We start from the raw sequence: 115,343 nt of genomic DNA, 5'->3' as shown, positions 1-115,343 counted from the left end.
CGGCTGCGCTCGGTGGGTACACCGCCGTGTTCGCGATGGCCAACACCGATCCGGTCGCCGACAACTCGACCGTCACCGACAACGTGTGGCGTACCGGCCGCGATGTCGGGCTCGTCGACGTACATCCGGTCGGTGCCGTCACCGTCGGCCTCGCCGGCACCCAACTCGCCGAGATGGGCATGATGGCGGCGGGAGTCGCAGGTGTGCGGATGTTCAGCGACGATGGCAAATGCGTCGACGACCCCCTGCTCATGCGTCGCGCGCTCGAATATGCGAAGGGACTCGACGTCCTGATCGCGCAGCACGCCGAGGAGCCGCGACTGACCGTCGGGGCGGTCGCCCACGAGGGGCCGAACGCTGCCCGGCTCGGCCTCACCGGGTGGCCACGCGCCGCCGAGGAATCGATCGTGATCCGGGACGCGTTGCTGGCGCGCGACGCCGGTACCCGGGTCCACATCTGCCACGCGTCGACCGAGGGGACCGTCGAACTCCTACGGTGGGCCCGGGAGCAGGGGATCGCCATCAGTGCGGAGGTGACGCCCCATCACCTGCTCCTCGACGACTCACGCCTGCTCGGCACCGAGATCGAGGGGAGCGGGCCGGATCTCCCGGCCTATGACCCGGTCAACAAGGTGAACCCGCCGTTGCGCGAGTCCCGCGACAAATTCGCGCTCCGGCAGGCTCTCGCCGACGGCGTGATCGACTGTGTCGCAACCGACCATGCGCCGCATGCGGCACAGGACAAGGCGTGCGAGTTCGCCCAGGCCCGGCCCGGGATGCTCGGCCTTCAGACCGCATTGCCGATCGTCGTCGAGACGATGGTGACACCCGGATTGCTCGACTGGCGGGGCGTGGCGCGCGTGATGAGTGAACGACCCGCACAGATCGTCGGTCTCGCCGACCACGGACGTCCGATCGCCGTCGGCGAACCGGGCAACCTCACCCTGATCGACCCGGACACGTCGTGGGTGGTCGAGGCCGACGGCCTGGCCAGCCTGTCGCGCAACACGCCGTACGAGGCCATGACGATGCCCGCCACCGTGACCGCGACGGTGTTGCGGGGCGTGGTGACCGCGCGGGACGGCGAGGTCATGCGGTGAGTGGATTCGAGGTCGTGGTGGTGCTGGTCGTGGTCCTGGTGTGGCTCGGCCTCGTCGCCCTTGTGCTGCGCGGCTGGCGCAACCGCGGACGACGCCAGACCGATCTGATCGGTCCGCTGCCCACCGTCCCCGCCGATCTCGGGGTTCCCACCCGGGGGCCCGACACCGGACTTTATGTCGGCAGCACCATCGCACCGAGCTGGCAGGACCGGGTGGCGGTCGGAGACGTCGGCGATCGGGCCTCGGCCGCGATCTCCGCGTACCCGGCGGGCATCCTGATCGACCGAAAAGGCGCCTCCGAGATCTGGATTCCGCGGGCTTCCATCACGGCCGTCCGGACCGAGCGTGGTCTGGCGGGCAAGGTCATGTCCGCTGATGGGGTCCTGGTGATCCGGTGGGTGCTGCCCAGCGGCACCGAGATCGACTCCGGACTGCGGGCCGACGACAAGAACACATACCCAGGATGGGTGTCGGAGGATCCCGACGCCACGGCCGGACGCGAAGCGGGCGACCCGGCACCTGAGCAATCCGAACAGAGGAAAGATCAATGAGCACAGCAGTTCTGGTGCTGGAGAACGGACAGGTCTTCCGTGGCCGGGAGTACGGTGCGACCGGCGCGACGCTCGGTGAGGCCGTGTTCTGCACAGCCATGACGGGCTACCAGGAGACCTTGACCGACCCCAGCTATCACCGCCAGATCGTCGTCGCGACCGCGCCGCAGATCGGCAACACCGGCTGGAACGACGAGGACGGTGAGAGCACCGGGAGTGCCGGAAGCGATTCGGCCTCCGGTGATTCCGGAAAGATCTGGGTTGCCGGCTACGCGGTGCGCAATCCCACCCGCCGCGTGTCGAACTGGCGTGCCACGACGTCTCTCGAGGACGAACTGCGCAAGCAAGGGATCGTCGGTATCGCCGGCATCGACACGCGCAGCGTCGTGCGCGTCCTGCGTGACCACGGCTCGATGCGCGCCGGGGTCTTCTCGGGTGCCGCGCTGTCGTCCGACGACGACCTGGTCGCGCAGGTGCGCAGTCAGCCGGAGATGCGGGGTGCCGACCTCGCCGGCGAGGTGACCACCGGCGCGGGTTACGTGGTCGAGCCCACGGATGGCGAGGCCCGATTCACCGTCGCGGCGCTCGATCTCGGGATCAAGACCAACACGCCACGGATGTTCGCGCAGCGCGGTGTCCGCGTCCACGTCTTGCCGTCGACCGTCGGGCTCGACGCGATCACCGACCTGAAGCCGGACGGCGTGTTCCTCTCGAACGGCCCGGGCGATCCCGCCACCGCGGACGCGACGGTCGAGCTGACGCGCGGCGTGCTCGGGGCGGGGTTGCCGCTCTTCGGGATCTGTTTCGGCAACCAGATCCTGGGCCGCGCCCTCGGCCGGCACACCTACAAGATGAAGTTCGGCCATCGTGGCATCAACATCCCGGTCGTCGACCACGTCACCGGCAGGGTGTCGATCACCGCGCAGAACCACGGCTTCGCACTCGAGGGCGAGGCCGGTGAAGAATTCGAGACGGACTTCGGGCGCGCGCGGGTGAGCCACGTGTGCGCCAACGACGGGACCGTCGAAGGCGTGGAACTGCTCTCCGGGCAGGCCTTCTCGGTCCAGTATCACCCGAGGCCGCGGCCGGTCCGCACGACGCCGCGTATCTCTTCGACAAGTTCGTCACCCATCTCGAGGGTGACCCCGCACATGGAACGAGGGCCTGATGCCGCGCCGTACAGACATCTCCCACGTCCTGGTGATCGGCTCAGGTCCGATCGTGATCGGCCAGGCATGCGAATTCGACTACTCCGGCACGCAGGCGTGCCGGGTCCTGAAGGCCGAAGGCCTGCGGGTGAGCCTGGTCAACTCGAACCCGGCGACGATCATGACCGATCCGGAGTTCGCCGACGCCACCTACGTCGAGCCGATCACGGCCGAATACGTGGAGAAGGTGATCGAGGCCGAGCGCGACGCGGGACACCCCATCGACGCGGTGCTGGCCACCCTCGGCGGGCAGACCGCGCTCAACACAGCTGTCGCGCTGCATGATCGTGGCTCCCTCGAGAAGTACGACATCGAGTTGATCGGTGCCGACTTCGACGCCATCCAGCGTGGCGAGGATCGGCAGATGTTCAAGGACATCGTCGCGAAAGTCGGCGGCGAGAGCGCTCGCTCACGTGTGTGTCACACGATGGACGAGGTGTACGACACGGTCGCCGACCTGGGCTACCCGGTCGTCGTGCGGCCGTCGTTCACGATGGGCGGGCTGGGTTCGGGCCTGGCCTACGACCGAGACGATCTCGAGCGCATCGCGGGTGGTGGGTTGGCTGCGTCGCCCACCGCCAACGTGCTCATCGAGGAATCAATCCTCGGCTGGAAGGAATACGAGCTCGAGTTGATGCGCGACAACCGCGACAACGTGGTGGTCGTCTGCTCGATCGAGAATCTCGACCCGGTCGGTGTGCACACCGGCGACTCGGTCACGGTCGCGCCCGCGATGACCCTGACCGACCGCGAGTACCAGATCATGCGCGACCTGTCGATCGACATCCTGCGCGAGGTCGGCGTCGACACCGGTGGCTGCAACATCCAGTTCGCGCAGGATCCGACCGACGGCCGTCTCGTGGTGATCGAGATGAACCCCCGTGTGTCGCGTTCGTCGGCGCTGGCATCCAAGGCGACCGGCTTCCCGATCGCGAAGATCGCCGCGAAACTCGCCATCGGCTACAGCCTGGACGAGATCGTCAACGACATCACCAAGGAGACCCCCGCCTGTTTCGAGCCGACGCTGGACTACGTCGTCGTCAAGGCGCCGCGGTTCGCGTTCGAGAAGTTCCCCGGCGCCGACGACACGCTGACCACCACGATGAAGTCGGTGGGCGAGGCCATGTCGCTCGGGCGGAGCTTTGCCGAGGCGCTGGGCAAGGTGATGCGATCGCTGGAGACGAAGGCGGCGGGTTTCTGGACGGAACCGAACCGGCCGGATCCCGCGAGCATCGACCTCGACGGGTTGCTCGAGTCGCTGAAGACGCCCAAGGACGGCCGGCTCTACGGGGTGATGCTGGCCTTCGAGGCCGGCGCGTCCATCGAGCAGCTCTACGAGGCGACCTCGATCGATCCGTGGTTCCTGGCCGAGATCGGCGGCGTGGCCGCGCTCGGCGCCGAACTGCGCGACGCCGAAACGCTCGACGAGGCACTGTTGCGCGAGGCGAAGAGCACCGGATTCTCGGACCGTCAGATCGCTGCACTGCGAACCGATTTCGCCGATGAGGCGGCGGTCCGCGAGTTCCGGGTGGGCGCGGGTGTGCACCCGGTCTACAAGACTGTCGACACGTGCGCCGCCGAGTTCGAGGCGAAGACGCCGTACCACTATTCGACGTACGAACTCGATCCCGCCGCCACCAGTGAGGTCGCCCCACAGCCGGATCGTCCCAAGGTGCTGATCCTCGGATCGGGCCCCAATCGCATCGGCCAGGGCATCGAGTTCGATTACTCATGCGTGCACGCGGCGCTCACGCTGTCGGAGGCCGGGTACGAGACCGTGATGGTCAACTGCAACCCGGAGACGGTCTCCACCGACTACGACACCGCCGATCGACTGTATTTCGAGCCGTTGACCTTCGAGGACGTTCTCGAGGTCTATCGCGCCGAGTCGACGTCCGGCACCGTCGCCGGTGTCATCGTGCAACTCGGTGGCCAGACGCCGCTGGGGCTGGCGCACCGTCTCGCGGACGCGGGGGTCCCGATCGTCGGGACCAGCCCGGAGGCCATCGACCTCGCCGAGGACCGTGGCGAGTTCGGCAAGGTGCTCACCGCGGCAGGCTTGCCTGCCCCGGCGTTCGGGACCGCGACCAGCTTCGACGAGGCGCGCGCCACGGCGGCCCGGATCGGCTACCCGGTCCTGGTGCGTCCGTCGTATGTGCTCGGCGGGCGCGGGATGGAGATCGTCTACGACGAGAAGTCCCTGGAGGACTACATCTCTCGGGCCACCGAGCTCACCTCGGATCATCCCGTGCTGGTGGACCGCTTCCTCGAGGACGCGGTCGAGATCGACGTCGACGCGCTGTGCGACGGCGACGAGGTCTACATCGGTGGGGTGATGGAGCACATCGAGGAGGCCGGTATCCACTCCGGTGACTCCGCGTGTGCCTTGCCCCCGGTCACACTCGGCCGGTCGGATCTCGCGATGGTCCGTGCGTCCACCGAGGCATTGGCCAAGGGCATCGGCGTCCGGGGCCTGCTGAACGTGCAGTACGCGCTGAAGGACGACACGCTCTACGTCCTGGAGGCCAACCCGCGCGCCAGTCGGACGGTGCCCTTCGTCTCGAAGGCGACCGCGGTCTCACTGGCGAAAGCGTGCGCGCGTGTCATGCTCGGCGAGTCGATCGCCGAGTTGCGCGGACAGGGCCTGCTCGACGCCGTCGGCGACGGTGGCGAATCGCCCACGGACGCACCGATTTCGGTCAAGGAGGCGGTGTTGCCGTTCAACCGCTTCCGACGCCAGGACGGCAGCGGTGTGGACTCGCTGCTCAGCCCGGAGATGAAGTCGACCGGCGAGGTGATGGGTATCGATGCCGACTTCGGGCGGGCGTTCGCCAAGTCGCAGACCGCCGCCTATGGCTCGCTGCCGACTTCGGGGGCGATCTTCGTCTCCGTCGCCAACAAGGACAAGCGGGCGCTGATCTTCCCGGTCAAGCACCTGGCGGACCTCGGGTTCGAGATCCTGGCCACCGAAGGGACCGCAGATGTATTGCGGCGCAATGGCATCGATTGCCAGACCGTGCGCAAGCATTCGGATGCCGCGCCAGGTGAGCGGACCGTTGTCGACATCGTCCGCGCGGGCGAGGTCGTGATGGTGATCAACACCCCGTACGGCAACTCGGGACCACGCGTGGACGGTTACGAGATCCGGAGCGCCGCCGTGTCGGTCAACATCCCGTGCATCACGACGGTTCAGGGTGCGAGCGCCGCCGTCCAGGGCATCGAGGCCGCCATGAACGGTCGGGTGAACGTCGAGTCCTTGCAACGGCGACACGCGGTGTTGGTGAACCGACGGTGACCACGGCAGCGGTGTCGGGTTTTGCGACCCGCTATCTCGATGCGGTCGAGAGGCGCGGTCGACTCTGCGTCGGTATCGACCCGCACGCCGAGTTGTTGGAGCAATGGGACCTGCCGGTCTCGGTGGACGGTCTGAGCCGATTCGGCGACATCTGCGTGGAGGCGCTGGGGCCGGTGGCGGCGGTGATCAAGCCGCAGGTCGCGTTCTTCGAGGTGTTCGGTGCGGCCGGCTTCGGAGTCCTGGAACGGGTCATACGGGGCTGTCAGGCGAGCGGTGCGCTGGTGCTGGCCGACGCCAAGCGTGGCGACATCGGCTCCACCATGGCCGCCTACGCGACCGCGTGGCTCGACGACCGGTCCGCGCTGTGTGCCGACGCGGTGACGGTGTCGCCCTATCTCGGTTTCGGCTCGCTCGCACCCGCGGTCGACGCCGCTCGGGCAGGGGAGCGGGGGGTGTTCGTGCTGGCGCGGACATCGAATCCGGAAGGTGCCTCGGTGCAACTCGCCGATGCCGATGGGCGGGCTGTCGGTCAGACGGTCGTCGACCACGCTGCCGCCGAGAACGCCGACGGCACAGGCACCGTCGGGCTCGTGGTGGGGGCCACCCGCGCGCACGGCCTCGACCTGGGCGCCCTGCGCGGACCGATCCTCGCGCCCGGTCTCGGTGCACAGGGTGCGAGCGCCGATGACCTCCCCGAGGTGTTCGACGGCGCCGACGCCGCGTGGGTTCTGCCGGCGAGCAGCCGGGCGGTCCTGCGTGCCGGGCCCGACGTCGGCGCGTTGCGCGCGTCGGCCGAACGGACACGCGACGGCGTGGAATCCGCGCTGAGCTGATCGGGTGGGCGCCTCACCGGTGTCGGCGGCGACCTCGGCACGCTTCGCGGCGGCCCGATCAGGGCTGCGTCGGTGCCTTCATCTCCGAGCGGTACATCGGGGTGGTGGAACGGGTGATCGGCCGGTGACGGCGCCGTGAGGGCGCGTGTCGCACGGCCTGTGTTCGCGGTCGCGGTTTGCGGTGACGGCCTCGTCGCGCGACACGCGCGACGAGCGTCGGATTACAGAGAAATTCCTGATCATCACTCCCGTCACACCCGTATCAGTGCAGGCAGACGCGAGATTGTGCACCGATCGGCGGTGTCGAGCCGTCGCGATCGGTGGGCATCGTCGGTGACCTGCGGTTTATCGGCAAATTGCGTAGTCAGAGCGCTGCTGCCGGGGCTGTCGGGCCGATGGTCTACGTTCGGAGGGCGAGGGACGTTACAACACCGGAATCCGGTGGATTTTCCGGGGGTGGCACTCGCAAATGCCTGCTCACGTGAGTACGGTCGCTTTCGCCGCACCATTCGGCGGCGGTGGCATTGTCGCTGATCGCGATCGCCCCGGTCGCGCCGGCGACCAACCGCCATCAGGCGCCTTCGGGCACCTGATGACAGTCCAATCGAAGACACGAAAGACGGAGGAACCCCGTGGCCCTTCCCCAGTTGACAGACGAGCAGCGCGCTGCAGCGTTGGAGAAGGCAGCTGCCGCTCGGCGGGCCCGCGCCGAGCTCAAGGAGCGCCTGAAGCGCGGCGGCACCGACCTGAAGCAGGTGCTGAAGGACGCCGAGAACGACGAGATCCTGGGCAAGATGAAGGTGTCGGCGTTGCTCGAGGCGCTGCCCAAGGTCGGCAAGGTCAAGGCGCAGGAGATCATGACCGAGCTGGAGATCGCTCCGACGCGCCGCCTGCGCGGACTCGGCGATCGCCAGCGCAAGGCGCTGCTCGAGAAGTTCAGCTCCTGATCGAGCCGAAGCAGCGCGGACGCGTGATGACGACTCAGGTTCGGCGGTGACCCGACCGCCGCAGCAGCCGCAATCCGAGCGCACGAGGGGTCGACTGGTGGTACTGGTCGGCCCCTCAGCCGTCGGTAAGTCCACCGTGGTGGCAAAGGTGCGGGAGCTGCTGCCCACGATGTACTTCAGCGTGTCGGTGACGACACGTGCGCCACGCCCCGGCGAGGTCGACGGACGTGACTACCACTTCGTGTCCGGAGACGAGTTCGACCGGATGATCGCCGACGACGAGCTTCTCGAGTGGGCCGAGATCCACGGCGGCCTGCAGCGGTCGGGTACACCGGTCGCACCCGTCGTCGAGGCATTGGAACAGGGCGTTCCGGTGCTGGTGGAGGTCGACCTGGTGGGCGCGCGCAACGTGATCCGGCGACTGCCGGAGACGATCAGTGTCTTCCTCGCGCCCCCGAGCTGGGACGAGTTGGTGTCGCGGCTCACCGGCCGGGGCACCGAGACGGCCGACGCCGTGGCCCGGCGCCTGGAGACGGCACGCATCGAAATGGACGCCCAAGACGAGTTCGACCACGTGCTGGTGAACCGTCGAGTCGACCAGGTGGCCTCCGAGTTGGTATCCTTGCTGGTCGGGTCCGAAGATTCGGCGTCGCGCCCGACCCCGACCGGACAATCGACCTCAGACGTTTGAGAAAGGCGGACGGCCACCGCCACCCGGCGGCCGCCGCACAAAGCACAGTGATGCAGGAGAATGCGTGAGCACCCAGACGAACTTCGACGTGACCGAGATCGCCGACGCCCCGGCCTATGAGACCCCGCTGGGAATCACCAACCCGCCGATCGACGACCTGCTCGACCGTGCGTCGTCGAAGTATGCATTGGTGATCTACGCGGCCAAGCGCGCGCGGCAGATCAACGACTACTACAACCAGCTCGGCGACGGAATCCTCGAATACGTCGGCCCGCTGGTGGAGCCGGGCCTGCAGGAGAAGCCGCTGTCGATCGCGATGCGGGAGATCCACTCCGACCTCCTCGAGCACACCGAAGGCGAATAGAACCTCGGGCGCGGGGATGACCGCAGCGCACACAGGTTCGCCGGGTGCCCAGCGACGCCGGGTCCTGATCGGTGTCGGCGGCGGGATCGCCGCGTACAAGGTCTGCTCGGTGATCCGGCACTTCACCGAAGCCGGCCACGAGGTCCGGGTGGTGCCCACCCAGTCGGCTCTGAAGTTCGTCGGCGCCGCCACGTTCGAGGCGCTGTCCGGCAACCCCGTCAGCACCGACGTCTTCGACGACGTCGACCAGGTCGCCCACGTGCGCCTCGGCCAGGGTGCCGACCTCGTCGTGATCGCGCCGGCCACCGCCGACCTCATGGCGCGCGCGGCATCCGGCCGTGCCGACGACCTGCTCACCGCGTCCTTGCTCACCGTGCGCTGTCCGGTGCTGGTCGTGCCTGCGATGCACACCGAGATGTGGGAGCACGCGGCCACCCAGGCCAATGTCTCGACGCTGCGCGAGCGCGGGATCACCGTCATGACCCCGGCGTCCGGTCGCCTCACCGGCACCGACAGCGGCCGTGGCCGCCTGCCGGATCCGCAGGAGATCGCGATGATCGGCGAACTGCTGCTCGAACGCCCCGACGCGCTGCCATACGACCTCGCCGGAGTTCGGGTGGTGATCAGTGCGGGCGGTACCCGCGAACCGCTCGATCCGGTCCGCTTCCTCGGCAATCGGAGTTCCGGCAAACAGGGTTTCGCGCTCGCGCGGGCGGCGGCCCAGCGCGGTGCCATCGTCACCGTGGTCGCGGGCTCGACCGCCGATCCGGGGGACCCGGCCGGCGTCGAGATCATCCGGGTGGCGAGCGCACAGGAACTCGCCGACGAGATGACCAAGCGCGCGGCAGAGGCCGATGTCGTGATCATGGCCGCTGCCGTCGCCGATTTCCGTCCGGTGACGGTGTCCGAGGCGAAGATCAAGAAGGGCGAGTCGGGTCCGGCGCCCATCGAGCTGACCACGAATCCCGACATCCTGCGCGGCCTGGTGGAGAGCCGGACGGCCGGCCGCATCCCGGCACAGACCGTCATCGTGGGCTTCGCCGCGGAGACCGGCGACGAGACGGGCGGTGTGCTCGACCACGGCCGGACCAAACTCCGGCGCAAGGGTTGCGATCTTCTGGTGGTGAACGCCGTCGGCGACGGCAAGGCGTTCGGAACCGAGGACAACACGGGCTGGCTGTTGTCGTCGGGCGGCACCGAGACAGCTCTGCCGTTCGGCTCGAAAACGCTCATGTCGAGCAGAATCCTCGACGAGGTTCGTGCTCTGGTGCCAGATGGTGACGGCACGGCCTGACCGGCCGGGCCGCGTCTGGACCGTCGGAGCCGGTGTGTAGTTTGGAACGCGTTCATTCCGGTGCGATCCCGGGATGCAAGAAGCCCTGATCAGTAGTCACAATTGCTGTGCAGAGAGAACTGCTCTGCAGAGAACACCATCGGCAGATACGACTGCCGACGCGCCCGTCCGGGGCCCGGAGAGCCTGAGAGGACCAGATGACCACCTCTGCGTCACGCCTGTTCACCAGTGAATCCGTCACCGAGGGTCACCCCGACAAGATCTGTGACGCGATCAGCGACTCGATCCTCGACGCCATGCTCGCCCAGGACCCGAAGGCGCGCGTCGCGGTGGAGACCCTGGTCACCACAGGCCAGGTGCACGTGGCCGGTGAGGTCACCACCACCGCCTACGTGGACATCCCGGGAATCGTGCGCGAGAAGATCCTGGAGATCGGATACGACTCGTCGACCAAGGGTTTCGACGGGGCGTCGTGCGGCGTCAACGTCGCGATCGGCGCGCAGTCGCCCGACATCGCCGGTGGCGTCTTCACCTCCCACGAGAGCCGTAGCGGCATCTCCGAGGACGAGATCGACAGCCAAGGCGCCGGTGACCAGGGTCTCATGTTCGGGTATGCGACCGACGAGACGCCGGAGCTGATGCCGGTGCCGATCGCCCTCGCCCACCGGCTCTCGCGTCGCCTCACCGAGGTGCGCAAGAGTGGAGTGCTCCCGTACCTGCGCCCCGACGGCAAGACCCAGGTCACCATCGAATACGACGGCGACAAGCCGGTCCGTCTCGACACGGTCGTGATCTCAACCCAGCACGCCGCCGACATCGATCTCGACAACATGCTCACCCCCGATATCCGCGCGAAGGTGCTCGAGTCGGTCCTGGCCGATCTCGCGCTGCCGGGCCTGGACACCTCGGAGGTCCGGTTGCTGGTGAACCCGACCGGGAAGTTCGTCCTCGGTGGCCCGATGGGCGACGCCGGACTCACCGGCCGCAAGATCATCGTCGACACCTACGGGGGGATGGCTCGCCACGGCGGCGGTGCCTTCTCCGGCAAGGATCCCTCGAAGGTCGACCGCAGCGCGGCCTATGCCATGCGCTGGGTCGCCAAGAACGCGGTGGCCGCGGGCCTGGCCGGGCGCATCGAGGTCCAGGTGGCCTACGCGATCGGCAAGGCCGCGCCGGTCGGGCTCTTCGTCGAGACCTTCGGCACCGAGCGCGTCGACCCCGCTGTCATCGAGAAGGTGATCTCGGAGGAGTTCGACCTCCGGCCGTTGGCCATCATCCGTGATCTCGATCTGTTGCGTCCCATCTATGCGCCGACCGCGGCCTACGGTCACTTCGGCCGCACCGACGTCGATCTCCCATGGGAGCGCACCGACCGTGCCGAGAAGCTGCGGGCAGCCGCAGGCCTCTGAGCACGCGTGAACGGGCCGCCGATCGCCCGATCGGCAAGGTCCTCCCGATGCTCGGGCTGGCCCATCTCGACCGGCCGTTCGACTATCTGATCGACACGGATCAGGACGCGTCGGCAGTGCCGGGCGTCCGCGTACGCGTGCGGTTCTCCGGGCGGCTCGTGGACGGCTTCCTGCTCGATCGCGTCGAGGAGAGCGACCACGCCGGCAAGCTCGGTTGGCTCGAGCGCGTCGTGTCACCGGAGCCGGTTCTCGGCCCGGACCTCGCGACCCTGTGTCGCGCCGTCGCCGACCGATACGCGGGCACGATGTCGGATGTGATCCGACTCGCCGTGCCGCCGCGGCACGCCCGCACCGAGAAGGAGGACGCGCCGGACCCGCAGCGGCCGGAGCCGGTCGTCGCCCCCGACGTCGGGGCATGGGCGGCGTACCCGACATCGGATTCCTTTCTGGCATCGATGCATTCGGGTCACCCGCGGGCGATCTGGCAGGCCACGCCGGGGGAGGACTGGCCTGCCCGTCTCGCCGAACTGGCCGCGACGGCGGCCGCCGCCGGCCGCGGCGCGATCCTGGTGGTACCGGATCAGCGGGACCTCGATCGCCTCGAGGCCGCATGTGTTCCGGTGTTCGGCGATCGCTGCGTCACCCTGGCGGCCGGGCTCGGACCGACCGCCAGGTACCGCCGGTGGCTCGCCATTCGGCGCGGCTCGGTCGACGTCGTCCTCGGTACCCGCAGCGCGGTGTTCGCGCCGGTACACGATCTGGGGCTGATCGTGGTGTGGGACGACGGCGACGACAGTCTCAACGAGCCGAGAGCGCCCTACCCGCATCCGCGCGAGGTCGCGGTGCTGCGGTCGCACCAGCAGCGCTGCGCCCTTGTGATCGGTGGCTTCGCGCGGACCACCGAGGCGCAGTCATTGGTGACCGCCGGCTGGGCGCACGATCTCGTCGCCGACCGTGCGACGGTGCGCTCGCGCACCGCCCGGGTCGTCGCGCTCAGTGCCGAGGACCGACGAGTCGCGCGCGATCCGTTGGCCCGGTCGGCCCGTATCCCCGGAGTGGCGTTCGAGGCCGCGCGATCGGCCGTGGCGGCCGATACGCCGGTGCTGTTCAGCGTGCCCCGACGCGGCTACATGCCGTCACTGGCATGTGCCCGATGCCGTGCACATGCGCGTTGCCGCGCCTGTCACGGGCCGGTACAACTCGATTCCGACGACGTGTTGTCGTGCCGCTGGTGTGGACGCGTGGAGCGGTCGTTTCGCTGCGCCGAGTGCGGGGGGACCGAGATCCGTGCGCTCACCACCGGCGCTCGGCGCACGGCCGAAGAGCTCGGCCGTGCGTTTGCCGGTGTCCCGGTGGTGACCTCCGGCGGAGCCACGATCCTCGACGAGGTGGAGCCGGGGGCCCGGATCGTGGTGGCCACACCGGGTGCCGAGCCTGTCGTCGCGGGCGGTTACGGCGCGGCCGTGGTGCTCGACACGTGGGCGCAACTGGACCGTGCAGATCTGCGCGCCGCGGAGGACGCGGTGCGGCGGTGGATGACGGTCGGCGCCTTGGTCCGTCCGCATGGAGCGGGCGGCACACTCGTCGTCGTGGCGGATTCCGGGCTCGCCCCGGTGCAGGCCATGATTCGTTGGGACCCTGTGGGTTTCGCGCAGCAGGAGCTCGACCAACGTGCCGAGCTCGGCTTTCCGCCCGCGGTCACGATGGCATCGGTCGACGGTCCGCCGGCGACGATCGGAGCCTTCGCCGACGCGATCGAGCTGCCTGCCGGCGGAGAACGGCTCGGGCCGGTGCCCTTGCCGGCGGGTGTACGGGCGCCCGCGGGGTCGGGCGATCCGTTCGACGGGGACGTCGAGCGCATCCTTCTGCGGGTCGACCGACGCGACGGCAAGGGCCTGGCAGCGGCGCTGGTGGCCGCCCAGGTACGACGCAACGCGAATCATGACACCGGACCGGTCCGCGTCCAACTCGATCCCCCTACGATCGGATGAGCACGGACATCACCGTCGTCGGGGACGAAAGGGTCGTATGAGGGTCGTATTCGCCGGCACCCCGGAGGTGGCGGTGCCGTCTCTGCAATTGCTTCTCGACTCACCACAGCACGAGGTGGTGGGGGTGATCTCCCGTCCCGATGCCGCGTCCGGCCGTGGCCGGTCGCTGGTGCGGTCTCCGGTGGCGTCGCTCGCCGACGAACACGGCCTCGACGTGATCACCCCGCGACGGTTGACCGATCCCGGGGTCCTGGACAGGTTGCGATCGTGGCGCCCCGATTGCGGAGCGGTGGTCGCCTACGGAGGGCTGGTTCCGGCCGGTCTGCTGGACCTGCCGACCCACGGTTGGATCAATCTGCACTTCTCGGTACTGCCCGCCTGGCGGGGTGCCGCGCCGGTGCAGCACGCGATCGCCGCCGGTGACGAGATCACCGGGGCGAGCACGTTCCGTCTGGAGGAGGGCCTGGACACCGGTCCGGTCTACGGTTTGATCACCGAGAACATAGCGCCTGCCGACACCAGCGGCGACCTGCTGCGGCGATTGTCCGAAGCCGGCTCGCACCTGCTGGTGTCGACGCTCGACGGCGTGGAGGCCGGCACCCTGACGCCGGTGGCGCAATCTGTCCAGGGCGTCAGTCACGCACCGAAGGTCGAGGTGGACGACGCTCGGATTCGATGGGATCTACCTGCGCACATCGTCGACCGGCTGGTCCGCGCACACACCCCGGCGCCGGGCGCTTGGACCACTCTGGACGGGGCCCGCATCAAGGTCGGTCCGGTGACGCCGCTCGAGGGCTCCGACGATGCGGCGCAGCCCGCGCCCGGCTCGTTGGTGGTGGCGAAACGTTCGGTGGACGTCGGCACGTCCACGCGACCGGTGCGCCTGTCCTGGGTGCAGCCGCCCGGGAAGAAGGCGATGGCCGCGGCGGATTGGGCGCGCGGTGCACATCTGGCAGACGGGACGGTGGTGGAATGAAGCGCTCGCCGATGATTCGCGACAAGGCGGTCGACCCCGCGCGCGCGGCGGCACGCGACACCCTGCGGGCAGTCCGCGAACGCGACGCCTACGCGAACCTCATCCTGCCGAAGATGCTGCGCGAGAGGGGGATCGACGGTCGTGACGCTGCTCTGGCCACCGAGCTGACCTACGGCTCGGCGCGGGCACAGGGCCTACTCGACGCCGTCATCGCTTCGGCCGCCGCACGTCCGGTCGACCAGATCGACGGCGCGGTGCTCGATGTGCTGCGCCTCGGCGTCTATCAGCTGCTGCGGACGCGGATCGGGGCACATGCCGCGGTCTCCACCTCCGTCGACCTGATCCGGTCGGAGGCAGGTATGGGACCCGCGGGGTTCGTGAACGCGGTGCTGCGCAAGGTGTCCCAGCGCGACGAGGAACTCTGGGTCGACGATCTCGCGCCCTCCATCGCCGACGATCTGATCGGGAACCTGGCCTTCCGGTACGCCCATCCGCGATGGATCGCGCAGGTCTTCTACGACGCGCTGGGTGGTTCCGCGGGACAGCTGCAGGCGGCGCTGGCGGCCGACGACGAACGGCCCCCCGTGCACCTGGTGGCCCGGCCGGGGCAGATCACCGCCGAGGAACTGGCACTCGTCAGCGACGGTGAGGTGGGCCGCTACTCGCCGTACTGCGTCTATCTGGCAGGCGGTGACCCCGGTGATCTCGAAGCGGTTCGCGACGGTTATGCCGGGGTGCAGGACGAGGGCAGTCAGCTCGTCGGCCGCGCGATGACGGTCGCCGAGGTGGCCGACGACGCCGGTCGCTGGTTGGACATGTGCGCGGGACCGGGCGGCAAGGCGGCACTGGTCGCGGCGATCGCGGACATCGACGGGGCGCGGCTCGACGCGGTGGAGGTGTCGGAGCATCGTGCCGAACTCATCCGCAAAGTGGTCCGCGACCTACCGGTCGATGTGCACGTCGCCGACGCGCGGTCGAGCGGACTGGCGCCGGGATACGACCGGATCCTGCTCGACGCGCCGTGCAGCGGACTCGGTTCGCTGCGCCGACGGCCGGAAGCTCGATGGCGACGCACCCCCGACGACGTCGACGGGCTCGTGGTGTTGCAGCGCGAACTCCTCACCGAGGCGGTGCGATTGCTCCGCCCGGGCGGCGTGGTCATCTATTCGACCTGCTCACCGCACCCGGCAGAGACGACCGGGGTGATCGCCGACGTCCTGGCCACCCACCCGGAGGCCGAACAGATCGACGCGCGCCCGCTGGTGTCCGCCGACGCCCTGGGCGACGGACCGCACGTCCAGCTGTGGCCGCACCTCCATGGCACCGATGCGATGTTCCTGGCCGCGTTGCGGCGCTGAATTCCGACAGCGCGTGGCGACACCACGGCCCCCACGGCCGATGGCACCCCAGACCGACGCGGCGTGAGCGGTCACGCGCCCTACAATCTGAGGCCATGTGTGATTCCGGATCTGCCCCGATGATCGCCCCGTCCATCCTCTCCGCGGATTTCGCGAATCTCGCAGCCGAAGCCGACGCGGTTGCCGGGTCGGGAACCAATCGTGCCGACTGGCTGCACGTGGACGTCATGGACGCTCATTTCGTGCCCAACCTGACGTTGGGACTCCCGGTGGTGGAGAGTCTCCTGAAGGCCACCGACATCCCGCTCGACTGCCATCTGATGATCGAGGATCCGGGTCATTGGGCACCGCCATATGCCGAGGCGGGCGCCCACAACGTCACCTTTCATGCCGAGGCCACCGACGACCCGGTCGCGGTCGCCCGAGATGTTCGGGCGGCCGGTGCCAAAGCGGGTCTGAGCATCAAGCCGGGCACCCCGCTCGAGCCCTACCTGGAGATCCTGCGAGATTTCGACACGTTGCTGATCATGAGCGTGGAACCAGGATTCGGCGGACAGAAGTTCATGCCGGAAGTGTTGGCGAAGGCTCGTGCGATCCGACGCGTCATCGACACCGAGGATCTGCGCTTGCTCGTCGAGATCGACGGCGGAATCAACGCCGACACGATCGAGGAGGCCGCCGAGGCCGGCATCGATTGCTTCGTGGCGGGATCGGCCGTCTACGGAGCCGCCGATCCGGGTGCTGCCGTCGGTGCACTGCGCGCGCAGGCCGCGGCTGCGCGGGCGAGCGCGGGCTGACCGGCAACATGGTCGACGATCCGGCGGCAGCGGGCACGGACATCGGGCACGCGATGGACCTGGCCATCGCCGAGTCACGCCGCGCGCAGGGGTCCAGCTCGCCCAATCCGCCGGTCGGTGCGGTCATTCTCACCGCCGACGGTGCGGTGGTCGGTCGCGGATTCACCCAGCCCGTCGGCGGACCGCACGCCGAGGTGATGGCCCTGCGTGAGGCCGGGGCGGCGGCCGCCGGGGCCACCGCGGTGGTCACGCTCGAGCCCTGTGACCACACCGGTCGCACCGGTCCCTGTACGCGCGCACTCATCGATGCAGGAGTCACCGCGGTCTATTACGCCCTCGACGATCCGAATCCGGCCGCGTCCGGCGGCGCCGAGAGGTTGCGTGGTGCCGGGCTGACCGTGGTCGGCGGTATCGGGGCCGCGGAGGCCGAGGCCGGGCCCCTGCGGGGGTGGCTGTTCCGGCAACGGCACGGACGCCCGTTCGTGACCGCGAAGATCGCCGCGAGCATCGACGGGCGGGTCGCTGCGCCGGACGGCTCCAGCCAGTGGATCACCGGGGACGTGGCCCGCCGCCGAGCACACCGACAACGCGCCCTACTCGACGCGATTGTCGTCGGGACCGGGACCGTATGGCGTGATGATCCTGCGCTGACCGCTCGACATGCCAACGGGGACTTGCGCTCTCATCAACCGACGAGGGTGGTGATGGGGCTACGGGAGTTACCCGCCGGGGCGCGGGTGACCGACGATTCCGCGCCGTCGCGACACGTTCGCACGCATGACCCGGCAGCTGTGCTCGCCGACCTGCCGGACGCGCTGTGGGTGCTGGTGGAAGGTGGGCCGGCCATCATCGGCGCGTTTCTCGGCGCGGATCTCGTCGACGAGATAGAGGCGTATGTCGCGCCGATCGTCATCGGCGCGGGCCCTGCCTCGGTGGCGATTCCCGACGTGACGACCCTGGCGGACGCCACTCGATTTGGCCTCGGGGCGGTCGAGACGCTCGGTTCGGACGTACTGCTGCGCCTATCCCGCTGAGTGGTCTCCGGCCGACCGATGCCGGGGCCGAGACCTCACCTGTGACGGATGCGAGATGTCACGGTGAGTTGGGGCATGCTAATTTCGAGGGAGAGTTCTCGGGGCGGGGTGAAATTCCCCACCGGCGGTGATGGTGTCCTCCCACACGAGGGGATGTCGAGCCCGCGAGCGCCTGCCGGCCGGCAGGGACAGCAGATCCGGTGTGAATCCGGAGCCGACGGTCATAGTCCGGATGTGAGAGAACGGGCACCACCGACGGCCGCCCTCGTCTCACCTCGCTGCATGCTCCGAGCGAGTACTGAGGAGCGCCACGTGTTTACCGGGATCGTCGAGGAACTCGGCACCGTCGTCCGTCGAGACGACCTGACCGATGCCGCCCGCCTGACCGTCCGCGGCCCCCTTGTGACCAGCGATGCCAAGTTCGGTGATTCGATAGCGGTCAACGGGGTGTGTCTGACCGTCGTGGAACAGGGACCCGACGAGTTCACCGTCGATGTGATGGCCGAGACCCTGCGACGCAGCTCGCTCGCCCGCCTCGACAAGGGCAGCCCGGTGAACCTGGAACGTGCCATGGCTGCCGGCGGGCGTTTCGGCGGGCACATCGTGCAAGGCCACGTCGACGGTGTGGGCGAGGTCGTCTCCGTCACGCCGTCGGAGCATTGGACGATCGTGCGGATCGCCGTCTCGGCCGAGCTGAGCCGCTACATCGTGGAGAAGGGATCGATCACCGTGGACGGGGTGTCGCTGACCGTGGCGTCGCTCGGCGCGTCCCCCGAGGCGGGGCAGTGGTTCGAGATCTCCCTCATCCCCACCACGCTCGCGGAGACGAACCTCGGGGTGGCGGGCCCCGGAAACCCGGTGAACCTCGAGGTCGACGTGATCGCCAAGTACGTCGAGCGTCTGCATCCCGCTCTGCGGGACCGCGACGACTCGCGGGTGCGGGGCGCAGGCGACGATGGCGTACGTGACGCGTCAGGAGTGGAGTGAACGATGACGAGTGAAGCAGCAGCAGGCAGTGGCGACCTGGCCGATCAGCCGGGCCGGGTGGCACAGGCAGACGTCCGGCTCGACTCGGTCGAGCGGGCGATCGCCGACATCGCGGCCGGAAAGGCCGTCGTGGTGGTCGACGACGAGGATCGCGAGAACGAGGGTGATCTGATCTTCGCCGCCGAGAAGGCGACACCGGAGCTGGTGGCCTTCATGGTGCGCTACACCTCGGGTTACCTGTGTGTGCCGCTGGCGGGCGAGGACTGCGACCGTCTCGGTCTTCCGCCGATGTACTCCATGAACCAGGACAAGCACGGCACCGCGTACACGGTCACCGTCGACGCGCGCGAGGGGATCGGCACCGGGATCAGTGCTTCGGATCGGGCCACCACGATGCGGTTGCTCGCCGATCCCCGGAGCAGCGCGGTCGACTTCACCCGGCCGGGTCATGTGGTGCCACTGCGGGCCAAGGAGGGTGGCGTGCTGCGTCGTCCCGGACACACGGAGGCCGCGGTGGACCTCGCGCGGCTGGCCGGTCTGGCTCCCGCCGGGGTGATCTGCGAGATCGTCAGTCAGAAGGACGAGGGCTCGATGGCGCAGACCGACGAGCTCCGGGTCTTCGCCGACGACCACGACCTGGCCCTGATCTCGATCGCCGATCTCATCGCGTGGCGCAGGCGCCACGAGAAGCATGTGGTGCGGGTCGCCGAGGCGCGTATCCCTACTCGCCATGGAGACTTCCGAGCGGTCGGCTACTCGAGCATCTACGACGACGTCGAGCATGTCGCGCTGGTCAAAGGCGACATCTCGGGGCCGGACGGACAGGGACATGACGTCCTGGTGCGGGTGCATTCAGAGTGCCTGACCGGCGATGTCTTCGGATCCCTCCGCTGCGATTGCGGCCCTCAACTCGATGCCGCGATGGAGATGGTCGCGGACGAGGGACGCGGCATCGTGCTGTACATGCGGGGTCATGAGGGGCGCGGCATCGGGTTGCTCCACAAGCTGCAGGCCTACCAGTTGCAGGACTCCGGGTCGGACACCGTCGATGCGAACCTGCAGCTCGGCCTGCCGGCCGACTCCCGTGACTACGGCCTCGGCGCGCAGATCCTCGTGGACCTCGGCGTCAGTTCCATGCGACTGCTGACGAACAACCCGGCGAAGCGGGTGGGCCTCGACGGGTACGGATTGCAGATCGTCGACCGCGTGCCGATGCCCGTCCGGGCGAACTCGGAGAACCTGCGATACCTGCGCACCAAGCGTGACCGGATGGGCCACGATCTGGTGGGTCTCGAGGAATGGGTGGAGAGCGACGGAGAGGTCGGGCCGGCGTGAGCGGACACGGTGAACCCACCCTGGACCTCGCCGACGCGGGCGCGGTCCGGCTGGCGATCGTCTCATCGCAGTGGCACGCGACCATCTGCACCGCACTGCTCGACGGCGCCGTGCGCGCCGCCGCGGAACACGGCGTGACCGATCCCACCATCGTGAACGTGGCGGGGGCCATCGAACTGCCCGTGATCGTTCAGGCGCTGGCCCGCAACCACGACGCCGTGGTGGCCCTCGGTGTGGTGATCAAGGGTGAGACACCGCATTTCGAGTACGTGTGCGACGCCGTGACCGCAGGCTTGACGCGGGTCTCCCTCGACGAGTCGACCCCGGTCGGCAACGGTGTGCTGACGACGCTGGACGAGGAGCAGGCGCTCGCCCGGGCCGGGCTGCCCGACTCCAAGGAGGACAAGGGCGCTCAGGCGACCACTGCGGCGCTGGCCTCGGCACTGACCCTGCGCGCGCTGGCACTGGGTGAGCTCAGGTGAGTGCCGGTACGACCGTGGAGTGGGATCTCGACTACCGGCCGCACCGGATGCCGCGTGTGGCGATCGCCGCCGCCGTCGTCGTGGTGGCCATCCACATCACCTTCGCCGCGTTGCTGACGATCTCCGACACCGGGGTGCACGTCGGAGGCGCCGACCAGCTCGGTCTCGCTCTCATCGGGCTGGTGGAGGCCGGCGTGATCCTGCTGTTCACCCAACCCCGACTCCGGGTGGGCCCGGCCGGTGTGGCGATCCGCAACCTGTTCGGTGAGCGGGTGTTCGCGTGGGACCGGGTGCAGGGGATGACCTACCCGGACAAGGGATTCTCGGCGCGTCTGCTGTTGCCTGCCGACGAACACATACCCGTCCTCGCGGTTCAGGCCTGGGATTCCGACCGCGCCGTCGCCGCGATGACCACGTTCCGGGACCTGGAACAACGCTATCGCCCGGACGTGGCCCCGCCGATCGAGTAGCTGACCGGCCGTGCTTCTCCCGCTGATCGAGTAGCCGACGAGCGCAGCGAGGAGGCGTATCGAGATCCCCGCCACATCGACCCGACGACCGCCCCACCGCCCCTCGCCCGCGGAGCCATGTCGCACGCCTCGACTAGCCTGGGATACGTGGCCGACCCGACAACCTACCGTCCCGCAGCGGGCACGATTCCCACCGAACCCGGGGTCTACAAGTTCCGCGACGCACACGGTCGCGTCATCTACGTCGGCAAGGCCAAGAACCTGCGCTCCCGACTCACGTCGTACTTCGCCGACATCACGTCGTTGCATCCCCGTACCCGCCAGATGGTGACCACCGCATCGTCGGTGGAATGGACGGTGGTCGGCACCGAGGTCGAGGCGCTGCAACTCGAGTACAACTGGATCAAGGAATTCGACCCGCGGTTCAACGTCCGGTACCGCGACGACAAGAGTTATCCCGTTCTCGCGGTCACCCTGAACGAGGAATACCCGCGGTTGTTCGTCTACCGCGGGCCCCGCCGTCGCGGGGTGCGCTACTTCGGTCCGTACTCGCACGCCTGGGCGATCCGCGAGACCGTGGATCTGCTCACGCGCGTGTTCCCGGCGCGTACCTGTTCCACGGGGTGTTCAAGCGGCACAGGCAGATCGACCGTCCCTGCCTGCTCGGATACATCGACAAGTGCTCCGCGCCCTGCGTAGGCCGGGTCACCGCCGACGAGCACCGTGCGATCGTGGACGACTTCTGCGACTTCCTGGCCGGCCGCACGGACCAGATGATCCGCAACCTTGAACGCGAAATGGCCTCGGCGGCAGAAGATCTCGACTTCGAGAAGGCGGCACGACTGCGCGATGACGTGGGCGCGATGCGTCGCGCGATGGAAAAGCAGGCGGTGGTCCTCGGTGACGGTACAGACGCAGACGTGGTCGCCATGGTCGGCGACGAACTGGAGGTCTCCGTCCAGGTGTTCCACGTCCGCGACGGCAGGGTGCGGGGTCAGCGCGGATGGGTGGTGGAACGCTCCGACGACGACTCGATGGGGGAGCAGGTGGCGCAGTTCGTCACCCAATTCTACGGAACCCAGGCCGATCTCGACGCATCGGTGCCGATCGATGACGACCGCGTGCGAGGCGAGGCGATCCCCGGGAAGTCCTTGTCCCCGAGTTGCCCGACGAGCACGAGGATCTGCAGCAGTGGTTGTCGGACCTGCGTGGCAGCCGGGTCGCGCTGCGCGTCCCGCAACGCGGAGACAAGAAGGCGCTGTTCGACACGGTCGGCCGCAATGCCACGGAGGCGTTGGCGCAGCACAAGTTACGCCGTGCGGGCGACCTGACGACTCGCTCGGCGGCGCTGACCGAGTTGCAGGAGGGGCTCGGTCTGGATCAGGCCCCGTTGCGCATCGAGTGCATCGACATCTCGCACGTGCAGGGCACCGATGTGGTGGCGTCGCTGGTGGTGTTCGAGGACGGTTTACCGCGCAAATCGGACTACCGCCATTACTCGATCCGGGCGGCGGCCGGTGACGGACGTTCCGACGACGTCGCCTCGATCGCAGAGGTGACCCGTCGGCGATTCCTGCGGCACCGTCAGGACCAGGAGACGGCGGCGCAACCCGCCGTCGATCCGGAATCGGGGCGGCCGCGAAAGTTCGCCTACCCCCAAACCTTTTCGTGGTGGACGGTGGTGCGCCCCAGGTACACGCCGCTGCCTCGGTGCTCGACGAACTCGGGGTGAACGACGTCGCCGTCATCGGGCTGGCCAAGCGGCTGGAGGAGGTGTGGGTCCCGGGTGATGATGAACCCGTGATCCTTCCCCGGACCAGTCAGGCGTTGTTCCTGCTGCAGCGGGTCCGCGACGAGGCACACCGCTTCGCGATCACCTTCCACCGCAGCAAACGCAGCAAGCGGATGACCGAATCGGTGCTCGACGGGGTGCCCGGCCTCGGGCGGACGCGACGCACCGCTCTGGTGACCCATTTCGGTTCCGTGGCCCGGCTCCGGGATGCCACCCTGGAGGACATCTCGGGGGTGCCCGGCATCGGGATGGCGACGGCCCGGGCGGTCCGTGCAGCATTGGCGGAGGACGCGGCACCCGCCGTGACAACCGAGGACGCCGCGACCGAGGACCCGCCGACGGAGGAGTCCGCAACCGCGAGCAAGGCGAGCGGGACCACGGCAGACGATGTCACGATGGCCGACGTGAGGACAGCGGGCCGAGTGGAGGAGACGACGGGTGACTGACCCAACCGATGCGTCCGGCGACGGCGTCGTCACGGACTACCGGTCCGAGCTGACGGTGCTGTTCGTGGCGGGGATGTCCGGTGCCGGGCGATCAACCGCAGCGAACGTGCTGGAGGACGACGGCTGGTACGTGGCCGACAACGTCCCGCCGACGTTGATCTCGAGGATGATCGGGATGGTCCGGGAGAGCGATCCGGCCATCTCCCGGCTGGCGATGGTCATCCGCGCATCCGACGACGAGATCGGCGACCAGCTCGACCGATTGCGAAAGACGTTGGAGGCCTCTGGCGCACGCACCAAGGTGCTCTTCCTCGACGCGAGCGACCAGATCCTGGTCCGGCGGTTCGAGCAGGTCCGTCGTCGCCATCCACTGCAGGGCAGGGAGACCCTCATCGATGGGATCGCCCGTGAGCGCGTCATCCTCGCACCCATCAAGAGTTCGGCCGATCTGGTGGTGGAGACATCGTCCCTGACCGCGGCTAAACTGCGCGAGGTGGTCGAGGGTGTCTACCCGGATGAGGCCGACAACCTGCTCAGCGTGGCGGTCCAGTCGTTCGGGTTCAAGTACGGGCTGCCGATCGACTCCGACGTCGTGGCAGATGCCCGATTCCTGCCGAATCCGTACTGGGTGCCCGGGTTGCGAGAGCCGAATGGCCGCGACGACGCGGTGCGCGACTACGTGCTCGGCCAGGACGGGGCCGGGCACTTCGTCGACCTCTACCTGGAGATCCTCGACACCGTCTCGGCTGGGTACCTGCGAGAGGGCAAGAGGTACATGACCATCAGTATCGGTTGCACGGGTGGCAAACATCGGAGCGTGGCGATCGCCGAGGAGATCGGCCGCCGCCTGCGCGCGATGACGGACCGGGCCGACGCGCCGCACTACGACGTGCGGGTCATCCACCGTGATCTGGGGCGTGAATGAGCCGCCGCGACAACGCCGAGCGGGAGCCGATGCGGATCGTCGCGCTGGGTGGCGGTCACGGACTGTACGCCACCCTGACCGCCATGCGGTACCTCAGTCCCGACGTCACGGCCGTGGTGACCGTGGCCGACGACGGCGGTTCATCGGGTCGACTACGGGCGGAGTTGGGTGTCATTCCGCCGGGTGACCTGCGGATGGCGCTGTCGGCCTTGATGTCTGCGCCGGCGGCTCTCGCCGCTCGGGAGGGCCGGCCGGGTCGGCTCGACCCGGCCGGACACGAGTTGTGGACGAGTACGTTCCAACATCGCTTCGGCGGATATGGCGCGCTCGCAGGACACCCGATCGGCAACCTGTTGTTGGCCGGTCTGACGGAGGTGACCGGTAGTCCGGTGGCGGCACTCGACGAGTTGATCGACGTGTTCGACATCGACGGTCGCGTGTTGCCGATGTCGACGGTTCCGCTGGAGATCGAGGCGGACGTCTCGGGCCTGGAGAGCGATCCGCGGATCAGCCGGTGCATCCGCGGGCAGGTCGCGGTGGCGACCACCCCGGGAAAGGTCCGACGTGTCAGGCTGCTGCCGACCGACCCACCGGCGTGTGCGGAGGCCGTCGAAGCGATCCGGGGCGCGGACGTCGTGGTCCTGGGACCTGGCTCGTGGTTCTCCAGCGTGATCCCGCACGTCCTCGTCCCCGACCAACTGAATGCGTTGCAGGAGACCGCGGCCCGCAAGATCCTGTTCGTCAACCTCGCGCCCGAACCGGGGGAGACGACCGGGTTCTCGGTCGAGCGTCACCTGCACGTGCTGCATGCCCACGCCGACGTCTTCCGGGTCGACGACGTGATCGTCGATGCCGCATCGGTACCGGCCGGGCGTGAGCGGGATCACCTGGTCCGGGCCGCTGCGTCCTTCGGCGCACAACTCCATGTCGGCGACCTCGCGGTTCCCGGCCGGCACGTCCATGACCCGGAGAAAGTAGCCACCCTGGTGAACGAACTGTGCGAAGGTGAATTGGGTCGATAAGCTGTCCGGGCGCAAGAATCTCCAGTCGTGACCACCGATGACGACTGCGTCATGTCGGTGAGCGTCAGGAGTACGAGGTCGATCACTGTGCAACCGGATCCAGGGGGCGACGCTCCCGGAGGCCGGCGATCCGCATGCAGTGGCGCGGACGCGACCGGAGCACGGCTCTCGGCGGGACCACGGCGCGACCCGGGACAGGAGGACCGTGACAGGAGGGCAGGGACCGGTGGCGATGACCGCGGCGGTGAAGGATGAGCTTTCGCGACTGACCGTGACCCAGATGAGTGCACGCAAGGCCGAGGTGTCCGCCTTGTTGCGATTCGCGGGAGGCCTCCACATCGTGGCGGGCCGCGTGGTGGTGGAGGCCGAGGTGGACCTGGGCAACGTCGCCCGCCGCCTCCGTCGGGAGATCTTCGACCTGTACGGCTATGGCTCCGACGTACACGTGCTGCGAAGCGGCGGCATCCGCAAGGGGGCGCGCTACATCGTTCGTGTGACCAAGGACGGCGAAGGTCTGGCACGGCAGACCGGCCTTCTCGATCTGCGGGGACGCCCGGTGCGGGGGCTGCCCGCCCAGGTGGTCGGCGGAAGTGTCGGGGATTCGGAAGCCGCCTGGCGCGGTGCGTTTCTCGCGCACGGCTCACTCACCGAGCCAGGTCGGTCGTCGGCCCTCGAGGTCAGTTGCCCGGGCCCGGAGGCCGCACTGGCCCTCGTCGGGGCGGCCCGTCGCCTCGGTGTGTCGGCCAAGGCCCGGGAAGTACGTGGCGCAGACCGCGTCGTCATCCGCGACGGTGAGGCCATCGGCGCCTTGCTCACCCGGATGGGCGCCCACGACACCCGGCTGGTGTGGGAAGAGCGCCGCATGCGACGTGAGGTGCGTGCCACCGCAAACAGATTGGCCAACTTCGACGATGCAAACCTCCGTCGCTCGGCGCGCGCCGCCGTCGCGGCGGCGGCACGGGTGGAACGTGCACTCGACATCCTCGGCGACGAGGTCCCCGATCACCTGATCGCGGCGGGTCAGTTGCGCATCACCCACCGTCAGGCGTCTCTGGAAGAACTGGGTCAGCTCGCAGATCCGCCGATGACGAAGGACGCGGTGGCCGGACGGATTCGACGGCTGCTGTCGATGGCCGACAAGAAGGCTCGCACGGACGGAATTCCGGACACCGAATCGGCGGTGACGTCCGACCTGCTCGACGAAGCCTGAGCCGGCCGGGCCAACCAACCCCTTGGGTCACGGGTCGTGTGCGGTCCTACTAGGCTGAAGTGTGCCGTGGGTACGTTCACCTTCGCGAACGTGACCGCGACCCCGGCCGCAGGGCTCGATGATGAACACCGCTAAGGAGCACAACAGTGACTGTACGGGTAGGCGTCAACGGATTCGGTCGGATCGGCCGCAACTTCTTCCGCGCCATAGAAGCACAGAAGGCTTTGGGAACCACCGACATCGAGATCGTGGCGGTCAATGACCTGACCGACAACGCGACTCTCGCGCATCTGCTGAAGTTCGACTCGATCCTCGGCCGGCTGCCCCAGGACGTCAGCCTCGACGGCGACTACATCGTCGTGGGTGACCAGCGCATCAAGGCCCTCGAGGTCAAGGAGGGGCCCGCCGCACTGCCGTGGGGCGACCTCGGAGTCGATGTCGTGGTCGAGTCCACCGGCATCTTCACCGCTCGGGCCAAGGCCCAGGGCCACCTCGACGCCGGCGCCAAGAAGGTGATCATCTCGGCGCCCGCCAGCGACGAGGACATCACCATCGTCATGGGCGTCAATGACGACAAGTACGACGGCAGCCAGAACATCATCTCCAATGCCTCGTGCACCACGAACTGCCTCGGCCCGTTCGCCAAGGTGCTCAACGACGAGTTCGGCATCGTCTCGGGCCTGATGACCACCGTGCACGCCTACACCCAGGATCAGAATCTCCAGGACGGCCCGCACAAGGACCTCCGTCGTGCCCGTGCCGCGGCGATCAACGTCGTGCCGACCTCGACCGGTGCGGCCAAGGCCATCGGCCTGGTGCTGCCGGAGCTGAAGGGCAAGCTCGACGGCTACGCGCTGCGTGTGCCCATCCCCACGGGCTCGGTCACCGACCTGACCGCCATCCTCGAGAAGGAGGCGACCGCCGATCAGGTCAACGCCGCGATGAAGGCCGCAGCCGAAGGGCCCCTGAAGGGCATCCTCAAGTACTACGACGCGCCGATCGTCTCGAGTGACATCGTCACCGACCCGCACTCGTCGCTGTTCGACGCCGGACTCACCAAGGTGATCGGCAACCAGGTCAAGGCGGTGTCCTGGTACGACAACGAGTGGGGTTACTCGAACCGTCTCGTCGACCTCACCGGCCTCGTCGGCAAGTCGCTCTAGTACCTGACCCTCGACAATTCTGGAGCAACGCTGCCATGGGTGTACCCACACTGAAAGACCTTCTGGAAGAAGGCGTTTCGGGTCGGGGAGTGCTGGTCCGGTCGGATTTCAACGTTCCGTTGGACGGGACGACGATCACCGACCCGGGCCGCATCCTGGCCTCACTGCCGACCCTGTCGGCGCTGGTCGACGCAGGTGCCAAGGTGATCATCACCGCGCATCTGGGCCGGCCCAAAGGTGAACCGGACCCGAAGTACTCGCTCGCACCGGTCGCCGAACGTCTCGGCGCCGAACTCGGGCGCAACGTCCAGCTCGCGGGCGACGTCGTCGGTACTGATGCATTGGCCCGTGCCGAAGGTCTGACCGACGGCGACGTCCTGTTGCTGGAGAACGTGCGGTTCGACCCGCGCGAGACCTCCAAGGACGAGACGGAGCGCGAAGCGCTGGCCAAGGCGCTCGTCGAGCTCGTCGGCGACGACGGGGCCTTCGTCTCCGACGGCTTCGGGGTGGTGCACCGCAAGCAGGCATCTGTGTACGACGTCGCCAAGCTGCTCCCGCACTATGCGGGAAAGCTCGTCGAGGCCGAGGTCGAGGTGCTGTCGAAGCTGACCCACGAGGTCGCACGGCCGTACGCGGTCGTCCTCGGCGGATCGAAGGTCTCCGACAAGCTCGGTGTGATCGAGGCGCTCGCGCCCAAGGTCGACACCCTCGTCATCGGTGGCGGGATGGCGTTCACCTTCCTTGCCGCGCAGGGACATCCGGTGGGCACGTCGTTGCTCCAGGAAGATCAGATCAGCGTCTGCAAAGACCTGCTGGAGCGTTTCGGTGACGTGATCCGACTCCCGGTCGACGTCGTGGTGGCGGACAAGTTCGCCGCGGACGCCGACGCCAAGACGGTGCCGGTCGAGGAGATTCCCGACGGGTGGATGGGGCTCGACATCGGTCCGGAGTCCGTCAAGCGCTTCGCGGCGGTGCTCTCCGGGGCCGAGACCGTGTTCTGGAACGGCCCGTCGGGCGTCTTCGAGTTCGAGAAGTTCGCCTCGGGAACGCGCGGTGTTGCCGAAGCGATCGCCGCCACCACCAAGGGCGGTGCGTTCACCGTCGTCGGCGGTGGCGACTCGGCTGCCGCGGTCCGGACCCTCGGACTGCCGGACAGCGACTTCTCGCACATCTCGACCGGCGGCGGAGCGTCGTTGGAATACCTGGAGGGCAAGGAATTGCCCGGCCTGAAGGTCTTGGAGAACTGATGGCGGCCAAACGCAAACCGCTGATCGCCGGCAACTGGAAGATGAACCTGAATCATCTCGAGGCGATCGCGCTGGTCCAGAAGATCGCTTTCGCACTGCCCGCGAAGTATTTCGACAAGGTCGACGTGACGGTCATCCCGCCGTTTACCGACATCCGCAGCGTGCAGACCGTGGTGGACGGCGACAAGCTGCTCATCACCTACGGCGCCCAGGATCTGTCGGAGCACGATTCGGGTGCCTACACCGGTGAGATCAGCGGCGCCTTCCTGGCCAAGCTGGGGTGCACATTCGTGGTCGTCGGGCACTCCGAGCGCCGCACCCTGCACGCCGAGACCGACGAGGTGGTGTTGGCCAAGACCAAAGCGGCGCTTCGGCACGGACTCACCCCCATCGTCTGCATCGGGGAGGGCCTCGAGGTACGGGAGTCGGGTGAGCACGTCGCCTACAACGTCGCGCAACTGAAGGGCTCACTCTCGGGCCTGACCGCCGACGAGATCGCGAAGGTGGTCATCGCCTACGAGCCGGTGTGGGCCATCGGGACCGGTCGGGTGGCCAGCGCGGCGGACGCTCAGGAGGTGTGCTCGGCGATCCGCGGGGCACTCGGCGAGATCGCCGACGACGCCACCGCGAACTCGGTGCGCGTGCTCTACGGCGGGTCGGTGAACGCGAAGAACGTCGGTGACATCGTCGGCCAGCAGGACGTGGACGGTGCGCTCGTCGGCGGAGCATCGTTGAAGTCCGACGAGTTCGCCAGCCTGTCGGCGATCGCCGCCGGCGGCCCCTTGCCCTGACCCTTCTCCATCCCGGCCGCGACCCTTTCCGGCAGCCGCGACCCCATCTGGCGGTCGCGGATGACGGGAACCGTCGCGGCTGCGGGGTGGGGTGAGCGATGGGGTGCAGGGTTGGGCTCCGCGGAGTAACGCGTAGACTGTGGCAGGTTGTGCCCATCCAGCGGGCGTGACCTGCCACAGTTGCCTTTGTCGACCGCAAGGTCGAAGTACCCGACCGAACAGGACTGACTACACGTGAAGCTCGCACTGGACATCGGATTGGTCATCACCAGCGTGCTGATGGTGGTGCTGGTGTTGCTGCACCGGGGCAAGGGCGGCGGTCTGTCATCGCTGTTCGGCGGCGGCGTGCAGTCCAGCCTCTCGGGGTCGAGCGTCGTCGAGCGCAACCTCGACCGTCTTACCGTGTTCGTCGGCCTCGTCTGGTTCATCTTCATCATCGGCATCGGGGTCGACATCAAGCTTTCCTGACCGATCGCACGACCAGACATCCGTCAGTCCGGCCCGATGGGCCGGACTGACGTCGTCTCGGCCGGTGCACACCCTCCCTGGGATCCGGGCCCGAGATGCCCCGGCCCGCCGATGACGGGATACTGGACGTCATGAGCGAAGCGATCTCGTCTGCCTCGAACACGTCACGTGGTGCGCCGGCCTGGCGGCCGTCGATCTCCATCGTCGACCACATCTCCGTCGACGACGAGGGCCGAGCGCTCACCGAACCATTGCGCGAGGACATCCGTCTCCTCGGCGGGATCCTCGGCGACATGGTGCGCGAGCACTCCGGTACCGAGGTCTTCGATCTGGTGGAGAACGCGCGCGTCGCGGCTTTCCGCGTCCGGCGCTCAGAGATCGACCGGGATGTGCTGGCGGACATGTTCACCGATCTCGACATCGGTGTCGCGCTGCCGGTCATCCGCGCGTTCACGAACTTCGCGTTGCTCGCAAACCTCGCCGAGGACATCCATCGGGAACGTCGTCGCACGATCCATGTGCGGGCCGGCGATCCGCCACAGAACAGCAGTCTCGCGGCCACCTTTGACAAGCTCGCCGCGGCCGGACTGACCGACGAGCAGGTGGGTCGTGCGCTCGCCGACGCAACGGTGGTCCCGGTGATCACCGCCCACCCGACCGAGACACGGCGCCGGACCATCTTCGAGGCACAGAACCGGATCACCGAACTGATGCGGTTCCGTGGTCGTACCGAGCTGACCGCGGACGAAGACGCAGAGGTCACCGAAGGGATCCGACGTCAGATCCTCACGTTGTGGCAGACCGCCCTCATCCGTCTGGAACGCCTGACGATCCAGGACGAGATCCGTTCGGGCCTGCGCTACTACGACGCCTCGTTCTTCGACGTCGTACCGAGGATCAACACCAAGGTCCGCGCTGCCGTGCGGTCGGCCTATCCTGACGCAGGTCTCGCCGACGACCCGATGATCCGGATGGGTTCGTGGATCGGTGGTGACCGCGACGGCAACCCTTACGTCACCGACGAGATCGTGACGATGGCCACCACGCTCGCCGCTGAGACGGCGGTCGGGCATCATCTGGCCGAGCTCGAGCGACTCGCCGAAGAACTCAGTATGTCCGCGCGACTCATCACCTCGAGCGATGCCTTGCTGCAACTCGCCGAGGTGGCCGCCGACGATCCGGCCGCCGACGAGCCGTTCCGCGCTGCGCTGCGCCACATCCGATCCCGGCTGGTGGCGACCGCGAACACGATGTTCGCCACCGAATTCGTCTCGTCGGGTGAGCCGTTCCTGGTCGACGGTGTCAACGCGTACGCCGATGCCGACGATCTGCTCACCGATCTCGACGTGATCGACGTCGCCCTGCGTGACAACCACGACGACACCATCGCCGACGATCGGCTCTCGAGGCTCCGGGAGAGCGTCCGGACCTTCGGATTCAACCTGTCCGGGCTGGACATGCGTCAGAATTCCGACATGCACGAGGAGGTCATCGCCGAACTCCTCGCATGGGCAGGCGTGCATCCCGACTACATGTCGCTGGGCGAGGCGGATCGCGTCGAGATCCTGTCGAAGGAGCTGGCGGCGCGGCGCCCGCTGACGCGGCCGGACGCCGCCCTCAGCGAGCTCGCCACCAAGGAACTGAACATCGTCCGCGCCGCGGCGAGGGCCGTCGACACCTTCGGCCCGCAGGCCGTCCCGAATTACGTCATCAGCATGTGTACCTCCGTCAGCGACATGCTCGAACCCATGATCCTGCTCAAGGAAGCCGGGCTGATCGACATCGATCCGGACAGCGGTACGTTGAGGTCGTCGGTGCGGGTGGTCCCGTTGTTCGAGACCATCGAAGATCTCCAGCAGGGTGCGGAGACCTTGTTGGCGGCGCTGGACATCCCGCTCTACCGCGACCTCGTCGACAGTCAGTCGGGTATGCAGGAAGTGATGCTCGGCTACTCCGATTCGAACAAGGACGGCGGCTACATGGCCGCGAACTGGGCGCTCTACCGCGGCGAACTCGACCTCGTGGAGGCGGCCAAGAAGGCCGGGATCCGGTTACGGCTCTTCCACGGCCGCGGCGGCACCGTGGGCCGCGGCGGCGGCCCGAGCTACGACGCGATCCTGGCCCAGCCCCGGGTGCGGTGCAGGGGTCGCTGCGGATCACCGAGCAGGGTGAGATCATCGCCGCCAAGTATGCGGAACCGGTTCTGGCCCAACGAAACCTGGAAACGTTGTTGGCGGCGACGATCGAGTCCTCCCTGCTCGATGTGGAGGGTCTCGGCGACGATTCCGAGGGTGCGTACCGCGACATGGACGAGATCGCCGCGCTGGCCCGCTCGTCCTACAGCGAACTCGTCCACGAGACCCCGGGCTTCGTGGAGTACTTCACCAACTCGACCCCGCTGTCGGAGATCGGTGCACTCAACATCGGTAGCCGGCCGGCGTCGCGTAAGCAGACCGAGAAGATCTCGGATCTGCGGGCCATCCCGTGGGTCCTGTCGTGGACCCAGTCGCGGGTCATGTTGCCCGGTTGGTACGGCACCGGCGCGGCCTTCCAGCAGTGGGTCGGCGACGACGAACAGCGGCTGCAGACCCTGCGCCGTTACTACGAGGAGTGGCCGTTCTTCCGGACCGTGATGTCCAACATGGCGCAGGTGCTGGCCAAGTCGGACATGGGACTGGCCCACCGCTATGCGCAGTTGGTTCCCGATGAGGCGTTGCGAGACAACGTGTTCGGCATGATCGTCGATGAACACGAGCGCACCATCGACATGTACGCGAAGATCACCGGCACCGATGATCTGCTCATCGACAACGCAGCACTGAAACGGTCGGTCTACAACCGGTTCCCGTACCTCGAACCCCTCAACCTGCTCCAGGTGGAGCTGCTGCGGCGATTCCGCGCGGGTGAGGACTCACCGACGGTGCGTCGCGGCATCCAGCTCACCATGAACGGACTCGCCACGGCGCTGCGCAACAGCGGCTAGGCGCGATGGGCGCCGGTGATGCCCGGCGCGGACCGTTACGTGATCCGCGACGCGGCGGGTCGGTCGAGGAACCAGACCGTCTCATCCGTGCCGTGGGCACCCGCGCACGGCCACTCCGCAGCGGACGCGCCGGTATGGGCCGCCGCGACGGCCTCGGCCTTGTCGTCGCCCGCGACCAGGAACCAGACGGCCTTGCTGCGATTGACCACCGGCAGGGTGAGCGTGATACGCCGTGGGGGAGGCTTGGGCGACTCCTCCACGGCGACAACGGTCTTCTCTGTCTCAGCGGTCGCCGCCGTATGCGGGAAGAGCGAATTGATGTGGCCTTCGCCGCCCATCCCCAGCAGGTGCAGATCGAAATGCGGTACCCGGCCGGTGCCGACGTGTGCGAGTACCTCCGCATACGAGGCGGCAGCTGCCTCGATGTCATCGCCGAACTCACCGCCGGACGGAGCCATCGGATGGATGCGATTCTCGTCGACCGGAACATGGTCGAGGAGTGCGTCGCGGGCTTGCCCGTAATTGCGTTCCGGATCGTCGGCGGGCACGAATCGGTCGTCGCCCCAGAAGAACTCCACCCGCGACCAGTCGATGTCACCGCTGTCGGCGGCCAGCGCACGCAGGATCGCGATACCGTTGCTACCGCCTGTCAGCACCACCGATGCGACCCCGCGTTCGGCCTGCGCACGTGTCACCAGGTCCACGAACCGGGTCGCCGCCGTGGTGACGAGAGCTTCCTTGTCGTCGAAGACCAGGGTTTCGGGGATCATCACGCCACCACCTCGCTGAAATCGACATCGGCCACGCCTCGCAGAGCCTCCTCGTACACCTCGTCGACGTCGAGGCGACGGAGTTCTTCGACGAGGAGTTGCGGAAGATCGCGCGTGGTCATCGCGACACGGCCATCCGGCTTACCGGGCTGGGAGAGCACGGCATCACGGTTCTCGTCCACCGCCAGCACCGTCGGCCCGTCGTCGCGCATCAGGCGCACCTCGAAGCTCCCGACCCGACGCCTGGTCGGAACCCGGAGAGCCGACCGCAACCAGCCCGCGAGCAGGTCCACGCCCGGCGAGTCGGACGGGCCGGTGACCTCTGCGGAGAGGACCGGCGTATGCGGCGGGCGACCGAGCGCGGATGCCAACAGTCCGCGCCAGTGCGTGATCTGCGTCCATGCGAGGTCGGAGTCGCCCGGCGCATAGGTCTCGAGGCGCCGGGCCAGCACGGACTCCGGGTGTTCGGATTTGGACGCATCCATGATGCGCCGCCGACCGAGCGTGCCCATCGAATCCGCGATCGGATCCTCCGGTGCCGCGCCCGGCCACCAGGTGACGACGGGCGTGTCGGGGAGCAGGAACGGAGTGACGACCGACCGAGGATGATCGGCGAGGTCTCCCGCGAGGGTCAGCACTACCACTTCCGAGGCGCCCGCGTCGCCGCCGACCCTGATCTCGGCGTCGAGTCGGGACTCGGCGTCACGATCGCCACGGGAGACGACGATCACGCGGCTGGGGTGCTCGCGACTGGCCCCGATCGCCGCCTCGATCGCTCCTTCGGTCGGCTCGTTGTGATCGGCACAGACCACCAGGGTGAGGACGCGGCCGAGACTGATGGCTCCGCCGGATTCACGCAGTGCGACGATCTTCTTCGCCACCTCGTTGGTGGATGTGTCCGGTAACTCGACAATCATCGTGCGTCATCCAATCCGATGGTCAGGGACGTCGCCATGCGCGCCCGACCCTGGTCATCATGTCGTCCGCCGACGCCGGGCCCCACGTGCCCGACTCATAGGTGTCGGGCTTGCCGCTCGACACCCAGGCCTCGATCACCGGATCGAGGATCTTCCACGACAGCTCGACTTCTTCGTTGACCGGGAACAGCGAGGGCTCACCGAGCAGGACGTCGAGGATCAGGCGTTCATAGGCCTCCGGCGACGCCTCGGTGAAGGCGGTGCCATAGCTGAAGTCCATGTTGACGTCGCGGACCTCCATGCTGGAGCCGGGGACCTTGGACCCGAACCGCAAGGTGATGCCCTCATCCGGCTGTACCCGGATGACGAGGACGTTCTGGCTGAGTTCCTCGGTCATCGTCTTGTCGAACGGCAGATGTGGCGCCCGCCGGAAGACGAGGGCGATCTCGGTCACCCTGCGGCCCAACCGCTTTCCGGTGCGCAGATAGAACGGGACGCCGGCCCACCGGCGGGAGTCGACCTCGAGCGCGATCGCCGCAAAGGTCTCGGTGATCGAGTTCTTGGAGAAGCCCTCTTCCTCGAGCAGTCCGGGGACCTTCTGGCTGCCCTGCCAGCCCGGGCCGTACTGCCCGCGCGCGGTGTTCTCCTCGAGCGGCAGGATGTTGCGGGTGGCGGCAAGCACCTTGATCTTCTCGGCCTGGAGTTGCTTGGGCTCGAAGGAGATCGGCTCCTCCATGGCGATGAGCGCCATGAGCTGCAGGAGATGGTTCTGGATGACGTCCCGCGCGGCACCGATGCCGTCGTAATATCCGGCACGCCCGCCCAGACCGATGTCCTCGGCCATGGTGATCTGCACGTGGTCGACGTAGTGGGAACTCCAGAGCGGGTCGAACAACTGGTTGGCGAAGCGCAGGGCCAGGATATTCTGCACCGTCTCCTTGCCGAGGTAATGGTCGATGCGGAACACCGACGACTCGGGGAACACGCTGTTCACGATCGTGTTGAGTTCCTTGGCCGACTCGAGGTCGTGCCCGAACGGCTTCTCGATGACGACGCGGCGCCAACTGTCGCCCTCCTCGGTGGCCAGGCCGCTGCGCTGTAGCTGTTCACACACGGTCGGGAACGCTTTGGGAGGGACCGACAGGTAGAAGGCGTAGTTGCCGTCGGTGCCTCGTTCCCGGTCCAGCCGATGCAGCGTGTCCTTGAGGCGGTCGAAAGCGTCGTCGTCGTCGAAGGATCCGGATACGAACCGGAATCCTTCGGCGAGACGTTCCCACACCTCTTCGCGGAAGCCGGTTCGCGCGTGTTCACGGACGGCGTCGTGTACGACCTTCGCGAAATCCTCGTCGTCCCAATCTCGCCGCGCGAAGCCGACCAGCGCGAACGACGGCGGTAACAGGCCCCGGTTCGCCAGGTCGTAGACGGCGGGCATCAGCTTCTTGCGTGCCAGATCACCGGTGACACCGAAGATGATCAGGCTGCTGGGACCCGCGATCCGCGGCAGCCGTTTGTCCCGGGGTTCGCGGAGGGGATTGCTCCAGGCCGAGCCGCTGGCGGGCAACTGGTCAGCCCTTCGCCGCAGCCAGTTGTTCGGCGGTCGCGGTGAGCAACTCGTTCCACGCGTCCTCGAACTTGCTGACACCCTCGTCCTCGAGCACCGAGAAGACATCGGCGACATCCACACCGAGGGCGGCGATCTTGTCGAAGACCTCCTGTGATTCCTGTGCCAGACCGATGATCGAGCCGGTGTTCACCCAGCCGTGGTCGGCGAAGGCATCCATCGTCTTGCCGGGCATGGTGTTGACCGTGTTCGGAGCGACGAGCTCGCTCACGTACAGCGTGTCGGGGTAGTCCGGGTTCTTCACACCGGTCGACGCCCAGAGTGCCCGCTGCGGGCGTGCGCCCTGGGCGAGGAGATCGGGGAATCGGGACTCGACCTCGAAGACCTCCTGGTATGCCTGGTACGCCAGACGCGCATTGGCCAGCGCGGCTTTGCCTTTCAGCTCGGCGGCCGCCGGGGTCCCGATGGCGTCGAGGCGCTTGTCGATCTCGGTGTCCACACGGGACACGAAGAACGATGCGACCGAATGGATGGTCGACAGGTCGTGACCCGCCTGGGCGGCGGCATCGAGTCCGTCGAGGTAGGCGTCCATGACGCCCTTGTACCGCTCGACCGAGAAGATCAGGGTGACGTTGACACTGATGCCCTCGGCAAGGGTCCGCGTGATGGCCGGCAGGCCCGCCTTGGTGGCCGGGATCTTGATCAGCAGATTCGGCCGGTCGACGATCTTCCACAGTTCGATGGCCTGAGCGACGGTGGCGTCGGTGTCGTGTGCCAGTCGCGGGTCGACCTCGATGGACACACGACCGTCGACCCCGTCGGTCTGGTCATAGACCGGGGCGAGCACGTCGCATGCATTGCGGACGTCGTCGGTGGTGACCGTGCGGATGGTGGCGTCGACGTCCGCACCGCGGGCGGCCAATTCGTTGACCTGTGCGTCATAGCTGGTGCCCGCGGAGAGGGCGCCCTGGAAGATGGACGGGTTGGTGGTGACACCGACCACCGATTTGGTGGCGGTCAGATCAGCGAGCCCTCCGGAGCTGATCAGGTCACGGGACAGGTCGTCCAGCCACACCGACACACCGGCGGCGGACAATTCGGCGAGCTTTTCGTTCTGGGTCACGATTCTCTCCTCTGACTCACGGCCGGGTCGCGGCCAATGGTGTTGTGCCCTGGGTTATGCGGTGACGGCTCGCTGCGCTGCGGCGACGACCGCCTCGGTGGTGATGCCGAACTGCTCGTAGAGCACCTTGTAATCGGCGGACGCACCGAAGTGGTCGAGGGAGACGATCTCACCGCCGGCGCCGACGATCCGGTACCACGGCATCGCGATGCCGGCCTCCACGGAGACGCGCGGGACCGTGGGCGGCAGCACCGCATCCCGGTAGCCCTGCGGCTGTTCGTCGAACCACTCGACACACGGCATCGACACGACGCGCGCTGCGACACCCTTGTCCTTCAACGCTTTCTGCGCCTCGACTGCGAACTGGACCTCGGATCCGGTGCCGATGATGACCACCTCGGGATCACCGTCGGAATCGCTCAGCACATAGCCGCCCTGGGCGACGCCCGCAGCGCTGGTGCCCTCCAGGATGGGGACGTTCTGCCGGGTCAGGGCGAGACCGACCGGGTTGTTGCGGCGGCCGAGCAGGGTCTGCCAGGCATATGCGGTCTCGTTGGCGTCGGCCGGACGGACCACGTCGAGGTGGGGGATCGCCCGCAGCGCCGCGAGGTGTTCGATCGGCTGGTGGGTGGGACCGTCCTCGCCGAGTCCGATCGAGTCGTGCGTCCACACGTAGATCGGATCGATCTCCATCAGCGACGCCAATCGCACAGCGGGCCGCATGTAGTCGGCGAACTGGAGGAAGGTGCCACCGTAGGCGCGGGTCGGGCCGTGCAATGCGATCCCCGACAGGATCGAGCCCATCGCGTGTTCGCGGATGCCGAAGTGCAGGGTGCGCCCATACGGGTTCGCAGACCACTTCTTGGTGCTGATCGACGTGGGGCCGAACGATGCCGCGTCGTCCATCGTGGTGTTGTTGCTGCCGGCGAGATCGGCCGAGCCGCCCCACAGTTCGGGGAGGACGGGCCCCAGGGCAGAGAGCACCTTGCCCGACGCGGCACGCGTGGCGACATCCTTGTCGCCGGGCGCCCAGGACGGGAGCACATCGGTCCAGCCCTCGGGGAGTTCGTGAGCCTGCAGACGGTCGAACAGTGCCTTCGCGTCCGGGTTCGCCGTCGCCCACGCGTCGAAGCCCTTCGACCACTCGGCCTTCGCGGCCTCGCCACGCTCGAGCAGCGCGCGGGTGTGGCCGATCACCTCGTCGGAGACCTCGAACGACTTCGCCGGGTCGAATCCGAGGATCTTCTTGGTCTCCGCCACCTCGTCGTCGCCGAGCGCCGACCCGTGGGCGGCGCCGGTGTTCATCTTGGAGGGTGCCGGATAGCCGATGATCGTGCGCAGGCAGATGATCGACGGCTTGTCGGTCACCGACTTGGCGGCCTCGATTGCCGCCTCGATGGCCACCACGTCCTCGCCGCCGTCGACGGTCTGGACATGCCAGCCGTAGGCCTCGTAGCGCTTGGCCACATCCTCGGACAGCGCGATGTCGGTGTCGTCCTCGATCGAGATCTGGTTCTGGTCGTAGAAGACGATGAGATTGCCGAGCTGCTGGGTCCCGGCGAGCGACGAGGCCTCGGAGGTGACGCCCTCCTCGATGTCGCCGTCGGAGGCGATCGCGTAGATGTAGTGGTCGAACGGGCTGGCACCGGGCGCGGCGTCCGGGTCGAACAGACCGCGCTCGTATCGCGAGGCCATGCTCATACCGACGGCAGAGGCCAGGCCCTGACCGAGCGGGCCGGTGGTGATCTCGACACCCTTGGTGTGCCGGAACTCGGGGTGACCCGGGGTCAGCGAACCCCAGGTGCGCAGCGCCTCGATGTCGGACAACTCGAGACCGAATCCGCCGAGATAGAGCTGGATGTAGAGGGTGAGGCTGGAGTGTCCGCAGGACAGAACGAAGCGATCCCGTCCGACCCACCCGGTGTCCGCCGGATCGTGACGCATCACGCGCTGGAACAAGGTGTAGGCGAGGGGGGCCAGGCTCATCGCCGTGCCCGGATGGCCACTTCCGCATTTCTGCACGGCGTCGGCGGCCAGAAGTCGGGCGGTGTCGACCGCGCGGGTGTCCAGCTCGGTCCAGTCGTCGGGGTGGGCCGCCTGGGTCAATGCGCGGATGTCGTCTGTGATCGCCACGGTCGTGCTGTCTCCTGTGCGGGTCGGTGCGAATGCGGTCGCAAGTCCTCGGTTGTACAAGTTCACGGTGTGTGCGTGCGGGCCGTCCGAGAGTTCGGCAGCTACTCATCCAGAGTAATCTGCCGACCCTCCGCGCGCTCCGGCGAGTGACGTGAAACCCCCGAGCGCGGCTTCTCGTCGAGGTCGTCCCGCCGCGACGGACTCGATTATCGGATCGTCGACACCACCGTCTACCATGCTCTGTAGTAGCCCTGGTCGTGGAGCAGCACCTCGGGGCAGACGAGGAGAGGCCGTGAGGATTGGGGAGCGCGTGAGCGGAGATCTGTCCGCCGCAACCCGCGGTACCCAGGAGGCCACCACCGCGCAGAAGCCGGCGCCGGAGCATTCCCCCGGGTCGGTCTTGTCGCGGATCAAGGCCGCTGTCCTCGCGTACGTCGCCCTGACCAAGCCGCGCGTGATCGAGTTGCTTCTGGTGGCCACGATCCCGGTGATGCTGCAGGCCGATCGTGGACACGTCGACATCGCGCTGATCGGGTTCACCCTGCTCGGTGGCTGGCTCGGAGCCGGCAGCGCCAACACGCTCAACATGGTCGCCGACGCCGACATCGATCAGAAGATGAAGCGTACGGCGCGCAGGCCGCTGGCCCGCCACGCCGTCTCGACCCGAAGCGCGCTGATCTTCGGCATCGTCCTGTGGCTGGGATCCTTTGCGGTGCTGTGGTGGGCCGCCAATCTGCTGAGCGCCCTGCTGGTGACCGCCACGATCGCCTTCTATGTCGGTGTCTACACCCTGATCCTCAAGCGACGCACGTGGCAGAACGTCGTGTGGGGTGGCGCGGCCGGATGTATGCCGACCTTGGTCGGGTGGGCTGCCGTGACCGGCAGCATCAGCTGGCAGCCGATCGTGCTGTTCCTGGTGATCTTCTTCTGGACACCGCCGCACACGTGGGCACTCGCGATGCGCTACAAGGAGGATTACCGCGCGGCCGGTGTGCCGATGTTGCCGGTGATCGCCACCGAAGAGCGCGTGACTCGCCAGATGCTCTGGTACACATGGGCCACCGTGCTGTCGTCGCTCGTCCTCATCGCAGGCACCAGCTGGATCTATGCGGGCGTCGCCGTTGCCGCGGGCGCCTGGTTCGTCAGCCGTGTACAGCGCCTCTACCGGGAAACCCGCGCCGGCGCCGAGGTTGCGCCCCTGAAGGTCTTCCTGCAGTCCAACGAATACCTCGCGATCCTGTTCTGTGGCCTCGCCATCGACGCCGTGGTGAATCTGCCGCTCATCACCAGCTATTTCTGACGCCGATCGGGTAGAGAAACTCACCGATTGTGCACGGCAGGCCCGCGCGTGAGCGGTCCCGGCGACTGTGACGTGCCCCCGGTCAGGCGGGGACGAGGACTGTCGTGCCGGTCGTGGCGCGGGCCTCGAGGGCGCGCTGGGCCGCTGCGGCATCAGCGAGCTGGTGGTGCTGTCCCACTCGTACATCGATGTCACCATCGGCGATCGCCCCGAGGAACTCACCCGCACGCCAGCCCAGTTCGTCTGGGTCGGCGATGAAATGAGCGAGGGTCGGCCGGGTCACCGACAACGAGCCCGCCGCGTTCAGGCGTTGGAGGTCGAACGGCGGCACCGGTCCGGATGCTGCGCCGAACAGAACGACCATTCCGCGCACGGCCGACGCCGCCAACGACTGTTCGAAGGTGTCTGCGCCGACACCGTCGTAGACCACCCGGACCCCGTTTCCGTCGGTCAGCGAGCGCACCTGCTCCGCGAGAGCGTCGCTGTACCGCAGGACGTGGTCGGCGCCCGCCGCGGCCGAGAGCGCGGCCTTCTCGTCGTCGGACACCGTGGTGATGACGCCGAGTCCGCGCAGCTTGGCGAGCTGCGTGAGGATGAGTCCGACACCGCCGGCGCCGGCATGGATCAGCACGGTGTCGCCTGCACGTGGGTGTGCGCTGCCGTCCAGGAGGTAGTGGGCCGTCAGCCCGCGCAACATGGCCGAGCCCGCGACGTCGTCGGGCACGTCGTCGGGAACCGGGATCGCGCGCACCGCGCGGACCGCGACCAGCTCCGCATAACTCGCAGGGGCGTCGACCCAGCACACCCGCTGGCCGACCGAGAGCGAGTCCACCTCGGAACCGATCGCGACCACCTCGCCGGCGCCCTCGGTGCCCGGGATGTACGGCGGGACCGAGGGGTAGAGGCCGCGCCGCAGATAGGTGTCGATGAAGTTCACCCCGATCGCCGCCGTGCGGACCAGGATCTCGTCGGGTGCCGGGATGGGGTCGTCGACGGTACCGAACTCCAGGACTTCCGGGCCACCGTGACGAACCACCTGAATTGCGCGCATGGCTCAGTTCTACCGCAGCGAGCGGGCCGATCGGCCCCCGGTATGCTCGGGAACCATGAGCGAGCAGCCAGAATCCGACACCACCGATGTGACCACGACGCCCGCCGCAGCCCCACAGAAGGTGGTCGCCTCGATCAAGGGATTCATCGGCCGTGAAGGCGGTTCGGCGAAGGCGGTGCTGCAGCCGATCGGCGCGGCAGGCGTACGGATCACCCTCGTGGGGGAGCAGGGTGGAATCCTCGGGGACCGGGTGGTCGAGGATCTCGCGACGGCAGAAGCGGTCGTCGCGGCCATCGACGGTCTCGAGACTGCCGAATGGGACCGCGATCTCACGTCGGCCGCGACGGTGTCGCCGTCGCACTATCGCAAGATGGCGGGCTGGGTGGCTCGGCAGAGCCGCTTCCCGAAGGCGCGCAACCGCGCCCTCCTCTGAGGGCCGGTCACCGCGGTCGTCAGACGGCCGCGGCGGGCTCGTCGTCGGTGACGGTTCGCGTACCGAACTGCAGGATCATCCAGGTCGCGACGATCAGCAGTACAGCGCTGACGGTCATGTGCGCGATCACCAGTGCGATGGGTAGTCCGGTGTTGTACTGGACCACTCCGAGGATGCCCTGCAGTGCGATCACCCCCAGGAACGTGTAGGCCGTCCGCTGCTGCGGCAGTCTCAGCGCCCTGGTGAAGACCGTGACGGCGATGGCGAGGCCGATCAGTACGAATACCGCATCGGCGTGCAGCTGGGTGGCCTGATCCGGGGCGAGCCCGTTGCGCGGTGCCTCGGTGTCACCGGCGTGCGGGCCGGAACCGGTCACGACCGTGCCCAGATAGACGGCCGCCCAGGTCGCCAGGTACTGCAGCCAGGCGAGGCTGCGGCCCACTCGGGTCCCGGGCTCGGCCGGCGCCGGTGGCGGAGCATTCGGCCGCATCCGGAACACGAGCACGGTCGCGCCCGACACCAGGACCATCGAGAGCACGAAGTGCAGCGACACGACCCACGGGTTGAGCTTGGTCAACACGGTGATCCCACCGATCACACCCTGGAACGGGATGCCCAGGGCGAGCAGGGTGACCAGCCATTTGTCGCGGCGGGCGGAGCGCACGTAGCGCAACACCGCCATCCACGTCGCGATCGCGACGATCGTGAGGACCCATGTCAGCATGCGGTTGCCGAACTCGATGACACCGTGCACACCGAGGGCCTGATGGGGCACGAACGAGTCGTCGGTACACCGGGGCCAGGTGGGGCATCCGAGACCCGAACCGGTCAGGCGGACGGCGCCTCCGGTGGCGACGATCCCGACATTGGCGACGAGGAGGGCGACCGCCCACCAGTACACGAAGCGGGCCGTCGGACGGCCGAATCCGGGCACGCGGGCGAAACGCCCCGAGCCGGTCTGCGCCGGTCCCGCCGCGGACGCCGTTTCCTGCGACGGACTCGGCGTCGGCGATGTCTTGGGAATTGTCATTGGAACCGAAACCACCTCACCGCGAGCACGGCGGCACCTACCGCCCATGCCAGCAACACACCTATGCCGAAGAAATCCACCGAGCCGTGGGTCGCCTGATCGAGCGCCTCGGTCAGCGCTCCGGATGGGACGCATCGCGCGATCCAATGCGCGGCCGCCGGTACGCGGTCACCCATCACCACGAGGCTGCCGACACCGACCAGCGCGAACCAGAGCAGATTGGCGAGCGCCAACACGACCTCGGCTTTCAACGTCCCGCCGAGGAGGAGTCCGAGCGCCGAGAACGTCACGGTGCCGAACCCGATGACGACCACGCCGAGCGCAAGTCCGACCAGCGAGGGCCGCCAACCGAACGCCAGGCCGATGGCACCGATGATCAGGGCCTGCAGAGCGACCACGATCACCACTGCGATCGATTTCCCGGCGATGATCCCCCATCGCGGGATGGGTGTGGCGCCAAGCCGTTTGAGCGCGCCGTACCGACGATCGAAGCCGAGGGCGATGGCTTGCCCGGTGAACGCGGTGGACATCACCGCGACGGTCATGATCGCCGGCACGAAGGTGGCGGCACGTTCGGCCGGGGTCGATCCGAGACCTGTGTCGACCGGCAGAAGACACAAACCGATCAACAGTGTGAGCGGGATGAACATGGTCAGCAGGAGCTGCTCGCCGTTCCGTAGCAGCAGCGTGAGTTCCATCTTCGACTGCGCGGTGAGGATCGCGGGCAACGATGCGGGGCGAGGCCGCGGTGCGAAGGTACCGACGGCGAATCGGTTGGCGGTGGTCGTCATGATCGCAGGGCCCGTCCGGTGAGGTCGAGGAAGACATCCGAAAGAGTGCGGGTCTCGACCCGGAGATCGGTCGCGAGGACGTCGATCGTCGCGCACCAGGCGGTGACCGTGGCGAGGATCTGCGGCGTGACGGGTCCTCGTACGAGGTAGGAACCGGGTGCGGTCTCGGAGCAGCTGTAGTCCTCGGGTAGCGCACGCCCGAGGGTCGTCAGATCCAGGCCACGGGGCGCGGAGAACCGGAGCTCGTTCTCGGCTCCCCGGCGCGTCAGGTCCTTCGGTGTGCCGGATGCGACGACCCGGCCGCTGTCGATGATCACCACCTGGTCGGCGAGTTCCTCGGCCTCATCCATCAGATGGGTGGTCAACAGCACCGACACCCCGTCGTCCCGAAGTCGATCGATCAACTCCCACACCATGATCCGAGCATGTGCGTCGAGACCCGCGGTGGGCTCGTCGAGGAACACGAGATCGGGTCGGCCGACGATTGCGCAGGCCAGCGACAGGCGTTGCTGCTGTCCGCCCGAGAGTCGTCGGAAGGACGTCCGGGCACAGTCGGTCAGTCCCATCGCATCGAGCAACCACGCCGGATCGATCGGGTCGGCGCTGTAGGCGGCGCAGAGCCGGAGCATCTCCTCGGCCCGGGCGCCCGGGTAGGCGCCGCCGCCCTGGAGCATCACGCCGATGCGTCGGCGCAGGGCGTCGTTGTCGGCGACGGGATCGAGTCCGAGTACCTCCACGCGCCCGGCGTCGGCTGCGAGGAACCCCTCGCAGATCTCCACCGTGGTGGTCTTTCCCGCACCGTTCGGGCCCAACAGCGCGAGGATGGTGCCGGATTCGAGTTCGAGGTCCAGTTCGTCGACGGCGGTCCGGTCGCCGTAGCGCTTGACCAGGCCGGTGACGCTGAGCGCGGGTCCGTCCGCGCGACCCGTGCTCACCGTGCGGCCATCGTCCGGTCGATGATCAGGTCGTCGATCATCACCGTGGTACCGCTGTCGGATCGTCGTGCCGCGCACATGGGCCAGACTATTCGTTCGGCGTCGTCGTCCCAAAAACGCCGAAGTGCCACGTCCGTTGTCTCCTCAGCCCGCGTCGGCGTCCTCGCGGACCGGTTCACGTCCCCGGCGACCCCGCCACCACCGGTGCACGGGTAGGTCCTCGAAGAACAATGCGGTCATCACCGCGACCATGATCACCCCGGCCAGGAGTCCTTGGGCCAGTACGACTCCGCTGGTGTTGGAGCTCGTCGGCATCACCACGATCGCGATGATCGCCGAGACCGCGATGGTGGTCAGGCGGAACCACGGGCGGGTCGCCCAGGCCGCCAGCGGGATCACCGCCCACAAGAGATACCAGGCCTGGACGAACGGAAAGAAGACGACGACTGTGGCCATTGACACACCCAGGGCCCCGAGCGGATGCAGCCGCCCGCCGAGGCATGCCAGCATCCATCGCACGATGAAGACCGCGGCCACGAGCTGACCGAGCGGCCGTCCCACCTCGAGGATCGCCTGGGTCTGATCCCCGAGACCCAAGGCCAGCCCGATGCGCCCCGTCGTCACCGACAGCAGCGTCGGCATCGACATCCACGACCGCACCACGTCGCCGGTGGACAGTGTGCTGGTCCAGCCGAAACCGAGACCCGTGCCGACACAGATCCCCACCATGACGACGATCAGCACGCCCGCATAGAACGTGGCGGAGGCAGCGAGCGCCGCGATGCTCCGGCGCGATCGTTCCCACCACTGGTCGATGGGTGCGTTGCGTAAGGCGGGGAGGATGGCACCCCAGCGTTGGGCAAGTGCGATCCCGACGAAACCGAGCGCCAGCAGCGACGTCACCTTGACCATCGCCGACGCCGAGATCACCGCGGCACCGGCGATGAGTGTCCAGCCGGCGGCACTCGGCCACCAGGAGGATGATCTGCGCAGCCGATCCCCGCCATAGATCGCACGGAAACAGAGCTCGAGGCCGACCAGCATCATGCCGAGCATCAGGGCCTCGTTGTGTATGCCGCCCACCAGATGCAGGATCAGCAGCGGATTCATCGCGCCCAGCCAGAGCGCGGCCACCGACGACACCCCGCAGCGACGGGCCAGGCGCGGCAGCGCCCAGACGATCAGGCCGATGCCGACCAGTGCCACCAGCCGGTGCAAGAAGATGGCCGCGGTGATGTTGTCGCCGGTGACGGCGGTGATGCCCTTTCCGATCCACAGGAACAGCGGACCGTAGGGAGCGGGGGTGTCCCGCCAGAGATTGGGCACCGACCGGGTCAGCACGTGATCGACTCCGAGTCCGCGGACCGGACTGACCACGTACGGATCCATCCCCCGGAAAGCGATGGCGCTCTGGGCGAGATAGGAGTAGATGTCCTTCGACAGCAGTGGCGGCGCGACGACGATCGGCGCGATCCACAGCATGAGGGTGCGGTCGGCCTGCTGGCGGGTCATCCGCCGTTCCGGGCTGCGGCCGTGGCGAACCTCGACGCTGAACCGTCCGACGGCGAAACGGCCGATCAACAACCAGGCGACGACAAGCATGATGGTGCCGCCGATGGACAGGGTGAGTGCGGTACTCCACATCCGCGAGGGGAGGGACAGCACCCGCATGCCGGCCACCGGGTTCTGCAGCACGGGGACGGCACCCGTGCCGAGTGAGCCGATGAGCAGGAGGACCGAGCCGGTCGCACCGAACAGCTTGATCCGCCCGAGGCGTCTGTTCTCGGCCGCGTTGAGGGGACCGACCTCACGCTCGTCGTCGTGAAGACGTGCGACGGCCTTGCCATAATCGCCGCGACGGTCGATGGCATCGTCGGCGTCGGTCGCGGTGGTCGTGGACCGGCTCCGGCTCAGCCCCAGATAATCGCCGCTCCGACGCAGGGCTTGCGCCGGAGAGCGAGCCCATCGCGGCAGCGCGCGGCCCCGACTCCGCGGCACTGTGGTTTCTGGCACGCCGACGACTCTAGTGCCCCGCCGGCGCTGGGCTGCCACGCCACACGTGAGTCGCCGCTGCGGCCCGGTAAGGGCAGCCTTGCTGGCATGCGGGAAGCAATTACGACACACTTGTGTTGTGAAAACCATGAGGAGCGATACAGCGCTGCCCAAGGGCGCGCCTGCCAGCCCCTCGGATGGGGCAACCACGAATGTCGGCCATCACGATGGACAGACACGCGCTGCCGTGATCTCGCTGCTGGTCGAAGACGGTCCGCTGACCGCGAGCGAGATCGCCGATCGACTCGGCATCAGTGCCGCCGGCGTCCGTCGCCACCTCGACGCCCTCGCCGAGGTGGGCGACGTGGAGACCTCGTCGTCGGGATTCGGACGACGTGGCCGTGGGCGTCCCGCCAAGTGGTTCCAGCTCACTGCGACCGGCCGGGGCAAGCTGCGTCACGCATACGACGATCTGGCCGGTGCAGCGATGCGCCGACTGCGGGCCGTCGGCGGCGAGTCCGCGGTCGAGGCGTTCGCCCGGGACCGGGTCGAGGAGATCGTCGCGAACGTGGTGCCCGCGGGCGAGTCCGGCTCGGTCGCCACCACCGTCAACGACATCGCCGACGCGCTGACCAGCGCCGGATTCGCGGCCAACACCCGCGAGGTCGGCACCGGGATGCAGATCTGCCAGCATCATTGTCCGGTCGCCCATGTGGCCACGGAGTTCCCGGAGCTGTGCGAGGCCGAGACCGCGGTCTTCACCGAACTGCTCGGCACGCATGTGCAGCGGCTCGCGACGATCGCGAACGGCGATTGTGCCTGCACCACCCATGTTCCACTGCACCCTCCTCCGGAAGGGGTCACGGCCCAGTCCGGGACCACCGTTCAGACGACAGCGAGCGATGCACAGCCGGCATCTGCTCACCCGATGAAGACGAGTCGAAAGGCTTCGCGATGACAGTCACCGAACCAACCGCGACCGACACCGGTACACCCGCCAAGCCCTCGCCCCTCACCCAGGAGCAGACGATCGCGTCCCTGGGCAATTACGGATACGGCTGGGCCGACTCCGACGAGGCGGGCGCCAGCGCCCAGCGCGGTATCTCCGAGGCGGTCGTCACCGACATCTCGGACAAGAAGAGCGAGCCCGAGTGGATGCTCGAGCAGCGGCTCAAGGCATTGCGGATCTTCGACCGCAAGCCGATGCCGCATTGGGGCGGCGACCTCGACGGGATCGACTTCGACAACATCAAGTACTTCGTCCGTTCGAGCGAGAAGCAGGCCGCCACCTGGGATGATCTGCCCGAGGACATCAAGAACACCTACGACAAGCTGGGCATCCCGGAGGCGGAGAAGCAGCGGCTGGTGTCCGGTGTCGCCGCACAGTACGAGTCCGAGGTCGTCTACCACTCGATCCGTGAGGATCTCGAGAAGCAGGGCGTGCTCTTCCTCGACACCGACACCGCTCTCAAGGAGCACCCGGAGATCTTCCGTGAGTACTTCGGTTCGGTCATCCCCGCGGGTGACAACAAGTTCTCCGCGCTGAACACCGCGGTGTGGTCGGGTGGTTCGTTCATCTACGTGCCGCCGGGTGTCCACGTCGACATCCCGCTGCAGGCCTACTTCCGGATCAACACCGAGAACATGGGCCAGTTCGAGCGCACGCTGATCATCGTCGACGAGGGTGCCTACGTGCACTACGTCGAGGGTTGTACAGCGCCGATCTACAAGACCGACTCGCTGCACTCCGCCGTCGTGGAGATCATCGTCAAGAAGGGTGGCCGCTGCCGCTACACGACCATCCAGAACTGGTCGAACAACGTCTACAACCTGGTCACCAAGCGCGCCAAGGCAGAGGCCGGTGCGACCATGGAATGGGTCGACGGCAACATCGGGTCCAAGGTCACGATGAAGTACCCGGCGGTCTGGCTGACCGGAGAACACGCCAAGGGCGAGGTCCTCTCGGTGGCGTTCGCGGGTCCCGGCCAGCACCAGGACACCGGTTCCAAGATGGTGCACCTCGCGCCCAACACCTCGAGCAACATCGTCTCCAAGTCGGTGGCGCGTGGCGGCGGTAGAGCGTCGTACCGCGGGTTGATCAAGGTCAACAACGGTGCACATGGCAGCCGCTCGACGGTGAAATGTGATGCGCTACTGGTCGACACGATCTCGCGCAGCGACACCTACCCCTACGTCGACATCCGTGAGGACGACGTGACGATGGGTCACGAGGCCACCGTGTCGAAGGTCAGCGACGACCAGCTCTTCTATCTGATGAGCCGCGGTCTGACCGAAGACGAGGCGATGGCCATGGTGGTGCGCGGCTTCGTCGAGCCGATCGCCAAGGAACTCCCCATGGAGTACGCGCTCGAACTCAACCGCCTCATCGAACTGCAGATGGAAGGAGCCGTCGGCTGATGGCAGATCCCACATTGCCCACGTCGACGACTCCGGCGGGCGCCGCCGACCGCGGCGAAGCGGCCCCCGTTAACATCGCCCCCGTGAACAAGGGGGAGATGTTCACCTCCTTCGACGTCGCGGCTTTCGAGGTACCCAGTCCCCGTGAGGAGGTGTGGCGGTTCACCCCGTTCCGCCGACTGCGTGGACTGCACGACGGTTCCGCGCAGCGCACCGCGGATCCGGTGTTCGAGATCTCCGGCGCCACAGACGGCGTGACGGTGGAAACCGTCGGTCGCGACGACAAACGTCTCGGCGATGGTGGTGTCCCGTTCGACCGGGTGGCCGCCCAGGCATTCTCGTCCTTCACCGACGCCACCGTGGTGACCGTCGGCCGTGAGGTCGAGCTGACCGAGCCGGTCGTCGTCGAGGTCACCGGCCCGGGAGAGGGGGAGGTCGCCTTCGGGCACCTCCAGATCCGTCTCGAGGCGTTCTCGCGTGCCGTGGTCGTGCTCGACCAGAAGGGCAGTGGCACCTACGCCGAGAACATCGAGTTCGTTGTCGGCGACAGCGCGGCACTGACCGTGGTGAACGTGCACGACTGGGCGGATGATGCGGTCCATGTGGCCGCGCATCACGTGCGGGTCGGGCGTGACGCCGTGGTTCGGCACTTCGCGATCAGCCTCGGCGGCAACCTCGTTCGGCTGTCTCCGGTCGTGCACTACGACGCGCCTGGCGGAGACGTCGAGTTGTGGGGCCTGTATTTCGCCGACGCGGGCCAGCATCTCGAGCAGCGCCTGCTGGTCGACCACAGCCAGCCGCACTGCCGCTCGAATGTGGTCTACAAGGGCGCGCTGCAGGGAGACCTGAGCGGTGACCGGACCCGAGAAGCCCACACGGTCTGGATCGGCGACGTGCTGATCCGTCCGGAGGCCGAGGGGACCGACACGTTCGAGCTCAACCGCAATCTCGTCCTCACCGACAACGCGCGTGCCGACTCGGTGCCGAACCTGGAGATCGAGACCGGCGAGATCGTCGGCGCAGGCCACGCCAGCGCGACCGGACGGTTCGACGACGAGCAGCTGTTCTACCTCCAGGCCCGCGGCATCCCGGAAGATCAGGCACGCCGTCTGGTCATCCGTGGGTTCTTCCGCGAGATCATCGCGAAGATCTCCGTGCCCGACATCCGTGAACGGCTCGAGACCGCCATCGAACACGAGCTCGAGATCGCCGGCGCCTGAGCCGGCTCACGAGCACAGCCACATCCACGAGCATCAAGGAACACAAACTACCGTGACCACACTGGAAATCCGTGACCTGCACGTCGACGTCGCGCAGAGCGACACCGACGCCGAACCGATCCACATCCTCAAGGGTGTGAACCTGACCGTGTCGTCGGGTGAGACCCACGCCATCATGGGCCCCAACGGCTCCGGCAAGTCCACCCTGTCGTACGCGATCGCCGGCCACCCGAAGTATCAGGTGACCCAGGGCTCCATCAGCCTCGATGGTGAAGACGTCCTCGAGATGAGTGTCGACGAGCGCGCCCGCGCCGGGCTGTTTCTCGCCATGCAGTACCCGGTCGAGGTGCCCGGCGTCTCCATGTCGAACTTCCTGCGCACTGCCGTGACATCGGTACGTGGCGAGGCGCCGAAACTGCGCCACTGGGTCAAGGAGACCAAGGAGGCCATGACGGCGTTGGAGATCGATCCGTCGTTCGGTGAACGCAGCGTCAACGAAGGGTTCTCCGGCGGCGAGAAGAAGCGTCACGAGATCCTGCAGCTCGACCTGCTCAAGCCTCGCATCGCCATCCTCGACGAGACCGACTCCGGCCTCGACGTCGACGCCCTCCGCGTCGTCAGCGAGGGAGTGAACCGCTACAAGGAGCGCGAGCACGGTGGCGTCCTGCTGATCACGCATTACACCCGCATCCTGCGCTACATCCAGCCGGACTTCGTCCATGTGTTCGTCAACGGGCAGGTCGTCGAGTCGGGCGGACCCGAACTCGCCGACGAACTCGAAGAGAACGGTTACGTGCGCTTCACGTCGGCGGCTGCGGCCGGCTGAACCCCACCCGGTGAAGGAGGTACCGTCATGACGCTCTCTCCCGAAACCGTTGCGCCGACACTGGATGTCGAACGACTGCGCGCGGACTTCCCGATCCTGTCGCGAACAGTCCGCGACGACAAACCGCTGGTCTACCTGGATTCCGGCGCGACGTCGCAACGGCCGGTCCAGGTGCTCGACGCCGAACGTGCGTTCCTGACGACGCACAACGCCGCCGTGCACCGAGGCGCTCATCAGCTCGCCGAGGAGGCGACCGACGCCTACGAGGGCGCGCGGGCGACGATCGCCGACTTCGTCGGTGCGACGCCGGAGACGCTCGTGTTCACCAAGAACGCGACCGAGGCCCTCAACCTGGTCACCTACACGCTGGGGGATGACCGATCGGCAGCGGTGCTGGGCGGACGGTCTCTGGGGCCTGGTGACACCGTGGTGATCACCGAACTCGAGCACCACGCGAATCTGGTCCCGTGGCAGGAACTCTGTCGTCGGACCGGCGCCACGCTGAAGTGGTTCGGCGTCACCGACGACGGCCGCATCGATCTCGATTCGCTCACTCTCGACGAGACCGTCAAGGTGGTGTCGTTCAGCCATCAGTCCAACGTCACGGGCGCGGTCGCCGATGTGGACGAGATCGTTCGTCGTGCGCGGCAGGTGGGTGCACTGGTCGTCTTGGACGCGTGCCAGTCGGTTCCGCATGCACCGGTCGATTTCGCGGCTCTGGATGTCGACTTCGCCGCTTTCTCGGGTCACAAGATGTTCGGGCCGTCCGGCGTCGGTGTTCTCTACGGCCGGGCCGAACTGCTGGATGCGTTGCCGCCGTTCATCACCGGTGGTTCCATGATCGGGACCGTGTCGATGGAGGTGTCCACCTACGCGCCGCCGCCACAACGTTTCGAGGCGGGCGTGCCGATGACATCGCAGGTCGTCGGTCTGGGTGCCGCGGTCGATTATCTCACCGCGATCGGCATGGACGTGGTTGCAGCACATGAGCATCAGCTCACCGCGTACGCGCTCGAGCGACTTTCCGCGATCGACGGGCTGCGTATCGTCGGCCCGGCCACAGCCGAGGACCGCGGCGGTGCCGTCTCGTTCCTCGTCGACGGGATTCACGCGCACGATCTCGGTCAGATCCTCGACGACGAAGGTGTTGCGATCCGGGTCGGCCATCACTGCGCCTGGCCGTTGCACAAGCGTTTCGGCGTGGCCGCGACCGCACGCGCATCGTTCGCTGCGTACAACACGGTGTCCGAGGTCGATGTGCTCGCGGATGCGATCGTCAAGGCGCAGAACTTCTTCGGCGTTGTGGAGGCCGGCGCGACGACGGGACGTGATCGCTGATGCGGATGGAGCAGATGTACCAGGAGGTGATCCTGGACCATTACAAGCACCCGCACGGGCGTGGGCTGCGCGAGCCGTTCGGCGCCGAGGTTCACCACGTGAATCCGACCTGTGGTGACGAGTTGACCCTCCGGGTGGCACTCTCTGTGGACGGGTCGACGGTCGACGACATCTCGTTCGACGGGCAGGGCTGTTCGATCTCGCAGGCGTCGACGTCGGTGCTGCACGATCAGATCGTCGGCCGGCGGATCGACGATGCGCTTGCCACCGTGGACGCCTTCAACGCGATGATGACCTCGCGCGGTACGGACGAGGGCGATGAGGATGTCATCGGCGACGGTGTCGCGTTTGCCGGCGTCAGCAAATACCCGGCCCGCGTGAAGTGCGCGTTGTTGGGATGGATGGCCTTCAAGGACGCGTTGTCCCAGACAGTCGACAGAGATGAACCTTCAGAAGTGGAGTCGGTATGAGTGACGAAACAACCGCAGCCCCGGAGGCACCGACGACGTCGCTGCCTCAACTCGAGGACGTCGAGGAGGCGATGCGTGACGTCGTCGATCCCGAACTCGGCATCAACGTGGTCGACCTGGGTCTCGTGTACGGGATCGAGGTCACCGAGGAGGCAGTCGCCAAGATCGACATGACGCTGACCTCGGCGGCCTGTCCGCTCACCGATGTGATCGAGGATCAGTCGCGGGCCGCTCTGGTGAGCAGCGGGTTGTGTACCGACATGGAGATCAACTGGGTGTGGATCCCGCCGTGGGGCCCGGACAAGATCACCGACGACGGGCGCGAACAGCTACGGGCCCTGGGGTTCACGGTCTAGTTCGTCGGTACCGTCTGATGTCCGAGGCGAGCGACGATCGGCCCTCGTCCGAGAGCAGATCTCGGCGTGTCCGGCGATGGCAGCCGCCGCGCTACGAGTCCCGGGTGGAGAAGATGATCCGCGAAGCAACCGAACGTGGTGAGTTCGACAACCTCCCCGGCATGGGGAGGCCGCTGGACCTCAGTGACGCCGACGATCCCGATTGGTGGGTCAAACGCAAGATCCGCGACGAGAACCTCGATTCGTCGGCGCTCTTGCCGATGCCGCTGCAACTCCGCAAAGAAGCACAGGGCTTTCCCGGATCATTGCGCAGCATCGCCGATGAGAGTGCGGTGCGTGAGATCCTCACAGACTTCAACCGCCGAGTGCGCGAGGCCCACCTGGGCTCGCGCGCCGGCCTCCCGACGCTGATCACGGCTCATACCGTCGACGTCGACGAACTCGTGCGGCAATGGTGGGCACTGCGCGCGCGGTAGCGCGGTGAACCCGGGGGGCGAGGACGGTCGACAGACCCGGAGACGTTGTTAGGCTGGATGTGTACGGACCAACGCCAGTTTCGAAAGAGGTGCGCGATGACCGTCAACGATGCGATCCCGGCCGCCGATGACGGCGATCTGATCGAACAGTCCATCGAGGTCGAACCCGATGACGCCGAAGACGATTCCGCCGACTACCCGGTCACCAATCGCGACCATGTCGAGGACGAGGCGGACGCGTTCGCACCCGTCACGCGCCAGCAGCGCCGCTGACACGTTCAGCGGCGCGCCAGCGCACGCATGAGGGACAGGCGCGTGGCATGGTCGCTCTGGGCGAAGAGCGTCGCCATCGCCTGCAGCGTCCCGGCCAGATCGTCGCGGCCGGACAGATAGGCACGCTGGCGCTCGACAGGCAGGCCAGCGAACGTCGCGAAGAACTGGCGGGTGTGCGCAGCGTCGAGGGACAGAAGTGCACGCAGACCGACCGATCTGAGTCGGTACACGGTACGTGCCCGAGCCGTCCACACAGCCGATCGGGGGTCGCGTCCGGTGGCCACCGCCTGAGCGAACGCCTCCGCAGCGGTCAACGAGTCGGCCACGCTGTAGCCCGTGGCCGGATGCAGCAGACCGCCCCGGGAGCCGAACGGCAGAGGCCGGGTCCGCCACGGCGCCGGTTCCCCGAACAGGGCAAAGGAGACAGATTCGGTCTCCGATGCAGACGCGACGGTCGCTGACCCCAGTCGCCGCTCGAGTCGGGAACGGAGTTGTCTGATCGACAGCGGCGGTTCTCCCGCGAGGCAGGTCTCCTCCAGCAGGAACCGCTCGTCGTCGAGTGGCACCGCGTACAGAAACGATGCGATGTCGAGGCCGTCGTCGGGTGTCACCGCGCTCCAGTCCATCAGGACGGCGTCGGCACCCTGCAGGACGGGTTGCGCCTGCGCATACGGCACCACCACACCCCATGCGGTCTGCCGTGGTCCACGGCCGGTCGTGCCGCGGGCGTCGACGATCCTCGCCGCCCGAATCGTGCCCGACTCCGTGACCACGTGATCGTCGGCCACCGTGGTGGCCGGCTCGGCAACGATCCGGGCGCCCCCGATGTCGAGGGCCCGGCGCAGGGCCGGGTTGTCGAGCACGGTGTAGCCGCGTTCGACGCGGACTGCCTCGGGTGTGCGCATCTCGACCGAATCTGCTCGAGCGGAAACGGTTTCGCCGGGAATCCATGACGGGATCTCATCGGACCAGCATGCGTAGGTGGGCAGCCACGGTCTGTCCGTGTGCGGATCGACGAGAGTGACCTCCACGCCGTGCCGAAGGAGCCGATGTGTCAGCGCACGACCCGCGGGTCCCGCGCCGACCACCACGACATCCGTGACCGAATCGGTCATGAGGACCCGGTCATCCCGGTGTGTTCATTGCCGGCTCGCACACCACCGGCTCGCTCACATCGACCCGGTGGAGAGCAGGCCACCGTCCACGTTGAGTGTTTCGCCGGTGATCCATGCCGCCTCGTCGGAGGCCAGGAAAGCTGCTGCGCGGGCGATGTCCTCGGGGTCCCCGAGGCGCCCCAGCGGGTAGCCCTTGACTGCGCGGGCCTCGTTGTCACCCGCGATGAGGTCGCTGGCGAACCGTGTCTTCACGATTGCCGGGGCGATCGCGTTGACCCGGATGTTGTTCGACCCGAGCTCCCAGGCGAGTTCAGCGGTCAACCGGATCAACGCGGCCTTCGACGCCCCGTACGCGGCGATCACGCCGGTCGACCGGATCCCCGCGACCGACGAGATGTTCACCACCGCGCCGCCGCTGTCGCGCATGCCTGCCCGATATGCCTCTTGGATGAAACCGAGCGCGGCCACCACATTGGTGTCGAAGATTTTGCGGAACGCTCCCAGGTCCGCGTCCATCAGGGGACCGAAGATCGGGTTGATCCCGGTGTTGTTGACGAGGATGTCGATCCCGCCCTGCGCGACGGCCGCGGCGACCGCGTCGGCACGGTGAGTTTCGTCACCGGTGTTGCCGGGCGTCGCGGTGACCGTCGCTCCGGCCACCGCCGCGCGAATCTGCTCAGCAGCCTCCTCCAGCGGTTCCGGCTTGCGGCCGGTGATCACCACTGCAGCGCCACGTCGAGCCAGTTCGGTGGCGATGGCGAGGCCGATTCCCCGGCTCGCTCCGGTCACCACTGCGGACTTGCCGGTCAGGTCTGAGGACATATGTGTCGGTGTGGGTTCGCTCACGGTCCTCACCGTAATGGTCGCGGAGAATGGCGATAGAGCGGTCGGTGGAAAAAACAGGTGGTCCGCCGCAGGTAGACTGGACCGCCGTGATCACCGCAACCGACCTCGAAGTCCGAGCGGGCGCTCGGACGTTGTTGTCGGCGCCCGGTCCTGCACTCCGCATCCAGGCCGGCGATCGGATCGGCCTCGTCGGCCGGAACGGTGCCGGCAAGACGACTACGCTGCGGATCCTCTCCGGAGAGACGGAGCCGTACGCCGGGTCCGTGGTCCGAAGCGGCGAGCTGGGTTATCTGCCGCAGGACCCCAAAGAAGGCGATCTGGACGTCCTCGCCAAGGATCGCGTGCTGTCGGCACGCGGACTCGACGAGATCCTGCATCAGATGGAGAAGCAGCAGGCCGTGATGGCCGAGGCCGCCGATGACCGGGTCCGGGACCGAGCGGTGGCCAAGTACGGCCAGCTCGAGGAGCGGTTCTCGGCCCTCGGCGGCTACGTCGCCGAATCGGAGGCAGCCCGAATCTGTCACAGTCTCGGTTTGCCCGATCGAGTTCTCGGCCAGGCGCTGCGCACTTTGTCCGGCGGACAGCGACGGCGAATCGAGTTGGCGCGCATCCTCTTCGCGGCATCTGACGGTGCGGGCAAGTCCGACACCACACTGCTTCTCGACGAGCCGACCAACCACCTCGACGCCGACTCCATCACGTGGCTGCGCGGATTTTTGCAGAACCATGAAGGTGGCCTCGTGGTGATCAGCCACGACGTCGACCTCCTCGCGGACGTGGTGAACCGGGTGTGGTTCCTCGACGCGGTCCGGGGTGAGGCCGACATCTACAACATGGGGTGGAAGCGGTACCTCGACGCCCGCGCCACCGACGAGCAGCGTCGCAAGCGGGAACGCGCCAATGCCGAGAAGAAGGCGGGTGCACTGCGCGCGCAGGCGGCGAAACTGGGCGCGAAGGCGACCAAGGCCACCGCTGCACAGAACATGCTCAAGCGTGCCGACCGGATGATCGATGCGCTCGACGAGGAGCGGGTGGCCGATCGGACCGCCCGAATTCGTTTCCCGGAGCCGGCAACCTGCGGCAAGACGCCGTTGATGGCGAGCGGGCTCACCAAGATGTACGGGTCGCTGGAGATCTTCACCGGAGTGGATCTGGCGATCGACAAGGGCAGCCGAGTTGTCGTGCTCGGACTGAACGGCGCGGGTAAGACGACCTTGCTCAAACTCCTCGCCGGTGTGGAGTCACCAGACCTCGGGACGCTCGATCCCGGGTACGGCCTGAAGATCGGCTATTTCGCTCAGGAACACGACACCCTCGACGACATGGCGACGGTATGGGAGAACATCCGCCACGCCGCGCCGGACGCGGGTGAACAGGAACTGCGCGGGCTTTTGGGCGCCTTCATGTTCAGTGGCGCGCAACTCGATCAGCCGGCGGGTACGTTGTCGGGCGGTGAGAAGACCCGTCTGACGTTGGCGGGCCTGGTGTCGTCGGCAGCAAACGTCCTCCTGCTCGATGAGCCCACCAACAACCTGGATCCGATCTCGCGGGAGCAGGTCCTCGACGCACTTCGCAGTTACACGGGCGCCGTCGTCCTGGTGACCCACGACCCCGGCGCCGCGGCGGCTCTCGATCCGCAGCGCGTGATCCTGCTGCCCGACGGCACGGAAGACCACTGGTCTGACGAATACCAGGAGCTCATCGAGCTCGCCTGAGCGTGCAACCGGTCACCGTGGGTGGGTGGTGATGTCCTGGCCGGTGGTGGGGTTGTGCCAGGTGATGGTGCGGTCGGTGTGCATGGTGGGTGTCCAGAGTGCTTGGTGTTTGCGGTGGTGGTCGGGTGTGCACAGGGGTATGAGGTTGAGGGCCACGGTCCAGCCGCCGGCTGATGGGTCGGCGTGGTCGAACTTCACGAGATGGTCGAGTTCGCATTCGTGAGATGGTCTGCTGCACAGGGGGTATCGGCAGGTGTGATCCGAATGCAGGATCTGATTGCGTAACCGTGCCGAGGGCGCATAGGTCCACGCTCCGGGTGGTGGATGCTGGTGGCCGCCGTGCCCGGTGGGATCGGCCGGTGGTGCGGGACCGCGGTTGGTGACGACGATCAGGCCAGACGGGCGAGGGTGGCCATTGCCGTTGCCGTTGCCGTTGCCGTTGCCGTTGCCGTCGTCGGGAGCGGTGATGGGTGTGGAGTGCTCGCCCAGCACGGTGGCCAGGGCAGGGTCGATCGCACCGTAGCCACGTAGTCGGGGTACCTCGGGGCCGGCAGGATCGCCGACCAGAGTCCAGTCGGCGGGTTCGGTGGGTGTGGCGGGTTCGGTGGACTTGGCGGTGGGGGTGTCCGCGTGGGCGGCGCGGCCTCGGTGACGGGGTCGACCACGTCAGCGGAAGCGTCGACGGGAGCGTCTAGGGAAGCGTCGGCGTCGGCCTTCGGAAGGTCGTCGGTTCGGTTACCGTACGAATCGGCGGGGTCGGTGGGCTCGGCAGGGTCGACCGGGTCGAGCGGGTCGAGCGGGTCGGGTGTGGGACGTTGTGGGCAGTCGCCATACCCGCATTGGCAGGTCAGAGTTTTCCCCGGTACGTCGATGATCTCGGCGAAGGCCATCACGCGTTGCTGGCCGATGCGTCGCGGATCGCGGCGGCAGATGCGTGCGGCGATCAACGCGGCGATCCGCTGCGTCAGATGCACTCCGTCCTCGGCCGGTAGGCATGCATCGATGTTCATGTGTGCCGAGGAATCCGCGGTCACGGTGAGGTTCTGCCAGGCCTGGGCAAATCCCTCCCGCGTCTGCGCGGCGCATTCGGGATCAAGCGCGATCACTGCCTCGGCCAACTGGTCCTGCAACACCTTGTCGGTGGTGGCCCTCGACCCCAACTCCAGTGCCAGGTCCTCGAAATCGAGAGTGGTCGCAGGATCGTCAGCATCCTGCGATGCACCAGGATCGTCCACACCAGGATCGTCCCGTCGGCGCCGGCCGGGGCGGTGTCGGGTTCGTCGCCGGACACGTCGTCGGCCAGGTCGATGACGCAGTCCTCGGGTGCGGTTTGGGCGGCGTAGACCATTTTCGACATGCGGTGGGTGCTGAGGTCGCCGGCCAGATAGGCCCGCCGGATCTTGGGGAGGCGTTGTAGGGCGTCGCCGAGGTTGAACCAGGTACCGGCCTTGGTGCGCGAGAAGCCCAACTGCAGCGAGATCTCACCGATGGCTGCTTTGTCGGCGCCGTTGCGCACCCGCATCTGTCCGGTGGCACTGAGCGACATCACCATGTCGTCATAGACGGCCTGACCCAGGCGGTGGGCCGCCAGCAACGACCGGGCCTCATGCCGGCGGCTCGACCGCAGGTGCTCACGCGCGGCCTCGCCGAGCTCACTCGGCGACGTCGACGCGATCGCCGCCTCAGCAGCATCCGGATCAGAACAGGTGAACACGACAGCGGGCCTTCACAGATCGAAACCATCAGGACACCAACAACATCTGCCCGTCATCGGAAACGACAACCCACATCACCATCAACTGACCCCAACCATATCCCGGAGCACCGACAAGAACTCGACCCGCAGGGGTCGCACTCTCAAGGGTCGCTCACACAAAGCGGGGTGGCACCGTCTGAGCCCATCGACGGTGCCACCCTCGGCCAGGAGACCTGTCAGCTCACAGCAGCAGGCCAATACCGCTTGCGCAGTTCGCCTTTCACGAGCTTTCCGGTCGGTGTGCGGGGAAGGTCGTCGACAAAGTCGACCGACCGCGGCACCTTGTAGGAAGCCAGCGATTCCTTGGTGAACTCGAGCAGTTCGGCAGCGAGTTCAGGTGACGGCGTATAGGCCGGGTCCAACTGAACGCAGGCCTTTGCCACCTCACCGAGATCGTCGTCGGGGACGCCGATCACGGCCACGTCGTAGATCGCCGGATGCCCGACCAGGACGTTCTCCGCCTCCTGCGGGTAGATGTTCACCCCGCCGGAGATGATCATGAAGGCCTTGCGGTCGGTCAGATAGAGGTAGCCCTCTTCGTCCACGTAGCCCACATCGCCTGTCGTCGACCAGTTCTGGTGCTCAGGATGTTGTGCCTTGCGGGTCTTCTCCGGGTCGTTGTGATATTCGAATGCCACCTCGTCGCGTTCGAAGAACACCGTGCCGACCTCACCCGCGGGCACTTCCTTGCCGTCCTCGTCGCAGATGTGCACCACACCGAGGAGCGGCTTGCCCACCGACCCGGGATGGTCGAGTGCCTCCTGCGGGCCGATGAACGTCGCACCCGCCGCCTCGGTGGATGCGTAGTACTCGTGGATGACCGGGCCCCACCAGTCGATCATGGCGCGCTTGACCTCGACCGGGCACGGCGCCGCCGCGTGGACCGCGACCTTCATGCTGCTCACGTCGTACTTCGCCCGGACGTCCTCGGGAAGTTTCAGCATCCGGATGAACATTGTCGGTACCCACTGACTGTGGGTGACGCGATACTGGTCGATGGCGGCCAGCGCGGACTCGGGATCGAATCGGTCCAGGAAGACGACGGTGCCGCCGACCGAATTCGTCACACCGCAATACCGAAGTGGCGCAGCGTGATACAGGGGAGCAGGGGAGAGGTACACGGTATCGGTGTCGAATCCGTACATCGGTCCGAAAATGGCCGTGTAGGCATCCGGGATCTCGTCGACCTGGCCCTGCGGCAACGGCGTCTTGATGCCCTTTGGCCGGCCCGTGGTCCCCGACGAATACAGCATGTCGGTGCCCCGGGGCTGGTCGGTCCGCGGTGCGTCGGAGGCCTCGGCGAGCACAGTCTCGTAGGAGTCGAACCCCGGTATCGGTCCACCCCATGCAATTCGTCGACCGGAACTGCTCAGGGCCGGGATGGACTCTGCCTCCGCTACCGCCGCGGCGACCTCGGTGCCGGCAAACACAGCCTGGGCGTTGCAGTCGGTGAGGATGTATCCGGCCTCGGCGGCGGTCAGGTGATGGTTGATCGCCGTCACGTACAGGCCGCTGCGCAGCGCCGCCCAGTAGACCTCGAACATGTGCAGGTCGTTCTGCGAGATCATGGCGATGGTGTCGCCCGGACTCAGTCCGAGGGAGTCCAGGTGGTTGGCGAGCCGCGTCGAGTTCTCGTCCAGTTGCCGATAGGTCAGCTGCTCTCCGGTGCTGGCGCGAATGATGGCCGGCTTGTCCGGAGTGGACTTTGCGAAGACTCCAGGAAACAAAGTGGTACTCCTCTGAATGATGTGTCGTCGACACGCGCCGCACCGTTCATACCGAGCGATCGATCGGGGTGTCGTGAGTCACAGTACCGTACGGCTGGACGTTGGGTTCGTCGAGTCAATGCGACGCGAGGAACCGGTCCATCGTCCGTTCGGCCAGAGCGGTGATCGTGAGCGATGGATTGACCAGACCGACGGCGCCCGGGACAAACGAACCGTCGACGACGTAGAGGTTCTCGTATCCGTTCACGGCCCCGTCCATCGAAGCGGCCCTTCCCATCACGACACCACCCAGACCGTGATAGGTGCTCGCCGAGCCGAAACCCATGAGCCGGGACGATAGCGGAATTCCGTTGGCGGGACGGCCGTATCGGGTCTCGGTGCGTTGGTGGAAACGCTCCACGAATGCGTTGGCGCGCCGATCGAGGACGCTGGCGCCCTCTGGGAACGGATAGTTGATGACCCCTCTGCGGGTTGCGTGGTCGAAGTCGATGCCACCGCGCTCTTCGGTGTGGACCTGCACGAGATGGGTGGTCAACGCTCTACCTAGCGGGGAGGGCAGGGGCGTCGCCTGATACACCATCGAGGCGGGCCCGCCGGGAAGGTCGTCGTCGTAGAACCGGGCAAAGCCCGGACCGCCCTGGACGGCGCCGAAATCCTCGACCGGGTTCGACCGCGTGGTGAGGAAGTCGCCGTTGCCTCCGAAGCCCTCGCCGATGCGGGGCGAGAGCCGCGGCAGGGCGCCCAGCGCCCGTGCGCGCACGAGCAACTCGGTCGTGTGGAACGAGCCGGCCGCCAAGAAGAGGTGATCGGCCTCCGCGTGCACGGTCCGCACCGTCCGGCCACTGTCGTCGAGGACTCGAGCAGTGACCGCGAAACCCTTGCGGCGTGGTCGTGGCCGGATGTCGAAGACCTCATGCATCGGCAGGATGCGGACGTTGCCGGTCTGTTCGGCGGCGGGCAGATACGTGTGATCAAGGGATTTCTTCGCGCCGCTGTTGACGCCGTAGCTCAGATCCCCGATCGAGACGCCGCGGGGTCGTGCGCCGCGTAGTTCGGCGCGTACGAGGTCCCAGTCGATCGCGAAATCGAAGAAGTGTGGTTCGGCACCGTAGCGGTCGACGACCGCCAGCCAGGACCGGGCGCCGACATAGTCGGGGTGAGCCAGGATGTCGGCCGGCAGAGGTGAGACGCCGAGCATCCGTTTCGCGCGTGGGTAATACGTGCGCTCGAGTTCGGTGTAATCGGCGGCTGCTGGGAAGATGTGTTCGAAATCCCGACGCCTAGGCACCGGCGTGAAGGACCCGAAGACCAGCGATCCGCCACCCACGCCTGCGCCGTACACGGCTTCGATCCCGTTGCCCATCACATGGTCGAGAACACCGGGGTAGGGCTCGACCGGAATCCCGGTTGCGTAGTTCGCCCCGGCCGGGCTCCCGAACCAGGCCGCTCGTTTGTCCGGGCTGACGAAGGTGGCGAATGTGTTGCCGTCCGCGCGGATCGGCCAGCGGCGCCCACGTTCGAACACCGTCGTCCGGACCCCGGCACGTCCGAGCCGTAACGCGGCGACGGATCCCCGAACCCGGTGCCGATCACGATCGCGGTGCGACCGGTGGCCGCGACGGCCGGCCCGGCACCACGCGAGGACGCGACGGCACCCGCTGCGAGCGCTCCGGCCCCGACGGCAGCGCCGCGAAGGAAGGTTCGTCGCGTCAGATGGCCCGTTGTCGAATCCGGTGAAGGGCGAGCCTCGACATCCACCCCGCGACCGTATCGCCAGGAACCTGAAGAAGTCCTGAATTCCGTCGGAGGTTCTAGTGTTCCGCCCGGACCGACTCCTCGACGAGGTCGAGGACCGCGGTGAGGTCGCCGGTGGGTTGCCCGGTGGCAAGGCGGGTGATCAGTCCATCCAGGACGAGATCGAGATACTGCACCAGGACCTCGGTCGGCACGTCGTCGCGTAGCCGACCTGTCTCACGGCGGTGCTCGAGTCGTCGCAGCGTGGCTTTTTCGACATCGGCCGAATGAGCCAGCCACGCGGCCCGGAACGATGCGTCGGTGCGGAGCTTGCGGGCGATCTCGAGTCGGGTCCCGAGCCAGTCGAAATCCTGTGGCCGAGCGAGCATGTCGCGCATGACCTGGACAAGACCCTGTTCGGCCGCGACATCGGCCATCCGCTCGGCATCCTCTTGGGCCAGCGCCAGGAAGAGCGCTTCCTTGTCGCGGAAATGGTGGAAGATGGCGCCGCGCGACAGGCCGGTCGACTCTTCGATGCGCCTGACGGTCGCGCCGTCGTATCCATAGTCGGCGAAGCAATGCCGCGCGCCGTCGAGAATCTCCCGACGGCGCGCGGCTAGCCGGTCATCGCTGACCTTGGGCACTTCGGTTGCTCCCTGAGTACCTGATCAATGCCGTCAGCTCTTGATCATGTTGCGCAGCACGTACTGCAGGATGCCTCCATTGCGGTAATAGTCGGCCTCACCGGGGGTGTCGATGCGAACCTTGGCGTCGAACTCGGTCACCGAGCCGTCCGCCTTGGTCGCGGTGACATGCACGGTTTCCGGCGTCGTTCCCGCGTTGAGCTCCTCGATACCGGTGATGTCGAAGGTCTCCGTGCCGTCGAGGCCCAGCGACTTGTGTGACTCACCCTCGGGGAACTGCAGCGGGATGACACCCATACCGATCAGATTCGAGCGGTGGATGCGCTCGAAGCTCTCGGTGATGACCGCCTTCACACCGAGCAGGCGCGTGCCCTTGGCGGCCCAGTCACGCGACGAACCGGTGCCGTACTCCTTGCCGCCGAGCACCACCAGCGGGGTGTCCTGCGCGGCGTAGTTCTGTGCGGCGTCGTAGATGAACGACTGCGGAGCACCATCCTGGGTGAAGTCGCGGGTGTAACCGCCGGCCACGTCCACCAGCTGGTTCTGCAGACGGATGTTGCCGAAGGTCGAGCGGATCATCACCTCGTGGTTACCGCGACGGGCACCCAGCGAGTTGTAGTCCTTGCGTGCCACACCGTGCGAGTCGAGGTACTGCGCGGCGGGTGTGCCGGGCTTGATCGTCGACGCGGGAGAGATGTGGTCGGTGGTCACCGAGTCGCCGAGCTTGGCCAGCACCCGAGCGCCCGTGATGTCGCTGACCGGGGCCGCTTCGAGCGCCATGCCCTCGAAGTACGGAGGCTTGCGGACATAGGTGGACTCATCATCCCACTCGAAGGTCTTGCCCGCGGGCGTCGGCAGGTTCTGCCACCGCTCGTCGCCCTTGAAGACGTCGGCGTAGTCCTGCGCGTACTGCTCAGCCGAGATCGAGCTCGCGATGGTCTCCTGGATCTCCTCGTTGGAGGGCCAGATGTCCTTCAGGAAGACGTCATTGCCGTCGGCGTCTTGCCCCAGGGCGTCGGCCTCGAAATCGAAGTCCATGGTGCCGGCCAGCGCGTAGGCGATGACCAGCGGCGGCGAGGCCAGGTAGTTCATCTTGACGTCGGGGTTGATGCGACCCTCGAAGTTGCGGTTACCCGACAGCACCGCGGTGGCGGTGAGGTCGTTGTCGTTGATCGCCTTGGAGATCTCCTCCGGCAGCGGGCCCGAGTTGCCGATGCACGTGGTGCACCCGTAGCCGACGAGGAAGAAGCCGAGCTTCTCCAGGTATGGCCACAGGCCCGACTTGTCGTAGTAGCCGGTGACGACCTGTGAACCAGGGGCCATCGAGGTCTTGACCCACGGCTTGGAGGTGAGACCCTTCTCGACCGCCTTCTTGGCGAGCAGACCGGCACCGAGCATGACCGACGGGTTCGAGGTGTTGGTGCAGCTGGTGATCGAGGCGATGGTCACGATTCCGTGGTCGAGAATCATGTCGCCGCGCTCGGTCGAGGACACCTTCACCGGGTTGGTCGGACGGCCCTCGGCGCCCTTCGACGCGTTGTGGGCCGGCTCCTCATCGTCGGCGAACGAGAGGGTGGCCGCACCCGGGCTCACCGATGGAGCGTCGGAGGCCGGGAAGCTCTCCTCGTTGGCCTCGTCGACGCCATTGTGGGCAGGGGTGTTGCCCTCTTCCACGTAGTTGTGGATGTCCTTGCGGAAGGCGTTCTTCGCGTCCCACAGCTCGATACGATCCTGCGGGCGCTTCGGGCCGGCAATGGAGGGGACGACCTCGGCGAGGTCGAGTTCGAGGTACTCGGAGTACTGGGCCTCGGTGGCGTCCTTCTCCAGCCACATGCCCTGTTCCTTGGCGTAGGCCTCGACAAGCGCGAGCGTCTCCTCGCTGCGGCCGGTGAGCCGCAGGTACTTCACGGTCTCCTCGTCGATGGGGAACATCGCACAGGTGGAACCGAACTCGGGGCTCATGTTGCCGATGGTGGCGCGGTTGGCCAACGGCACCTCGCTGACGCCGTTGCCGTAGAACTCGACGAACTTGCCGACGACGCCGTGCTTGCGCAGCATCTCGGTGATGGTGAGGACCACGTCGGTGGCGGTCACGCCCGGTTTGGTGGCGCCGGTCAGCTTGAAGCCGACGACGCGGGGGATGAGCATGGACACCGGCTGGCCGAGCATCGCGGCCTCGGCCTCGATGCCGCCGACGCCCCAGCCGAGGACGCCGAGACCGTTCTCCATGGTGGTGTGCGAGTCGGTTCCGATGCAGGTGTCCGGGTAGGCGACACCGTCGCGCACCATGACCGACCGGGCGAGGTGCTCGATGTTCACCTGGTGGACGATGCCGGTGCCCGGCGGCACGACGCGGAAGTCGTCGAAGGCGCCCTGGCCCCAGCGGAGGAACTTGTAGCGCTCTTCGTTGCGCTGGTACTCGATCTCGACGTTGCGCTCGAAGGCCTGCGCGTTGCCGAAGGCCTCGATGATGACCGAGTGGTCGATGACCATCTCGGCGGGCGCGAGGGGGTTCACCTTGTCCGGGTCGCCGCCGAGCTCCTTGACCGCGTCACGCATCGTGGTGAGGTCGACGATGCAGGGCACGCCGGTGAAGTCCTGCATGATCACGCGGGCGGGGGTGAACTGGATCTCGATGCTCGGGTCGGCGTTCGGATCCCAGTTGGCGATCGCCTGGATGTGTTCCTTGGTGATGTTGGCGCCGTCCTCGGTGCGCAGGAGGTTCTCCGCGAGGACCTTCAGCGCATAGGGGAGTTTGTCGGTGCCCTCGACGGCACTCAGCCGGTAGATCTCGTACGAGTTGGCGCCCACCTCCAGGGTTCCGCGGGCGCCAAAGGAATCGTTACTCACGTCTAATCCACTCTCCTCAAGTACCGGCGGGCTGCGCCGGCATGCTTCTCCGGTCCGCTCGTGCAGCCGGGCGAACCGCTGGGGGTCGTCGGCGAGCGTGGCCGGCTCGTCGACTTTGACCGTGGCACCGACGGGCTGCGTCGATGCGCGGCGCAACAACTGTGTTCGCTGCAACCGCTGTCGCGTGTCCGGGACCGGTCTGCGGGGGCCGATCACGGTGGGGCGACGACATCGTCAACCCTAACAGTACGTCCGTACTGTTAACAAGCTGCGCGATGGCGCTGCGAACGGGCGTCGGCCGATGCCGGATCCGGACCGCGAGTATCCGGCTCCTGCCATTCTGTCGTACCGTGCAGCAGTGGGTTTGGCGGGCATCGGGTGTCCGTGCGAATTTAATGCCCGCGAAACCTGGTCGCAGACCCTGTGACGCGGTTCGCGATGGTTACCGGGGAGCGGTGCGGATGGATGTGAGGATGGCCAGATGAGTCCGGGTGCGACGACCGAGAATGTGTTGGCCATGCCCGCCGCGGGCACGGCCCTACCGCAGATCATCCCGAGCGATCTGGACATGAACGCCATCCTCGCCGACATCCAGGACGACCATGTCTCGGCGCCCGCGGATCAGGTCGCCGGCCTGCGCGAGGTCGTCGCGCACGCCGATTCCCAGGGATACGACGTCAGCTTCGTGGTGCTGCCGGAGGCGATGAAGTTCACCTACTACCGCGACATCGCCACCGAACTGCAATCCGAGGTGGGCGGGACCGTGATCGTCCTCGGTCCCAACTCGGTGGGCAGTTCCTCGCCGTACTTCAGCCGGGTGCAGCAGGAAGAGTCGACCGACAACCTGACGCTGACCAACCCCCCTCTCGCCGCGCGCCAGATGTGGGACCAGATGAACGGTCCGTCGCTGGACTGGACGGCGATCACCGTGGTGCTCATCGTCATCATCGTCATCGGTGCGGTCCTCGCGCGTCTACGATCGCGACGGACATCCGGTGCCGCGACGAGCCCCGCTGCCGGTCGTGCCGACGGTTCTCCCGCCGACGATTTTCCGACCGACGATTCCTCGACCGGGGAAGCCCGGTCCTCCGGAGCTGACGCAGGACCGTCCGTGGCGCGCCCGGACACCGACCCGTCGGCATCTGCTGCAGGGCCGGGAACCACCGACCTCTCCCGCGATCTGCCCTAGCCTTTCGCGTCCCGGGTAGGGGCGCCTCTGCGCCCGCATATACCGCGCTGTGCATCGTTCCCGGCGTGGCCTGACTCTGCGACCGTTTCGTTGCGAATTCGATACGTCGGAACGGCAACCGCCTTTGGCCAGTTCACAGCATTTTCGCAGGTAATCACCCCAATGTAATTCGTTACGTCTGTTTTCCGATGTGTCCGATGTGACGTACGGTTCTGTTGTCACGTGTGGTGTCCAAGTGATGGAGGGCGCGCATGTGGTGCATGGTGCAGGTCCGAGGAAGGGTCGGGATGGGACGGGCACCGAACGTCGCAACGGTGCGGACGTGGCGGTGCACGCCGCAAACGGCAAGGGAGATCTGGTGAGGCGAGGTAATACCGCTGCGGCGCGTGGGAGACCATCGGCGCCCGGAGCCGGACGAGCGGGCCTGTTGTCGCCGCTCGCACGCCTCGGCGTGCTCATGGTCATCGTGGTTCTCGGCGCAATCGGAGCCGGAACGGCGCAGGCGGCGCCCGAACGTGCCAAGTCTGGTGTGTCGGCCCTGATCAACCAGATCGCCAAGGCCAACCAGAACATCGCCGACCTCGACAACGCGATCGCGGTGCGGCAGGAGAACGTCAACCGTGCGCTCGTGGACTACCAGAACTCGGTCGCCGCCCAGCACCTCGCCACCGTCGCCGCCACCTCGTCGAAGCGTTCACTCGACCAAGCAAGTCGTCGGGTCGTCCAGGCGCAGAAGGACTTCGATCACTTCGCACGCAACGTCTATCAGCGGGGTACCGCACAGAACTCCATGTCGAACTATGTCTCGTCGGACAACCCGCAGTCGGTGCTCGACCGGGTGACCGTGCTCGACCGCCTCGGCAAACAACAACGGGACACGATCGAGCGTCTTCAGGTCGCCCGTAACCAGCAGGCCAACCGCGTCGCCGCGGTGGAGGCAACCAAACGCCAGGCCGCGTTCGCCACCAAGAGCGCCGAGACGCGCAAGGACGACGCCCTGGCCGCGGTGTCCGAGGCGCGCTCGGCCGCGGCCGCGGAGCAACAGCGTCGCGGAAAGTTGGTCGAGAAGCGGGACAAGGTGCAGGCGTCGCTGGACAAGATCCGAGGTGTCGCCCCCAAGCGTGAGGTCGAGGGTCCGACATCCGGTGATCTCCTGCAGAACCTCTTCCCGGATTCGCCGACCACCCCCGCGGCGCCGGGTGCCCCCGGTGCTCCGGCCGGTGGCGGGGGAGACAACCAGGCGCTCGCGGTGGCGGCGGAGGCGGCGGCAAAGCTGGCTCTCGACGTCGGCCAGAAGGTCCTCGCCGGTGTGGTCGGCAGGCAACAGGTGCCGCACTCGCAGTTGCTCGACGAGTTGGGCGTCGGCGGATCCGACATGACGGGCAGCGGTGCGGACTCGTTGAGTTCGGCACTGGGTTCCGGCAGCCTCGGCAGCCTGTTCGGCAGTTCGTCGGGCGGCGGCATGGTCCGCCCCGGCCTGCGTGGACCGCAGGCCGTCGAGATCGCGGTCAATCGAGCCCTGTCGCAGCTCAACGTGCCCTACGCATGGGGCGGCGGTGACGCGAACGGTCCGACGCGTGGCATCCGCGACGGCGGCGTGGCCGACAGCTACGGGGACTACAACAAGATCGGGTTCGACTGCTCGGGTCTGATGATCTACGCCTTCGCCGGTGTCGGGATCGACCTGCCGCACTACACGGGGTACCAGTACACCTCCGGTCCGCAGTTCCCGCTGTCGCAGATCAAGCGCGGCGACATGATCTTCTACGGTCCGAACGCGAGCCAGCACGTGGCGCTCTACCTCGGCGACAACAAGATGGTCGAGGCGCCGGAGTCCGGGTCCGTCGTGAAGGTGTCGCCGCTGCGTACCAGCGGGGCAATGCCCAACGTGGTCCGTCTGCTCTGAGTCGCGCCCGTCCGGACGACCCCTTCTTGGCCACCGTTCAGGCAACGCGACTACGCTGGCAGCGACACGACAGGCCGCCCCACATTGCTGCGCGACACGTAGATGAACAAGGAGCACCGGTTGACCTCTTCGCATCCCCCTGCCGAACCCGCGGGCGGAGCCGGCCGCGACGGATCGGTCTCGCTGTCCGACGCTGACGTCAAGCTGCTGGAACGAGCGATCTACGAGGTGAAACGGGTCATCGTCGGACAGGACGCGCTCGTCGAGCGCATCCTGGTCGGCCTGCTCGCGCGCGGCCACATCCTGCTCGAGGGTGTGCCCGGCGTGGCCAAGACCCTCGCGGTGGAGACCTTTGCCAACGTCGTCGGCGGCTCGTTCTCCCGCGTGCAGTTCACCCCCGACCTCGTGCCCACCGACCTCATCGGTACCCGCATCTACCGTCAGGGCCGCGAGGAGTTCGACACCGAACTCGGACCCGTGGTGGCCAACTTCCTGCTGGCCGACGAGATCAACCGCGCGCCGGCGAAGGTGCAGTCGGCGCTGCTCGAGGTGATGGCCGAACGGCATGTCTCGATCGGCGGCACCACCTATCCCATGCCTGATCCGTTCCTGGTGATGGCGACGCAGAACCCGATCGAGAACGAGGGCGTCTACCCGCTGCCGGAAGCGCAGCGAGACCGTTTCCTCTTCAAGGTCCTGGTCGATTATCCGACGGTCGAGGAAGAACGCGAGATCGTCTACCGCATGGGCAACGTCCCACCGACCGCGTCGCAGATCCTCGACCCGGAGACGATGATCCGGCTGCAGCGGACCGCCGCCGACGTCTTCGTCCACCACGCGCTCGTCGACTACGTGGTCCGGGTCATCAACGCCACCCGGCGTCCGGCCGAACTCGGGATGTCCGACGTCGCTGCCTGGCTCTCCTACGGGGCCTCGCCGCGCGCAACCCTCGGGATCGTCGCGGCCGCACGGGCGCTCGCGCTGGTGCGCGGCCGTGACTATGTGATCCCGCAGGACGTCGTCGAGATCATCCCCGACGTCCTCCGCCACCGCCTGGTGCTCAGCTACGACGCGCTCGCCGACGAGGTGGACGCCGATCAGGTGATCACCCGCGTGCTGCAGACGGTCGGGCTGCCGCAGGTCGGCGCACAGCCGGTCGCGCCTGCCTCCTACTCCGGGCCTCCCGCGGCACCGGCCGGCCCGCCGCCGGCTCCCGGCCAAGCCGCCAATCAACATGCACCGCAACAGCATCCGGGTCAGACCAATGGTGCTGCGGTGAACCAGGCGCCGCCACGGTATGCCGGCCAATAACGAGCTGCCGTCGCTCGGCGCCGGGCTGCTGTCCGAACCGCAGCTCACCGCCGCTTTGCGGACGCTGGAGCTGACCGTGCGCCGCAAGCTCGACGGCGTGCTGCAGGGGGAGCATCTCGGCCTGATCCCGGGTCCCGGATCCGAGCCCGGGGAGGCGCGGCCATATCAACCCGGCGACGACATCCGTCGGATGGAGTGGTCGGTGACCGCGCGCACCACCCAGCCGCACGTGCGGCAGATGATCGCCGACCGCGAACTAGAGACGTGGTTGGTCGTCGACATGTCGGCGAGCCTCGATTTCGGCACGGTCAACTGCACAAAACGCGACCTGGCGGTCGCGGCAGCGGCGGCGCTGGTGCATCTCACCTCCGGCGGTGGCAATCGCCACGGTGCGATCGTCGTGACCGGGGATCAGCTGGTGCGGGTGCCCGCACGCAGCGGTCGTGCGCATGCGCAGAACCTGCTCAAGGCCATTGCGACCACGTCACGTGCGTCGACCGGCGTGCGCGGCGACCTGCACGCGGGGATAGAGGCACTGCGTCGGCCGCAGCGACGCCGTGGCCTCGCCGTGGTGATCAGTGACTTCCTCGGGCCGATCGACTGGGAACGGTCATTGCGGGCGATCGGGGCGCATCACGAGCTACTCGCCGTGGAGGTGCTCGATCCGCGTGATCTCGAACTGCCCGACATCGGCGAGGTGACGCTCGCCGACGCCGAATCCGGCGAGGTCCGGGAGCTCACGATCACGCCTGCGGTCCGCCGGGATTTCGCGTCCGCCGCCCGCGCCCACCAGCAGAAGGTGCACCGCACGATCCGTAGTTGCGGAGGTCCCGTCCTGAGCCTGTCGACCGATCGCGACTGGATCACCGACACCGTCAAATTCGTTGCCCAGCGTCGTCGCGGCCTGGCCGCCGGGGTCGGGTGACGCCGGCGTGTCGTTCCTGGCGAGCCCATGGTGGCTCTTGCTGCTCCTGGTCGTGGCCGCACTCGGCGCCGCCTATGTCTACGTCCAGCGGCTGCGGCGCAAGCGCGCACTGACGTTCGCGAACCTCGACCTCCTCAATCGTGTCGCACCCCCGCAGCGCAACCGCTGGCGCCATGTCCCCATCGCACTGCTGCTGGTCGCACTCATCCTGCTCGTCGTCGGGGTCGCCGCACCCCAGGCGGACCGTCGTGTGCCACGCAACAAGGCCACGGTCATCCTCGTGATGGATGTGTCGCGGTCGATGAACGCCACGGACGTCTCGCCGTCGCGTATCAAGGCCGCCCAGGACGCGGCGCGGAAGTTCGCAGACGAGCTGACCGACGGCATCAACCTCGGCCTGATCTCGTACGCCGGCACCGCGTCGACCCTGGTGTCGCCGACGCCGGATCACAACGCGACCAAGGAAGCGGTCGACAAACTGCGGCTCGACGACAAGACCGCGACCGGGGAGGGGATCTTCGCGGCTATCCAGCAGATCAAGACCCTCAATGCGGTCCTCGGTGGAGATGCGGCGGCGCCGCCCGCACGGGTCGTCCTCTTGTCCGACGGCAAGGAGACGATGCCCGACGATCCCGACGATCCGCGCGGCGCGTTCACCGCGGCGCGCAAGGCCAAGGAGGAGAAGATCCCGGTGTCGAGCATCTCCTTCGGCACCATGAGCGGGACCGTCGATCTCGAGGGCGATCAGGTACCGGTCCCGGTCGACGACGAGTCGCTGCGCAAGATCGCCAATCTCAGTGGCGGACAGTTCTTCACGGCGTCGAGCCTGGACGAGCTCAACAAGGTCTACGAGACTCTCCAACAGCAGATCGGTTACGAGAAACGCCGCGGCGACAATTCCCGTCCGTGGCTGATCGCCGGTACCTTGTTAGCGCTTCTCTCGGCGTTCGCGGCCCTGGCCATCAATCGGCGCCTGCCCTGAGAGCGACCACATTGACATGAGAACAGTGACGAACGGATAGGTTGGCCACCATGGCAGACAGCAACGAAGCTCAGCAGGTCTCCCGATCGGTTCTGGTGACCGGCGGCAACCGCGGGATCGGACTCGCGGTCGCGCGCCGTCTGGCGGCCGACGGCCACAAGGTGGCGGTCACCCACCGTGGTTCGGGCGCACCGGACGGCTTGTTCGGCGTGCAGTGCGACGTGACGGACAACGAATCCGTCGAGCGCGCCTTCGACGAGGTCGCCGAGCATCAGGGACCGGTGGAGGTGCTCGTGGCCAACGCGGGTATCACCGAAAACATGCTGCTCATGCGGCTGAGCGAGGAATCCTTCGAGAAGGTCATCGACGCGAATCTCACCGGCGCGTTCCGTTGCGCGAAGCGCGCCACCAAGGGGATGCAGCGCGCAAAATGGGGCCGCATGATCTTCCTCGGCTCGGTGGTCGCCATGTCGGGCATCCCCGGCCAGGTGAACTACGCGGCCTCCAAGGCCGGATTGATCGGCATGGCACGGTCGATCGCCCGGGAGGTCGGCTCGCGCAACATCACGGCCAACGTGGTCGCACCGGGTTTCATCGAGACCGACATGACCGCTGCGATGGAGGATCGCTACGTGGACATGGCCAAGCAGGCGATCCCGCTGGGTCGAGTCGGACAGCCCGAGGACGTCGCCGCGACCATCAGCTTCCTGGCCTCGGATCAGGGCAACTACATCACCGGCGCGGTCATCCCCGTCGATGGCGGCATGGGCATGGGCAACTGACCTTTTCACCTCGGACCACCAGACACTCAGGAGCGAACCGTGACAGGAATTCTCGACGGCAAGACCGTCCTCATCACCGGCATCATCACCGATGCGTCCATCGCGTTTCATGCGGCGGCCATGGCACAGGAGCAGGGCGCCAAGGTGATCATCACCGGTATCCCGGAACGGCTGAGGCTGATCGACCGGATCGCCAAGCGGCTTCCGCAGGAGGTGCCGCCCGCGATCGGTCTCGACATCACCAGTGAGGACGATCTGAACACCTTGGCGGACAAGGTCAAGGAGCTCGCACCGGAGGGCATCGACGGTGTGATGCATTCGATCGCGTTCGCCCCCCGGACGCTGATGGGCCCCGAGGCCGTGCCGTTCCTCGAAGGGCCGGGACCTGACGCGGCCAAGGCGTTCGAGATCTCCGCGTGGAGCTACGCATCGCTGGCCCGTGCCGTACTGCCTGCCATGAACGAGGGCGGCTCCATCGTCGGCATGGACTTCGATCCGCGTACGGCACTGCCGTATTACAACTGGATGGGTGTCGCCAAGGCGGCGCTCGAGTCGGTCAATCGCTATGTGGCTCGCGAGGTGGGCACCGCCAAGCGAATCCGGTCCAATCTGGTTGCCGCCGGGCCGATCAAGACGCTGGCCGCCAAGGCCATCGCCGGGACCGCCACCGACGACGCGAAGCAACTGAACATGCTCAACACCTACTGGGACGGGGCCTCGCCGATCGGCTGGGATGTGGACGACCCGACCGTGGTCGCCAAGTCGGTGTGCGCGTTGCTCTCCGACTGGTTGCCGGGCACCACGGGTTCGATCGTCTATGTCGACGGCGGTGCGAGCCACAACACCTGGTTCCCGGAGAATTTCACCGGCTAGTGGACGCGTCCGCGCAGCGCTTCGACGCCGTTCTGTTCCTGAGCTTCGGTGGACCGGACGGACCCGACGACGTGATGCCGTTCCTGGAGAACGTCACTCGTGGCCGGGGGGTTCCCCGTGAGCGCCTCGAGGCGGTCGCGGAACATTATCTCCACTTCGGCGGTGTCTCACCGATCAACCGGCTCAACATCGAGATGATCGGCGCGTTGCGCTCGGCGCTCGCCGACCGCGGCAGCGAATTGCCGGTCTACTTCGGTAATCGCAACTGGCATCCGCTTGTCGAGGACACCCTGGTGGCGATGTACCGAGACGGGCATCGACGGATAGTGGTGTTCCCGACATCGGCCTGGGCGGGCTATTCGGGCTGTCGCCAGTATCACGAGGACATCGCCCGGGCGGTCGATGCCCTGGCCGCTGCGGTGCCGGCGAGCGCGCAGGATCCGGTGGTGCTGCGCAAACTTCCGCACTATTGGGACCAGCCGGCCATGGTCGCGGCAGGTGCCGACGCGGTCCGTCGGGCCATGGACGAGTTGCCGACCGGCGACGTCGAACCTCGCCTGGTGTTCACCGCGCATTCGGTCCCGACGTCTGCCGATCGCGCCGCCGGTCCGGCCGCCGAGGGTGGCGGCCGGTATTCGGCACAGGTCCACGCGGCGTCGGCGGCGGTCGCCGATGCGGTCGGCGCCCGGCAGTTCGACCAGGTCTGGCAGTCACGTTCAGGCCCGCCGCAGGTGCCGTGGCTCGAGCCCGACATCTGCGACCACCTGGAAAGCCTTGCCGGACAGGGTGTTCGTCAGGTTGTCGTGTACCCGGTCGGATTCATCTCGGATCATCTCGAGGTGATCTGGGATCTCGACAACGAGGCCGCGGAGGTCGCGGAGCGACTCGGCCTCGACTATGTGCGGGCCGACACCGTCGGCACCGATCCGCGATTCGTCGAGATGATCGCGGGCCTTGTCGAGCGGTATGCCGATGGGCGCGGCGATCTCACGGCGATGGGTTGCGGCGACAACGGGCGGATCTGTCGCCCGGATTGCTGTGTGCCAGTGGCCCGCCCGCAGGCGCCGGCCTGACCGGCCGCAGCCCGATCGCCGGTCCACCGTCACGGTGGGACGTGTCAGCGGTCGGCCGGAAGGTGCTCGGCGATCACCCGATTGACCGCCGCCGCCCGTGCCGCTCGGGCCAGACCTGCAAGGCGCCGTAGGCGGGCGTCCCCGGTCTCGACGTGGCGCGCCGTCACGCCGAATGTCGGGGCGTGCGCACCCGCCAGCGTGATGATCGCCTCCACACGGGCGGCGGAATCGATGACCCGGGTGGCGCGGGGGTCGTCGTGCGGCGGAAGGATCACCTGGTGGCGCCCTGTGAGAACGGCGAGCGTGGCACGCAACTCGGTGCCGCCGTGCCGAGAACCGCCGCTGCCGAGGCCGCTGATGATCGTCGCGGTCTCCCTGATCGCCTCACGCAGGTCGTACTCCACCTGGCCGAGGGGCTCGGGCTGGAGAGCCGGAAGCGCATCACGAAAGCGATGGACCGTCCAACGGCACGTCTCTCCGTCCAGCGTCGGGATCAGCCCGATCGTCGGGGCCGTCGCGGCATCGCCGTGGATCAACAGGATCTCGCCGGCGTCGAGTGCTGCGGCGGTGGCGGGTTCGGGTGGAAGGCCTTGCGGGGCACCCGATGTCGGCAGGCGGGCCTCGATCTGCCGCGCCCTGCGGAGGATCGTGAGCAAGGCCAGACGCGCGTCTCTACCGTCCGCGACGTCCACGATTCCCTCGGGGTCGACGACGATGTGACCCGCGGCGAACTCGGACATGGTGTCGGTCACGTCGTCGGGTGCGCACCGGCCGCCGAGCCAGGCCGCGGCCCATGCGCCCAGCGCGCAGCCCGGCCATGCGGGTGGGCCGGAGACGAAGAGGTCGGTGCTGGTCATAGGTTTTCTACGATAGGCGAGCGGTCGGATTCCGGGAAACCCGGCGTGGCTCGGCGTGGTTCGAGCGGTCGACGTCTTACCGTGGCTCTCCGTGACCGATGACCGTTATGGACGAGATGTGTTGGCGAGCCCGCGGAAGGCCAAGCCACGTGCTCCGGAGGTGGCCGCCGAGCGGGACCTCGTCGTCGAGGACGCGGCGACCGGATTCTGCGGGGCGGTCGTGGGACTGGAGAAGAGCTACTCGGGCGACCTGGTCCGGTTGGAGGACCGTCGGGGCGCCACCCGGGTCTTCCTGATGCATCCCGCTGCGTTCCTGATCGACGGGAAGCCGGTGACCCTGGTTCGTCCGCGCACCCGGGGCCCGCAGGCGCGCACCACGACCGCGTCCGGGTCCCGTGTCGCCCCGACAAGGCGCGCCCGTACCGCGCGGGCGAGTCGGATCTTTGTCGAAGGGGTCCACGACGCGACCCTCGTCGAACGTGTCTGGGGCGCCGACCTGCGGGCCGAGGGCGTGGTGGTCGAGAGTCTGGACGGGCTCGACAACCTGGCCGCGACCCTCGATGCATTCGAGCCCGGAGCGCATCGGCGCGCCGGTGTCCTCGTCGACCACCTGGTTGCCGGGTCCAAGGAGATGCGGCTGACCGGATCGGTGGGAGAGCACGTCCTCGTCTGCGGGCATCCCTACATCGATGTGTGGGAGGCGGTGAAGCCCGCCTCCGTAGGGATCGCCGCATGGCCGCAGATTCCCCGCGGAACCGACTGGAAGACCGGTGTCTGTCGCGAATTGCGGTGGGGTACACCACAGGATGGCTGGCGGAGAGTCCTTGCCGGGGCCCGTGACTTCCGTGACCTGGAAGTGGATCTGCTGCGCTCGGTGGAACAACTGATCGACTTCGTCACGGCCGCCGGCGACGACGTCTGAGACGCGGCAGGCACACCGACTCGTCCGGCGGCCCGTAGCGTGATCTCTGGCACACTGGTGTCATGACCGCGTTGTTGTGGTTGGTTGCCGCGATTCTCCTGGTGATCGCCGAGATGTTCGTCGGCGACCTGGTGTTGTTGATGCTGGGTGGTGGAGCGCTGGCAGCGGCGGGCGTCGACCTGGTGTTCGATCCGCCTCTCTGGGTCGATGCCGTGACCTTTGCGGTCGTCTCGGTGCTGTTGCTCGCGGTGGCACGCCCCGTCGCACGGCGCCACATGCTCAGCCGACCGCCGGTGCTCACCAACACCGAGGCACTCGAAGGCCGTCACGCTCTGGTCACCGAGCGCGTGGACGAGCACGACGGTCGCGTGAAGATCGGCGGTGAGGTGTGGTCGGCGCGTGCGCTCGAGGCGGGCGAGGTGATCGAACCCGGGATAGAAGTGACCGTGGTGCAGATCGACGGTGCCACCGCAGTCGTATGGAAGGGATGACGTGTCATGGAGTATGCCGGATTGATCGTGCTGGCCCTGGTGGTCCTGCTGGTCGTGGTGGTGCTGGTGAAGTCTGTGGCGCTCATCCCGCAGGCGGAGGCCGCCGTCATCGAGCGGCTCGGGCGTTACACGCGGACGGTGTCGGGCCAGCTGACGTTGTTGCTGCCCTTCATCGACCGGATCCGCGCCCGTGTGGACATCCGTGAGCGGGTCGTCTCGTTCCCACCGCAGCCGGTCATCACCGAGGACAACTTGACCCTGTCGATCGACACGGTCGTCTACTTCCAGGTGACCAACCCGAGGTCCGCTGTCTACGAGATCGACGACTACATCGCCGGCGTCGAACAGCTGACCATCACCACCCTGCGCAACGTGGTCGGCGGAATGACCCTCGAGGAGACGCTCACCTCACGCGACTCCATCAACGGCCAGCTGCGCGGCGTCCTCGACGAGGCCACCGGACGTTGGGGTCTCCGGGTGGCGCGCGTCGAGCTGAAGAGCATCATGCCGCCTCCGTCGATTCAGGAATCGATGGAGAAGCAGATGAAGGCAGATCGGGAGAAGCGGGCGACGATCCTGGCCGCCGAGGGTCAGCGGGAGTCGGCCATCAAGACCGCGGAAGGCAACAAGCAGAGTCAGATCCTCGCGGCCGAGGGCGCCAAACAGGCCGCGATCCTGGGCGCCGAGGCCGAGCGCCAATCGCGGATCCTGCGTGCTCAGGGCGATCGCGCCGCGGCGTATCTGAACGCTCAGGGTGAGGCGAAGGCCATCGAGAAGACGTTCGCGGCGATCAAGGCGAGCAAGCCCACGCCGGAACTGCTGGCGTACCAATATCTGCAGCAGCTCCCCGAGATGGCGAAGGGGGAGGGGAGCAAGGTCTGGGTCATCCCGTCCGACTTCGGTTCGGCGCTGCAGGGTTTCGCGAAGTCCTTCGGCGTGCAGGGCGACGACGGGGTGTTCCGTTACGAACCGCCGAGCAACGACGAACCAAGCACGTTCGACGAGTCCGAGACGGAGGATTGGTTCTCGTTGGCGTCGGATCCGAAGGTCGCGCAGGCGGTCGCCGAAGCCGAGGCGGTCGCCCGCAAGCCGGTTGCCCCCGAGGTCACGTCGCGGGTCGCCCGCGAACTCTCCTACGAGGTCCCGACGGAGAGGCAGGGCGGAGAAGCCCTGCAGCCGACGCGATCACCTTCCGATCCGGAATAGACCAACCGCGCCCACGGAATGCGTTGCGGCGTCAGTGGATGACCAAATAGCAGACCCCGGACATCGATGCCGCCCACAACACCGAGGCGAACGTCCCCATGATGAACTGTTCGCTGGCGTGCGGGGCACGGAGTTCGGGAAAGCGCGCAAGGCTCTTGACGGCGAGGATCACCGCGAGGCCCTCCGGCCATCCGGCGAGGAGCGTTGCCGCGACCGTCGCTCGTTCCAGGTACCCGATGACCCGTCCCCCTCGCAGCGGTCCGGATTGGGCTGCGTCGTCGTCGGGTTGCCGTGAGGTGTCGGTCTTCTCCCGAGACGGGTGATGTGGGCTGACCCCGCCGGCCCGCAGGACGAGGCGTACCACGAAGCCGCCACCACCGACGGCGGCGGCCATCGCGGCGCACGTGGCCACCACCGATCCGGCGCCGCGTGCCGGGCCGGTCGTCGTCGCGATGATCGCGGTCGTTCCGGCGAGGACGATCATCGTCCCGGCGGTGACGCCGTCGAGTAGCGTCGCCGCCCGGTGTCTGCGGGTCACGCCACCCACGTCGTAGGCCCGGAGGACTGTGGGCAGGATCGGGATCAGGGCGGCCGCGACGAACACGGCGACGGCGACAGCGGTCACGTGATTCCCTCCGGGTGGTCGGACATGTCAGCCCTTCTCAAGAGTTCGGCCAGCAAGTGGTAGGCGTCCTCCTCGATGTCCCACCGAGCGCTCCGCAGACGCTGTGACATGGCCTGGGGGCTGATGCCGAGGCGGGCCGCCCCGTCGACCTGGGTCACGCCGGTGTCCATGAGGCGGACGGCTTCGGCGCCTGCGTCGCTGCGTCCGGCGACGACGTCCGCCAAGAGGCGCGCGGCGGTCTGGGCATGTCCGGCCCAGATGTCATCCGGACCCTGAACGGACAGGGGGATGCGCTGTGACTTGGCGGATTCCACGGCCTCCCGCGCATATTCGAAGGCCGGCCCGCGTCCTGCACGTGTGGACGCGGGGAGAGGCAGTCTCACCGGTCCGACGCCGATCCCGACGCTCCAATGGCCGTCGGCGGCCAAGGTCACCCCGAGCTTCGCGACGACGGCGGCGTCGTCGGCCACGGCCTGTACCTCATCTCCGGCGGTGCGCTCGAACGGTCGGACGAGATCGGCGTGGGACACCATGTCGAGGAGGGCGTCGACTCGATCGATGTCGCGTCGGCTGCCCCGTTGGTCGACTGTGAGCACATACATTTGCCACCTCCACCCAATCAAGGTTATATGCTTGATTGGGTGGAATCAAGCCTTTTGGCTTGACTCATTCTCGACTGTCACCTTGATCTGGCCGGATCAAGGATTGTCGCTTGTCTCGACTCCCCGGGATCGACCGATCGGCATCCGGGCGTCGAGGATCAGGCCGATGATGCCCACGGCGAAGAAGCATCCACTGAGCACCAGCAGCAGTGGATCACGCTGTCCGGTCAAGGCATCACCGAGGAAGACGACCGCCGCAGTCCCGGGAGCCATGCCGATCACAGTCGCCACGAGGTACGGGACAAACCGCACCGAGGAGAGTGCCGAACAGTAGTTCGCCACCGAGAACGGGCACGCCGCGATGAGTCGCAGCGAACCGACCGCGAGCCAGCCGCGTCGGCTCAGGCGGTACTCGACCGCGCGGACCACCGGCTTCTTCAGGTAGGGCCGTACACGTTCTCTACCGACCGTGCGAACGAACCAGAAAGCGACGATCGCGGCTATCGTCGAGGCGATCATCGCGCCCGTGAACCCGACGACCGGACCGAAGAAGATCCCCGACATCACGGTGAAGGTCGAACGTGGGAACGGTGCGACGGCCACCACCGCGTAGACGGCGAAGAACACCCAGGCGAACGCCGGCCCCAGATTCTCGCCCCAGGTCCGCACACTCGCCACCGACGGCATCGGGATCAGGTAGGAGCCGACCAGGACCACGGCGACGACCGTGGTCAGGAGCAGCGCCCGACGGATCACCCGGGCGTCGACACCGCGGCGGAGCGGACCGAAAGTGCCTGTCCTCCGAGTCTCGGCGGTCGGGGATCCCGATGGGATGTCGGGGACCGCTGGGGACTCGATGGGCACCGCGCAATACTACGCGGACGGGGCCCGTGGGATGCGTCACGATCGGCCCTCGATGTGAGAGCCGAGCGAGCGTTCGGCTAAAGTCGGGTACGCGCTCGACCCGAGCAACACGGAGGTGTCACGCCCCATGCCGCAGACCACTGCGTCGGAATTCGATCGGTCCGACCGATCGCTCGACGAGGCCTATCAGGCCTGGTCGGAAGCCGCTGCCGCCGTCCTGGCGAAATCCCGGCGGTCCACTGTCGAGGAATTGCCTGCCTCGGCCGAAGAACTCCTGTCCACCACAACCCTCGACGGTCTCCGTATCCGTCCCCTCTACACACGCAGGGACGAGAACGCCGAATCCGGTCTGCCCGGAGGGTTCCCGTACGTCCGGGGTGCCGATCCCGATCGCGACGTCACCATGGGCTGGCGGGTGACCGAACGGTTCGGCGACGACGCGACGCCGGCCGCAGAGCTCAACCTGGCCGCACTCGATGCCCTGTCCAAGGGAGCCAGTGGATTGTGGTTGACCGTCGGCTCGGGCATCTCGCCCGACGACCTCGCCGCTGTCCTCGACGGCGTGTACCTCGACTTGATCCCGGTCACCCTCGACGCCGGAGCCGACGGCATCGCGGCCGCACGCGCACTTCTGTCGGTGTCCCGGCAGGCGGGCGCGGCGCCAGAGTCCGTCGCGCCGACGACCTCGACCGTCACCTCACTCGGTCTGTCCCCGCTGACCGCGGCCTTCTCGGGTCGCGCGACGGTGGACGGCGCGGAGGCGACCTCTCTGGCCACGGACGTGCCCGCCGGCGTCCGGACATTCCGGGTCGACGGCACGGACTTCGCCACCGCGGGAGCCGACAACGGACTCGAGCTCGCGCTGCAGATCGCCGCGGCGGTCACGCATCTGCGTGACCTCACCGATGCAGGCCTGTCGGCCGCGGATGCGCTGCGTCAGATCACCTTTGCCGTCTCCGCCGGCGATGACCAGTTCGCGACCATCGCCAAGTTCCGTGCGTTGCGCAAGATCTGGGCGCGGGTGGCCGAGGTCGTCGGAGCGCCCGAGGCCGGGGCCGCGATCACCCATGGCGTCACCGACCTGTCCATGCAGAGCCAGCGCGATCCCTGGGTCAACATGCTGCGCACCACGATTGCCGCGTTCGGAGCCGGCGTCGGTGGTGCCGACCAGGTCACCGTGCTCGGCTTCGACGCCGCGATCCCGACCGGCAACCGCACGTCGAGCGCATCGTTCTCCCGGCGGATCGCCCGCAACACGCAGTTGCTGCTGCTGGAGGAATCCAACATCGGGCGCGTGCTGGATCCGGCCGGCGGCTCGTGGTTCGTCGAGTCGCTCACCGACGACCTCGCGGCGAATGCCTGGACAGTCTTCGGTCAGATCGAATCCGCAGGCGGGTACCGTGCGGCCCTCGACTCGGGCTGGATCACCGATCGGGTCGGCACATCGCTGGCGAACCGCGACGATGCGGTCGCGCACCGCCGGACCGCGGTCACCGGCGTCAACGAGTTCCCCAATCTCGACGAGAAGCCGCTGGGTGCGGGTGTCGCCGACGTCACCGACGTGCCGCTCGGAGCGCCGCGGCTGGCTCGCGTCGGCCGGGCCTTCGAGGAGCTCCGCGATCGTTCCGACGCCGTGCTCGCCGAGACCGGTCGGCGGCCCACCGTGTTGCTGCTGCCGCTCGGATCCGTGGCGGAGCACAACGGTCGCACCACTTTTGTCGCGAATCTCCTTGCTGCCGGCGGTATCTCGGTGGTGAACCCCGGACCCTTGACGTCGGAGGGCATCGCCGGGGCGGTGGCGGATGCGAACGCCGGCATCGCGGTGCTCTGCGGGAGCAAGCAGCGATATGCCGACGAGGGTGCCGCTGCACTGCAGGCTGCCCGGGCCACCGGCTTGCGCGCGGTCCTGCTGGCCGGACCGGAAAAGGAATGGCCGGAGGGCGACGACCGCCCGGACGGGTCGCTGCGCGTCGGTATCGACGCGGTGGCGACCTTGCGTGACCTGCTCGACCAGCTGACCCACGAACCGGCGGGAGCGACATCATGACCCAGACCGAACCGAGCCGGACGGATTCGACCGCGGAAACCTTCGGGAGCATCCCCAGTTTCGCAGACGTGGCGCTGGCCACCGATGCGCCCGGCGGTGCCCCGGCAGCCGACGCCGCCATCGAACGGCTGGCACAGGCCCAGGGGCAGACGGCCGACGAGATCACCTGGAGCACACCGGAACAGATCGACGTTCGACCGATCTACACCCGTGCCGACCGCGATGCCATCGCCGCCGAGGGTGATCATCCGTATCCGCTGGACTCCATCCCCGGGGAAGCGCCGTTCGTCCGTGGTCCCTACCCGACGATGTACGTCAACCAGCCGTGGACCATCCGGCAATACGCAGGCTTCTCGACCGCCGCCGAATCGAACGCCTTCTACCGGCGCAACCTGGCCGCCGGACAGAAGGGTCTGTCGGTCGCCTTCGACCTCGCCACCCACCGCGGCTACGACTCCGACCATCCGCGCGTCGCCGGCGACGTCGGCATGGCGGGTGTCGCCATCGACTCGATCCTCGACATGCGGCAGCTGTTCGACGGCATCGACCTGGGATCCGTCTCGGTGTCGATGACGATGAACGGTGCCGTGCTGCCGATCCTGGCGCTCTACGTGGTCGCGGCTGAGGAGCAGGGGGTGCCGCCGGAGAAGCTGGCCGGGACCATCCAGAACGACATCCTCAAAGAGTTCATGGTCCGCAACACCTACATCTATCCGCCGAAGCCGTCGATGCGGATCATCTCGAACATCTTCGAGTACACCAGCCAGAAGATGCCGAAGTTCAACTCGATCTCGATCTCCGGTTACCACATCCAGGAGGCCGGGGCGACGGCAGATCTGGAGCTGGCGTACACGCTGGCCGACGGTGTCGAGTACATCCGGGCCGGGCTCGACGCGGGTCTCGACATCGACAAGTTCGCGCCTCGTCTGTCGTTCTTCTGGGGCATCGGCATGAACTTCTTCATGGAGGTGGCCAAGCTGCGCGCGGCACGCCTGCTGTGGAGCGAGCTCGTGGCCCAGTTCGAGCCGACGAACGCGAAATCGCTGTCGCTGCGTACTCATTCGCAGACCTCGGGCTGGTCGCTGACCGCCCAGGACGTGTTCAACAACGTTGCCCGCACGTGTGTCGAAGCGATGGCGGCGACCCAGGGTCACACCCAGTCCCTGCACACCAACGCGCTCGACGAGGCGATCGCGCTGCCGACCGACTTCTCTGCGCGGATCGCCCGTAACACCCAGCTGCTGCTGCAGCAGGAGTCGGGGACCACCCGCCCGATCGACCCGTGGGCCGGTTCGAACTACGTCGAATGGCTCACCCATCAGCTCGCCGAGAAGGCGCGTGCGCACATCGCCGAGGTCGAAGAGGCCGGCGGCATGACGCAGGCGATCAACGAAGGACTGCCAAAGCTCCGGATCGAGGAGGCAGCCGCCCGCACGCAGGCCCGGATCGACTCCGGCCAGCAACCTCTCGTGGGTGTGAACAAGTATCAGGTCGACGTCGACGAGGAGATCGAGGTCCTCAAGGTCGAGAACTCCAAGGTGCGATCCGAGCAGCTGGAGAAGCTGAAGCGGTTGCGCGCCGAGCGCGACGAGTCAGCCGTGCAGGCCGCGCTCGCCGACCTCACCCGGGCGGCCGCGTCGGACGACGGTGGCCTCGACAACAACCTGATGGCCCTGGCCATCGAGGCCGCTCGCCACCAGGCCACCGTCGGCGAGATCTCTGACGCGATGGAAAAGGTCTATGGTCGCCATCAGGCGGAGATCAAGACCATCAGCGGGGTGTATCGACATGAGGCGGGCGAGGTGAGCAACGTCGACGCGGCGACCGAGATCGTCCGGCAGTTCGGTGAGGCCGAGGGACGGCGCCCACGCGTGCTCGTCGCGAAGATGGGGCAGGACGGCCACGATCGTGGCCAGAAGGTGATCGCCACAGCATTCGCCGATCTCGGATTCGACGTGGACGTGGGCCCGCTGTTCGCCACCCCGGAGGAGGTCGCCGCGCAGGCCGCCGACAACGACGTGCACGTCGTCGGGGTCTCCTCGCTGGCCGCGGGCCACCTGACGTTGGTGCCCGCGCTTCGGCAGGCTCTCGAAGATGTCGGCCGCCCCGACATCATGATCGTGGTCGGTGGCGTCATCCCGCCGGACGACTTCGCCGAGCTCCATGAGGCCGGGGCCGCGGCGATCTTCCCGCCCGGCACCGTGATCGCCGACTCCGCAGTGGAGTTGGTGACCAAACTGGCCGCCGGCCTCGGGCACGAACTGGCCGGCGTCGCCGGCGAGTGATGGGCGATCAACACGCGGGCGCAGCGGCGCGGCGGCCGGTCGATGTGGATGCCCTCGCGGATGCGGTCCGGGCAGATCGGCGTTCCGACCTCGCCCGTGCCATCACCCTGGTGGAATCGGCGCGCCCGGACCATCGGGTGGCCGCCCAGGAGTTGCTGCTGCGGTTGACCCCGCACGCGGGCAATTCGTTCCGGGTCGGGATCACCGGAGTCCCCGGGGTGGGGAAGTCGACCACCATCGAGGCGCTCGGGATGTACCTGATCGAGAGGGGCCACAAGGTCGCGGTCCTCGCGGTGGATCCGTCGTCGACGAGGACAGGCGGCTCCATCCTGGGTGACAAGACCCGCATGGGGCGGCTCTCGATGTCGAAGGACGCCTACATCCGACCGTCTCCGACCTCGGGCACTCTCGGCGGCGTCGCCAAGGCAACCCGGGAGAGCATCGTGCTCCTCGAGGCCGCCGGGTTCGATGTGGTCCTGGTGGAGACCGTCGGCGTGGGGCAGTCCGAAGTGGCAGTTGCCAACATGGTCGACACGTTCACGTTCCTGACACTCGCCCGCACCGGGGACTCCTTGCAGGGCATCAAGAAGGGCGTGCTCGAGCTCGCCGATGTCGTCGTCGTGAACAAGGCCGACGGCAAACATCTCACCGAGGCGAAGAGCGCGGCGCGCGAACTCAAGAACGCGTTGAAGTTGATCTATCCGCACGACGCGCTGTGGACGCCCCCGGTGCTCACCATGAGCGCGATCGAGAACACCGGCGTCGCCGAGTACTGGGACGCAGTGCTCCGCCACAAGAAGACACTCACCGACGCCGGGCAGTTCGAGGCCCGCCGCAATCAGCAGCAGATCGACTGGACGTGGGCGATGGTGCGCGACATCGTGCTCGCCCGCCTCGACGAGAGTCCGGAGGTCAAGGACACCCGTGGTGACGTCGAGCAGCAGGTGCGGTCGGGCGAGCTCACGCCCGCGCTCGCGGCACAACGGATCGTCGAGGCTTTCGACGGTCGCGCGGCGTCGTCCTGAATCACGGCGTGATCGCCTGATCAGCCGAGTGTCGTGATCAGCCGAGTGCGGTGATCAGCTGAGTGTCGTGGTGATCGGCGACGGCGAGGAGGCCACCTCGTCGAGCACCGCGATGTTGCGTGACACATCGCGACTCTCGCGCTCGGCCACCTCCAGCACCGCCCGGTCGAGTACGCCGATCACACCGGGCGGATCGAACACGAGTGCCGACTGGCGGGCCACCTGCAGATCTCGTGCGGCGATCGTTGCCCGCCGCAGGAGACCAGGCTCGAGCGCCAGCACGGTGGCGAACCGCCAGGCGCTGTCGCGAAACGCCTTGATGGCCTCGTTCAGCAGGAAGATCTGGTGCTCGGCGAGGACGGCGTAGATGTCTGCCAACGCCGGGGACAGCTCGTTCAGGTCTGCCACCACACCGTTCACCTGGCCGGCCAGCACCGCGTTCACGGTGTCGAAATCTCGTCGCAGAGATGGCAGCTTCCGGCCGCCGGTCGTCTCCACCGCGGCGATACCGAGATCGAGCACGATGTGGCTGTTGATCCCGGAGATCATGTGCTGCAGGATGATCGGTTCGGAATGGTCGGCGCCGGCGAAGGTGGTGCGCCACGACCGAGTCGGTTTCGGAAACCGGCCGGGGTGGAAATGGCCGTTGACCGCGTCGAGGTATCGAGACGCGAACAGGGCGTCGAACCGTTCCATACGCGGGCCGTCGTCGAACAAGCCTTCGTCGATTGCCACCCCCACCGCCAGGGTGATCCGTTTGTACAGCGCGGCAAAGTATCCCAATCGGCTCGGGGTGCCGATCGACCAATCGATGATCGTGTGGAGGGCTGCCACCACCTCGTCGATGGTGGTGACCGGCGGAATCGGTGGGGGCGAGCCGGGTGGCGGAGCGCTCGGTCGCGGCATACATCGATTCTGGCCGTCGCAGCCCCGTCAGCAACCCGCCGGAAGGGCAATTCATCTCGTGAGATGACGGAGAGCGTGCTCACCGACGGCGCACCGGTGCGTGATGCCGCGCCCCGGGTGCAGCTCGACGGAGGCCGCAGAACACCGTTTCGCGTGGCCGTTCTTCATCGGCGATGAGTTTAGGATAGTCTTACCTTCCATCGGCCACCTGGTCGTCGCGGACGATGAGTTGTGATTCCGCGACAGGGCGTGGGCCACAGGCGCGTTCGGCCGGGCCGGGACGTGTGTCAGGGACGACGCACCGTCAGAACACCGCAGAGGAGCAACGCTTGTCCAGTGATCATTCACCGTTGGTCGATGTGGTCGGCATCGGGTTCGGACCGTCGAATCTGGCCGTGGCCATCGCGATCGAGGAACACAACCGGTCTGTCGGTCCGCACGCGCAGGTGACCGCCCGCTTCTTCGAGAAGAAGGACGCATTCGGGTGGCATCCGGGCATGCTCCTGCCGGGCACCACGATGCAGGTGTCCTTCCTGAAGGATCTCGCGACGCAGCGCAACGTCAGCAGCGCGTACACCTTTCTCAACTATCTGGCCGAGCGTGGGCGACTCACCCATTTCATCAATCGGCAGGACTTCTTCCCCCTCCGCGCGGAGTTCCACGACTACCTCGAGTGGGCGGCGGATCGTGTCGACATCCCGGTCGAATACTCGGCCGAGGTCACGTCGGTTCGATGGTCCGACGATCATTTCGAGGTGGTCTCGCCCACCCGCGGGGTGATCCGGGCGCGGAACGTGATCCTCGGTGGTGGGCTGCGAGCGAAACTGCCCGCCGGCGTCACCGCAGGTCCGCGGGTGTTCCACAATCATCGGATGCTGTCGCACTTCGCGGAGTTGCCGAGTCGCTCCAGCGGCCGGTTCGTGGTGGTCGGTGCCGGTCAGAGCGCCGCGGAGGTGGCGGCCTACCTGCACGACAAAACCGATGCGGAAGTCCACGGTGTTTTTGCGAAGTACGGCTACACACCGGCCGACGACAGCCCATATGCCAACCGGATCTTCGATCCGGAGGCGGTGGACGAATACTTCTCGGCGGATGAGGCAAGTCGTGACCGGCTGATGCAGTACCACCGGAGCACGAACTATTCGGCCGTGGATCCCGAACTGATCGAGGAGCTCTACCGGCGCGAATACACCGAACGCGTCACCGGTGAGCGACGGTTGTTCGTCCACGGCGCCTCGGAGGTGGTCGACGTCGTCGAGACCGCGGACGCCGCCCGGGTCCGTATCTCGCATCGTCTCACCGGAGCCGAGACGGTCCTCGACTGTGACGCCGTCGTCTTCGCCACGGGTTTCGAGCCGACGTCGCTGACGGACATGCTCGGTGAGCTGGCCCGTCATTGCGGCGAGGATCGGCACGGACGTCCCGTTCTCGACCGGCTCTACCGGGTCGAGACGAGCGACGACATCACCGGTCAGATCTTTGTGCAGGGCAATTCCGAGCACACGCACGGACTCACCTCGACACTGCTGTCCAACATGGCCGTCCGGTCCGGAGAGATCGTCCGCGCGATCGTCGACGACCGTCAACTGGTCGGCGCGACGTCCGGCCGCAGAGCTGTCGGGAGCACCGCGAGCGCGTGAGGTCCGCTGCCGTGGGTGGGCCGGCGACGCGAGGGTGAGGTCTCAGCGGCCGCCGATGAGCGGGGCGAGCGTGGCACCAAGCAGTGAGACGCGTCCCGGCACATGGCCGTTGGCGGGCGCGTTGACCGTGATGCCGTCCACGCCGGTCGCGAGGAGCTCGGAGAACCGTGCACCCACCTCATCCGGATCACCGACAACGGTGTTCGCCCGACGCACCTCGGCGGCGGGATTGCGTTCGAGGTACGCCTCGAACTCGGCGACCGCCTCGTCGTGGGTCGGCGCGATGCACGCCGAGGTCTGCAGACTGACAGTGATCTCGGAGCGGTTGCGGCCCAATCGATCGCAGTGGCCGGCAAGGGCGTCGAGCTTGCGGCCGATGTCCTCGACAGCGCAGATGAGGTTCGATTCATCGGCGTACTGCGCGACCATCCGCAGCGTCTTTCGTTCACCGCCGCCGCCGATCATCACCGGGATCTTCGACAGTGGCGCAGGAACATTGAGCGCGTCATGAACTCGATACCAGGTGCCGTCGAGGCTCGGCCGAGACCCGTCGAGCATGCCGAGAACGATCTGCAGGGACTCCTCGAGTTTCTCGAATCGATCGGTGAACGTGCCGAACTCGTAGCCGAGTGCATCGTGTTCGAGCTCGAACCAGCCGGCACCGATGCCCAGCTGGGCACGTCCGCCCGACACCACGTCCAACGCGGTCACGGTCTTGGCGAGGAGCGTCGGATTGCGGTACGTGTTACCGGTCACGAGCGCCGACAGCCTGACCGACGACGTGTGCTGGGCGAGCGCCGAGAGCAGGGTGTAGCACTCGATCATCGGCTCGTCCGGCGTGCCGAGGATGGGCAGCTGATAGAAGTGGTCCATCACCAGGACGGTGTCGAACCCGGAGTCCTCGGCCTCGACGGCCTGCGCGACGACGGTGGGGAAGAGCCGATCCGCCGCGACGTCCGGATAGGTGAAATTCGGGATCTGGTAGCCGAGTCCTGTCACACGTCGACGCTACGCCTGCACTACCGGGATGCGCAGGTGTTCACGCCCGGGTGACGCTCGGACTGCCCGAATTGCCCGATGCGGCAAACGATCTCGCCAGCGAACCGACCGTCTCGATCAGGTCGTCGAACACCGCGTCGACGTCGGTCGTGATGGCGATGCGAGCGTTGGGCGGCCCTGTCATGGATCGTTCGTCGGCAACGGTCATGCCTCGCGTGTGTCGCCCGATCAGCTCCACGTCGACGCGAGCCGGGATCGTCGTCACGATATCGGGCGCGAGTGCCACCATGGCCGCGAACGGATCGTGGAGATGTGCGATGTAGCCCTCGTCGTGGGCGTGGTGGAACTCGAGATAGAAGCGCACCGCATCCACGAGGTGCCGGATCAGCATGTTGTCGGATACCGATCGGAGGCCGGTCTCGTCGGTGGGGTCGGGGCACTCGACGGGGCTGCTGCCCGCCGTCGCGGCGAGGCGGACCAGATGGTCGGGTGTCATCGCCACCGACTCGGTGATGTCGAGGGAGCAGACGATGGGTGGTTCCGCGCCCTCGCGTCCGAACGCGTCGAACACCTCGGCAGCCGCCTCGGGGTCCACCGCGACGTTCCATTCCGATGTGGGTGTGGTGTTGCCGTGCACGTGGAACGCACCACCCATGATCACCAGGCGGGCCAGCCTCGACGGGAGGGCGGGATCTCGCCGGATCGCGGTTGCCAAGGAGGTCAGTGGACCGGTCACCAGGCCGATCAACTCTCCGGGGTGTGCCGCGGCCGCCGCGATCCAGGCGTCTGCGGCGTCGATCCTGCTGGCCGACAACGTGGTGGGTGGGAGTTCGGCGTAACCGACCCCGAGTGGACCGTGGGTGTTCTCGGTCGTCATCGGTTCGGCCGCGAGGGGTACCGGCGACCCGGTGTGCACGGGGATCTCGGCGCGTCCACACACCTCGAGCCACGCCAGGTTGTTGGTGGTGACCACGTCCACCGGCACGTTGCCGGCGGTCGAGGCTATCCCGACCAGCTCGACATCGCGGCGGGCCAGGAGATACAGGAGGGCGAGCGAGTCGTCGATGCCGGTGTCGCAATCGAAGATGAGACGGGTCACGGCTCCATTGTGGACCGCACCGTGAGATTCGCCGCACTGTGTGGTCGACGCCCCAGCTGACGGCGCTCACAACTGGACATGAGAGATCACATCCGTACGGTCGTGGGCATGACAGCTCAAACGCTCGCCTTCGAATGGACGGAGACAAATCGCGAGTGGATCATCGAGACGCCGATCCGCATCGTGACATACATCGTGATCGCGCTGATCGTGCGCTTCCTGCTGCACCGCGCGATCGATCGGGCCACCAGGCGGCCGAAGACCGACTCCGGCAACACGTCGCAGCGCAAGCCTGCTCTGCTGCGTCACCTGCGGGAGCGGACACCGGCGGCGGCGCGTAACCCCGCGGTCGCCGAGCGACGAGCACAACGAGCCAAGACGATCGGCTCGGTGATGAAGTCGACGGTCTCGATCATCCTGCTGGTGTGGGTGGTGCTGTCGATCCTGAGCGTCCTCGGAGTCAACATCGCTCCGTTCATCGCATCCGCCGGCGTGGTCGGACTTGCGATCGGTTTCGGCGCACAGAACCTGGTCAAAGACTTCGTGTCCGGCGTGTTCATGCTGCTCGAGGACCAGTACGGTGTCGGCGACATCGTCGACCTCGGGGAGGCCATCGGCGAGGTGGAGACCGTCGGCCTGCGCATCACCACGGTGCGCGATCTCGACGGCACGCTCTGGTACGTCCGCAACGGTGAGATCGCCCGCGTCGGCAACATGAGCCAGGAGTACGCAGTGGCACGTGTCGAGGTGCCGGTCGCGCTGAGCGCCGATCTCGACCGCGCTCAGGAAGTCGCACTCGAGGCGGCCAACGAGGTGCTGAAGGACGAGACGGTTGCCGTTGACGTCCTCGGTGTTCCCGAGATGCTCGGCATCCAGGAGGTCGCCCCCGACATGGTGGTCCTGCGCATGACCCTGAAGACCAAGCCGAACGCCCAGTGGTCGCTGCAGCGACGAATCCGTCTGGCGATCCTGCGCAGCTACGACGCGAACGACATCGAACTGCCGTACCGGAACGGCATGGCGGCCATCGCCACATCGCGGTGAGCCCCGCAGGATCCCGACAGAGCTGTCAGAGCGAGACGATCGTCGCCGACGCGGTACCCGGGGCGCCGTAGACCTGGGCCAGCCCGACCTTGGGTGAACCCGGTACCTGCCGGTCGCCGGCCTCCCCGCGTAGCTGGCGGACGAGTTCGTGCATCTGGCGAAGCCCGGACGCCCCGATCGGTTCGCCGTTGGCGATCAACCCGCCGTCGGTGTTGACCGGGATCGATCCGGTGATCTCGGTGGCACCGTCGGCGAGGAGCTGCTCCTGCTCCCCGTCCTTGCACAGCCCGGTCTCGGCCATGTGGATGATCTCGGCACCGGCGTCGGTGTCCTGCAGCTGGGCGATGTCGACGTCCTCGGGCCCGATTCCGGCCCGCTCGTAGGCCGCACGGGCGGCGTAGACCGTCGGCGACACGTCCTCCTCGATCGGCGCAGAGGTGGCGTGCACCTCGTAGGCGCCGTAACGGCGTGTGCGGATCTCACTGGCACGCAGGAACACCGGCTTGTCGGTGAACCTGTGCGCGATGTCGCCGCGGCACATGATCACGGCAGCCGCTCCCTCGTCCGGCGAACAGAACATGTACTGCGTGAGCGGATAGTTGACCATCGGCGAGTTCAGGATCTGATCGGCCGGGATCGGGCTGCGACGAAAGGCGTTCGGATTCCGTTCGCCGTTGCGGAAGTTCTTGGCCGCGACCTCGGCGAGGGTGGACTGCGAGATGTTGTGGTCGTGGATGTAGCGGTTGGCCTTCATCCCGAAGAACTTGGTGGTCAGGAACTGACCGTTCTGGGCGTACCACTGGGGGAGCGCCAGCTTCGCCGGGTTGTCGGTGAAAGCGCCGCGGGGGTGCTTGTCCATGCCCACCGCGATGCCGATGTCGTAGGTGCCCAGCCGGATGGTGTCGGCGGTCTGCGCGATGGCGCTCGCCGACGTGGCACACGCATTGAACACGTTGGTGAAGGTGATACCGGTCAAGCCCACCAGTCGGGTGACAGCGTCCGGATTCGAGATCTCGTAGCTGCCGCCGAAACCGAACTGGATGTCTTTCCACTCGACACCGGCATCGTCGAGTGCGAGGTGGATGGCCTCGGCGCCCATCTGCATGGCGGTCTTGTCGAACCGTCCGAAGGGATGGAGACCGACGCCGATGATGGCTACGTCGTTCGTCATGAGGTTCCTCTCTGGGTCAGGCCGGGGCGAAGGCGAAGGTGTAGATCTCGTCACCGTCGTCGTCGGTGGCGAACGGGATCATGGTGAGCTCGACGGCCTGCCCGAACTGCAGCTTTGCGGGGTCGTTCTCGGTGAGCCGTGCCTCCACGCGCACCACGTCGTCGAGTTGGACCAGACCGACGCCGAAGGGGACGAAGTCCTTGCCCGTGGCGCCGATGTACGGGGCGCCGGGAGGAAACCCCTGCACGGTCCACGCCACCAGCGTCCCGCTCCGTGGCAACCGCACGTCCGACGTGTCGCGCGAGCTGCATTTGGGGCAGGTGTCCTGAGCGGGAAATGCGGTGAACTCGCACGTGGCACAACGGGTGCCGATGAGCTGCGGATTCTGGTCGGGCCAAGTGGAGATCTCTGGCGCCAGCGCCTTGGGCATGTCGTTTCCTCCGACGTCGATGGCTATGGATTCTGCGTAAGCATAAGCCACGTTTCCAATAATGGAAATGCCATTCTCGTCATGGCGCCGGATGGGCACAAAAAAGAACCCCGGCCACCCGGCCGGGGTTCTGATTCTGTGTCCGAGGGGGACTTGAACCCCCACGCCCGTTAATAGGGCACTAGCACCTCAAGCTAGCGCGTCTGCCATTCCGCCACTCGGACCTCTCGTAGCGCGGGCATAACCCTAACCGAGGTTGCCCGTGTATCCCAAATCCCGTAGGAGTGAGGGGTGACTTCCCAGCCTGTGGCCGATCGCGCGGTCGATGAAGTGGTCGACATCGTGAGTAGCCTGATCCGGTTCGACACGACGAACACCGGCGAAGAGGAGACCACCAAAGGCGAAGAGGACTGCGCGAAGTGGGTTGCGCGGACGCTCGAGGAGGTCGGATACACGACACAGTATGTGGAGTCCGGCCGGCCCGGCCGGGGCAACGTCTTCGCCCGGCTCCCGGGTCCGGTGGACTCCGATCGCGGAGCATTGCTCGTCCACGGCCACCTCGACGTGGTCCCGGCGGAGCCCGCGGACTGGAGCGTGCACCCGTTCTCCGGAACCGTTTCCGACGGCTACATCTGGGGACGTGGCGCGGTCGACATGAAGGACATGGTCGGTATGGCGCTGGCGCTCGCACGCCAGTTCAAACGTGACGGAACAGTGCCGCCGCGCGAGATCGTGTTCGCCTTCCTCGCCGATGAGGAGGCGGGTGGGACATGGGGCTCCCACTGGTTGGTCCAGAATCGTCCCGACCTCTTCGAGAGTGTCACCGAGGCAGTGGGCGAGGTGGGCGGTTTCTCGCTCACCGTCGATCGTCCCGACGGTACGCAACGCCGCCTCTATCTCGTCGAGACCGCCGAGAAGGGGTTGTCGTGGATGCGTCTGACGGCGGACGCCACCGCGGGGCACGGCTCGTTCCTTCATTCCGACAACGCCGTCACGGAGGTCGCCGAAGCCGTTGCCCGCCTCGGCCGGCACACCTTCCCGCTGGTGATGACCGAATCCGTGAGTCAGTTCCTCGCCACGGTCTCCGACGAGACCGGACTGGATCTGCGGCCCGATGCCCCGGACCTCGACACGACATTGTTCAAGCTCGGCAATCTGGCGCGGATCATCGGCGCGACGCTTCGTGACACCGCGAACCCCACGATGCTCAAGGCGGGCTACAAAGCGAACGTGATCCCGCAGAAGGCGGAGGCCGTCGTCGACTGCCGCGTGCTGCCCGGCCGTCAGGACGCGTTCGAGAAGGAGGTCGACGAACTCATCGGCCCCAACGTGACCCGCGAGTGGATCACGCACCTCGATTCGTACGAGACGACGTTCGACGGCCATCTCGTCGACGCGATGAACGATGCGATCCTCGCGCACGACCCGCAGGGGACCACGGTTCCGTACATGCTCTCGGGCGGCACCGACGCGAAGGCGTTCGCCAAGCTCGGTATCCGCTGCTTCGGTTTCGCGCCGCTCCAACTCCCGCCCGATCTCGATTTCGCCGCGCTGTTCCACGGGGTGGACGAACGCGTACCGGTCGACGCGGTGGTGTTCGGAACCAAGGTCTTCGAGCACTTTCTGCTACACAGTTGATGTACTGGGGTCCGTAACGTCGGACCTGTCCTGCGCTGACCCGAGAAAGGTGTTCTGATGCCGTTCAACCCGTACGATCCGCTACCCACACTGCCCGGCTTCGCCCTGACGTCGGAGAGCATCGCCGACGGCGGTTCGCTTCGCAACGAGCAGGTGAGCGGGATCATGGGCGCCGGTGGCGAAGATCTGTCGCCGGACCTGACCTGGTCCGGATTTCCTTCGGAGACCAAGAGTTTCGCGGTCACCGTATACGACCCGGATGCACCGACGGCGTCGGGATTCTGGCACTGGGCGGTCGCCGACATCCCGGTGTCGGTGACCTCGCTTCCGGCCGGCGCCGGCGACGACACCGGCAGCGGGCTGCCGTCCGGCGCCGTGACCCTGGCCAACGACGCCGGGCAGAAGCGGTTCATCGGGGCGGCGCCGCCGCCCGGTCACGGTCCGCACCGTTACTTCGTCGTGGTGCACGCCGTCGACGTCGAGTCGCTCGGGCTGCCGGACGGCGCGACGCCCGCCTACCTCGGGTTCAATCTGTTCTCGCACGCGATCGCCCGCGCGACCATCGCCGGCACGTACGAGCAGGCGTCCGAGGACGTCTGAGGCCCCGACCCGCCGGTGGCCCTGGCATACGCGGACGTGCGCGTGTCAGGGCTACGAGGCGGCGGAGCCCACCGCGTCGGCCAGGCAGGCAAAACCTTCCGCGCGCACTCGTTCGGCGATGCCGTCATGTATCTGCTTGACCCACAACGGTCCGCCGTAGATGAATCCCGTATAGCCCTGCAGGAGATCGGCGCCTGAGATGATGCGCTCCCAGGCCTGGTCGACGGTCTCGATCCCGCCGACGCTGACGAGTGCGACCCGCCCGCCGACGCGTGCGTGGAGTCGTCGCAGAACGGCCAGTGAACGATCGGCGAGCGGGGCGCCCGACAGACCGCCCGCGCCCAGCGCGGCGACATCGTGGGCAGGGGTCCGCAGACCCGCGCGTTCGATGGTCGTGTTGGTCGCCACGATCCCGGCGAGCCCGAGTTCGACGGCAAGATCGGCCACGGCGTCGATGTCCGCGTCGGCGAGATCGGGGGCGATCTTCACCAGCACCGGAACGGTGACCTCGTCGCGCACCGCCGTCAGGATCGGTCGCAACGAGTCGACGGCCTGGAGGTCACGGAGGCCCGGGGTGTTGGGTGAGCTCACGTTGACCACCACGAAGTCGGCGAGCGGTCCGAGTGCGCGGGCGCTGACCCGGTAGTCGTCGACGGCATCCTCGACCGGTACGACCTTCGTCTTGCCGATGTTCGCCCCGATCGGGATGCTCACCGGTCCGGGTCGCAATCCCGCGAGATGCCGGGCGGCCGCATCGGATCCCGGGTTGTTGAACCCCATCCGGTTGACGAGTGCGCGGTCGGCGGGCAGTCGGAAGAGCCGCGGGGCGGGATTGCCGGGCTGGGCCTGTCCGGTGATGGTCCCGATCTCGGCGTAGCCGAATCCGAGCTGCCCCCAGGCGTTCACCGCCGACGCGCTCTTGTCGAATCCGGCGGCCAGGCCGAGGGGCGCGGGGAAGTCGACACCGAAGACCCGTTGCCGGAGTACCGGGTCGTCGGTGGCCAACAACCGTGCGGCCGCCTGGCGCAGGAGCGGGGTCCGGCCCACGACGGCGATGGCGCGGAAGGCGATCGCGTGGATGCGCTCCGGCGAGAGCCGGAACATCAGGCGCAACAGGATCGGGTAGATCACCCCGTTGATCCGGCTCAACACGCGGTGGCCCCCTCGTCGGGGTAAGCGGGGCGGACGAGACCGTCGTCGGCCGGGCGGGGACGCGGCGGCTTCTTGCGGCGTAGCAGCACTTTTCGCGTCCCGTCGGAGTAGAGGCGGACCCGCTTCAGTTCCCACCCACCGAACTCGGCCTCGATCGACAACCGCATCGACGCACTGATCCTGGTCACGTCGGGAGGCAGGCTGAGGAGCACACACTCGTGGGTGTCCGAGCTCACCTCCCATCCGCGGGGATGGCGGGATCCGTGCCGCGACGATGCGCGACCGTGGCGAGGTGCGCGACCGCCGGCGCTCTGGCTAGACGACATGGTCACCGGCCCGACGGAGCAACCGGAAGGACTCCGCGCTGGCGGTAGTCGCGCGGGACGATCTGCAGACCGCCGCGGGCCGACAGCACGTACACGGTGCCGGACCGGTCGTCGACGGCGATGCTGTCCGGTTGGGCCACAGCCGGGAACCGATGTCTCTCCGCTGGTTCGCCACCGGACAGGTCATAGGCCACCACCTCGTTGTTCGCGGTCGTCGACATCCACACCAGGTTGTGGGTGTCGTCGTAGTCTACGGCGAACGGACCGTCCGCCACAGGATACCGGAATCGCATGACCAGCGGCGAGCCGAAGAAGCCGATGAGTTCGTCATCACGCGTGTTGGTCACCAGCACACGCCCGTAGCGGTCGACGGTGGAGTTGGTCGCGCCGTTGCCCGCTCGCAACGCGGGGCCGAGGTCTCCGTCGGACAGGGTGACCGGGGTGACCGACGACTGCGCACGATCGAGGACGACGACCTGTTCCTCGGCGAGGTCGGCGCCGGGCGGCGACACGGTGATCTGATCGACGCGGATGAACTTGTCGATGACCCGGCCGGGTCTCAGGTCGCGATCGAACACCAGCAGCCGGCCATCGGCGGTGCCGACGAGCACCTGACCGGATGCGGTGCGGGCCACCGCGGTTGGATCGGCGGCCGAGATCGGGGTGGTGGTCACCGCACCATCGGCGGCAACGCGTGCGATGACGTCCGGCCCGACGCCGAGAAACGATCCACCCCCGTCACCCACGATGCGGGTCAGCGGAGGTGTCGTCGAACGCTGCGGGGCACCGGTGATCTGGTCGACGTCGTACCGCAGGACCGTGGTCCCGGCGGGATCCAGCACGGCGAGGCGGCCCGAGTCGATGGCCAGCCCACGGCTGTTCGCCGGTGTCGGCACCACCACGCCGGCAGGCGCGGCAGCCGGGCCGGGCGGAGATTGTGCTGCGGTCGCCGGTGTGACGGTCGGCACGTCCGGGGTCGAAGACGTGTCGCCGGAGGATCCACACCCCGCGACGAGCACGACGGTGGCGATCCCGACGCCGACGGCGGCCAGTGGCCGGGACCCGCGCACCGCGGCGAACAGGGTGGTGGGGCGCGGCGATCTGGGCACGTGCATGTCACCATCTTGCGTCACGACACCGATCCGGGACGCGTCGGGTCGCGACCGCGGGACGCGTCGGATCTGCGTCGGATGCCGGGAAACGCCGATGTGCGTGATGCGGTGCCGTAGCGGGTTTCCACGTAGCATCTCGGGCCGTGACTGACACCATGACGTGGACCCAGTCGATCGTGCTCGGCGCGCTCCAGGGTCTCACCGAGTTCCTGCCGATCTCGTCGTCGGGCCATCTGCGAATCGCCTCGGAGATCATGTTCGGAGGAGATGCCGGAGCTTCGTTCACCGCGGTCACACAACTCGGGACCGAAGCCGCTGTGCTCGTCTACTTCGCGCGTGACATCGTGCGGATCGTGGCGGCGTGGTTTCGCGGCCTGACCGACCGGGAGGCACGCGGCCTCGATTACCGCATCGGCTGGTATGTGATCTTCGCGACCATCCCGATCGGTGTCCTCGGCTTTCTTTTCAAGGACCAGATCCGGACCTCCGGGCGAAATCTCTGGCTGGTCGCGACGGTGCTGATCGTGTTCGCCGGTGTCATCTGGCTCGCCGAGCGGTACGGCCGCAAAGAACGCTCGATGGAGCAACTGACGTTGCGTGACGGCGTGGTGATGGGTCTGGCGCAGTGTCTGGCGCTGGTTCCCGGGGTCTCGCGTTCGGGCGCTACCGCCAGTGCCGGACTCTTCCTGGGACTCGAGCGCGAGGCGGCGTTTCGCTTCTCGTTCCTGCTCGCCATCCCGGCGGTGACCGCGTCCGGTCTGTTCAGCCTCCCCGATGCCTTCGATCCCAGCGGCGAGGGCATGGAGGCCTCCGGTCCGCAGCTGCTGGTCGCGACCCTCATCGCCTTCGTGATCGGCTATGCGTCGATTGCCTGGCTGCTGCGCTTCGTCAGCGCGCACTCGATGAACTGGTTCGGCGCGTACCGCGTGATCCTGGGCCTCACCGTGCTGGGCCTGCTTGCCGGGGAGTGATCAGCGCCACGTGACGCCGCCATCGCGCACCCACGCGGGGCCGGCGAGGCGTTCGGTGCGGGTGGCTGCGCCTATGGTTGAGACATGACCGTGATTCTGGTGCGACACGGACGTTCCACGGCCAACACCTCGGGGGTGCTCGCCGGCCGGACGCCCGGGGTGTCACTCGACGACAAAGGACGAGAACAGGCCGCGGCCCTGATCGACCGGCTCGGGGTGTGCATGAGCGAGATCGCCGCGGTCGCGCGTTCCCCGTTGGATCGCTGCGCGCAGACCGTCGCCCCGCTGATCGCGGCGTTCGACGCCGATACCGAACGCGACGTCCCGGAACTCGTGGTGGATGCGCTCGCGGAGGTGGACTACGGGGAGTGGACGAATCGTCCCCTCAAGGAGCTGGTCTCCGAACCACTCTGGAAGACGGTGCAACAGCACCCGTCTGCGGCGGTATTCCCGGTGGGGAGGGGTTGGCGGGCGTCCAGGCGCGCGCTGTCGCGGCGATTCGCGACCTCGACCGGGTGCACGGTGGCGAGGACGGCAGCGGGGTCTGGGTGGCATGTTCACACGGCGACGTGATCAAGGCGGTCATCGCCGACGCGATGGGAATGCATCTCGATTCGTTCCAGCGCATCGTCGTCGAACCAGCGTCGATCAGCGTCATCCGGTACGGTCCGACCCGCCCGTATGTGCACACCGTCAACAGCACGGCCGTCCTCTCGGTGCCGGTGCCACACCGCGAGAAGTCCGCAACGGGTGACGGATCCGCCGACGACGCCGCAGGTGAGGACGCTGTGCTGGGAGGTGCGACCGGCATCGACGGACGCGATCGTGGCGACAAGGCTGCGGTCACCCCCTCGCACGCGGATAATGGACCAACAAGCCAAGGAGGTGTGATGTCTCGCGCGATACACGTGTTCCGGACCCCGGATCGGTTCGTCGCCGGCACGGTCGGGCAGCCGGGCGACCGAACGTTCTACCTCCAGGCCGTGCACGAGACGCGGATTGTCAGCGTCATGCTGGAGAAGCAGCAGGTGGCGATCCTCGCCGACCGCATCGGTGCGCTGCTCGACGAGATCCACCGCAGATTCGGGACGGACATCCCTCCGGAGAGTGACCATGTCGGCGATCTCAGCCCGCTGGTGATGCCGGTCGACGCGGAGTTCCGGGTCGGCACGATGGGCCTCGGCTGGGACGCCGAGTCCGAGGCAGTGGTGGTGGAGTTGCTCGCGATCACCGAGGGAGAGTTCGACGAGAGTGTCGTCCTCGACGACACCGACGAAGGGCCCGACGCGGTGCGTGTGTTCCTCACCACCGAGGCGGCCCGCGAGTTCGCCGCACGCTCGTCGCGGGTGATCTCGGCGGGACGACAGCCCTGCCCGCTCTGCCACGAACCGCTCGATCCCGACGGTCACCTGTGCGTCCGGACCAACGGTTACAAGCGCGACGCCGAACTCAGCAAGTCGTTGGACTTCGTCGATCCCGAGGTGTTCCGGAACCTGACGATCCAGGACGAGGCGGGGTATCTCGACGTGGACCCGACCGATCCGGACGACGACTCCGATCCCGGTCCGAACCCGCAGGACTGATGTGAGCGTCGGAGAACCTTCCGTGCCCGGCCCCGAGACGCCCGGGCCTTCCGAGCACCGGCACGCTCCCCGGGAGGTCGAAGCCGAGACAGAGGCACTCCGCAGCGGCGAGCTGGTGATCATCGGACGCATCCCGTCGGCGAGCAATGCGACGCTGGTCTGCGACGCCGTCCTCGGGGACATCGAGGTGCGCTGCGTCTACAAGCCGGTACGTGGCGAGGTGCCGCTGTGGGACTTTCCCGACGGCACGCTCGCCGGTCGCGAGGTGTCGTCGTTTCTGGTGTCGGAGGCGCTGGGCTGGTCGGTCATCCCGACCACGATCCATCGCGACGGGCCGTTGGGCCCGGGCATGGTGCAGCGGTGGGTGGTGACCGCCGAGAACGACGAGCCGCCGTCGAGGGTGGGTGCCGTCGCCGACCTCCCGACACCGCGGGTCGACCTCGTCGACCTCTGTCCGGCCGACACGGTGCCGTCCGGCTACAAGGCGATCCTGCGGGCGCTCGACGGTTTCGGGGAGCCGGTCGTCCTCGTCCACGCCGACGACCCGCGTCTGCAGCGCATGGCAGTCCTCGACATCGTGCTGAACAATGCCGACCGGAAGGGCGGACACGTCCTCGAAGGCCTCGACGGCGGGGTCTACGGGGTCGACCACGGGATCTGCCTGCACACCGACGACAAGCTGCGCACCGTCCTCTGGGGATGGGCGGGCGAACCGATCCCCGCCCATCTGCTGGCCGACCTCGCCGAGCTCGTCGAACATCTGACCTCGACAGACCATCCGCTCGCCACCGAGCTCGCCGGCCACATCACCGACGACGAGATCCTCGCGATGGCGGTCCGGGCCGGTGAACTCGTCGCGCATGAGACGATGCCGCACCCGCCAGGCCACCGGCCGATTCCGTGGCCGCCGTTCTGACCGGGAACGGGGGCCACGCGGCCGGGCAGACCATCCCGGCGGGGCGCCCGGCGAGCCGGGCAATACAGTGGACACATGCAGTCATGGCCTGACCCCGCCCTTCCGGCCGTGCCGGGCACCGGGCCGGCACTCCGCCTCTATGACACCTCCGACGCACAGGTTCGGCCGGTCAGTCCGGGTGAGACCGCGACGATGTACGTCTGCGGGATCACCCCCTACGACGCGACCCACCTGGGGCACGCCGCCACCTACGTGACATTCGATCTGGTGAACCGCGTGCTGCGCGATCTCGGCCACGACGTGCATTACGTGCAGAACGTGACCGACGTCGACGATCCGCTCTTCGAGCGTGCCGAACGCGACGGGATCGACTGGCAGGACCTCGGTGCGCGCGAGACCCAGCTGTTCCGCGACGACATGACCGCGCTGCGCGTGCTCCCGCCCCGTGACTACATCGGCGCCATCGAATCGGTCGACGAGGTCATCGAGGTGGTCGGCAAGCTGTTGGCCTCGGGCGCGGCATATGTCGTCGATGACGTCGAGTACCCCGACGTGTACTTCCGCACGGACGCGACCGAGCAGTTCGGCTACGAATCCGGGTACGACCGCGCGACGATGGAGAAGTTCTTCGCCGAGCGCGGCGGTGATCCCGATCGAGCCGGGAAACGGGATCCGCTCGATGCGCTGTTGTGGCGCGCCGCGCGGCCGGGGGAGCCGTCGTGGGAGTCGCCGCAGGGGCCGGGTCGGCCCGGATGGCACATCGAGTGCTCGGCGATCGCACTGAACCGCCTCGGCGTCGAGTTCGACATCCAGGGCGGCGGCAACGATCTCATCTTCCCCATCACGAGTTCTCGGCCGCTCATGGCGAGGCACTCACCGATTCGCGACGTTTCGCCCGCCACTACGTGCACACCGGCATGGTCGGCCTCGACGGCGAGAAGATGTCGAAGAGCCGCGGCAATCTCGTGTTCGTCTCCGGTCTGCGACGTGACGGTGTGGATCCGGCCGCGATCCGGCTTGCCCTGCTCGCCGATCACTATCGAGCGGACCGGATGTGGACCGACGCGGTTCTCGACGCGGCCCGTGAGCGTCTGCAGCGTTGGCGCACCGCGACATCGGCACCAGCGGGGCCGGATGCCGCACCCGTGATCGCGCGTGTCCGTCAGCACCTGGCCGACGATCTCGATACGCCGAAGGCGCTGGCCGCGGTCGACGCATGGTGTCGCGATGTGGCGGAGGGGATCGGAGCGTCTGCCGGTGCGCCCGCCGAGATCGAGCAGGCCGTCGACGCGCTGCTCGGCGTCGCGCTGTCGTAGCATCGCGCGTCGGCGCCACACCAGCCCGATGTCGTCGCGAACGCCGGAATCCGGGTGGGTACAGTTCTTTCGTGGCACGCGCTCAGCAAATCGATCCCGACACCACTGCCGGGGTGTGGACGGTGGTGACCCGCACATCCACCTACCTGCTCGACTTCGACGACATGACGTTGCTCCGGGCGCCAGGGGTCGGTGGCACGGACAGCGACGAGTGGGCCGTCAGCCGGCTGCGTCGTGACTCCGAGGACATCCCGCTTCTCGGTGTGAAATCCTGCCGCATCGGCGAATCCGCGCAGTTCTGGGTGCGGGCCGCCGACGACCCGGACGTACGCACCTGGCGGATCACCACGCCGGTCGTGTCCATCGAGAGGATCGGCTGACAGGGCTGTCGGGTCTCGATACGCCACTCACTTCGTTCGCGGCTACTCGACCGGCAGAAGGCATCCGCCCTCACGATCGTTCGCGGCCACTCGACCGGCAGAAGGCATCCGCCCTCACGATCGTTCGCGAGTACTCGACCGGTCCGTCGGTCGAGTAGCCGACGAGCGCAGCGAGGAGGTGTATCGAGACCCCCCGCTCAGCTCCCGAACGACCCCTGACCGCGTCCCGTCCCGCCCGGTCCACGGCGCTTGAGGTACCGCTCGAACTCGGCGGCCAGGGCATCCCCGTCGATCTTGGCCATCACGTCGTCGGCCTCGAGTTCGGCGTCACCGCGCTCTTCCAGCCCGCGGACGTAGTCGGCGATCTCCTCGTCGTCCTCGGTCATCTCGGTGACCGCGCGTTCCCACTCCTCTGCCTGCTCGGGCAACGTCGCAAGCGGTACCTCCACGTCGAGCACCTCCTCGACACGGTTCAGCAGCGCCACCGTCGCCTTCGGGTTCGGGGGAGTCGAGACGTAGTGGGGGACCGCGGCCCAGAACGACACGGCCGGCAGCCCAGCCTGGACGAACAGATCCTGGAGAACCCCGGTGATCCCGGTCGGACCCTCGTAGCGGCTCTCGGCGAGGTTGAACTGCGCTGCGGACTCGCTGCTGTACGCCGTGCCGGTCACCGGGACCGGCCGCGTGTGTGGCGTGTCGGCGAGGAGCGCACCGAGCATGACGGTCGTCTCCACGTCCAGCGCACGCGCAAGGTCCACGATCTCGGCGCAGAACGCCCGCCAGCGCATGTTCGGCTCGATGCCGCGAACAAGTACGATGTCACGGTCCGCACCTTGGGGGGTGCAATAGGAAATGGACGTGGTGGGCCAGTCGATCCGTCGGGTGACCCCGTCGATCTGCTTGACCGTGGGTCGGTTCACCTGGAAGTCGTAGTAGTCGTCGGAGTCGATGTCGACCAGCGGAACGGCATCCCAGGTGAGTGCCAGATGCTCGATCGCGCTGCTGGCAGCGTCCCCCGCGTCGTTCCACCCCTCGAAGGCGGCCAACAGGATGGGCTTGCGCAGCTGGGGAAGGTTCGACCTCTGCTCAGCGTTCACTGAACCAGCCTACGACCGAACCCCGAGAGAGGGCGAACTACGCTGACAACCATGTCGACCCGCACCAATGACCCGGCCGCCTACGACACGACATTCCTCACGGCGATGTCGCGTCGAGTGCTGATCGGCGACGGGGCCATGGGCACCATGCTGCAGGCCGCCGATCTCACACTCGACGACTTCAACGGTCTCGAGGGCTGCAACGAGATCCTCAACGACACCCGCCCCGATGTCCTGGCCGCCATCCACCGTGCCTATTTCGAGGCCGGCGCGGACGCCGTCGAGACCAACACGTTCGGCTGCAACCTCTCGAACCTCGGTGACTACGACATCGCCGACCGCATCCGCGAACTGTCGTACAAAGGCACGGGCATCGCCAGGGGCGTGGCCGACGAGATGGGGCCGTCGGCCGACGGGACGGCGCGATTCGTGCTCGGCTCGATCGGACCGGGCACCAAACTGCCCAGCCTCGGCCACACGACCTTCGCGGTGATCCGCGACGCCTACTACGAGTGCGTCGCCGGCATGCTCGACGGCGGTGCGGATGCCATCCTGGTGGAGACCTCGCAAGATCTCCTGCAGGTGAAGGCCGCGATCGTGGCGGCCCGCCGCGCCATGAACGATCTCGGACGGTCGATCCCGATCATCAGCCACGTGACCGTGGAGACCACCGGCACCATGTTGCTCGGCTCGGAGATCGGTGCGGCACTCACGGCCATCGAGCCGCTCGGCGTCGACATGATCGGGTTGAACTGCGCGACCGGACCCGCCGAGATGAGCGAACACCTCCGGTACCTGTCGAAGCACGCACGGATTCCTGTGTCGGTCATGCCGAATGCCGGACTGCCGGTGCTGGGTGCCAACGGTGCGGAGTACCCCCTGCAGCCTGACGAGTTGGCCACCGCCCTGGGAGATTTCGTCTCCGACTTCGGACTGGCATTCGTGGGCGGCTGCTGCGGGACCACACCCGAACACATCCGGCAGGTCGCCGAACGCGTGTCCGAGGTGACCGCGGCACACCGCGAGCCGGAGCACATCGCGGAGACGTCGTCGCTCTACAGTGCGGTGCCCTTCGACCAGGACGCGAGCTTCCTGGTCATCGGTGAGCGGACCAACACCAACGGCTCCAAGGCATTTCGTGAGGCGATGATCGCCGAGGACTACCAGAAGTGCCTCGACATCGCCAAGGATCAGACGCGCGACGGCGCGCACATGCTCGACCTCAACGTCGATTACGTGGGTCGCGACGGCGCCGTCGACATGACCGCACTGGCGAGCCGATTCGCCACGTCATCGACGCTGCCGATCATGCTCGACTCCACCGAGCCTGCCGTCATCAAGGCCGGTTTGGAGGCACTCGGCGGACGCTGTGCGGTCAACTCGGTCAACTATGAGGACGGCGACGGACCCGACTCGCGGTTCACCCGCATCATGCAGCTCGTCGTGGAGCACGGTGCCGCCGTCGTGGCGCTGACCATCGACGAGGAAGGGCAGGCGCGGACCGCGGACTGGAAGGTCCGGATCGCGGAACGGTTGATCACAGACATCACCGAGAACTGGGGTCTGTCCGAGGAGGACATCATCATCGATGCCCTCACCTTCCCGATCTCGACAGGGCAGGAAGAGGTTCGGCGCGACGGCATCGAGACCATCGAAGCCATCCGCCGGTTGCACGAGGCTCACCCCGACGTGCACTTCACGCTGGGTATCTCCAACATTTCCTTCGGCCTGAATCCGGCTGCTCGGCAGGTGCTGAACTCGGTGTTCCTGCACGAATGTGTGCAGGCCGGCCTCGACACCGCGATCGTCCATGCGTCGAAGATCCTGCCGATGGCGCGGATCCCGGAGGAGCATCGCGAGGTCGCACTCGATCTCGTCTACGACCGTCGGCGGCCGAGCGGGGCGAGGGGGGACGACGACCCGGGTTACGACCCGCTGCAGAAGCTGATGCAGCTGTTCGAAGGGGTGTCGGCGGCGTCGGCGCGCGAATCCCGTGCGGCCGAGCTCGCGAAACTCCCGTTGTTCGATCGTCTGGAGCGACGCATCGTCGACGGTGAGCGCAACGGCCTCGAGGAGGACCTGGACGCGGCGATGACCGAGAAGCCGCCGCTGGAGATCATCAACGAGACGTTGCTCTCGGGCATGAAGACCGTCGGCGAGCTCTTCGGTTCGGGACAGATGCAGCTTCCGTTCGTGCTGCAGTCTGCCGAGGTGATGAAAACCGCTGTCGCGCATCTGGAACCACACATGGAAGCCACCGGCGAGGACGGCAAGGGCCGCATCGTGCTGGCGACGGTCAAGGGTGACGTCCACGACATCGGTAAGAATCTCGTCGACATCATCCTGTCCAACAACGGGTACGAGGTGGTCAACCTCGGTATCAAGCAACCGATCAACACCATCCTCGAGGCCGCCGAGGACAAGCGGGCCGACGTCATCGGCATGTCGGGACTGCTCGTCAAATCGACTGTGGTGATGAAGGAGAACCTCGAGGAGATCAATTCGCGCGGAGTGGCGTCCAGCTTCCCGGTGTTGCTCGGTGGTGCTGCACTCACCCGGACTTATGTCGAGAACGATCTGTCCGAGACGTACGACGGTGATGTCCACTACGCGCGCGACGCTTTCGAAGGTCTGCGACTGATGGACGAGATCATGGCGACCAAACGGGGTGAGGGGCCGGATCCGAACAGCCCGGAGGCGATTGCCGCACGGAAGAAGGTCGAGGAGCGCAAGGCGCGGCACGAACGCTCACGCCGGATCGCCGAGAAGCGCAAGGCCGCCGAGACCCCCGTCGAGGTCCCGGCGCGATCGGATGTGGCCGCCGACAACGCGATCCCGTCGCCGCCGTTCTGGGGGACGCGCATCGTCAAGGGTGTGCCGGTGGCCGACTATCTCCAGCTCCTCGACGAACGCGCGCTGTTCCTCGGGCAGTGGGGCCTGCGCGGCGTCCGCGGGGGAGAAGGACCGTCGTACGAGGAGCTCGTCGAGTCCGAGGGCCGCCCGCGACTGCGCTATTGGATCGATCGCCTCGCGACCGAGGGCATCCTGGCGCATGTCGCCGTCGTCTACGGCTATTTCCCGGCGGTCAGCGAGGGCGACACGGTCCATGTCCTCGCCGAGCCGCGGCCGGATGCCGAGGTCCGCCACAGTTTCGACTTCCCACGCCAGCAGAGGTCCCGATTCCTCTGTGTCGCCGACTTCATCATGTCGCGCGAGCAGGCGCAGGCCGCCGGCACGGTGGACGTGCTCCCGTTCCAGCTGGTCACCATGGGCCAGCCGATCGCGGACTTCGCGAACAAGCTGTTCGCAGAGGACGCCTACCGCGATTATCTCGAGGTGCACGGCATCGGCGTCCAGCTGACCGAAGCGCTGGCGGAGTACTGGCACCAGCGCGTGCGAAGTGAGTTGACGGTCGCGGGAACGTCGTTCGCCGGAGAGGACCCCGAGAACGCGCAGGGCTTCTTCGACCTCGAATACCGCGGCGCGCGCTTCTCGTTCGGCTACGGCGCATGCCCGGATCTCGACGATCGCGCCAAGATGATGGAGTTGCTCGAGCCGGAGCGGATCGGTGTGGTGCTGTCGGAGGAACTGCAGCTGCATCCCGAGCAGTCGACCGATGCGTTCGTGCTGCATCACCCGGAGGCCAAGTACTTCAACACATGATCTGATCATCGCCGATCTCCGCCCGCCCAGGTGAGGTGGCGCGACAGACAGTTGTACGCATACAATCGTTGTATGCGTACAACTGATTCGCGACACCGCGCGCACACGGTGGCCACGCCGACGGCCACGGAACTGTGGTTCGCGATGAACAGCCTGGTCCGTGACCACGCGGTGGAGTCGCGCGCCCGGATCGATGCCCGGGTCGACATGCCCTTCAGTCGATTTCGTGCACTGCGCCGGATCGCCGTGCGCGACATGACCCAGAGCGACCTGGCCAGACGACTCGGCATCGACGCGCCCGCGACCAGCGGCATCGTCAACGACCTCGTCGATCGCGGACTCGTCACGCGAGAGCCGCATCCCACGGATCGGCGATACAAGGTGGTCACCATCACCGATGAGGGTCGTCGGATCGTCGATTCGGTCATCGCCGACCCCGCGATCGCGCCCACGATGTTCGCAACACTCGACGACGCGCAGCGGCGGGATCTGGGCTTTCTCCTCGACGCCCTGCGAGAGGCGGCCGAATCGTGAACCTCCCGACCATGCCCGACCCACGCACGGACATCTCCGAACTCGGCACGCGCCGTCGCATGGCGATCTTGGCGACGTGCTGTCTGAGCCTGTTCATCGTCGGGATCGACACATCCGGCGTCAACGTCGCACTACCGGCGATCGGTTCCGACCTCGGCGCGACGGCATCCCAGCTGCAATGGGTGGTGGACGCCTACACCCTCGTGCTGGCCAGCTTGTTGATGCTCGGTGGATCGCTCGGCGACCGACTGGGTCGCAAGCGCGTCTTCCAGGTGGGGCTCACGATCTTCGGGCTCGGTTCCATTCTCTGCTCGCTCGCGGTGTCGCCGGAGATGCTCATCGGTGCCCGGATGCTCCAAGCGATCGGTGGCGCGATGATGAATCCGGTCGCGATGTCGATCATCACCAACACCTTCACGGAGCCGAAAGAACGGGCACGTGCGATCGGCATGTGGGGGACGGCAATCGGGGTGAGCATGGCACTCGGGCCGCTCGTCGGCGGCGCCTTGGTCGACGGCATCGGCTGGGAGGCCATCTTCTGGTTGAACGTCCCGGTCTGCCTCGCTGCGATCATCCTCACCGCGATCCTCGTTCCGGAGTCGAAGGCCGCTCGCGCGCGCCGTCCCGACCCGGCCGGCCAGTTCCTGATCCTCGTCTTCCTCGCCACCGTCACCTACGGCATCATCGAGGGCCGCGGTCTCGGTTGGGACTCCGGCCTCGTCATCGGCGCCTTCGCCACCGCGGTCGTCGCGCTCGTCGCGTTCCTTCTCGTCGAGTCGCGCAGGCGTGAGCCACTGCTCGATCTCCGCTTCTTCCACAGCGTCCCGTTCAGCAGTTCGGTGATCGGTGCCATCCTCGCGTTCAGCGCGATGGGCGGATTCCTGTTCCTCAACACTCTCTACCTGCAGCAGGTCCGCGGGTTGAGCCCGCTGCAGGCCGGTCTGATGACGTTGCCGATGGCGGTCGCGAACGCGGTCTTCTCGCCGTTGTCGGGTCGGCTGGTGGGCGATCGTGGCGCACGTGTGCCGATGGTCGGAGCCGGTGCGATGGTGCTCGTCAGTGGCTTGATGCTGACGCAGGCAGGCAATGACACCAGCATGTGGTACCTCGGCGTCGCGTACCTGTTCCTCGGCGTGGGCATGGGATTGGTCAACGCCCCCATCACGAATGCCGCCGTCTCGGGTATGCCCCGGTCACAGGCCGGCGTCGCGTCGGCGATCGCCTCGACCAGCCGCCAGGTCGGGATCTCGCTGGGCGTTGCGATCTTCGGAGCCGTGGCGTTCTCCGGTATCGACGGCCCCGTCTGGACCGGGCTGGCCGCGGCGTCGCATCCGGCGTGGATTCTCATGGCGCTGTGCGGTGTCGGGATCATCGTGGTCGGTATCGTGTCGACGGGCCGCTGGGCTGCTGCGACGGCCGCGCGTACCCGTGAGCAGATCCTGGCATCGACGCCCGGCTGACTGTTCCGATACCGGTTCCTCGACGGCTGGGTTGAAGGCGGGCACACCTACGGTCGTGGTGACAGCGCGTTGTCGATCTACGCCTCGATGATGGGACCGGGCACCCTCGGTGTGGTCGTCGCCGTGATCGAGACACCGCGTCGTGGACGACTGCGGATGCCCTCGTTGCCGAGGCGATGCACCCACCAGTCGACGACGCGATCGACAACGGCATCCGGGGTGCGGGCCCAGCGCACATGTCCCACCGACCCACCCGGAGGGCAGTCTCCCGCTGAATACGTCCAGGTTGTGCGTGAGGCGGCCGCAAAGGCGCGCTCGAAGTGTTCGGCCGCCGCCGCGGGTGCCAGTCGGTCGCCTGCGAGGCGTACGGCGAACGTGGGGATCGAGATCGGATCGGCGCCGTCGAACGGGGTGCGCCCGGTGCGGACCATTCGGGCCCATTCCCGCATCAGCGTGCGAGGCGCCGGCGCGCCGAAACCTGGTGTGGGCCAGTGACCGAAGGCCGCCGTGGCGAGCGGGACCGCGGCTGCGGTGCACCACTCCGTCACGCCGCCCTTGGGGTAATGCCGGAAATACGGGACCGATCCGGCCACAGTGGCGACGAGGTCCGGGGCGCTGTCGTCGCGTCGGCGGCCGAGCATCGCACACAACTGGGCACCGAGACTGTGCCCGAGGATCATCACCGGCCCGCCGGACGTCTCGCGCACCAAGCGAACCGCGGCGGCGAGGTCATCTGTCTCATCCGCATACGACCAGTCGAGAGCGCGCGAGGGCGGTTGGGCGCCGTCTCCGATCCCGCGTCGCGGAATCGTCGTCGCAGACCACCCGCGGCGACCGAAGGCGTCGACGACAGGTCGGTAGTAGCGCGACGGCACGGCCATCGCAGGGGAGATCAGTACGGTCGGTGAGTTCTCGGAGGTCATGAACTGCAGCGTGCGTTGCGTCGCGGTCCGAGTCCACTACCTGCGACGTCATCGCCACGTTTGAACTGCTGGGAATTGGCAACTCCGTGGATGCGTGACGACCGAAGTCACCACAGATATGCATCCCGACCGAGGAGGGTTTCATGGCACAAGGCGACAGCGGACCGGCCGAAGGGGTCAAGGGAGCCGTCGAGGACATCAAGGGAAAGGTCAAGGAGGCAGCCGGCGCGGTCTCCGGGCAAGACGACCTGACCCGAGAAGGTCGCGCCCAGCAGGACAAGGGACAGGCCGACCTCGAAGCCGCCCGCAAGGAGGCGGAAGCCGAAGAAGCGCGTGGCGAGGCGAAGGTGGCCAAGGAACGACAGAAGGCCCATCAGGACGAGAACTGAATTTCCGTATCGGCCGGGAACCGCCGGCCGGCACGACATCGCGGATCCGACTACCTACGAGGTAGTCGGATCCGTTCGTGTGCGGCCGTAGGATGGGCGACATGGCGGCCGACGCGGGAACGATGTTGCGGCAGTGGCGATCGCAGCGATCGATAAGCCAACTCGACCTGGCCTACGACGTAGGTGTATCACCTCGCCATCTGAGCTTTGTCGAGACGGGGAAGTCACGGCCGAGTCCCGCCCTGCTCGAGGCGCTGTCGGCCCGGCTCGACATCCCCCTGCGGGAACGCAACGCGCTCCTGTTGGCGGCCGGACACGCGCCGCGGTACACCGAGGAGTCTCTCGATGCGGCGGCGATGCAGCGCATCCGGACGTCGGTGCAACGAATTCTGGACGCCCACAACCCCAATCCGGGGCTCGCGCTCGACCGGAGCTGGAATGTCGTGTTGGCCAACGACACCGCGACAACTCTCGCCGGTCTGCTGCCCGAACACCTGCAGGGGCCGCCGTTCAATCTGTTCCGTGCTTCTCTGCACCCCGAGGGCTTCGCGCGGGTCACCGAGAATCTGGACATCTGGGCGTCGTATCTGATGGACACCCTGCGCCGTCTTGTCCGCGTCACCGGCGACCCGCGCCTGGCCGCCATCGAGCGAGAGGTGCGGGAGTACCCCACGGTCGCCCACCTCGACCGTGCGTGGGGCCGGCAGACAGAACGTGCCGCATCCGAGCCCGCCTTGTTGGTGCCGTTCGTCCTGCGTCTCGGCGACGAGGTGTTGTCGTTCTTCACCACGCTCACCACCTTCGGGACGCCCCGTGACATCACGCTCGAGGAGATGACCATCGAGATGTTCTACCCGGCGGACGAGACGACCGAGAAGGCGGTTGCGAGAATGCAGGGGTGAACAGCACTCCGATCCCCACCAGCGCCGCCCGGACGGGACCAGCTGCTGTGCTGTGGGACATGGACGGCACCCTGCTCGATTCCGAGCCGTTGTGGGACATCGCCATGGCCGACCTGGCACTGCGGCACGGCATCATGATGTCGCCCGCGCTGCGGGAGTCGACCCTGGGCAACTCGCTTCCCGACGCGATGACCAAGGTGTACGAGGCCGCCGACGTCGCCGCATCGGACCGCGATCGGGACGGCGACTATCGGTGGCTTCTCGACCACGTCGCCGAACTCTTCGCGACCGGGTTGCCGTGGCGGCCGGGCGCAGCCGCGGCGTTGGACCTCGTCGCCGCCGCCGGGCTGCCGATGGTGCTGGTGACCAACACGGTGCGCGAATTGACCGAGACCGCCCTCGCGACGCTGGGGCGTCACCGGTTCACCGCGACGGTCTGCGGGGACGAGGTGGCCGTCGGGAAACCCGCGCCGGACCCCTATCTGCGTGCAGCCGACCTGCTCGGCCTGACGCCTGGGGAATGCCTGGCCGTCGAGGACTCACCGACCGGCACCGTCGCGGCGACCGCCGCCGGATGCCCGACACTCGTCTTGCCGTCGGCGGCGCCTGTACCGTCCGGCAATTTGCGTACCTTCCGGGAATCGCTGGTCGGCCTCACACTCGACGACCTCACCGACGCCTGGACCGGGCAGCACCCCGGCCATCGCTCCGACCACCGTGACATGCCAAGATAGGGGATCGTGAAGACATTCGAGGAGCTGTTCGCCGAGCTGGGCGACAAGGCGCAGAATCGACCCGCCGGTAGCGGGACCGTCGCGGCCCTCGATTCCGGGGTGCACACCCTCGGCAAGAAGATCATCGAAGAGGCCGGCGAGGTCTGGCTGGCCGCCGAGTACGAGTCAGACGAGTCGCTGGGTGAGGAGATCTCCCAGCTGATCTACTGGCTGCAGGTGATGATGATCAAGCGTGGACTGTCGATGGAGGACGTGTACCGCCATCTGTAGGGGTCGGCACCTGATGTCACGTACCGGCCCCCAGATTGTTCTCCCAGACCATTCGGCAATCAGTTAGGACACCAAGAACATGTTGCGCGTAGCCGTGCCCAACAAGGGAGCGCTTTCCGAATCGGCGGGGGCTGTGCTGGCCGAAGCCGGATATCGCAAGCGTTCCGATGCCAAGGATCTCACCGTCCTGGACAACGCCAACGATGTCGAGTTCTTCTTCCTGCGGCCCAAGGACATCGCCATCTACGTCGGTTCCGGCACCCTGGACCTCGGGATCACCGGGCGGGACCTCGCGCTCGACTCCGGCGCAACCGTCGACGAACAGCTCTCCATGGGCTTCGGCTCGTCGACGTTCCGGTACGCCGCCCCGCGGGCAAGGCGTGGACCGTCGAGGATCTGGCAGGTAAGCGGATCGCCACGTCGTACCCGAATCTGGTGCGGGCCGACCTCGGCAGGCGTGGTTTCGACGCGGAGATCATCCGTCTCGACGGAGCCGTCGAGATCTCGATCCAGCTGGGTGTCGCGGATGCGATCGCCGACGTCGTGGGGTCGGGGCGCACCCTACGTCAGCACGGGCTGGCCGCCTTCGGCGAGTCGCTGTGCGACTCCGAGGCTGTCCTGATCTCACAGGGTGGTGCGGAGCGGACCAAGGCCGCCAAGCAGTTCATCGCGCGCGTCCAGGGCGTGGTCTTCGGTCAGCAGTACGTGATGATCGACTACGACTGCCCGCGGACCCTCCTCGCCCAGGCATCCGCGCTGACCCCGGGCCTCGAATCGCCGACCGTGGCGCCGATGGCGGATCCGGACTGGGTGGCCGTACGAGCGATGGTGCCGCGCAAGGAACACCAGGGGTTGATGGACGAGCTGTCCGAACTCGGGGCGAAGGCGATCTTGGCCACCGACATCCGGTCCTGCCGCTTCTGACCGGTCCGCTCAGAGCTCCGAAAGGAGCACCGTCTGCGCCGACCGGCCGATGAACCCGTCGGTGTCGTAGAGGTCTGCGAAGGTCGCGCCGTACCCGTCGGGCCCCTGGACCATGTCGGCGTCGATCCCCACCCACGGCCCGCTGGGCGTCCGGGTGAGATGCACGGTCGTGTCGGTGTTCATCCACGTCCACTCGTCGGTACGCAGGCGCGTGCCCATGCCGTTCGCGA

At 67.3% G+C, this 115,343-nt stretch carries 100 protein-coding genes, 1 tRNA gene, 7 pseudogenes and 1 riboswitch (2 of these 109 only partly in view); of the genes and pseudogenes, 73 read left to right on the top strand and 35 right to left on the bottom strand.

Features of this window, described 5'->3' with window-relative positions:
• From GTV32_RS05050 to ppc, 28 genes and pseudogenes are all read left to right on the top strand, one after another.
• Positions 1 to 1,100: the 3' portion of a dihydroorotase gene (locus tag GTV32_RS05050; protein ID WP_161059197.1), read on the top strand. The gene continues 247 nt to the left of window position 1, outside the view; the window shows 1,100 of its 1,347 coding nt (coding positions 248-1,347); its start codon lies off the left edge, out of view; the stop codon is at positions 1,098 to 1,100.
• Positions 1,097 to 1,651, top strand: coding sequence for a transporter (locus GTV32_RS05045; RefSeq protein ID WP_343287214.1), 555 nt, complete (start codon positions 1,097 to 1,099; stop codon positions 1,649 to 1,651). The genes GTV32_RS05050 and GTV32_RS05045 overlap by 4 nt, the downstream gene beginning before the upstream one ends.
• A pseudogene (gene carA / locus GTV32_RS05040) lies at positions 1,648 to 2,819 on the top strand (glutamine-hydrolyzing carbamoyl-phosphate synthase small subunit). The gene GTV32_RS05045 and the pseudogene carA overlap by 4 nt, the downstream one beginning before the upstream one ends.
• Complete coding sequence (gene carB / locus GTV32_RS05035; protein ID WP_161059196.1) at positions 2,819 to 6,154, top strand: carbamoyl-phosphate synthase large subunit; 3,336 nt, start codon at positions 2,819 to 2,821, stop codon at positions 6,152 to 6,154. The pseudogene carA and the gene carB overlap by 1 nt, the downstream one beginning before the upstream one ends.
• Positions 6,151 to 6,987 (top strand): orotidine-5'-phosphate decarboxylase, encoded by an 837-nt coding sequence (gene pyrF / locus GTV32_RS05030; protein ID WP_343287213.1) that lies wholly within the window; start codon positions 6,151 to 6,153, stop codon positions 6,985 to 6,987. Before carB ends, pyrF begins: the two co-directional genes overlap by 4 nt.
• Positions 6,988 to 7,619: 632 nt before the next feature.
• Complete coding sequence (mihF, locus tag GTV32_RS05025; protein WP_012834141.1) at positions 7,620 to 7,934, top strand: integration host factor, actinobacterial type; 315 nt, start codon at positions 7,620 to 7,622, stop codon at positions 7,932 to 7,934.
• A gap of 46 nt (positions 7,935 to 7,980) precedes the next feature.
• The gene (gmk, locus tag GTV32_RS05020; protein ID WP_161059195.1) at positions 7,981 to 8,625 is read left to right on the top strand and encodes a guanylate kinase; all 645 of its coding nucleotides are present in this window, start codon (positions 7,981 to 7,983) and stop codon (positions 8,623 to 8,625) included.
• Positions 8,626 to 8,689: 64 nt separating this feature from the next.
• Positions 8,690 to 8,989 carry a DNA-directed RNA polymerase subunit omega gene (gene rpoZ / locus GTV32_RS05015; protein WP_161059194.1) on the top strand — a complete coding sequence of 100 codons (300 nt, stop codon included), beginning with the start codon at positions 8,690 to 8,692 and terminating at the stop codon, positions 8,987 to 8,989.
• A 16-nt stretch (positions 8,990 to 9,005) separates the two neighbouring features.
• The gene (coaBC, locus tag GTV32_RS05010) at positions 9,006 to 10,283 is read left to right on the top strand and encodes a bifunctional phosphopantothenoylcysteine decarboxylase/phosphopantothenate--cysteine ligase CoaBC (protein WP_161059193.1); all 1,278 of its coding nucleotides are present in this window, start codon (positions 9,006 to 9,008) and stop codon (positions 10,281 to 10,283) included.
• A gap of 197 nt (positions 10,284 to 10,480) precedes the next feature.
• A complete protein-coding gene (gene metK / locus GTV32_RS05005; protein ID WP_161059192.1) occupies positions 10,481 to 11,692 on the top strand; it encodes a methionine adenosyltransferase in 1,212 nt (403 codons plus the stop codon).
• 47 nt (positions 11,693 to 11,739) lie between these two features.
• Positions 11,740 to 13,683 carry a primosomal protein N' gene (locus GTV32_RS05000; protein ID WP_161059191.1) on the top strand — a complete coding sequence of 648 codons (1,944 nt, stop codon included), beginning with the start codon at positions 11,740 to 11,742 and terminating at the stop codon, positions 13,681 to 13,683.
• 37 nt (positions 13,684 to 13,720) lie between these two features.
• Positions 13,721 to 14,659 carry a methionyl-tRNA formyltransferase gene (gene fmt, locus GTV32_RS04995; RefSeq protein ID WP_161059190.1) on the top strand — a complete coding sequence of 313 codons (939 nt, stop codon included), beginning with the start codon at positions 13,721 to 13,723 and terminating at the stop codon, positions 14,657 to 14,659.
• Positions 14,656 to 16,017 carry a transcription antitermination factor NusB gene (locus GTV32_RS04990; protein WP_161059189.1) on the top strand — a complete coding sequence of 454 codons (1,362 nt, stop codon included), beginning with the start codon at positions 14,656 to 14,658 and terminating at the stop codon, positions 16,015 to 16,017. Before fmt ends, GTV32_RS04990 begins: the two co-directional genes overlap by 4 nt.
• A 95-nt stretch (positions 16,018 to 16,112) precedes the next feature.
• A complete protein-coding gene (gene rpe, locus GTV32_RS04985) occupies positions 16,113 to 16,814 on the top strand; it encodes a ribulose-phosphate 3-epimerase (protein WP_161059188.1) in 702 nt (233 codons plus the stop codon).
• Positions 16,815 to 16,822: 8 nt separating this feature from the next.
• Complete coding sequence (gene ribD / locus GTV32_RS04980) at positions 16,823 to 17,848, top strand: bifunctional diaminohydroxyphosphoribosylaminopyrimidine deaminase/5-amino-6-(5-phosphoribosylamino)uracil reductase RibD (protein ID WP_161059187.1); 1,026 nt, start codon at positions 16,823 to 16,825, stop codon at positions 17,846 to 17,848.
• 90 nt (positions 17,849 to 17,938) lie between these two features.
• Positions 17,939 to 18,096: riboswitch (FMN riboswitch) on the top strand.
• 64 nt (positions 18,097 to 18,160) lie between these two features.
• Entirely contained in the window at positions 18,161 to 18,835 is a 675-nt protein-coding gene (locus tag GTV32_RS04975) for a riboflavin synthase (protein ID WP_161059186.1), read from the top strand.
• 3 nt (positions 18,836 to 18,838) lie between these two features.
• The gene (locus tag GTV32_RS04970; RefSeq protein ID WP_237421483.1) at positions 18,839 to 20,170 is read left to right on the top strand and encodes a bifunctional 3,4-dihydroxy-2-butanone-4-phosphate synthase/GTP cyclohydrolase II; all 1,332 of its coding nucleotides are present in this window, start codon (positions 18,839 to 18,841) and stop codon (positions 20,168 to 20,170) included.
• Positions 20,167 to 20,652 carry a 6,7-dimethyl-8-ribityllumazine synthase gene (ribH, locus tag GTV32_RS04965; protein ID WP_161059185.1) on the top strand — a complete coding sequence of 162 codons (486 nt, stop codon included), beginning with the start codon at positions 20,167 to 20,169 and terminating at the stop codon, positions 20,650 to 20,652. Before GTV32_RS04970 ends, ribH begins: the two co-directional genes overlap by 4 nt.
• A 47-nt stretch (positions 20,653 to 20,699) precedes the next feature.
• Positions 20,700 to 21,122: a PH domain-containing protein gene (locus GTV32_RS04960; protein ID WP_161062352.1), complete on the top strand. Its 423-nt coding sequence runs from the start codon at positions 20,700 to 20,702 to the stop codon at positions 21,120 to 21,122.
• Positions 21,123 to 21,269: 147 nt separating this feature from the next.
• Positions 21,270 to 23,360 (top strand): annotated as a pseudogene (gene uvrC / locus GTV32_RS04955) (excinuclease ABC subunit UvrC).
• Positions 23,353 to 24,285, top strand: coding sequence for an RNase adapter RapZ (gene rapZ / locus GTV32_RS04950; protein ID WP_161059184.1), 933 nt, complete (start codon positions 23,353 to 23,355; stop codon positions 24,283 to 24,285). The pseudogene uvrC and the gene rapZ overlap by 8 nt, the downstream one beginning before the upstream one ends.
• On the top strand, positions 24,282 to 25,307 hold the full coding sequence (gene yvcK / locus GTV32_RS04945) for a uridine diphosphate-N-acetylglucosamine-binding protein YvcK (protein WP_272918225.1): 1,026 nt from the start codon (positions 24,282 to 24,284) through the stop codon (positions 25,305 to 25,307). Before rapZ ends, yvcK begins: the two co-directional genes overlap by 4 nt.
• Positions 25,308 to 25,539: 232 nt before the next feature.
• Positions 25,540 to 26,517, top strand: a complete 978-nt coding sequence (gene whiA / locus GTV32_RS04940; RefSeq protein ID WP_202422148.1) for a DNA-binding protein WhiA — start codon at positions 25,540 to 25,542, stop codon at positions 26,515 to 26,517.
• Positions 26,518 to 26,663: 146 nt separating this feature from the next.
• Positions 26,664 to 27,680, top strand: coding sequence for a type I glyceraldehyde-3-phosphate dehydrogenase (gap, locus tag GTV32_RS04935; protein ID WP_161059183.1), 1,017 nt, complete (start codon positions 26,664 to 26,666; stop codon positions 27,678 to 27,680).
• Positions 27,681 to 27,715: 35 nt separating this feature from the next.
• Positions 27,716 to 28,927: a phosphoglycerate kinase gene (locus GTV32_RS04930; RefSeq protein ID WP_161059182.1), complete on the top strand. Its 1,212-nt coding sequence runs from the start codon at positions 27,716 to 27,718 to the stop codon at positions 28,925 to 28,927.
• Entirely contained in the window at positions 28,927 to 29,718 is a 792-nt protein-coding gene (gene tpiA, locus GTV32_RS04925; protein ID WP_161059181.1) for a triose-phosphate isomerase, read from the top strand. The genes GTV32_RS04930 and tpiA overlap by 1 nt, the downstream gene beginning before the upstream one ends.
• Positions 29,719 to 29,952: 234 nt before the next feature.
• A complete protein-coding gene (gene secG, locus GTV32_RS04920; RefSeq protein WP_161059180.1) occupies positions 29,953 to 30,186 on the top strand; it encodes a preprotein translocase subunit SecG in 234 nt (77 codons plus the stop codon).
• Positions 30,187 to 30,317: 131 nt separating this feature from the next.
• Positions 30,318 to 33,169, top strand: a pseudogene (ppc, locus tag GTV32_RS04915) (phosphoenolpyruvate carboxylase).
• 35 nt (positions 33,170 to 33,204) lie between these two features.
• Here ppc and pgl read toward each other — a convergent pair.
• From pgl to tkt, 5 genes are read right to left on the bottom strand one after another with little or no spacing between them, the layout of a single operon-like run.
• On the bottom strand, positions 33,205 to 33,939 hold the full coding sequence (gene pgl, locus GTV32_RS04910) for a 6-phosphogluconolactonase (RefSeq protein ID WP_161062349.1): 735 nt from the start codon (positions 33,937 to 33,939) through the stop codon (positions 33,205 to 33,207).
• Positions 33,939 to 34,856 (bottom strand): glucose-6-phosphate dehydrogenase assembly protein OpcA, encoded by a 918-nt coding sequence (locus GTV32_RS04905; RefSeq protein WP_161059179.1) that lies wholly within the window; start codon positions 34,854 to 34,856, stop codon positions 33,939 to 33,941. Before GTV32_RS04905 ends, pgl begins: the two co-directional genes overlap by 1 nt.
• 22 nt (positions 34,857 to 34,878) lie before the next feature.
• Positions 34,879 to 36,417 (bottom strand): glucose-6-phosphate dehydrogenase, encoded by a 1,539-nt coding sequence (zwf, locus tag GTV32_RS04900; RefSeq protein WP_161059178.1) that lies wholly within the window; start codon positions 36,415 to 36,417, stop codon positions 34,879 to 34,881.
• Between the two features lie 4 nt (positions 36,418 to 36,421).
• The gene (tal, locus tag GTV32_RS04895; RefSeq protein ID WP_161059177.1) at positions 36,422 to 37,540 is read right to left on the bottom strand and encodes a transaldolase; all 1,119 of its coding nucleotides are present in this window, start codon (positions 37,538 to 37,540) and stop codon (positions 36,422 to 36,424) included.
• 54 nt (positions 37,541 to 37,594) lie between these two features.
• Complete coding sequence (gene tkt / locus GTV32_RS04890) at positions 37,595 to 39,673, bottom strand: transketolase (protein ID WP_161059176.1); 2,079 nt, start codon at positions 39,671 to 39,673, stop codon at positions 37,595 to 37,597.
• A 292-nt stretch (positions 39,674 to 39,965) separates the two neighbouring features.
• Here tkt and GTV32_RS04885 point away from each other — a divergent pair, with 292 nt between their 5' ends.
• Complete coding sequence (locus tag GTV32_RS04885) at positions 39,966 to 40,973, top strand: heme o synthase (protein ID WP_161059175.1); 1,008 nt, start codon at positions 39,966 to 39,968, stop codon at positions 40,971 to 40,973.
• An 82-nt stretch (positions 40,974 to 41,055) separates the two neighbouring features.
• Here GTV32_RS04885 and GTV32_RS04880 read toward each other — a convergent pair whose 3' ends face one another.
• A complete protein-coding gene (locus GTV32_RS04880) occupies positions 41,056 to 42,024 on the bottom strand; it encodes a quinone oxidoreductase (protein ID WP_161059174.1) in 969 nt (322 codons plus the stop codon).
• A 55-nt stretch (positions 42,025 to 42,079) separates the two neighbouring features.
• Here GTV32_RS04880 and GTV32_RS04875 point away from each other — a divergent pair, with 55 nt between their 5' ends.
• A complete protein-coding gene (locus GTV32_RS04875; protein WP_161059173.1) occupies positions 42,080 to 42,457 on the top strand; it encodes a hypothetical protein in 378 nt (125 codons plus the stop codon).
• A gap of 19 nt (positions 42,458 to 42,476) precedes the next feature.
• On the opposite strand, the gene GTV32_RS04870 is transcribed toward GTV32_RS04875, so the two are convergent.
• Genes GTV32_RS04870 through mptB form a run of 5 tightly spaced genes read right to left on the bottom strand, consistent with a single transcriptional unit; the run spans position 42,477 to position 47,127 of the window.
• Complete coding sequence (locus GTV32_RS04870; protein ID WP_161059172.1) at positions 42,477 to 43,487, bottom strand: COX15/CtaA family protein; 1,011 nt, start codon at positions 43,485 to 43,487, stop codon at positions 42,477 to 42,479.
• Entirely contained in the window at positions 43,484 to 44,278 is a 795-nt protein-coding gene (locus GTV32_RS04865) for an ABC transporter permease (protein ID WP_161059171.1), read from the bottom strand. The genes GTV32_RS04870 and GTV32_RS04865 overlap by 4 nt, the downstream gene beginning before the upstream one ends.
• Positions 44,275 to 45,213, bottom strand: coding sequence for an ABC transporter ATP-binding protein (locus GTV32_RS04860; RefSeq protein WP_343287212.1), 939 nt, complete (start codon positions 45,211 to 45,213; stop codon positions 44,275 to 44,277). Before GTV32_RS04860 ends, GTV32_RS04865 begins: the two co-directional genes overlap by 4 nt.
• Positions 45,210 to 45,344: a hypothetical protein gene (locus GTV32_RS23780; protein ID WP_272918224.1), complete on the bottom strand. Its 135-nt coding sequence runs from the start codon at positions 45,342 to 45,344 to the stop codon at positions 45,210 to 45,212. The genes GTV32_RS04860 and GTV32_RS23780 overlap by 4 nt, the downstream gene beginning before the upstream one ends.
• Positions 45,345 to 45,357: 13 nt before the next feature.
• Entirely contained in the window at positions 45,358 to 47,127 is a 1,770-nt protein-coding gene (gene mptB, locus GTV32_RS04855) for a polyprenol phosphomannose-dependent alpha 1,6 mannosyltransferase MptB (protein ID WP_237421701.1), read from the bottom strand.
• Between the two features lie 226 nt (positions 47,128 to 47,353).
• Here mptB and GTV32_RS04850 point away from each other — a divergent pair, with 226 nt between their 5' ends.
• The 9 genes from GTV32_RS04850 to GTV32_RS04810 all read left to right on the top strand — a co-directional run bounded on the left by GTV32_RS04850 (position 47,354) and on the right by GTV32_RS04810 (position 54,582).
• The gene (locus tag GTV32_RS04850; RefSeq protein WP_202421623.1) at positions 47,354 to 48,163 is read left to right on the top strand and encodes a metalloregulator ArsR/SmtB family transcription factor; all 810 of its coding nucleotides are present in this window, start codon (positions 47,354 to 47,356) and stop codon (positions 48,161 to 48,163) included.
• Positions 48,160 to 49,623, top strand: coding sequence for a Fe-S cluster assembly protein SufB (gene sufB, locus GTV32_RS04845; protein WP_161059168.1), 1,464 nt, complete (start codon positions 48,160 to 48,162; stop codon positions 49,621 to 49,623). Before GTV32_RS04850 ends, sufB begins: the two co-directional genes overlap by 4 nt.
• On the top strand, positions 49,623 to 50,843 hold the full coding sequence (gene sufD / locus GTV32_RS04840) for a Fe-S cluster assembly protein SufD (protein WP_161059167.1): 1,221 nt from the start codon (positions 49,623 to 49,625) through the stop codon (positions 50,841 to 50,843). Before sufB ends, sufD begins: the two co-directional genes overlap by 1 nt.
• Before the next feature lie 52 nt (positions 50,844 to 50,895).
• Positions 50,896 to 51,669: a Fe-S cluster assembly ATPase SufC gene (gene sufC, locus GTV32_RS04835; RefSeq protein WP_161059166.1), complete on the top strand. Its 774-nt coding sequence runs from the start codon at positions 50,896 to 50,898 to the stop codon at positions 51,667 to 51,669.
• Between the two features lie 27 nt (positions 51,670 to 51,696).
• Positions 51,697 to 53,007, top strand: coding sequence for a cysteine desulfurase (locus tag GTV32_RS04830; RefSeq protein ID WP_161059165.1), 1,311 nt, complete (start codon positions 51,697 to 51,699; stop codon positions 53,005 to 53,007).
• A complete protein-coding gene (gene sufU / locus GTV32_RS04825) occupies positions 53,007 to 53,477 on the top strand; it encodes a Fe-S cluster assembly sulfur transfer protein SufU (RefSeq protein ID WP_161059164.1) in 471 nt (156 codons plus the stop codon). The genes GTV32_RS04830 and sufU overlap by 1 nt, the downstream gene beginning before the upstream one ends.
• Entirely contained in the window at positions 53,474 to 53,833 is a 360-nt protein-coding gene (locus tag GTV32_RS04820) for a metal-sulfur cluster assembly factor (RefSeq protein WP_161059163.1), read from the top strand. Before sufU ends, GTV32_RS04820 begins: the two co-directional genes overlap by 4 nt.
• A gap of 113 nt (positions 53,834 to 53,946) precedes the next feature.
• Positions 53,947 to 54,309, top strand: coding sequence for a DUF1992 domain-containing protein (locus GTV32_RS04815; RefSeq protein ID WP_202422141.1), 363 nt, complete (start codon positions 53,947 to 53,949; stop codon positions 54,307 to 54,309).
• Between the two features lie 96 nt (positions 54,310 to 54,405).
• Positions 54,406 to 54,582: a hypothetical protein gene (locus GTV32_RS04810; protein ID WP_161059161.1), complete on the top strand. Its 177-nt coding sequence runs from the start codon at positions 54,406 to 54,408 to the stop codon at positions 54,580 to 54,582.
• A gap of 5 nt (positions 54,583 to 54,587) precedes the next feature.
• Here the strand turns inward: GTV32_RS04810 and GTV32_RS04805 are convergent, their stop codons facing one another.
• On the bottom strand, positions 54,588 to 55,697 hold the full coding sequence (locus GTV32_RS04805; RefSeq protein WP_161059160.1) for a lycopene cyclase family protein: 1,110 nt from the start codon (positions 55,695 to 55,697) through the stop codon (positions 54,588 to 54,590).
• A gap of 54 nt (positions 55,698 to 55,751) precedes the next feature.
• On the bottom strand, positions 55,752 to 56,519 hold the full coding sequence (locus GTV32_RS04800) for an SDR family oxidoreductase (RefSeq protein WP_161062347.1): 768 nt from the start codon (positions 56,517 to 56,519) through the stop codon (positions 55,752 to 55,754).
• A 110-nt stretch (positions 56,520 to 56,629) separates the two neighbouring features.
• Between GTV32_RS04800 and GTV32_RS04795 the strand changes: the two genes are divergently transcribed.
• Positions 56,630 to 58,258: an ABC-F family ATP-binding cassette domain-containing protein gene (locus tag GTV32_RS04795; protein WP_161059159.1), complete on the top strand. Its 1,629-nt coding sequence runs from the start codon at positions 56,630 to 56,632 to the stop codon at positions 58,256 to 58,258.
• Positions 58,259 to 58,270: 12 nt separating this feature from the next.
• Here the strand turns inward: GTV32_RS04795 and GTV32_RS04790 are convergent, their stop codons facing one another.
• Positions 58,271 to 58,750, bottom strand: coding sequence for an HNH endonuclease signature motif containing protein (locus GTV32_RS04790; RefSeq protein WP_161059158.1), 480 nt, complete (start codon positions 58,748 to 58,750; stop codon positions 58,271 to 58,273).
• A 347-nt stretch (positions 58,751 to 59,097) separates the two neighbouring features.
• On the opposite strand from GTV32_RS04790, the gene GTV32_RS04785 reads away from it, so the two are divergent.
• Complete coding sequence (locus GTV32_RS04785; RefSeq protein ID WP_161059157.1) at positions 59,098 to 59,250, top strand: hypothetical protein; 153 nt, start codon at positions 59,098 to 59,100, stop codon at positions 59,248 to 59,250.
• Positions 59,251 to 59,360: 110 nt separating this feature from the next.
• Here GTV32_RS04785 and GTV32_RS04780 read toward each other — a convergent pair whose 3' ends face one another.
• From GTV32_RS04780 to GTV32_RS04760, 5 genes and pseudogenes are all read right to left on the bottom strand, one after another.
• Positions 59,361 to 59,972, bottom strand: coding sequence for a hypothetical protein (locus GTV32_RS04780; RefSeq protein WP_161059156.1), 612 nt, complete (start codon positions 59,970 to 59,972; stop codon positions 59,361 to 59,363).
• 218 nt (positions 59,973 to 60,190) lie between these two features.
• Entirely contained in the window at positions 60,191 to 61,741 is a 1,551-nt protein-coding gene (locus GTV32_RS04775) for an acyl-CoA synthetase (RefSeq protein ID WP_161059155.1), read from the bottom strand.
• Positions 61,742 to 61,856: 115 nt separating this feature from the next.
• Positions 61,857 to 63,454, bottom strand: a pseudogene (locus GTV32_RS04770) (GMC oxidoreductase).
• Between the two features lie 98 nt (positions 63,455 to 63,552).
• The gene (locus GTV32_RS04765; RefSeq protein WP_161059154.1) at positions 63,553 to 64,119 is read right to left on the bottom strand and encodes a TetR/AcrR family transcriptional regulator; all 567 of its coding nucleotides are present in this window, start codon (positions 64,117 to 64,119) and stop codon (positions 63,553 to 63,555) included.
• Between the two features lie 33 nt (positions 64,120 to 64,152).
• Positions 64,153 to 66,969 carry an aconitate hydratase gene (locus GTV32_RS04760; protein WP_161059153.1) on the bottom strand — a complete coding sequence of 939 codons (2,817 nt, stop codon included), beginning with the start codon at positions 66,967 to 66,969 and terminating at the stop codon, positions 64,153 to 64,155.
• Between the two features lie 481 nt (positions 66,970 to 67,450).
• Here GTV32_RS04760 and GTV32_RS04755 point away from each other — a divergent pair, with 481 nt between their 5' ends.
• From GTV32_RS04755 to GTV32_RS04720, 8 genes are all read left to right on the top strand, one after another.
• The gene (locus GTV32_RS04755) at positions 67,451 to 68,158 is read left to right on the top strand and encodes a DUF6676 family protein (protein ID WP_161059152.1); all 708 of its coding nucleotides are present in this window, start codon (positions 67,451 to 67,453) and stop codon (positions 68,156 to 68,158) included.
• 457 nt (positions 68,159 to 68,615) lie between these two features.
• Positions 68,616 to 70,064 carry an NlpC/P60 family protein gene (locus GTV32_RS04750; RefSeq protein WP_161062346.1) on the top strand — a complete coding sequence of 483 codons (1,449 nt, stop codon included), beginning with the start codon at positions 68,616 to 68,618 and terminating at the stop codon, positions 70,062 to 70,064.
• Between the two features lie 120 nt (positions 70,065 to 70,184).
• Complete coding sequence (locus GTV32_RS04745) at positions 70,185 to 71,375, top strand: MoxR family ATPase (RefSeq protein ID WP_161059151.1); 1,191 nt, start codon at positions 70,185 to 70,187, stop codon at positions 71,373 to 71,375.
• A complete protein-coding gene (locus GTV32_RS04740; protein WP_161059150.1) occupies positions 71,362 to 72,300 on the top strand; it encodes a DUF58 domain-containing protein in 939 nt (312 codons plus the stop codon). Before GTV32_RS04745 ends, GTV32_RS04740 begins: the two co-directional genes overlap by 14 nt.
• Positions 72,301 to 72,307: 7 nt before the next feature.
• The gene (locus GTV32_RS04735; RefSeq protein WP_161062345.1) at positions 72,308 to 73,282 is read left to right on the top strand and encodes a VWA domain-containing protein; all 975 of its coding nucleotides are present in this window, start codon (positions 72,308 to 72,310) and stop codon (positions 73,280 to 73,282) included.
• Positions 73,283 to 73,332: 50 nt separating this feature from the next.
• On the top strand, positions 73,333 to 74,064 hold the full coding sequence (gene fabG1 / locus GTV32_RS04730; RefSeq protein WP_161059149.1) for a 3-oxoacyl-ACP reductase FabG1: 732 nt from the start codon (positions 73,333 to 73,335) through the stop codon (positions 74,062 to 74,064).
• Positions 74,065 to 74,103: 39 nt separating this feature from the next.
• Positions 74,104 to 74,937 carry an NADH-dependent enoyl-ACP reductase InhA gene (inhA, locus tag GTV32_RS04725; RefSeq protein WP_161059148.1) on the top strand — a complete coding sequence of 278 codons (834 nt, stop codon included), beginning with the start codon at positions 74,104 to 74,106 and terminating at the stop codon, positions 74,935 to 74,937.
• Positions 74,937 to 76,010, top strand: a complete 1,074-nt coding sequence (locus GTV32_RS04720; RefSeq protein ID WP_161059147.1) for a ferrochelatase — start codon at positions 74,937 to 74,939, stop codon at positions 76,008 to 76,010. The genes inhA and GTV32_RS04720 overlap by 1 nt, the downstream gene beginning before the upstream one ends.
• 44 nt (positions 76,011 to 76,054) lie before the next feature.
• Here GTV32_RS04720 and GTV32_RS04715 read toward each other — a convergent pair whose 3' ends face one another.
• On the bottom strand, positions 76,055 to 76,867 hold the full coding sequence (locus GTV32_RS04715) for a hypothetical protein (RefSeq protein WP_161059146.1): 813 nt from the start codon (positions 76,865 to 76,867) through the stop codon (positions 76,055 to 76,057).
• 91 nt (positions 76,868 to 76,958) lie between these two features.
• On the opposite strand from GTV32_RS04715, the gene GTV32_RS04710 reads away from it, so the two are divergent.
• The 3 genes from GTV32_RS04710 (at position 76,959) to GTV32_RS04700 (ending at position 79,486) form a co-directional block, all read left to right on the top strand.
• Complete coding sequence (locus GTV32_RS04710; RefSeq protein WP_161059145.1) at positions 76,959 to 77,789, top strand: DUF3097 domain-containing protein; 831 nt, start codon at positions 76,959 to 76,961, stop codon at positions 77,787 to 77,789.
• Between the two features lie 62 nt (positions 77,790 to 77,851).
• The gene (locus tag GTV32_RS04705; protein WP_161059144.1) at positions 77,852 to 78,280 is read left to right on the top strand and encodes an NfeD family protein; all 429 of its coding nucleotides are present in this window, start codon (positions 77,852 to 77,854) and stop codon (positions 78,278 to 78,280) included.
• 6 nt (positions 78,281 to 78,286) lie between these two features.
• The gene (locus GTV32_RS04700) at positions 78,287 to 79,486 is read left to right on the top strand and encodes an SPFH domain-containing protein (protein WP_161059143.1); all 1,200 of its coding nucleotides are present in this window, start codon (positions 78,287 to 78,289) and stop codon (positions 79,484 to 79,486) included.
• A gap of 31 nt (positions 79,487 to 79,517) precedes the next feature.
• Here GTV32_RS04700 and GTV32_RS04695 read toward each other — a convergent pair whose 3' ends face one another.
• From GTV32_RS04695 to GTV32_RS04685, 3 genes are all read right to left on the bottom strand, one after another.
• Positions 79,518 to 80,111 (bottom strand): hypothetical protein, encoded by a 594-nt coding sequence (locus GTV32_RS04695; protein WP_161059142.1) that lies wholly within the window; start codon positions 80,109 to 80,111, stop codon positions 79,518 to 79,520.
• Positions 80,108 to 80,713, bottom strand: coding sequence for a hypothetical protein (locus GTV32_RS04690; protein WP_161059141.1), 606 nt, complete (start codon positions 80,711 to 80,713; stop codon positions 80,108 to 80,110). The genes GTV32_RS04695 and GTV32_RS04690 overlap by 4 nt, the downstream gene beginning before the upstream one ends.
• Positions 80,714 to 80,809: 96 nt before the next feature.
• Positions 80,810 to 81,547: a TVP38/TMEM64 family protein gene (locus GTV32_RS04685; protein ID WP_343287432.1), complete on the bottom strand. Its 738-nt coding sequence runs from the start codon at positions 81,545 to 81,547 to the stop codon at positions 80,810 to 80,812.
• Positions 81,548 to 81,704: 157 nt separating this feature from the next.
• Between GTV32_RS04685 and GTV32_RS04680 the strand changes: the two genes are divergently transcribed.
• Genes GTV32_RS04680 through meaB form a run of 3 tightly spaced genes read left to right on the top strand, consistent with a single transcriptional unit; the run spans position 81,705 to position 86,934 of the window.
• Complete coding sequence (locus GTV32_RS04680; protein WP_161059140.1) at positions 81,705 to 83,624, top strand: methylmalonyl-CoA mutase family protein; 1,920 nt, start codon at positions 81,705 to 81,707, stop codon at positions 83,622 to 83,624.
• Positions 83,621 to 85,909, top strand: a complete 2,289-nt coding sequence (gene scpA, locus GTV32_RS04675; protein ID WP_161059139.1) for a methylmalonyl-CoA mutase — start codon at positions 83,621 to 83,623, stop codon at positions 85,907 to 85,909. Before GTV32_RS04680 ends, scpA begins: the two co-directional genes overlap by 4 nt.
• Entirely contained in the window at positions 85,909 to 86,934 is a 1,026-nt protein-coding gene (gene meaB, locus GTV32_RS04670; protein ID WP_161059138.1) for a methylmalonyl Co-A mutase-associated GTPase MeaB, read from the top strand. Before scpA ends, meaB begins: the two co-directional genes overlap by 1 nt.
• 54 nt (positions 86,935 to 86,988) lie before the next feature.
• On the opposite strand, the gene GTV32_RS04665 is transcribed toward meaB, so the two are convergent.
• Positions 86,989 to 87,840: a DUF5995 family protein gene (locus GTV32_RS04665; RefSeq protein ID WP_161059137.1), complete on the bottom strand. Its 852-nt coding sequence runs from the start codon at positions 87,838 to 87,840 to the stop codon at positions 86,989 to 86,991.
• A 329-nt stretch (positions 87,841 to 88,169) separates the two neighbouring features.
• On the opposite strand from GTV32_RS04665, the gene GTV32_RS04660 reads away from it, so the two are divergent.
• Positions 88,170 to 89,480: a SidA/IucD/PvdA family monooxygenase gene (locus GTV32_RS04660; protein ID WP_161059136.1), complete on the top strand. Its 1,311-nt coding sequence runs from the start codon at positions 88,170 to 88,172 to the stop codon at positions 89,478 to 89,480.
• Positions 89,481 to 89,522: 42 nt separating this feature from the next.
• Here the strand turns inward: GTV32_RS04660 and GTV32_RS04655 are convergent, their stop codons facing one another.
• Entirely contained in the window at positions 89,523 to 90,479 is a 957-nt protein-coding gene (locus GTV32_RS04655; RefSeq protein WP_161059135.1) for an LLM class F420-dependent oxidoreductase, read from the bottom strand.
• A 40-nt stretch (positions 90,480 to 90,519) separates the two neighbouring features.
• Positions 90,520 to 91,578: a nucleoside hydrolase gene (locus GTV32_RS04650; protein WP_161059134.1), complete on the bottom strand. Its 1,059-nt coding sequence runs from the start codon at positions 91,576 to 91,578 to the stop codon at positions 90,520 to 90,522.
• Between the two features lie 108 nt (positions 91,579 to 91,686).
• On the opposite strand from GTV32_RS04650, the gene GTV32_RS04645 reads away from it, so the two are divergent.
• On the top strand, positions 91,687 to 92,622 hold the full coding sequence (locus GTV32_RS04645; protein WP_161059133.1) for a mechanosensitive ion channel family protein: 936 nt from the start codon (positions 91,687 to 91,689) through the stop codon (positions 92,620 to 92,622).
• A gap of 25 nt (positions 92,623 to 92,647) precedes the next feature.
• Here the strand turns inward: GTV32_RS04645 and GTV32_RS04640 are convergent, their stop codons facing one another.
• The 3 genes from GTV32_RS04640 to GTV32_RS04630 form a co-directional block, all read right to left on the bottom strand.
• On the bottom strand, positions 92,648 to 93,793 hold the full coding sequence (locus GTV32_RS04640) for a thiolase family protein (protein WP_161059132.1): 1,146 nt from the start codon (positions 93,791 to 93,793) through the stop codon (positions 92,648 to 92,650).
• 16 nt (positions 93,794 to 93,809) lie between these two features.
• The gene (locus tag GTV32_RS04635; RefSeq protein ID WP_161062343.1) at positions 93,810 to 94,223 is read right to left on the bottom strand and encodes an OB-fold domain-containing protein; all 414 of its coding nucleotides are present in this window, start codon (positions 94,221 to 94,223) and stop codon (positions 93,810 to 93,812) included.
• 137 nt (positions 94,224 to 94,360) lie between these two features.
• Positions 94,361 to 94,448 (bottom strand) — tRNA-Leu (locus tag GTV32_RS04630).
• 66 nt (positions 94,449 to 94,514) lie between these two features.
• Between GTV32_RS04630 and GTV32_RS04625 the strand changes: the two genes are divergently transcribed.
• The gene (locus tag GTV32_RS04625; RefSeq protein WP_343287211.1) at positions 94,515 to 95,861 is read left to right on the top strand and encodes a M20/M25/M40 family metallo-hydrolase; all 1,347 of its coding nucleotides are present in this window, start codon (positions 94,515 to 94,517) and stop codon (positions 95,859 to 95,861) included.
• A 54-nt stretch (positions 95,862 to 95,915) separates the two neighbouring features.
• Complete coding sequence (locus GTV32_RS04620; RefSeq protein WP_161062341.1) at positions 95,916 to 96,461, top strand: YbhB/YbcL family Raf kinase inhibitor-like protein; 546 nt, start codon at positions 95,916 to 95,918, stop codon at positions 96,459 to 96,461.
• 51 nt (positions 96,462 to 96,512) lie between these two features.
• Here the strand turns inward: GTV32_RS04620 and GTV32_RS04615 are convergent, their stop codons facing one another.
• The 3 genes from GTV32_RS04615 to GTV32_RS04605 are packed head-to-tail and all read right to left on the bottom strand — an operon-like array spanning position 96,513 to position 99,054.
• Complete coding sequence (locus GTV32_RS04615) at positions 96,513 to 97,613, bottom strand: quinone-dependent dihydroorotate dehydrogenase (RefSeq protein ID WP_161059131.1); 1,101 nt, start codon at positions 97,611 to 97,613, stop codon at positions 96,513 to 96,515.
• Entirely contained in the window at positions 97,607 to 97,939 is a 333-nt protein-coding gene (locus tag GTV32_RS04610) for a DUF5703 family protein (protein ID WP_237421696.1), read from the bottom strand. The genes GTV32_RS04615 and GTV32_RS04610 overlap by 7 nt, the downstream gene beginning before the upstream one ends.
• Positions 97,940 to 97,941: 2 nt before the next feature.
• A complete protein-coding gene (locus GTV32_RS04605) occupies positions 97,942 to 99,054 on the bottom strand; it encodes a hypothetical protein (RefSeq protein ID WP_161059130.1) in 1,113 nt (370 codons plus the stop codon).
• Positions 99,055 to 99,194: 140 nt separating this feature from the next.
• On the opposite strand from GTV32_RS04605, the gene GTV32_RS04600 reads away from it, so the two are divergent.
• The 6 genes and pseudogenes from GTV32_RS04600 to GTV32_RS04575 all read left to right on the top strand — a co-directional run bounded on the left by GTV32_RS04600 (position 99,195) and on the right by GTV32_RS04575 (position 104,217).
• Positions 99,195 to 100,022, top strand: a complete 828-nt coding sequence (locus GTV32_RS04600) for an undecaprenyl-diphosphate phosphatase (protein WP_161059129.1) — start codon at positions 99,195 to 99,197, stop codon at positions 100,020 to 100,022.
• An 84-nt stretch (positions 100,023 to 100,106) separates the two neighbouring features.
• A pseudogene (locus GTV32_RS04595) lies at positions 100,107 to 100,747 on the top strand (MSMEG_4193 family putative phosphomutase); the annotation flags it as partial.
• A 165-nt stretch (positions 100,748 to 100,912) separates the two neighbouring features.
• Complete coding sequence (locus GTV32_RS04590; RefSeq protein ID WP_161062340.1) at positions 100,913 to 101,605, top strand: DUF3090 domain-containing protein; 693 nt, start codon at positions 100,913 to 100,915, stop codon at positions 101,603 to 101,605.
• Between the two features lies 1 nt (position 101,606).
• Positions 101,607 to 102,521, top strand: a complete 915-nt coding sequence (locus tag GTV32_RS04585; protein WP_343287210.1) for an SCO1664 family protein — start codon at positions 101,607 to 101,609, stop codon at positions 102,519 to 102,521.
• A 75-nt stretch (positions 102,522 to 102,596) separates the two neighbouring features.
• Positions 102,597 to 103,837, top strand: a pseudogene (mshC, locus tag GTV32_RS04580) (cysteine--1-D-myo-inosityl 2-amino-2-deoxy-alpha-D-glucopyranoside ligase).
• 71 nt (positions 103,838 to 103,908) lie between these two features.
• Positions 103,909 to 104,217: a hypothetical protein gene (locus GTV32_RS04575; RefSeq protein ID WP_161059128.1), complete on the top strand. Its 309-nt coding sequence runs from the start codon at positions 103,909 to 103,911 to the stop codon at positions 104,215 to 104,217.
• Positions 104,218 to 104,414: 197 nt separating this feature from the next.
• Here GTV32_RS04575 and GTV32_RS04570 read toward each other — a convergent pair whose 3' ends face one another.
• Positions 104,415 to 105,314, bottom strand: coding sequence for a PAC2 family protein (locus GTV32_RS04570; protein ID WP_161059127.1), 900 nt, complete (start codon positions 105,312 to 105,314; stop codon positions 104,415 to 104,417).
• 51 nt (positions 105,315 to 105,365) lie between these two features.
• Between GTV32_RS04570 and metH the strand changes: the two genes are divergently transcribed.
• The 3 genes from metH to GTV32_RS04555 all read left to right on the top strand — a co-directional run bounded on the left by metH (position 105,366) and on the right by GTV32_RS04555 (position 110,971).
• Positions 105,366 to 108,977: a methionine synthase gene (metH, locus tag GTV32_RS04565; protein WP_161059126.1), complete on the top strand. Its 3,612-nt coding sequence runs from the start codon at positions 105,366 to 105,368 to the stop codon at positions 108,975 to 108,977.
• A gap of 72 nt (positions 108,978 to 109,049) precedes the next feature.
• Positions 109,050 to 109,511 carry a MarR family transcriptional regulator gene (locus tag GTV32_RS04560; protein WP_161059125.1) on the top strand — a complete coding sequence of 154 codons (462 nt, stop codon included), beginning with the start codon at positions 109,050 to 109,052 and terminating at the stop codon, positions 109,509 to 109,511.
• 11 nt (positions 109,512 to 109,522) lie between these two features.
• On the top strand, positions 109,523 to 110,971 hold the full coding sequence (locus tag GTV32_RS04555) for an MFS transporter (RefSeq protein ID WP_161059124.1): 1,449 nt from the start codon (positions 109,523 to 109,525) through the stop codon (positions 110,969 to 110,971).
• Positions 110,972 to 111,048: 77 nt separating this feature from the next.
• On the opposite strand, the gene GTV32_RS04550 is transcribed toward GTV32_RS04555, so the two are convergent.
• On the bottom strand, positions 111,049 to 111,894 hold the full coding sequence (locus GTV32_RS04550; RefSeq protein WP_161059123.1) for an alpha/beta hydrolase: 846 nt from the start codon (positions 111,892 to 111,894) through the stop codon (positions 111,049 to 111,051).
• Positions 111,895 to 112,037: 143 nt separating this feature from the next.
• Here GTV32_RS04550 and GTV32_RS04545 point away from each other — a divergent pair, with 143 nt between their 5' ends.
• The 5 genes and pseudogenes from GTV32_RS04545 (at position 112,038) to hisG (ending at position 115,113) form a co-directional block, all read left to right on the top strand.
• Positions 112,038 to 112,283, top strand: coding sequence for a CsbD family protein (locus GTV32_RS04545; protein WP_161059122.1), 246 nt, complete (start codon positions 112,038 to 112,040; stop codon positions 112,281 to 112,283).
• 101 nt (positions 112,284 to 112,384) lie between these two features.
• Positions 112,385 to 113,185 (top strand): helix-turn-helix transcriptional regulator, encoded by an 801-nt coding sequence (locus tag GTV32_RS04540; RefSeq protein ID WP_161059121.1) that lies wholly within the window; start codon positions 112,385 to 112,387, stop codon positions 113,183 to 113,185.
• An 11-nt stretch (positions 113,186 to 113,196) separates the two neighbouring features.
• On the top strand, positions 113,197 to 113,919 hold the full coding sequence (locus tag GTV32_RS04535; RefSeq protein WP_343287431.1) for an HAD family phosphatase: 723 nt from the start codon (positions 113,197 to 113,199) through the stop codon (positions 113,917 to 113,919).
• 6 nt (positions 113,920 to 113,925) lie between these two features.
• On the top strand, positions 113,926 to 114,189 hold the full coding sequence (locus GTV32_RS04530; protein ID WP_161059120.1) for a phosphoribosyl-ATP diphosphatase: 264 nt from the start codon (positions 113,926 to 113,928) through the stop codon (positions 114,187 to 114,189).
• Positions 114,190 to 114,268: 79 nt separating this feature from the next.
• Positions 114,269 to 115,113: pseudogene (gene hisG / locus GTV32_RS04525) on the top strand (ATP phosphoribosyltransferase).
• A 9-nt stretch (positions 115,114 to 115,122) separates the two neighbouring features.
• Here hisG and GTV32_RS04520 read toward each other — a convergent pair.
• Positions 115,123 to 115,343 carry the final stretch of a thioesterase family protein gene (locus GTV32_RS04520; RefSeq protein WP_161059119.1) on the bottom strand. The gene runs 646 nt beyond the window's last position, so only the last 221 of its 867 coding nucleotides appear in the window; its start codon lies off the right edge, out of view; it ends in the stop codon at positions 115,123 to 115,125.

Origin of the sequence: Gordonia sp. SID5947 (genome assembly GCF_009862785.1) — a bacterium.
In the GTDB taxonomy this organism is placed as follows: Bacteria; Actinomycetota; Actinomycetes; order Mycobacteriales; family Mycobacteriaceae; genus Gordonia.
This window is presented reverse-complemented; position numbering and strand designations above follow the sequence as displayed.

Excerpts from the sequence above, each read along its gene's own strand:
- carB (WP_161059196.1), top strand. The coding sequence starts at position 2,819 with ATGCCGCGCCGTACAGACATCTCCCACGTCCTGGTGATCGGCTCAGGT.
- coaBC (WP_161059193.1), top strand. The coding sequence starts at position 9,006 with ATGACCGCAGCGCACACAGGTTCGCCGGGTGCCCAGCGACGCCGGGTC.
- metK (WP_161059192.1), top strand. The coding sequence starts at position 10,481 with ATGACCACCTCTGCGTCACGCCTGTTCACCAGTGAATCCGTCACCGAG.
- GTV32_RS05000 (WP_161059191.1), top strand. The coding sequence starts at position 11,740 with ATGCTCGGGCTGGCCCATCTCGACCGGCCGTTCGACTATCTGATCGAC.
- fmt (WP_161059190.1), top strand. The coding sequence starts at position 13,721 with ATGAGGGTCGTATTCGCCGGCACCCCGGAGGTGGCGGTGCCGTCTCTG.
- GTV32_RS04990 (WP_161059189.1), top strand. The coding sequence starts at position 14,656 with ATGAAGCGCTCGCCGATGATTCGCGACAAGGCGGTCGACCCCGCGCGC.
- rpe (WP_161059188.1), top strand. The coding sequence starts at position 16,113 with ATGTGTGATTCCGGATCTGCCCCGATGATCGCCCCGTCCATCCTCTCC.
- ribD (WP_161059187.1), top strand. The coding sequence starts at position 16,823 with ATGGTCGACGATCCGGCGGCAGCGGGCACGGACATCGGGCACGCGATG.
- GTV32_RS04970 (WP_237421483.1), top strand. The coding sequence starts at position 18,839 with ATGACGAGTGAAGCAGCAGCAGGCAGTGGCGACCTGGCCGATCAGCCG.
- GTV32_RS04960 (WP_161062352.1), top strand. The coding sequence starts at position 20,700 with ATGCCGCGTGTGGCGATCGCCGCCGCCGTCGTCGTGGTGGCCATCCAC.
- yvcK (WP_272918225.1), top strand. The coding sequence starts at position 24,282 with ATGAGCCGCCGCGACAACGCCGAGCGGGAGCCGATGCGGATCGTCGCG.
- whiA (WP_202422148.1), top strand. The coding sequence starts at position 25,540 with ATGACCGCGGCGGTGAAGGATGAGCTTTCGCGACTGACCGTGACCCAG.
- GTV32_RS04930 (WP_161059182.1), top strand. The coding sequence starts at position 27,716 with ATGGGTGTACCCACACTGAAAGACCTTCTGGAAGAAGGCGTTTCGGGT.
- tpiA (WP_161059181.1), top strand. The coding sequence starts at position 28,927 with ATGGCGGCCAAACGCAAACCGCTGATCGCCGGCAACTGGAAGATGAAC.
- pgl (WP_161062349.1), bottom strand. The coding sequence starts at position 33,939 with ATGATCCCCGAAACCCTGGTCTTCGACGACAAGGAAGCTCTCGTCACC.
- GTV32_RS04905 (WP_161059179.1), bottom strand. The coding sequence starts at position 34,856 with ATGATTGTCGAGTTACCGGACACATCCACCAACGAGGTGGCGAAGAAG.
- GTV32_RS04880 (WP_161059174.1), bottom strand. The coding sequence starts at position 42,024 with ATGCGCGCAATTCAGGTGGTTCGTCACGGTGGCCCGGAAGTCCTGGAG.
- GTV32_RS04875 (WP_161059173.1), top strand. The coding sequence starts at position 42,080 with ATGAGCGAGCAGCCAGAATCCGACACCACCGATGTGACCACGACGCCC.
- GTV32_RS04870 (WP_161059172.1), bottom strand. The coding sequence starts at position 43,487 with ATGACAATTCCCAAGACATCGCCGACGCCGAGTCCGTCGCAGGAAACG.
- GTV32_RS04865 (WP_161059171.1), bottom strand. The coding sequence starts at position 44,278 with ATGACGACCACCGCCAACCGATTCGCCGTCGGTACCTTCGCACCGCGG.
- GTV32_RS04850 (WP_202421623.1), top strand. The coding sequence starts at position 47,354 with ATGAGGAGCGATACAGCGCTGCCCAAGGGCGCGCCTGCCAGCCCCTCG.
- sufB (WP_161059168.1), top strand. The coding sequence starts at position 48,160 with ATGACAGTCACCGAACCAACCGCGACCGACACCGGTACACCCGCCAAG.
- sufD (WP_161059167.1), top strand. The coding sequence starts at position 49,623 with ATGGCAGATCCCACATTGCCCACGTCGACGACTCCGGCGGGCGCCGCC.
- GTV32_RS04830 (WP_161059165.1), top strand. The coding sequence starts at position 51,697 with ATGACGCTCTCTCCCGAAACCGTTGCGCCGACACTGGATGTCGAACGA.
- sufU (WP_161059164.1), top strand. The coding sequence starts at position 53,007 with ATGCGGATGGAGCAGATGTACCAGGAGGTGATCCTGGACCATTACAAG.
- GTV32_RS04820 (WP_161059163.1), top strand. The coding sequence starts at position 53,474 with ATGAGTGACGAAACAACCGCAGCCCCGGAGGCACCGACGACGTCGCTG.
- GTV32_RS04815 (WP_202422141.1), top strand. The coding sequence starts at position 53,947 with ATGATCCGCGAAGCAACCGAACGTGGTGAGTTCGACAACCTCCCCGGC.
- GTV32_RS04810 (WP_161059161.1), top strand. The coding sequence starts at position 54,406 with ATGACCGTCAACGATGCGATCCCGGCCGCCGATGACGGCGATCTGATC.
- GTV32_RS04805 (WP_161059160.1), bottom strand. The coding sequence starts at position 55,697 with ATGACCGATTCGGTCACGGATGTCGTGGTGGTCGGCGCGGGACCCGCG.
- GTV32_RS04800 (WP_161062347.1), bottom strand. The coding sequence starts at position 56,519 with ATGTCCTCAGACCTGACCGGCAAGTCCGCAGTGGTGACCGGAGCGAGC.
- GTV32_RS04755 (WP_161059152.1), top strand. The coding sequence starts at position 67,451 with ATGAGTCCGGGTGCGACGACCGAGAATGTGTTGGCCATGCCCGCCGCG.
- GTV32_RS04750 (WP_161062346.1), top strand. The coding sequence starts at position 68,616 with ATGGTCATCGTGGTTCTCGGCGCAATCGGAGCCGGAACGGCGCAGGCG.
- GTV32_RS04740 (WP_161059150.1), top strand. The coding sequence starts at position 71,362 with ATGCCGGCCAATAACGAGCTGCCGTCGCTCGGCGCCGGGCTGCTGTCC.
- fabG1 (WP_161059149.1), top strand. The coding sequence starts at position 73,333 with ATGGCAGACAGCAACGAAGCTCAGCAGGTCTCCCGATCGGTTCTGGTG.
- GTV32_RS04715 (WP_161059146.1), bottom strand. The coding sequence starts at position 76,867 with ATGACCAGCACCGACCTCTTCGTCTCCGGCCCACCCGCATGGCCGGGC.
- GTV32_RS04705 (WP_161059144.1), top strand. The coding sequence starts at position 77,852 with ATGACCGCGTTGTTGTGGTTGGTTGCCGCGATTCTCCTGGTGATCGCC.
- GTV32_RS04700 (WP_161059143.1), top strand. The coding sequence starts at position 78,287 with ATGGAGTATGCCGGATTGATCGTGCTGGCCCTGGTGGTCCTGCTGGTC.
- GTV32_RS04690 (WP_161059141.1), bottom strand. The coding sequence starts at position 80,713 with ATGTATGTGCTCACAGTCGACCAACGGGGCAGCCGACGCGACATCGAT.
- GTV32_RS04680 (WP_161059140.1), top strand. The coding sequence starts at position 81,705 with ATGCCGCAGACCACTGCGTCGGAATTCGATCGGTCCGACCGATCGCTC.
- scpA (WP_161059139.1), top strand. The coding sequence starts at position 83,621 with ATGACCCAGACCGAACCGAGCCGGACGGATTCGACCGCGGAAACCTTC.
- meaB (WP_161059138.1), top strand. The coding sequence starts at position 85,909 with ATGGGCGATCAACACGCGGGCGCAGCGGCGCGGCGGCCGGTCGATGTG.
- GTV32_RS04665 (WP_161059137.1), bottom strand. The coding sequence starts at position 87,840 with ATGCCGCGACCGAGCGCTCCGCCACCCGGCTCGCCCCCACCGATTCCG.
- GTV32_RS04645 (WP_161059133.1), top strand. The coding sequence starts at position 91,687 with ATGACAGCTCAAACGCTCGCCTTCGAATGGACGGAGACAAATCGCGAG.
- GTV32_RS04640 (WP_161059132.1), bottom strand. The coding sequence starts at position 93,793 with ATGACGAACGACGTAGCCATCATCGGCGTCGGTCTCCATCCCTTCGGA.
- GTV32_RS04635 (WP_161062343.1), bottom strand. The coding sequence starts at position 94,223 with ATGCCCAAGGCGCTGGCGCCAGAGATCTCCACTTGGCCCGACCAGAAT.
- GTV32_RS04610 (WP_237421696.1), bottom strand. The coding sequence starts at position 97,939 with ATGTCGTCTAGCCAGAGCGCCGGCGGTCGCGCACCTCGCCACGGTCGC.
- GTV32_RS04605 (WP_161059130.1), bottom strand. The coding sequence starts at position 99,054 with ATGCACGTGCCCAGATCGCCGCGCCCCACCACCCTGTTCGCCGCGGTG.
- GTV32_RS04590 (WP_161062340.1), top strand. The coding sequence starts at position 100,913 with ATGTCTCGCGCGATACACGTGTTCCGGACCCCGGATCGGTTCGTCGCC.
- metH (WP_161059126.1), top strand. The coding sequence starts at position 105,366 with ATGTCGACCCGCACCAATGACCCGGCCGCCTACGACACGACATTCCTC.
- GTV32_RS04560 (WP_161059125.1), top strand. The coding sequence starts at position 109,050 with ATGCGTACAACTGATTCGCGACACCGCGCGCACACGGTGGCCACGCCG.
- GTV32_RS04555 (WP_161059124.1), top strand. The coding sequence starts at position 109,523 with ATGCCCGACCCACGCACGGACATCTCCGAACTCGGCACGCGCCGTCGC.
- GTV32_RS04550 (WP_161059123.1), bottom strand. The coding sequence starts at position 111,894 with ATGACCTCCGAGAACTCACCGACCGTACTGATCTCCCCTGCGATGGCC.
- GTV32_RS04545 (WP_161059122.1), top strand. The coding sequence starts at position 112,038 with ATGGCACAAGGCGACAGCGGACCGGCCGAAGGGGTCAAGGGAGCCGTC.
- GTV32_RS04540 (WP_161059121.1), top strand. The coding sequence starts at position 112,385 with ATGGCGGCCGACGCGGGAACGATGTTGCGGCAGTGGCGATCGCAGCGA.